The 102,774-nt window shown below is 54.7% G+C and carries 99 protein-coding genes and 1 tRNA gene; 21 read left to right on the top strand and 79 right to left on the bottom strand.

From position 1 onward, the window contains the following. Window positions 1-164: 164 nt before the first annotated feature. From Q3Y58_RS17505 to Q3Y58_RS17485, 5 genes are all read right to left on the bottom strand, one after another. A complete protein-coding gene (locus Q3Y58_RS17505) occupies window positions 165-1,010 on the bottom strand; it encodes a cytochrome c1 (protein WP_319623146.1) in 846 nt (281 codons plus the stop codon). 23 nt (window positions 1,011-1,033) lie between these two features. Continuing rightward, entirely contained in the window at window positions 1,034-2,275 is a 1,242-nt protein-coding gene (locus tag Q3Y58_RS17500; protein WP_274218350.1) for a cytochrome b, read from the bottom strand. A 23-nt stretch (window positions 2,276-2,298) separates the two neighbouring features. Further along, complete coding sequence (petA, locus tag Q3Y58_RS17495; RefSeq protein ID WP_274218349.1) at window positions 2,299-2,859, bottom strand: ubiquinol-cytochrome c reductase iron-sulfur subunit; 561 nt, start codon at window positions 2,857-2,859, stop codon at window positions 2,299-2,301. Between the two features lie 347 nt (window positions 2,860-3,206). Beyond that, the gene (locus Q3Y58_RS17490) at window positions 3,207-5,045 is read right to left on the bottom strand and encodes an ABC transporter ATP-binding protein (protein WP_319623145.1); all 1,839 of its coding nucleotides are present in this window, start codon (window positions 5,043-5,045) and stop codon (window positions 3,207-3,209) included. Window positions 5,046-5,101: 56 nt separating this feature from the next. Next, window positions 5,102-5,533: a hypothetical protein gene (locus tag Q3Y58_RS17485; protein ID WP_319623144.1), complete on the bottom strand. Its 432-nt coding sequence runs from the start codon at window positions 5,531-5,533 to the stop codon at window positions 5,102-5,104. A gap of 493 nt (window positions 5,534-6,026) precedes the next feature. On the opposite strand from Q3Y58_RS17485, the gene Q3Y58_RS17480 reads away from it, so the two are divergent. Both Q3Y58_RS17480 and hemF read left to right on the top strand, forming a co-directional pair. Next, window positions 6,027-6,485, top strand: a complete 459-nt coding sequence (locus Q3Y58_RS17480; RefSeq protein ID WP_319623143.1) for a tRNA (cytidine(34)-2'-O)-methyltransferase — start codon at window positions 6,027-6,029, stop codon at window positions 6,483-6,485. Window positions 6,486-6,572: 87 nt separating this feature from the next. Then, complete coding sequence (hemF, locus tag Q3Y58_RS17475) at window positions 6,573-7,484, top strand: oxygen-dependent coproporphyrinogen oxidase (protein WP_319623142.1); 912 nt, start codon at window positions 6,573-6,575, stop codon at window positions 7,482-7,484. Between the two features lie 126 nt (window positions 7,485-7,610). Here the strand turns inward: hemF and fumC are convergent, their stop codons facing one another. After that, a complete protein-coding gene (gene fumC, locus Q3Y58_RS17470) occupies window positions 7,611-9,020 on the bottom strand; it encodes a class II fumarate hydratase (RefSeq protein ID WP_319623141.1) in 1,410 nt (469 codons plus the stop codon). 215 nt (window positions 9,021-9,235) lie between these two features. Here fumC and Q3Y58_RS17465 point away from each other — a divergent pair, with 215 nt between their 5' ends. The 3 genes from Q3Y58_RS17465 (at window position 9,236) to Q3Y58_RS17455 (ending at window position 12,396) form a co-directional block, all read left to right on the top strand. Next, on the top strand, window positions 9,236-10,357 hold the full coding sequence (locus Q3Y58_RS17465; protein WP_319623140.1) for an AAA family ATPase: 1,122 nt from the start codon (window positions 9,236-9,238) through the stop codon (window positions 10,355-10,357). A gap of 86 nt (window positions 10,358-10,443) precedes the next feature. After that, complete coding sequence (locus tag Q3Y58_RS17460) at window positions 10,444-11,721, top strand: adenylate/guanylate cyclase domain-containing protein (RefSeq protein WP_319623139.1); 1,278 nt, start codon at window positions 10,444-10,446, stop codon at window positions 11,719-11,721. 162 nt (window positions 11,722-11,883) lie between these two features. Continuing rightward, window positions 11,884-12,396: a hypothetical protein gene (locus Q3Y58_RS17455; RefSeq protein WP_319623138.1), complete on the top strand. Its 513-nt coding sequence runs from the start codon at window positions 11,884-11,886 to the stop codon at window positions 12,394-12,396. Here Q3Y58_RS17455 and Q3Y58_RS17450 read toward each other — a convergent pair. Both Q3Y58_RS17450 and Q3Y58_RS17445 read right to left on the bottom strand, forming a co-directional pair. Continuing rightward, on the bottom strand, window positions 12,364-12,948 hold the full coding sequence (locus Q3Y58_RS17450; RefSeq protein ID WP_319623137.1) for a TetR/AcrR family transcriptional regulator: 585 nt from the start codon (window positions 12,946-12,948) through the stop codon (window positions 12,364-12,366). The two genes, Q3Y58_RS17455 and Q3Y58_RS17450, sit on opposite strands and share 33 nt — an antisense overlap. A 503-nt stretch (window positions 12,949-13,451) precedes the next feature. After that, window positions 13,452-13,943, bottom strand: coding sequence for a MarR family winged helix-turn-helix transcriptional regulator (locus tag Q3Y58_RS17445; RefSeq protein ID WP_319623136.1), 492 nt, complete (start codon window positions 13,941-13,943; stop codon window positions 13,452-13,454). A gap of 159 nt (window positions 13,944-14,102) precedes the next feature. Between Q3Y58_RS17445 and Q3Y58_RS17440 the strand changes: the two genes are divergently transcribed. The 3 genes from Q3Y58_RS17440 (at window position 14,103) to Q3Y58_RS17430 (ending at window position 15,847) form a co-directional block, all read left to right on the top strand. Beyond that, window positions 14,103-14,531, top strand: a complete 429-nt coding sequence (locus tag Q3Y58_RS17440) for an organic hydroperoxide resistance protein (RefSeq protein ID WP_274218338.1) — start codon at window positions 14,103-14,105, stop codon at window positions 14,529-14,531. 291 nt (window positions 14,532-14,822) lie between these two features. Continuing rightward, on the top strand, window positions 14,823-15,287 hold the full coding sequence (locus Q3Y58_RS17435; protein WP_319623135.1) for a helix-turn-helix domain-containing protein: 465 nt from the start codon (window positions 14,823-14,825) through the stop codon (window positions 15,285-15,287). A 47-nt stretch (window positions 15,288-15,334) separates the two neighbouring features. Continuing rightward, window positions 15,335-15,847 carry a hypothetical protein gene (locus tag Q3Y58_RS17430; protein ID WP_319623134.1) on the top strand — a complete coding sequence of 171 codons (513 nt, stop codon included), beginning with the start codon at window positions 15,335-15,337 and terminating at the stop codon, window positions 15,845-15,847. A 65-nt stretch (window positions 15,848-15,912) separates the two neighbouring features. Here Q3Y58_RS17430 and Q3Y58_RS17425 read toward each other — a convergent pair whose 3' ends face one another. From Q3Y58_RS17425 to Q3Y58_RS17400, 6 genes are all read right to left on the bottom strand, one after another. Beyond that, entirely contained in the window at window positions 15,913-16,947 is a 1,035-nt protein-coding gene (locus tag Q3Y58_RS17425; protein ID WP_319623133.1) for a Tim44 domain-containing protein, read from the bottom strand. A gap of 87 nt (window positions 16,948-17,034) precedes the next feature. Next, the gene (locus tag Q3Y58_RS17420) at window positions 17,035-17,457 is read right to left on the bottom strand and encodes a DUF1284 domain-containing protein (RefSeq protein ID WP_319623132.1); all 423 of its coding nucleotides are present in this window, start codon (window positions 17,455-17,457) and stop codon (window positions 17,035-17,037) included. Further along, window positions 17,454-18,659 (bottom strand): CCA tRNA nucleotidyltransferase, encoded by a 1,206-nt coding sequence (locus Q3Y58_RS17415; RefSeq protein ID WP_319623131.1) that lies wholly within the window; start codon window positions 18,657-18,659, stop codon window positions 17,454-17,456. Before Q3Y58_RS17415 ends, Q3Y58_RS17420 begins: the two co-directional genes overlap by 4 nt. Next, window positions 18,652-18,924 carry a DUF6111 family protein gene (locus tag Q3Y58_RS17410; RefSeq protein WP_274218332.1) on the bottom strand — a complete coding sequence of 91 codons (273 nt, stop codon included), beginning with the start codon at window positions 18,922-18,924 and terminating at the stop codon, window positions 18,652-18,654. Before Q3Y58_RS17410 ends, Q3Y58_RS17415 begins: the two co-directional genes overlap by 8 nt. Beyond that, window positions 18,924-19,568, bottom strand: a complete 645-nt coding sequence (locus tag Q3Y58_RS17405; RefSeq protein ID WP_413697840.1) for a CoA pyrophosphatase — start codon at window positions 19,566-19,568, stop codon at window positions 18,924-18,926. Before Q3Y58_RS17405 ends, Q3Y58_RS17410 begins: the two co-directional genes overlap by 1 nt. A gap of 20 nt (window positions 19,569-19,588) precedes the next feature. Further along, on the bottom strand, window positions 19,589-20,176 hold the full coding sequence (locus Q3Y58_RS17400; protein WP_274218330.1) for a DUF1285 domain-containing protein: 588 nt from the start codon (window positions 20,174-20,176) through the stop codon (window positions 19,589-19,591). Window positions 20,177-20,520: 344 nt separating this feature from the next. Between Q3Y58_RS17400 and Q3Y58_RS17395 the strand changes: the two genes are divergently transcribed. The 4 genes from Q3Y58_RS17395 to Q3Y58_RS17380 are packed head-to-tail and all read left to right on the top strand — an operon-like array spanning window position 20,521 to window position 27,380. Beyond that, complete coding sequence (locus tag Q3Y58_RS17395; RefSeq protein WP_319623129.1) at window positions 20,521-21,534, top strand: AAA family ATPase; 1,014 nt, start codon at window positions 20,521-20,523, stop codon at window positions 21,532-21,534. A gap of 34 nt (window positions 21,535-21,568) precedes the next feature. Further along, window positions 21,569-22,477 carry a DUF58 domain-containing protein gene (locus Q3Y58_RS17390; RefSeq protein WP_319623128.1) on the top strand — a complete coding sequence of 303 codons (909 nt, stop codon included), beginning with the start codon at window positions 21,569-21,571 and terminating at the stop codon, window positions 22,475-22,477. Further along, entirely contained in the window at window positions 22,474-25,284 is a 2,811-nt protein-coding gene (locus Q3Y58_RS17385) for a DUF4159 domain-containing protein (protein WP_319623127.1), read from the top strand. The genes Q3Y58_RS17390 and Q3Y58_RS17385 overlap by 4 nt, the downstream gene beginning before the upstream one ends. A 14-nt stretch (window positions 25,285-25,298) precedes the next feature. Then, window positions 25,299-27,380 carry a hypothetical protein gene (locus tag Q3Y58_RS17380; protein ID WP_319623126.1) on the top strand — a complete coding sequence of 694 codons (2,082 nt, stop codon included), beginning with the start codon at window positions 25,299-25,301 and terminating at the stop codon, window positions 27,378-27,380. 14 nt (window positions 27,381-27,394) lie between these two features. On the opposite strand, the gene Q3Y58_RS17375 is transcribed toward Q3Y58_RS17380, so the two are convergent. Together Q3Y58_RS17375 and Q3Y58_RS17370 are read right to left on the bottom strand one after the other, a co-directional pair. Next, a complete protein-coding gene (locus Q3Y58_RS17375) occupies window positions 27,395-27,898 on the bottom strand; it encodes a GNAT family N-acetyltransferase (RefSeq protein WP_319623125.1) in 504 nt (167 codons plus the stop codon). 284 nt (window positions 27,899-28,182) lie between these two features. Beyond that, on the bottom strand, window positions 28,183-28,674 hold the full coding sequence (locus Q3Y58_RS17370; RefSeq protein ID WP_319623124.1) for an NUDIX domain-containing protein: 492 nt from the start codon (window positions 28,672-28,674) through the stop codon (window positions 28,183-28,185). A gap of 386 nt (window positions 28,675-29,060) precedes the next feature. On the opposite strand from Q3Y58_RS17370, the gene Q3Y58_RS17365 reads away from it, so the two are divergent. Continuing rightward, window positions 29,061-29,993, top strand: coding sequence for a metallophosphoesterase family protein (locus tag Q3Y58_RS17365; RefSeq protein ID WP_319623123.1), 933 nt, complete (start codon window positions 29,061-29,063; stop codon window positions 29,991-29,993). 248 nt (window positions 29,994-30,241) lie between these two features. On the opposite strand, the gene Q3Y58_RS17360 is transcribed toward Q3Y58_RS17365, so the two are convergent. The 11 genes from Q3Y58_RS17360 to Q3Y58_RS17310 form a co-directional block, all read right to left on the bottom strand. Further along, the gene (locus Q3Y58_RS17360; protein ID WP_274218323.1) at window positions 30,242-30,856 is read right to left on the bottom strand and encodes a hypothetical protein; all 615 of its coding nucleotides are present in this window, start codon (window positions 30,854-30,856) and stop codon (window positions 30,242-30,244) included. A 303-nt stretch (window positions 30,857-31,159) separates the two neighbouring features. Continuing rightward, complete coding sequence (locus tag Q3Y58_RS17355; protein ID WP_319623122.1) at window positions 31,160-31,768, bottom strand: GNAT family N-acetyltransferase; 609 nt, start codon at window positions 31,766-31,768, stop codon at window positions 31,160-31,162. Window positions 31,769-31,834: 66 nt separating this feature from the next. Further along, on the bottom strand, window positions 31,835-34,009 hold the full coding sequence (gene flhA / locus Q3Y58_RS17350) for a flagellar biosynthesis protein FlhA (RefSeq protein WP_274218321.1): 2,175 nt from the start codon (window positions 34,007-34,009) through the stop codon (window positions 31,835-31,837). A gap of 31 nt (window positions 34,010-34,040) precedes the next feature. Then, window positions 34,041-35,408, bottom strand: coding sequence for a sigma-54-dependent transcriptional regulator FlbD (flbD, locus tag Q3Y58_RS17345; protein WP_319623121.1), 1,368 nt, complete (start codon window positions 35,406-35,408; stop codon window positions 34,041-34,043). 28 nt (window positions 35,409-35,436) lie between these two features. Further along, entirely contained in the window at window positions 35,437-35,784 is a 348-nt protein-coding gene (gene fliN, locus Q3Y58_RS17340; RefSeq protein ID WP_274218319.1) for a flagellar motor switch protein FliN, read from the bottom strand. Continuing rightward, window positions 35,781-36,494: a FliH/SctL family protein gene (locus tag Q3Y58_RS17335; RefSeq protein WP_274218318.1), complete on the bottom strand. Its 714-nt coding sequence runs from the start codon at window positions 36,492-36,494 to the stop codon at window positions 35,781-35,783. Before Q3Y58_RS17335 ends, fliN begins: the two co-directional genes overlap by 4 nt. Window positions 36,495-36,524: 30 nt before the next feature. Beyond that, window positions 36,525-37,514: a flagellar motor switch protein FliG gene (fliG, locus tag Q3Y58_RS17330; protein ID WP_274218878.1), complete on the bottom strand. Its 990-nt coding sequence runs from the start codon at window positions 37,512-37,514 to the stop codon at window positions 36,525-36,527. Between the two features lie 73 nt (window positions 37,515-37,587). Beyond that, on the bottom strand, window positions 37,588-39,240 hold the full coding sequence (fliF, locus tag Q3Y58_RS17325; protein WP_319623120.1) for a flagellar basal-body MS-ring/collar protein FliF: 1,653 nt from the start codon (window positions 39,238-39,240) through the stop codon (window positions 37,588-37,590). Window positions 39,241-39,838: 598 nt separating this feature from the next. Beyond that, on the bottom strand, window positions 39,839-40,114 hold the full coding sequence (gene sciP, locus Q3Y58_RS17320; protein WP_274218316.1) for a CtrA inhibitor SciP: 276 nt from the start codon (window positions 40,112-40,114) through the stop codon (window positions 39,839-39,841). A 127-nt stretch (window positions 40,115-40,241) separates the two neighbouring features. Next, the gene (locus tag Q3Y58_RS17315; protein ID WP_319623119.1) at window positions 40,242-40,901 is read right to left on the bottom strand and encodes a flagellar hook assembly protein FlgD; all 660 of its coding nucleotides are present in this window, start codon (window positions 40,899-40,901) and stop codon (window positions 40,242-40,244) included. Between the two features lie 28 nt (window positions 40,902-40,929). Beyond that, window positions 40,930-43,596: a flagellar hook-length control protein FliK gene (locus Q3Y58_RS17310; protein WP_319623118.1), complete on the bottom strand. Its 2,667-nt coding sequence runs from the start codon at window positions 43,594-43,596 to the stop codon at window positions 40,930-40,932. Window positions 43,597-43,958: 362 nt separating this feature from the next. Between Q3Y58_RS17310 and mnmA the strand changes: the two genes are divergently transcribed. After that, entirely contained in the window at window positions 43,959-45,161 is a 1,203-nt protein-coding gene (mnmA, locus tag Q3Y58_RS17305; protein WP_319623117.1) for a tRNA 2-thiouridine(34) synthase MnmA, read from the top strand. An 80-nt stretch (window positions 45,162-45,241) separates the two neighbouring features. Here mnmA and Q3Y58_RS17300 read toward each other — a convergent pair whose 3' ends face one another. The 6 genes from Q3Y58_RS17300 to Q3Y58_RS17275 all read right to left on the bottom strand — a co-directional run bounded on the left by Q3Y58_RS17300 (window position 45,242) and on the right by Q3Y58_RS17275 (window position 50,410). After that, window positions 45,242-45,652, bottom strand: coding sequence for a nuclear transport factor 2 family protein (locus Q3Y58_RS17300; protein ID WP_319623116.1), 411 nt, complete (start codon window positions 45,650-45,652; stop codon window positions 45,242-45,244). A gap of 365 nt (window positions 45,653-46,017) precedes the next feature. Beyond that, window positions 46,018-46,692, bottom strand: a complete 675-nt coding sequence (locus Q3Y58_RS17295) for a DUF4376 domain-containing protein (protein ID WP_319623115.1) — start codon at window positions 46,690-46,692, stop codon at window positions 46,018-46,020. A gap of 8 nt (window positions 46,693-46,700) precedes the next feature. Continuing rightward, window positions 46,701-48,176, bottom strand: coding sequence for a phage tail-collar fiber domain-containing protein (locus Q3Y58_RS17290; RefSeq protein ID WP_319623114.1), 1,476 nt, complete (start codon window positions 48,174-48,176; stop codon window positions 46,701-46,703). Continuing rightward, window positions 48,173-48,925 carry a phage tail protein I gene (locus tag Q3Y58_RS17285; RefSeq protein ID WP_319623113.1) on the bottom strand — a complete coding sequence of 251 codons (753 nt, stop codon included), beginning with the start codon at window positions 48,923-48,925 and terminating at the stop codon, window positions 48,173-48,175. Before Q3Y58_RS17285 ends, Q3Y58_RS17290 begins: the two co-directional genes overlap by 4 nt. Next, complete coding sequence (locus Q3Y58_RS17280) at window positions 48,918-50,060, bottom strand: baseplate J/gp47 family protein (RefSeq protein ID WP_319623112.1); 1,143 nt, start codon at window positions 50,058-50,060, stop codon at window positions 48,918-48,920. Before Q3Y58_RS17280 ends, Q3Y58_RS17285 begins: the two co-directional genes overlap by 8 nt. Further along, complete coding sequence (locus tag Q3Y58_RS17275; RefSeq protein WP_319623111.1) at window positions 50,060-50,410, bottom strand: phage baseplate protein; 351 nt, start codon at window positions 50,408-50,410, stop codon at window positions 50,060-50,062. Before Q3Y58_RS17275 ends, Q3Y58_RS17280 begins: the two co-directional genes overlap by 1 nt. Before the next feature lie 142 nt (window positions 50,411-50,552). Here Q3Y58_RS17275 and Q3Y58_RS17270 point away from each other — a divergent pair, with 142 nt between their 5' ends. Further along, a complete protein-coding gene (locus tag Q3Y58_RS17270; protein WP_319623110.1) occupies window positions 50,553-50,960 on the top strand; it encodes a DUF2513 domain-containing protein in 408 nt (135 codons plus the stop codon). A gap of 30 nt (window positions 50,961-50,990) precedes the next feature. Here Q3Y58_RS17270 and Q3Y58_RS17265 read toward each other — a convergent pair whose 3' ends face one another. From Q3Y58_RS17265 to Q3Y58_RS17095, 35 genes are all read right to left on the bottom strand, one after another. Beyond that, a complete protein-coding gene (locus tag Q3Y58_RS17265) occupies window positions 50,991-51,500 on the bottom strand; it encodes a hypothetical protein (protein ID WP_319623109.1) in 510 nt (169 codons plus the stop codon). 9 nt (window positions 51,501-51,509) lie between these two features. Then, entirely contained in the window at window positions 51,510-52,622 is a 1,113-nt protein-coding gene (locus tag Q3Y58_RS17260; protein ID WP_319623108.1) for a phage late control D family protein, read from the bottom strand. A gap of 8 nt (window positions 52,623-52,630) precedes the next feature. Then, window positions 52,631-52,876, bottom strand: a complete 246-nt coding sequence (locus Q3Y58_RS17255) for a tail protein X (RefSeq protein ID WP_319623107.1) — start codon at window positions 52,874-52,876, stop codon at window positions 52,631-52,633. After that, the gene (locus Q3Y58_RS17250) at window positions 52,876-53,343 is read right to left on the bottom strand and encodes a phage tail protein (protein ID WP_102866728.1); all 468 of its coding nucleotides are present in this window, start codon (window positions 53,341-53,343) and stop codon (window positions 52,876-52,878) included. The genes Q3Y58_RS17255 and Q3Y58_RS17250 overlap by 1 nt, the downstream gene beginning before the upstream one ends. Further along, window positions 53,344-56,082 carry a tape measure protein gene (locus tag Q3Y58_RS17245; RefSeq protein WP_319623106.1) on the bottom strand — a complete coding sequence of 913 codons (2,739 nt, stop codon included), beginning with the start codon at window positions 56,080-56,082 and terminating at the stop codon, window positions 53,344-53,346. Window positions 56,083-56,269: 187 nt separating this feature from the next. Beyond that, window positions 56,270-56,650: a hypothetical protein gene (locus tag Q3Y58_RS17240; protein ID WP_274216737.1), complete on the bottom strand. Its 381-nt coding sequence runs from the start codon at window positions 56,648-56,650 to the stop codon at window positions 56,270-56,272. Between the two features lie 104 nt (window positions 56,651-56,754). Further along, window positions 56,755-57,276, bottom strand: coding sequence for a phage major tail tube protein (locus tag Q3Y58_RS17235; RefSeq protein ID WP_102866731.1), 522 nt, complete (start codon window positions 57,274-57,276; stop codon window positions 56,755-56,757). A gap of 24 nt (window positions 57,277-57,300) precedes the next feature. Then, entirely contained in the window at window positions 57,301-58,608 is a 1,308-nt protein-coding gene (locus Q3Y58_RS17230) for a phage tail sheath protein (protein WP_319623105.1), read from the bottom strand. After that, complete coding sequence (locus tag Q3Y58_RS17225; RefSeq protein ID WP_102866733.1) at window positions 58,601-58,828, bottom strand: hypothetical protein; 228 nt, start codon at window positions 58,826-58,828, stop codon at window positions 58,601-58,603. Before Q3Y58_RS17225 ends, Q3Y58_RS17230 begins: the two co-directional genes overlap by 8 nt. 3 nt (window positions 58,829-58,831) lie before the next feature. Beyond that, window positions 58,832-59,293: a Gp37 family protein gene (locus tag Q3Y58_RS17220; protein WP_274216736.1), complete on the bottom strand. Its 462-nt coding sequence runs from the start codon at window positions 59,291-59,293 to the stop codon at window positions 58,832-58,834. Continuing rightward, window positions 59,290-59,760: a DUF1320 domain-containing protein gene (locus tag Q3Y58_RS17215; protein WP_102866735.1), complete on the bottom strand. Its 471-nt coding sequence runs from the start codon at window positions 59,758-59,760 to the stop codon at window positions 59,290-59,292. Before Q3Y58_RS17215 ends, Q3Y58_RS17220 begins: the two co-directional genes overlap by 4 nt. A gap of 18 nt (window positions 59,761-59,778) precedes the next feature. Beyond that, window positions 59,779-60,120 carry a DUF7210 family protein gene (locus Q3Y58_RS17210; RefSeq protein WP_319623104.1) on the bottom strand — a complete coding sequence of 114 codons (342 nt, stop codon included), beginning with the start codon at window positions 60,118-60,120 and terminating at the stop codon, window positions 59,779-59,781. A gap of 70 nt (window positions 60,121-60,190) precedes the next feature. Continuing rightward, a complete protein-coding gene (locus tag Q3Y58_RS17205; protein ID WP_319623103.1) occupies window positions 60,191-61,126 on the bottom strand; it encodes a capsid protein in 936 nt (311 codons plus the stop codon). Window positions 61,127-61,171: 45 nt separating this feature from the next. Continuing rightward, on the bottom strand, window positions 61,172-61,543 hold the full coding sequence (locus tag Q3Y58_RS17200; RefSeq protein ID WP_319623102.1) for a capsid cement protein: 372 nt from the start codon (window positions 61,541-61,543) through the stop codon (window positions 61,172-61,174). Between the two features lie 42 nt (window positions 61,544-61,585). After that, complete coding sequence (locus Q3Y58_RS17195) at window positions 61,586-62,734, bottom strand: hypothetical protein (RefSeq protein WP_319623101.1); 1,149 nt, start codon at window positions 62,732-62,734, stop codon at window positions 61,586-61,588. 1,061 nt (window positions 62,735-63,795) lie between these two features. After that, window positions 63,796-64,908 (bottom strand): acyltransferase family protein, encoded by a 1,113-nt coding sequence (locus tag Q3Y58_RS17190; RefSeq protein ID WP_319623100.1) that lies wholly within the window; start codon window positions 64,906-64,908, stop codon window positions 63,796-63,798. Window positions 64,909-65,066: 158 nt separating this feature from the next. After that, entirely contained in the window at window positions 65,067-65,555 is a 489-nt protein-coding gene (locus tag Q3Y58_RS17185; protein ID WP_319623099.1) for a phage virion morphogenesis protein, read from the bottom strand. 128 nt (window positions 65,556-65,683) lie between these two features. Then, the gene (locus Q3Y58_RS17180) at window positions 65,684-66,955 is read right to left on the bottom strand and encodes a PBECR2 nuclease fold domain-containing protein (protein ID WP_319623098.1); all 1,272 of its coding nucleotides are present in this window, start codon (window positions 66,953-66,955) and stop codon (window positions 65,684-65,686) included. Window positions 66,956-67,029: 74 nt separating this feature from the next. Next, window positions 67,030-68,625, bottom strand: coding sequence for a DUF935 domain-containing protein (locus Q3Y58_RS17175; RefSeq protein ID WP_319623097.1), 1,596 nt, complete (start codon window positions 68,623-68,625; stop codon window positions 67,030-67,032). Further along, complete coding sequence (gene terL / locus Q3Y58_RS17170; RefSeq protein WP_319623096.1) at window positions 68,622-70,262, bottom strand: phage terminase large subunit; 1,641 nt, start codon at window positions 70,260-70,262, stop codon at window positions 68,622-68,624. The genes Q3Y58_RS17175 and terL overlap by 4 nt, the downstream gene beginning before the upstream one ends. After that, the gene (locus Q3Y58_RS17165) at window positions 70,259-70,762 is read right to left on the bottom strand and encodes a DUF1804 family protein (protein WP_319623095.1); all 504 of its coding nucleotides are present in this window, start codon (window positions 70,760-70,762) and stop codon (window positions 70,259-70,261) included. The genes terL and Q3Y58_RS17165 overlap by 4 nt, the downstream gene beginning before the upstream one ends. Next, window positions 70,763-70,969 carry a hypothetical protein gene (locus Q3Y58_RS17160; protein ID WP_102866748.1) on the bottom strand — a complete coding sequence of 69 codons (207 nt, stop codon included), beginning with the start codon at window positions 70,967-70,969 and terminating at the stop codon, window positions 70,763-70,765. It lies immediately after the preceding gene. Beyond that, window positions 70,966-71,385, bottom strand: a complete 420-nt coding sequence (locus Q3Y58_RS17155) for a 3TM-type holin (protein WP_319623094.1) — start codon at window positions 71,383-71,385, stop codon at window positions 70,966-70,968. Before Q3Y58_RS17155 ends, Q3Y58_RS17160 begins: the two co-directional genes overlap by 4 nt. Then, entirely contained in the window at window positions 71,382-72,614 is a 1,233-nt protein-coding gene (locus Q3Y58_RS17150) for an N-acetylmuramidase domain-containing protein (RefSeq protein WP_319623093.1), read from the bottom strand. The genes Q3Y58_RS17155 and Q3Y58_RS17150 overlap by 4 nt, the downstream gene beginning before the upstream one ends. A gap of 82 nt (window positions 72,615-72,696) precedes the next feature. Beyond that, the gene (locus Q3Y58_RS17145) at window positions 72,697-73,107 is read right to left on the bottom strand and encodes a hypothetical protein (protein WP_319623092.1); all 411 of its coding nucleotides are present in this window, start codon (window positions 73,105-73,107) and stop codon (window positions 72,697-72,699) included. Then, window positions 73,100-73,312 (bottom strand): hypothetical protein, encoded by a 213-nt coding sequence (locus Q3Y58_RS17140; protein WP_319623091.1) that lies wholly within the window; start codon window positions 73,310-73,312, stop codon window positions 73,100-73,102. The genes Q3Y58_RS17145 and Q3Y58_RS17140 overlap by 8 nt, the downstream gene beginning before the upstream one ends. A 402-nt stretch (window positions 73,313-73,714) precedes the next feature. Next, on the bottom strand, window positions 73,715-74,119 hold the full coding sequence (locus tag Q3Y58_RS17135) for a gp16 family protein (RefSeq protein WP_319623090.1): 405 nt from the start codon (window positions 74,117-74,119) through the stop codon (window positions 73,715-73,717). A 9-nt stretch (window positions 74,120-74,128) separates the two neighbouring features. After that, entirely contained in the window at window positions 74,129-74,758 is a 630-nt protein-coding gene (locus Q3Y58_RS17130) for a DUF3164 family protein (RefSeq protein WP_319623089.1), read from the bottom strand. After that, entirely contained in the window at window positions 74,748-75,098 is a 351-nt protein-coding gene (locus tag Q3Y58_RS17125; protein ID WP_319623088.1) for a hypothetical protein, read from the bottom strand. Before Q3Y58_RS17125 ends, Q3Y58_RS17130 begins: the two co-directional genes overlap by 11 nt. Window positions 75,099-75,339: 241 nt before the next feature. Then, on the bottom strand, window positions 75,340-75,924 hold the full coding sequence (locus tag Q3Y58_RS17120) for a helix-turn-helix domain-containing protein (RefSeq protein ID WP_319623087.1): 585 nt from the start codon (window positions 75,922-75,924) through the stop codon (window positions 75,340-75,342). After that, window positions 75,921-76,691: an ATP-binding protein gene (locus Q3Y58_RS17115; protein WP_319623086.1), complete on the bottom strand. Its 771-nt coding sequence runs from the start codon at window positions 76,689-76,691 to the stop codon at window positions 75,921-75,923. Before Q3Y58_RS17115 ends, Q3Y58_RS17120 begins: the two co-directional genes overlap by 4 nt. A 31-nt stretch (window positions 76,692-76,722) precedes the next feature. Then, entirely contained in the window at window positions 76,723-78,984 is a 2,262-nt protein-coding gene (locus Q3Y58_RS17110) for a Mu transposase C-terminal domain-containing protein (protein WP_319623085.1), read from the bottom strand. Beyond that, the gene (locus Q3Y58_RS17105) at window positions 78,981-79,436 is read right to left on the bottom strand and encodes a hypothetical protein (protein WP_319623084.1); all 456 of its coding nucleotides are present in this window, start codon (window positions 79,434-79,436) and stop codon (window positions 78,981-78,983) included. The genes Q3Y58_RS17110 and Q3Y58_RS17105 overlap by 4 nt, the downstream gene beginning before the upstream one ends. Next, a complete protein-coding gene (locus tag Q3Y58_RS17100; protein WP_319623083.1) occupies window positions 79,433-79,627 on the bottom strand; it encodes a hypothetical protein in 195 nt (64 codons plus the stop codon). Before Q3Y58_RS17100 ends, Q3Y58_RS17105 begins: the two co-directional genes overlap by 4 nt. Next, window positions 79,624-79,944 carry a helix-turn-helix domain-containing protein gene (locus tag Q3Y58_RS17095; protein ID WP_319623082.1) on the bottom strand — a complete coding sequence of 107 codons (321 nt, stop codon included), beginning with the start codon at window positions 79,942-79,944 and terminating at the stop codon, window positions 79,624-79,626. The genes Q3Y58_RS17100 and Q3Y58_RS17095 overlap by 4 nt, the downstream gene beginning before the upstream one ends. 228 nt (window positions 79,945-80,172) lie before the next feature. Between Q3Y58_RS17095 and Q3Y58_RS17090 the strand changes: the two genes are divergently transcribed. Both Q3Y58_RS17090 and Q3Y58_RS17085 read left to right on the top strand, forming a co-directional pair. After that, complete coding sequence (locus Q3Y58_RS17090; RefSeq protein WP_319623081.1) at window positions 80,173-80,880, top strand: S24 family peptidase; 708 nt, start codon at window positions 80,173-80,175, stop codon at window positions 80,878-80,880. A gap of 450 nt (window positions 80,881-81,330) precedes the next feature. Beyond that, window positions 81,331-81,407, top strand: a tRNA-Met gene (locus Q3Y58_RS17085). 109 nt (window positions 81,408-81,516) lie between these two features. On the opposite strand, the gene Q3Y58_RS17080 is transcribed toward Q3Y58_RS17085, so the two are convergent. The 4 genes from Q3Y58_RS17080 to Q3Y58_RS17065 form a co-directional block, all read right to left on the bottom strand. Beyond that, on the bottom strand, window positions 81,517-82,092 hold the full coding sequence (locus tag Q3Y58_RS17080; RefSeq protein WP_319623080.1) for an ImmA/IrrE family metallo-endopeptidase: 576 nt from the start codon (window positions 82,090-82,092) through the stop codon (window positions 81,517-81,519). Next, window positions 82,085-82,441: a helix-turn-helix domain-containing protein gene (locus Q3Y58_RS17075; protein WP_319623079.1), complete on the bottom strand. Its 357-nt coding sequence runs from the start codon at window positions 82,439-82,441 to the stop codon at window positions 82,085-82,087. The genes Q3Y58_RS17080 and Q3Y58_RS17075 overlap by 8 nt, the downstream gene beginning before the upstream one ends. A gap of 1,025 nt (window positions 82,442-83,466) precedes the next feature. After that, window positions 83,467-86,259 carry a bifunctional aconitate hydratase 2/2-methylisocitrate dehydratase gene (locus Q3Y58_RS17070; protein WP_319623078.1) on the bottom strand — a complete coding sequence of 931 codons (2,793 nt, stop codon included), beginning with the start codon at window positions 86,257-86,259 and terminating at the stop codon, window positions 83,467-83,469. A gap of 305 nt (window positions 86,260-86,564) precedes the next feature. Then, window positions 86,565-87,884: a GntP family permease gene (locus tag Q3Y58_RS17065; protein ID WP_319623077.1), complete on the bottom strand. Its 1,320-nt coding sequence runs from the start codon at window positions 87,882-87,884 to the stop codon at window positions 86,565-86,567. 909 nt (window positions 87,885-88,793) lie between these two features. On the opposite strand from Q3Y58_RS17065, the gene Q3Y58_RS17060 reads away from it, so the two are divergent. Beyond that, complete coding sequence (locus Q3Y58_RS17060; protein WP_319623147.1) at window positions 88,794-89,996, top strand: methyl-accepting chemotaxis protein; 1,203 nt, start codon at window positions 88,794-88,796, stop codon at window positions 89,994-89,996. An 18-nt stretch (window positions 89,997-90,014) separates the two neighbouring features. On the opposite strand, the gene Q3Y58_RS17055 is transcribed toward Q3Y58_RS17060, so the two are convergent. The 5 genes from Q3Y58_RS17055 to Q3Y58_RS17035 form a co-directional block, all read right to left on the bottom strand. Further along, window positions 90,015-91,055 (bottom strand): succinylglutamate desuccinylase/aspartoacylase family protein, encoded by a 1,041-nt coding sequence (locus tag Q3Y58_RS17055; RefSeq protein WP_319623076.1) that lies wholly within the window; start codon window positions 91,053-91,055, stop codon window positions 90,015-90,017. A 5-nt stretch (window positions 91,056-91,060) separates the two neighbouring features. Beyond that, window positions 91,061-91,966 (bottom strand): 30S ribosomal protein S6--L-glutamate ligase, encoded by a 906-nt coding sequence (gene rimK / locus Q3Y58_RS17050; RefSeq protein WP_274219224.1) that lies wholly within the window; start codon window positions 91,964-91,966, stop codon window positions 91,061-91,063. Between the two features lie 82 nt (window positions 91,967-92,048). Then, window positions 92,049-92,516, bottom strand: coding sequence for an ATP-dependent zinc protease family protein (locus Q3Y58_RS17045; protein WP_319623075.1), 468 nt, complete (start codon window positions 92,514-92,516; stop codon window positions 92,049-92,051). 194 nt (window positions 92,517-92,710) lie between these two features. After that, complete coding sequence (locus tag Q3Y58_RS17040; protein WP_319623074.1) at window positions 92,711-93,469, bottom strand: transglutaminase-like cysteine peptidase; 759 nt, start codon at window positions 93,467-93,469, stop codon at window positions 92,711-92,713. An 89-nt stretch (window positions 93,470-93,558) separates the two neighbouring features. After that, window positions 93,559-94,686, bottom strand: a complete 1,128-nt coding sequence (locus Q3Y58_RS17035) for an alkane 1-monooxygenase (RefSeq protein ID WP_319623073.1) — start codon at window positions 94,684-94,686, stop codon at window positions 93,559-93,561. A 215-nt stretch (window positions 94,687-94,901) separates the two neighbouring features. Here Q3Y58_RS17035 and Q3Y58_RS17030 point away from each other — a divergent pair, with 215 nt between their 5' ends. Beyond that, window positions 94,902-95,966: an NAD-dependent epimerase/dehydratase family protein gene (locus Q3Y58_RS17030; RefSeq protein WP_319623072.1), complete on the top strand. Its 1,065-nt coding sequence runs from the start codon at window positions 94,902-94,904 to the stop codon at window positions 95,964-95,966. A 3-nt stretch (window positions 95,967-95,969) separates the two neighbouring features. On the opposite strand, the gene Q3Y58_RS17025 is transcribed toward Q3Y58_RS17030, so the two are convergent. Then, entirely contained in the window at window positions 95,970-97,658 is a 1,689-nt protein-coding gene (locus tag Q3Y58_RS17025; protein ID WP_319623071.1) for an aspartate:alanine exchanger family transporter, read from the bottom strand. Window positions 97,659-98,036: 378 nt separating this feature from the next. Further along, a complete protein-coding gene (locus tag Q3Y58_RS17020) occupies window positions 98,037-98,246 on the bottom strand; it encodes a hypothetical protein (protein WP_274219218.1) in 210 nt (69 codons plus the stop codon). Between the two features lie 697 nt (window positions 98,247-98,943). Here Q3Y58_RS17020 and Q3Y58_RS17015 point away from each other — a divergent pair. Together Q3Y58_RS17015 and Q3Y58_RS17010 are read left to right on the top strand one after the other, a co-directional pair. Further along, window positions 98,944-100,638 carry a methyl-accepting chemotaxis protein gene (locus Q3Y58_RS17015; protein ID WP_319623070.1) on the top strand — a complete coding sequence of 565 codons (1,695 nt, stop codon included), beginning with the start codon at window positions 98,944-98,946 and terminating at the stop codon, window positions 100,636-100,638. Window positions 100,639-100,914: 276 nt separating this feature from the next. Next, window positions 100,915-102,603 carry a methyl-accepting chemotaxis protein gene (locus tag Q3Y58_RS17010; RefSeq protein WP_319623069.1) on the top strand — a complete coding sequence of 563 codons (1,689 nt, stop codon included), beginning with the start codon at window positions 100,915-100,917 and terminating at the stop codon, window positions 102,601-102,603. Window positions 102,604-102,774 lie beyond the last annotated feature (171 nt).

Raw genomic sequence — 102,774 nt, 5'->3', positions numbered from 1 at the left:
GCTATGAACACCAAAACACAAGCTACGGCGGCGTAAGTCGCAAGGGGTAGTTTTAGGCCGCGCCGCAGACCTAAAAAACGAAAACCCCGCCAAAAATATGACGGGGTTTGTCATCAATCTGAGGCCGCCCGGGGGCGGCCTTCAAATCCTCAAGTCTTGTCGACTTAGTGATCTACATCTTTCCAGATCTTGCGCTTGGTGAAGTACAGCAAGGACGCAAACAGGATCAGGAACATCATGACACCAAGGCCGAGCTGCTTGCGCTCTTCCAGCTTTGGTTCTGCAGTCCACATCAGGAACGCAGAAACGTCACGGGCGTACTGGTCAACGGTCATCGGCGTGCCATCGGTGTACTCAACGATTTCATCGGACAGCGGTGGCGCCATGGCCAAGGTCTGACCGGAAATGAAACCGGTGTTGTAGTACTGACCGACTGGAACCTCAAAGCCCTCAGGCGCTTCATGGTAGCCAGTCAGAAGACCATAGAGATAGTCCGGACCGTTTTCCTGGTACTGAGTGAAGATATCCGTCACGAACCAGGGGAAACCACGCTTAACCGCACGAGCCTTAGCCATCAAAGACAGGTCTGGCGGGTAAGCACCGTTGTTAGATGCACGTGCTGCCTGCTCGTTCGCGAAAGGTGATGGAAAGCGGTCAAACGGCTTGCCCTCACGTTCGAACATGTCACCGGCATCATCCGGACCATCTTCAATCACGTAGTCAGCGGCCAGCGCCTTGACTTCGTCCTCAGAGAAGCCCGGGCCACCGTCATCAGCCAGGTTGCGGAAAGCAACGTAGCTGAGACCGTGACAGGATGCACAAACTTCGCGGTACACCTGAAAGCCGCGCTGCAGCTGCGCCTTGTCAAACTGACCAAACGGGCCAGAGAAAGACCACTGCTGACGCTCAACGTGTGGGCCTTCGCCGGCGGCCTGAGCCGCCGTACCAGCCATGATAACGCCGCAAGCAACAGTCAGAGCACGAGCGCTTTTGACGAGAAATGTTTTCATTGTCTTAAAGTCCCCCGCTCCGATCAAGCTGCACTTGTCTTGCCGTTATCGGCAAGCACAGCATCGTTGATCGATTCCGGCAGCCTGCTCGGTTTTTCAATAAATCCGAGCATTGGCAGAATGACCAGGAAATGCACGAAGTACAGTGTGGTGAAGATCTGAGACAGCGTTACGTAGATGCCTTCTGCAGGCATGGCGCCCAGCCAGCCCAGGATCACACAGTAGAATGCGAACAGCCAGAAGAAGATCTTGAACAGCGGACGGAACGTGCCTGAACGAACCTTGGATGTGTCCAGCCATGGCAGGATGAACAGAACCGCGATTGCGCCGAACATCAGAAGCACACCACCCAGCTTGTCAGGAACAGCACGCAGGATCGCGTAGAATGGCAGGAAGTACCATTCAGGAACGATGTGTGCTGGCGTTACAAGCGGGTTGCCCTCGATGTAGTTGTCCGCGTGGCCCAGATAGTTTGGCAGGTAGAACACAAACCATGAGAAGAAGATCATGAACACGACGATCGCGAGCAGATCCTTCATGGTGTAGTACGGGTGGAATGGGATCGTGTCCTTTTCGGACTTCGGATCGACACCCGTCGGGTTGTTGTTACCTGTGGTGTGGAATGCCCAGATGTGCAGCAGCACGATACCCACCAGAACGAATGGCAGCAGGTAGTGCAAGGAGAAGAAGCGGTTCAGGGTCGGGTTACCGACAGAGAAGCCACCCCACAGCCATGTCACAACAGCTTCACCTACAACCGGAATTGCAGAGAAAAGGTTGGTGATCACGGTTGCGCCCCAAAGGGACATCTGGCCCCAAGGCAGAACGTAGCCCATGAATGCGGTTGCCATCATCAGAAGGAAGATGATCACACCGAGGATCCATGAGATTTCGCGTGGTGCCTTGTAGGAGCCGTAATACATGCCACGGAAGATGTGGATGTAAACGGCGATAAAGAACATGGATGCACCGTTCGAGTGCAGGTAGCGGATCAGCCAGCCGAAGTTCACATCACGCATGATGTGTTCAACAGAGCGGAATGCCATATCCACATGCGGTGTGTAGTGCATCACCAGCACGATGCCGGTCACGATCTGCACAACGAGAACGAAGAATGCGATGCCGCCGAAGGTCCACCAGTAATTGAGGTTCTTCGGGGTAGGAAAGTCCACAAAGCTTCCGCGAATGAGCGAAATCACCGGCAAACGGGCTTCGAGCCACTTTGCAGGTGCACTTTGCGGTACATATTTAGTATGCCCAGCCATAGCTGCCTCCAGACTTGATCCGTTTAGCCGATGCGAATTGTTTCGTCGTCAACGAAAGCGAAAGGGGGCACCAGCATGTTTTCCGGAGCGGGGCCCTTACGGATACGGCCAGCGGTGTCATAGTGAGATCCGTGGCATGGGCAGAACCAGCCACCAAAGTCGCCTGCTTCTCCCAATGGCACGCAACCGAGGTGCGTACAAATGCCAACCATGACAAGCCATGGCTCTTTACCTTCCGCCGAGCGGTTAACGTCGGTCGCTTCAGCGTTGGCTTCGAGGTTGAGATTGCGTGCAATTGGATCCGGCAAGTCGGAAACAGGCACGCTGTTCGCCTCGGAGATCTCTTTGTCAGTACGTTGGCGGATGAAAACTGGTTTACCGCGCCATGTGACGGTGATGGATTGTCCAACCTCAATGGCTGACACATCAACTTCAATAGACGCCAGTGCCAATGCCGATGCATCCGGGTTCATCTGGTGGATGAAAGGCCAGGCGATTGCACCCACGCCAACTGCTCCCACAGCACCTGTTGCCAGGTATAGAAAGTCGCGGCGGTTTGGTTCTGCCGTTTCAGAGTGTTCCAAGGTCGCGTCCTCTCGAAACAGGTTAAATTCTCAACGCCCCACCAAGCCCTCACTCGATGTTTTTCGATGTAAATCGACTGTGAATTAGCTGTAGGCGCCCATGCGCGAAATACGCAATTATATTAGCGTGGTTTATCTGACATTAACGCGCGCACTTGTCCAGCGACCACGGCGAAAAGTGGACTTATTGTCGCATCAAAATTGGGAAAATTACGCAATTCGGTGGATTAGAACACTTCCAACGACCAATTACCTAGTAAGAAAGTCGTGCATTTTCAAGCGCCCCTAGGGCAAGCCGCCGCAGTTTTTTCTGCGACGGCTATAGGTTGATTCATTCTGACTCGCAGTTATTGCGCCGCAATCTGCGACAAAAAACCACCAGATTGACGCTGCCAAAGGTTGGAATAGATGCCTCCAGCCTCCAAAAGCTCCTCGTGCGGCCCCATTTCTACGATTTTTCCCTGATCCATCACAATCAGTCGATCCATCGCAGCAATCGTAGATAACCGGTGCGCAATAGCAATTACGGTCTTTCCCTGCATCAGCTCGAACAGGCTCTCCTGAATGGCCGCCTCGACCTCGGAGTCCAAAGCTGAGGTGGCCTCATCAAGAACAAGGATCGGCGCATCCTTCAACAGCACACGCGCAATGGCGACACGCTGGCGCTGGCCTCCTGAGAGCTTCACGCCACGCTCACCTACGAGCGTATCAAAGGCGGTTCGGCCTTCCTTGTCGCGCAGCTCCTGAATGAACTCCAGTGCATGCGCTCTGCGAGCGGCCTCCGTCGCTTCTTCCAGAGACGCACCTTCCTTGCCGTAGGTGATGTTCTCCAGAATTGTCCGGTGCAACAGCGAGGTATCTTGCGAAACCACACCGATCGCCTGACGCAGACTTTCCTGCCGGACCTGCGAGATGTCCTGCCCGTCGATGGTAATCTTGCCGCCTTCCAGATCATGGAACCGCAGCAGCAGGTTCATCAAGGTCGACTTCCCTGCTCCGGAACGCCCCACCAGACCGATTTTCTCGCCCGGCTTGATGGAGAGCGACAGATTTTCCAGCACGCCCTTTTCCTTGCCATAGTGGAAGCGCACGTTCTGGAACTCGATCCCAGCATCCTGAACCACAAGGTCCTTGGCATCTTTCACATCAACAACTTCACGCGGCTTGGACAGGGTCGCCATACCGTCTTGAACAGTACCAACGTTTTCAAACAGACCCGCCACTTCCCAAAGGATCCACTGAGACATGCCCTGCAAACGTAGCACCAGACCAATGGCGATGGCGATATCTCCTGTTGTTACAAGGGCATAGCTCCAAAGGCCAATGGATGTGGCCCCAACCGCGAACAGAAGCAGCATGTTGATGCTGGTCAGGGCGATGTTGAGCAGGGTTACATTGCGCATCTGCCGATGCACAGGATCCATGAAGTCCTTCATGGAGGCCTTGGCATAGTCCTCTTCACGCTCCGCATGGGAGAACAGCTTCACGGTGGAGATGTTTGTATAGGCATCCACCACATGACCTGTCATCACCGAACGCGCATCAGCCTGCTGCCGCGAGATGTCCTTCAGCTTCGGCACGAAGTAGTAAAGCACACCCAGATAGGCAAGCAGCCAGAACACCAACGGCAAAGCCAGTTTCCAGTCAGCCGATGCCAACACAAACACTGCCGCCGTCAGATAGACCACCACGTAGACGAAGATGTCGGCAATCCGGGTCACCACTTCGCGCACTGCCAACGCGCTCTGCATCAACTTGTTGGCAACACGTCCGGCGAAGTCGTTCTGAAAAAACGGCAGGCTTTGGCGCAGCAGATAGCGGTGCCCCTGCCAGCGGATCAGCATGGGGAAGTTCCCCACGATGCCCTGATGGAACACCAGCTGCCAGATGGCCTCAACCACGGGCATGATCAAAAGCACGACAAAGCCCATCCAGAGCAGGTGCGGCCAGTTGTTCTGGAAGAAGGTGGACGGGTCCTCCGTTCCAATCCAGTTCACCAGATCTCCAAGAAACGTGAAAATCGTTACTTCAAGAACGGCAATACAAGCCCCAAAGAACGAAGCCAGTGCCAACAGAGGGGCAAACGGCTTCGTGTAGTACCATATGAACGCCCAAAAAGTGGAAGGGGGCGTCTTCACTTCTGAAGTATTGAACGGGTCCACTAACCCTTCAAATCGAGAGAACATCGAGGCTTCCTTAAAGTCTTATTCTAAAGCCTTCCGGCTGGACTTGAGCAGATGCGTTACCGCATCCGCTCATCGCTCTCATATTTGTCCCGAGAGGGATTTGGGCCTTGCGCCAAGGCCCAGACGAAGCTGCTGATACCAAGCCCGACGACGACAGCGCCTAACAGGCTATCCACCATACTGGACCTGATTTGCTCACCTGTCATGACCTGGCCGTTGCGCTCCGCACTGTCGAGCCCAAAAAAGACGGCCAAGAGTGCCGGCAGAAAGGCAAGCAGAGCAACGCCAACAGTCATGCCAAGAAAAGCAATCCCTCTGTTGAACAAACTGGGTTGTTTAAATGCTTCTTCTTCAGAGAAGCGGCGGCCGTACCGCGGCTCTTTATTGAGCAGCGGATCAGCCCTTAACGCCAAGTGCGCCAAAAGCACGCTAGTAATCATGGTTCTGTCTCTTTCGAGGCGGGCAGAGAACAGCGACACCTCTCCCATAAAGGGAAGCTATCTGCCTCTACCCGATAGATGTAGTGAGATTGTGAAGCTGTTTAGAGCGAGTGGGTGGGCTTAAGCGCGTGTCAGCGCCCCGAGAGGGCAAGTCGCGCCAGAGGAAACATGGCCCAGCACATGTACAATAGTATCTGTCATGTATTGTCTCCCCTTACTAATCACTCAGTTTTACCGGCAGGGCGCCGGCAGTGAGGCCCAATCCTCTGCGATACGCTAGAGATTCGAAGCCGTTGTCCGCTACGGGGTTGTTCCTAAACAATTCCCCGAGAACTGGCCAGTGCTGACGCAGCGGAAAAACGAACAAAATCAGGCGCGTTGCAAAATTGCAACATATGAGTGTTCCCTGTTCGCAACACACCTTCGGCTCTGCCCCTCAAAACAAGTCAACAGCTTTCCCGTGAACGGCCCTTATGTCGGCAGGGACCCACCGCTATCATGGTCGCCAACCAGAAACGAACATCTTGTCCAGCGAGCCGTCATGCCAGACATTGCGCTATACCAGCCCGACATTCCCCAAAACACAGGCACCCTGCTCCGCCTCGCTGCCTGCATGGACGTGCAACTGCACCTGATCGAGCCCGCGGGGTTTCCCCTCTCCGATCACGCTTTGAAACGCGCAGGCATGGACTACATCGAGCGCGCCAAGCTGCAACGCCATATCAGCTGGGATGCTTTCCGCGCCTGGCAGCAGCAAGAAGGGCGACGCCTCGTTCTCATGAGCACGAAGGCAGCCGAGCCCTACACGGCGTTCATGTTCCAACCCGGCGACATTCTGCTCATGGGGCGGGAGAGTTCGGGTGTGCCAGAAGATGTGCACCATGCTGCCGACCATCGTCTGCTCATCCCAATGAAGAACGGCATGCGCTCCCTCAACATGGCGATCTCGGCGGGCATGGTTCTGGGCGAAGCCCTGCGCCAGACGGATGGCTTTGCGTGACTGCGGCCAAACTACTGCTTGAACCAACCCGCATTTTCACCTAGTTGAGAACAATTCTAAATAAACCAAATGTTTTCGGAGCATGTCATGAGTGAGCGCGGCGGACCGATCCCCTCCAACATCGAAGAGAAAAAGGAAACCGCCACCCGCTGGTTCTCCGAGCTGCGCGATCAGATCTGCGCTGCCTTCGAGAAGCTGGAGGACGACATTGCCGTTGAGAACGGCCCCTTGAGCGATCAGCCTGCCGGGCGTTTCGAGCGCACACCATGGGAGCGCACCGATCATACCGGTGCCAAGGGCGGCGGCGGCGTCATGTCCATGATGAAGGGCCGCGTCTTCGAGAAGGTGGGCGTCCACGTGTCAGCGGTGCACGGGGAGTTCTCGCCGGAGTTTCGCGGCCAGATCCCCGGAGCCAATGAAGACCCGCGTTTCTGGGCCTCCGGCATTTCCCTCATTGCTCATATGCACAATCCAAATGTGCCAGCGGTGCATATGAACACCCGCATGGTGGTCACCACACGCCAGTGGTTTGGTGGCGGCGCTGACCTGACCCCGGTTCTCGATGCCCGCCGCACACAGGAAGACCCGGACACCATCGCCTTCCATGAGGCCATGAAGGCGGCGTGTCACGGCCACAACGGTGCCGACTACGAGCATTACAAGAAGTGGTGCGACGACTACTTCTACCTCAAGCACCGCAACGAACCGCGCGGTATCGGCGGCATCTTCTACGACTACCACAACACCGGCGACTGGGATGCGGACCTTGCCTTTACCAAGTCCGTTGGCCGCAGCTTCCTTGAGATCTACCCGAAGCTTGTGCGTGCGAACTACCTCAAGCCATGGACCGAGGCGCAGCGTGAGGAGCAGCTCGTGCGTCGTAGCAGGTATGTAGAATACAACTTGCTGTACGACCGCGGCACCATCTTCGGGCTGAAGACCGGCGGCAACGTTGCCTCCATCCTCTCCTCCATGCCTCCAGTAGTGAAGTGGCCCTAAGCCACCTCACCCCACTTGCGTCATCCCGGACAAGTGACGCGAAAGCGAAACGCAAATCCGGGATCCAGCGCAAAACGGGCACGCACCAGCGTGCCCCTGTCCCGCATTGAACGCCGACCATGGGGCCTATCTCGGCATCACCATCAGTTCCGGACGCACGATCAGGTCAAACTCATCCGCCGTCACATAGCCAAGCCGCAGGGCCTCCTCACGCAAGGTGGTATGGTTCTTGTGCGCGGCCTTGGCGATTTCGGTTGCCTTGTCGTAACCGATCTTGGGCGCAAGCGCCGTCACCAGCATGAGCGAGCGTTCCACCAGCTCCTCGATGCGGTCCTTGTTGGCCTTGATGCCCACCACACAGCGGTCGGCAAAGCTCACCATGGCATCACTCATCAGCTGAATGGATTGCAGCACGCTCTCCGCAATCACCGGCTTGAACACGTTAAGTTCAAAATGCCCGGTCGCACCGGCCACCGTCACCGTGGTCTCATTGCCCATCACCTTGGCGCAGACCATGGTCAGTGCCTCAGCCTGAGTGGGGTTCACCTTGCCGGGCATGATGGACGACCCCGGCTCGTTTTCAGGCAGAGAAATCTCGCCCAAGCCGGAACGCGGACCGGACCCGAGAAAGCGAATGTCATTTGCAATTTTCATCAGGGAAACCGCGAGGGTGTTCAGCGCACCATGGGCAAACACAAGGGCGTCGTGGGTCGCCAGCGCCTCAAACTTGTTCTCCGCCGTCTTGAAGGGAAGCCCCGTCACCTCTGCGACCTTCGCGGCAAAGCTTGCGGCAAACTCGGGCGTGGAGTTGATGCCCGTTCCCACCGCAGTGCCGCCTTGCGCCAGCCGATAAAGCCCCACCAGCGCCTGCTCCAGCCGCTCGCGCGATAGGCGAAGCTGCGCCACATAACCGGAAAACTCCTGCCCAAGTGTCAGGGGGGTTGCGTCCTGTGTGTGCGTCCGGCCAATCTTCACGATGTCTGCAAATGCCTCCACCTTGGCCTGAAGGGCATCCTCCAAATGGCGCAGGGCAGGCAGCAGCTTGGTGTTGATTTCCACGGCCGCAGCAATGTGCATGGCGGTCGGGAATGTGTCGTTTGAAGACTGACCCAAATTCACATGGTCGTTGGGGTGCACAGGGTTCTTGGAACCAACCTCCCCGCCGAGAATCTCAATCGCCCGGTTGGCGATCACCTCATTGGCGTTCATGTTGGACTGGGTGCCAGAGCCCGTCTGCCACACGGAAAGTGGAAAGTGCTCGTCCCAGCGCCCGCTGGCCACCTCCTGCGCCGCCTGCTTGATCGCCCCTGCAAGCCTTGGCTCCAGCCGCCCCTCTTGTTCGTTGATGGCAGCGGCGGCCAGCTTCACCACGCCCAGCGCATGCACCAATGGCACCGGCATCTTTTCGATCCCAATGGGAAAGTTGATCAAGGAACGGGCTGTCTGCGCGCCCCAATACTTGTCCACTGGCACCTCCAAAGGACCAAAACTGTCAGTTTCAGTGCGGGTTACGGCAGCAGTGGACAGCAGACTCATGACGAACTCCTCTTGAAAACGGCAGGCGGCCACTGAAGCCGCCCAAACGAAATCCTAGTGACTATTACGAGGTAAGCACGCCAAATCCGCCAATCAATGCCTGCAGGCTGACCTTACCGTGAACAGAGCGTTTTCGAAGGTCTCTCGCCCTTGCATGGTGGCCATCTGCTTGTATGCTCATCCCTTCCCGTCCTCAACTTCTGCGGATCCGTTCCATGGGCATGCCTCCACTTTCTGCCATCGGCATTGAAAACTACCGGTCAGTGCGCTCCATCTTCATGCGCGTGGGGGCCCTCAACGTATTCATTGGCAAGAACGGCACCGGAAAGACCAATCTTTACAAGTCTCTGGAACTTCTCCAGCAGGCCGCTCTTGGTCGCATCACCCGCGCCGTGTCAGAGGATGGCGGCGTGGAAAGCGTCATGTGGGCCGGGGGCCGCAAAGTTCATGACAAGGCGCAGATCCGTTTGCGCGCCGATCTGGGCGACCTCTCCTACAAGATCACCCTGGGCCTTCCAAACCCCATTTCCGATCCAGCGCTTCCCCTCGAAACAATGGTGAAGGAGGAGGAGCTGAACCTCCTGACGGGACGCAGACCTGTATGCCTCATGCAGCGTAAAGGCCCAAGCGTCTTCCTGCGAGCGAGCGATGGTGAGCGCGTCACCTATGACAACGAGCTGCTGAGCTCAGAGACAGCCCTTGCCAACATTCGCGACGGCGCTCGCTTTCCCGAGCTGGATGTGGTTCGCCACACACTGGCTGAATGGCGGTTTTACCATAGCTTCCGCACAGACAAGGACAGCCCCTTGCGCCAGCCAAGCGCCAATGTCACCACGCCCACCTTGTCCTCCAATGGCAGCGACCTTGCAGCTGTTTACGCCACCTTGAAGGAAATCCGGCAGGACGCCCACCCGCTTTACATGGCGGTGGAAGATGCCTTTCCCGGCAGCCGCCTGCTGATTGAGGCCAATGGTCAGGACTGCCGCTTTTCCCTAGAGACGCCCGAAATCCAGCGCCCCTTCCCGGCAAGAGAGCTGTCGGACGGCACGCTTCAATATCTGGCCCTTCTTGGCGGTCTGCTGTCCTATCGGCTGCCTGCTTTCGTGGCGCTCAACGAACCGGAAACAAGCCTCCACCCAGACTTGCTGGAACCACTCGCCAAGGTCATTGCGCAGGCCGCCGAGCGAGCGCAAATCTGGATTGTCACCCACTCCGAGCAACTCGCAGAACACCTCATCACCCATGCCGGGGCCTATCCGCGCCGCATCTACAAGGAGGAAGGCCAAACCCAGATCGATGGCCTCAAGGTTACAGGCGAGTTTGTGGGCGACGATTAAAACTGTTCTGCAAGGCCACCCATTTTCTTAGTGCCTCCAGAAGACTAAATAACAAGGTGGCTTCACCGCGTTCATGGAACCAGGCAATGACAGAGCAAGAAACCCGCATCACCCACACCTATCCGTCCTCCGTTTTTGTGATGCATCGCAAGCAGATCAACGAAGCTGCCTTCACGCCGCTCACAGAACTGGACCTGAAACGGTGGTTGCTGCACGGGGCAAACTTTGAGGAAGACCTGCTGGACCTTTACAACGCCTTCATGCATCGCCTTGTGGGCGCAGGCTTTCCAATCATCCGCTCCACCTTGCACATGGGCACGCTCCACCCGCAGCTTTATGCCTATGGCTGGCATTGGAACCGCAGGGAAGGCTATTGCGACGAGTTCAAGGTGGAAGAAGCGGTTTTGCAAACGGATTCCTACCGCAAGAACCCGCTCTATCGCTGCATTGAGTTTGGCGAAGAGTTTCACCAGTACCTTCCAAACCAACCGGAAGAAAAACTCAGCCCATTGATGCGGGAACTGAGGGATTTGGGGCATACGGAATATGCCGCGCTCCCCATGCAAACGGGTGGCAAGCTGCACCACACCGTCACCTTTTCCACCGATCAGGAAGGCGGCTTTACCAAGGACCAGTTCGCCTCCATCCGCATCCTCTTGGACCTTTTTGCCCTGCATGTGGGCCGCCATGCCATCAAGCGCATCGCCCGAAACGTCATGAACACCTATCTGGGCGAGGCGGCAGGCCAAAAGGTATTGGCTGGCAACATCAAGCGCGGCTCGGGGGAGCCCATCAACGCCATCATCTGGGCCTCAGACCTGCGCGGCTCAACAGATCTGTCGGACCGTTTGGAAAACAGCGAAATGCTGCGAGTGCTGAACCGATACTTCGAGTGTCTCGCAGGGGCGGTGATTGACCATGGCGGAGAAGTGCTGAAGTACATAGGCGATGGCCTGCTGGCCGTATTTCCTTTCGACCAGTTCGACACCGACAGCGCAGCGGCAGAGGCGGCACTTTCAGCCGCAAACTCCGCACTGCAGCGCCTCGAAACCCTCAATAATGATAAGGAAGCCCTGCCCGGCATTTCGGGGTGGCGTCCCTTGCGCACCGGCATTGCCCTGCACTCGGGGGAGGTTTTCTTCGGCAACATTGGTGCCCCGCAGCGTCTTGATTTCACCGTGACCGGGAAGGCGGTCAACGTCACCTCACGGGTTGAAAGTCTCACCAAATCCTTGAAAAGACCGTTGCTGGTTACAGAACCCGTGGCCCGGCTCGTGAGCTACGAGCTGGAAGGGCTCGGTCCGCATTCTGTAAAAGGTGTTTCCCAGCCCTTGGAGATTTTCACGCCCAAAGTGCCACACTAGTGCTTTGAACACCTGCTTTCATGGCGGTGGAGGCCCTTCGCCCTACAGAAAAGCAAGGCTTGAGGCTTGGGTGGCGCGCTGCCACCCTGCCATGAGATCGAGGAACACACTCCGGTCTTGAAAAGCGGTTTCTAGAGCACGGCACAGAAGGGGAATGACGCAATGGCTGGCAACCCGTCACCACGAAAGCTGGCAGGGGTTCTTCCCTCACTCAGTTTCGCAACGCTTGGTGCCATGTTCATCTCCGGCTTTTTTGCAACCATCGCCTTTGACTTTTGGGGCCAGGTCCTCAGTCCGGGCCTTGGCTTTGCAAACCTGTCGCCGCACGGTCTGGCGCGCAGCCTGCTAAGCACCCTTGGCCTGCCGAGCAACGACTTTGCTGGATACTTCGTGCATTTCTACCTTGTCGGCCTCATCGGCTATCCCATTGGCTGGATGTACATCTTCGCGCCAATCTGGCGAATGATCTTTGGCGACACCAACTGGTTCCTTCCCTCCGCCATCTATGGCTTCGGCCTTTGGGTGTTTGCAATTGGCGGCATTACAGCGGTTGCGGGCCTGCCTTTTTTCTTGAACTTCACCGGCATCACATGGGTCGCACTTGTTGGCCATGTGCTCTACGGCATTGTCATGGTTGCACTCTTAAGCCTTTTGGAGCACCGCAAGGCCACCTAGTGAGCCCTTTTGGGTGAGCACGTCAAACACCCCAACATCGTCCAGGGCCCGCGCGGTCACGATGGCCCCCTCCATCAACGCGATCGTTCGCAGGGCTTCCGCTTCAATGGCGTCTTCAGCAGCACCTGGAAACTGGCGGCTGTGAACCCCCTTCAGCCACGCCAGATTACGCTGGAAAAAGTCTCTTGCCGCCAGCTGCACCGGCGCAGAAAGGCCTGCGCTTTCGGCGGCCAGCACACCGCAAAGGCACATCTTGCCTTCCACCATCAGCGCGCGGCGAAACAACCCGGCATATGCAGCAAGAAGCTCCTCAGGCCCGCGGCTTTCATCCCCCGGATCGCCCAGAGCCCTCAGGAACCGGTCCGTGTAAGAGCGAGCAACGGCAGCCCCGAGCGCATCCTTGGTGGGAAAGTGGTGATGCACGCTGGCGCTTTTAATGCCCACATCACCAGCCACATCCCGGAAGGAAAACCCATGGAATCCAGCGGTGCGGATCCGGCTTTCAGCAGCTTCCACAATGCGCTCCACAGTCGTCTTTTCTGTCTTTGCCATCTCGCACTATTCCCGGTAGCCACCAATGCTCTGACAAGAGCCACTAATTGTTCCCAGCAGAACACCTCGAACCAGCGGTGCTTTAAACAAGCGGCTTTCCGGCTGGGCACCGGCAAAACCCCGTCACCATGACCTGACCAAGCTAGGTACGCCCAAACACGACACGCCACCTGTCGCGAGACCACTGCAGCCAGAACCATCGTCGCCAGAACCACCGTAGCCAGGCCACCGCAGCCAGACCACCGCAGCCAGACCACCGCAGCCAGACCACCGCAGCCAGACCACCGCAGCCAGACCACCGCAGCCAGACCACCGCAGCCTATCTATTGATAGATAGCTCTAGACGCCCGCAGAGGCAACATGCGCCGGACGGCATTCATAGACTGGCAATTAGCGGCGACCCGAAGCCGGAAACCTCAGACGAATGCAGCCCCGCTGTTCTCTGCCTTGCTGGCATCAGGTGCTCGCGCCGCTGCCCCTCGGCGAGTGTCTGCCGTTTCGCTCTACCGGCCCGCTTTCACCAGCATTTCCTGTACCCTATTCAACTCACGCACCAGATGCTGAACATCGTCCATGCTCATCTCAAGACCCTCGACGGCGCATCGTTGCACTTCGCAGATGCCCTGCCCAAGCGCCCTGCCCTGCGCCGTCAGGCTAATGATCACCTGACGCTCGTCTTTGGCCGACCGTTCCCGCTTCACCAGCCCCATCTCTTCAAGCCGCTTGAGGAGAGGTGTCAGCGTGTTCGATTCCAGAAACAGCGTCTCGCCCAAGTCGCTTACCCGCTGGCCATCCTTCTCAAGAAGCGCAAGGAGCGTGATGTACTGCGGGTAGGTAATGCCCAGCTCTTTCATGAGAGGCTTGTAAAAGCGGTTAAAGGCGTGGTTCGCCTTGTAGATCGCAAAGCAAAGATGGCTATCAAGCGCAAGCCTTTGAAACTCTTCGCTTTCGCAGCCTTCTGTTACCAAGCCTTGCTGTTTGTTCTTTTCTGACATCCGACCGTCTTTCTGGGGGAGCGGCATGCTCATCGCCATTACATCGCACACGATTATTTCAAAATCTTATTGACAACGCAACACCGTCGCCCGTATTTATATCGTACACGATCTAATCGCTACCGATATTTACCACCCTTTACCAAGCTGGAGATAGTCATGTCTGTGAACGTTCTTTATCAAACCGCTGCAGTTGCAACCGGTGGCCGCGACGGCACCGCCAAGACTCTGGACGGTTCTCTCGAACTGAACCTGTCCACCCCGAAGGAGCTGGGCGGCGCCGGTGGTGCGGGCAACAACCCCGAGCAGCTGTTTGCAGCTGGCTACGCCGCGTGTTTCATTGGGGCCATGAAGTTCGTCGCATCTCAGCGTTCCGACGTGACCATCCCGGCCGATGCCAATGTGGAAGCGACCGTTGGCATCGGCCCTCGCTCCGAAGGCGGCTTTGGTCTTGAGGTTGCACTGAAGGTCGCCCTTCCGGGCCTGGACAAGGCACTGGCTGAAGAAGTCGTCGCCGCTGCGCACGAAGTCTGCCCTTATTCCAACGCAACCCGCAACAACATCGCGGTCCAGCTGTCCCTCGCATAACAGCCTGCACTTCTTGCCCCGCAAACACCCAGCAGCGCAGCTTCCCAAGCCGCGCTGTTTCCTTATCCGCATAAACGTCCCCCTCAGATGGAGGAGTGGACCCCTTTGGCTGTTTAAGTCAAAGACCTCCCTGCTGGCCCAACTTACGGCATGCCTGCGATCAGATTTTTCTGTTTGTCTGCGTCAAGGCGGGTTAAGTTCGGGCCACTGTCGGGGTTGTGTCGGGTTCGTGTCGTGGTGTTTTTCCCGCCAAATGCGAAAGATCGAGGCGTTCGAAGGGGGCCAGAGGTAATGAAGGTGAAAGAGCTACGTCAGCAAAAAGGGCTGTCGCAAGAGCAGCTTGCCGAGATGGCAGGCGTCAGTACCCGCACTTTGCAGCGTATTGAAAATGGTGCCAACCCAAGCACCGAAACCTTGAAGTGCCTGGCCTCCGCATTAGAGATCAACTTTGCCGATCTGCGGGAGACACCTCACATGACGCATCCAGACACCCACGAAAACACAGAGCCCACACCCGCCATGCTGGCCGCTGTGCGCGCCTATGACGCCAAAAACGAGCAGCAGGAAACCGTCAACTCATTCAAAGGGCATTTTTCGCGCTACCTGATCGTGATGGCCCTGCTCACGCTCATCAATCTGGTCACCAACCCTGACTACTTCTGGGTTGTCTGGCCCGCTCTAGGCTGGGGCATCGCAATTGCCTTCCACGCTTGGGACGCCTTCATGGTAAAGCGCCAGGTGTCCAGCTCGTCCTGACAGAGTAACACCCCGTTCACTCTCACAACTCAGGACACGAAAACACAATGCTTCTGCAAATTTTTACAGGCGCCCCATGGTGGGTTTGGCCGCTCTTCGTACTGCTCTGCGTCATCGGCTTCAGAGCAACAAAGCCCCGCTGCACGTCCATCAAGTCCTTCCTGATCCTGCCGCTCCTTGGAATTCTGTCTGCGGCATACATTGCAGCACTCCCCCACCCGGCACTGGCGTGGAGCAGTTTTCTGGGCTTTGGCGGCCTTGGGGGCTTGCTCTTCTTTTCGTGGCAACGCGGCCAGATCGGCGGCATTTACGGCCCCAAGGTGGAGCTTGCCGGTGAATGGGCCACCTTCGCCATGATCATGCTCTCGTTCTGGAGCAACTTCGGCTACGGTGTTTTCTCCGCAGTCGCCCCAACCGCCGCAACCACCTCGCTAGCCATCGCCCTGTATGCCTCAGTCATCGGGTTCGCAGGAGGAAGCTTCAGCGGCAGAGCCATTCAAATTCTGGTGCAGGCGCGCAAGACAAACCAGACCCCGCCGCCGTTGCAGCAAACGCGCTAGGAACAAAAAGCCCCACCAGAGGCGGGGCCTTAAAGTCGCAATTTGGGTTCAGTCTGAGTTTCAGCTTATGGCTGCTGAATGGCAGATAGCTTCCAAGGTTCACCCGCTTGCCGGACGAACGTCCAGATTTCGGTGCGCTCTTCCGGCACCTCCGGGTTGCCCTCAACCACCTTGTTGGTGGCCCGTTCGCGGGTCACATCAATGGACTCATAGCGCATGGCAACCGTTGCAAAGTCTTGGTCGCCCTCACGCCACGCTTCAGAAAGGTCGCCCTGAAGCAACTTGATGTCGCGCACCTCGTTGATCAGGCCGTTGGACGCCGCTTGGCCCAGCTCCTCAGCGAAGTAACCCATGATTTCCGGCGTGGTCAGCTGACGGATGGCACCATAGTCCTCGTTGCCATAAGCAGTCCACACCGTGGTCAGCATCTCTTCGAAACGGTCAAAGTCATCAGCGGTCAGGCCGACTTCATCGTCTGCCGGGGTAGCACTTTCTGCAGCCGGTGCGGCCTGCTCCTCGTGGATCGGGCGCGCACCTGCATTGGGCACAGAACTGCCAGCCCGTGCGCCACCAGCGTCATTGAACTCGAAGTTCTGGCTCGGGTGCGGCGCATAGCCGTGTCCGGCACCTGCCGCCTGCGGTTGCTGGCGCGAGCGCAAGAAACGCATCAACAGCCACACCGCGCCGCCAATCAGCAGCAGCTGGAACAAGAGGCCCATGAAACCGGCAAAGCCGCCGAGGCCGTGGCCCATCAGCATGCCAATCAAACCGCCAAGCATCAAGCCGCCCAGCATGGTGCCCATGAAGCCGCCACCAAACATGCCACGACGCTGCTGGGTTGCGGCACCGGCCTGCTGGGTCCGGGTCTGCTGTGCTGCACCGGCAGGCTGAGTGGCCTGATTGTTGGGCGTCATGGACCGTTGCAATGGCTGGGTCTGCGGCGCTGTGTTGGTCGTCTTCGGTGCGGTATAGGTGCGAGACCCCCGGCTGCCGAAGCTGAAGCCACGTTTCGCTTCCGCGAACTCGGCTGTTACAAAAATAACGGCGACTGACAAGATCAACAGGCTCAGTACCCGCCGAGATTTAGTAAAAAAACGCATGTGTTTCCTGCAGTAACAAGACAAAAACCGATCTACTCTCGGATATAGTCAGGCTACGCTGGAATAAAAGTATCTCAGATGTGTTTTTTATTGGAGACACGCGCCGGGAAAGCCCCGCCGTGCGATGGTACGACACGTTTCCTGCCACTCGCAGCCGCCACACGCCTGCTGCATCCGCCCCTCTTGATAGGCCGCGCGCAACTTCGCAATCTCCGGACCGGAAAGTGAAAATGCTTCACCCATAGGCAAAGCCCGGCCCAGAACCTTCTGCACCTGCTCAATGGCGCTCGCGTCGCGCTCATTCACGCTGTCGTTGAAGCAGTGCGGCTCGTCTTCCGTTGCAATCAGGCACTGACAGATGTCATCGGGGCCAGCAACCAGCCGGATGTCCTCTCCCGTGTTCAGCCGTTCAACAATCCGCACGTAGTTCGCGGTGAACGCCGGGTTATACCCCTTGCCCACAAAGGTCAGCATGCACAACAGGTGATGACCGCGCAGCTCAACTGTCATTGCTCCTCCGCTTCCAACACCTCAGCAAGCAGCACCTCTCGCCCCTTCTGATAGTCAGAGGCCTTCCAGCTCTCCTTCGCCGCCGCCAACAACTCGCCAATCCGGGGGCCAGGTGCAAGACCGGCTTGGATCAGATCCCGACCGGCAAGTGGAAGGGTCGGCACCTCCCAACTTTCGGCAAAGGCGAGCGGTGCCCGCAGTGCCTCTGGGCTCTCAACTTCCAATGCGGAAAGAAGAATACCATCCGACACCGCCTGGGGGGATAAGTCCACCATCAGCGACTTCAGATGCACCTCATCCAGCCCATTTCGGGCCAACGCATGGCGGGCTGCATTGGCACGCTCCTCACGCTTGCAGAAAATCCCGGAAAAACGCAAACCAGCGCAAATCCTTTCATTTTTTAACGCAACCATCCGCAGGTCTTTATCCCCCTGCCGGCCGAGCGCCGCTTCTGCAACCATCAATGCCAGAACCCGGTCAAGGCTTGTGGGCTCGCCCAGCGCCAACTCAAGAATGCCGTTGCCATCCATCAGCTGCAAAACCTCAGCCGCCCGCGGCGCTTCCAAAAGTCGGCTCAGTTCCTTGGTGACGCGTTCAGCAGAAAGCTCTGAAATCCCTTGCTTTTCAGCAGCACAAGCCGCAATGGCAATTGGGTCAGCCGCCCCCACACCATAGGTCGCGAAAAACCGGAAATACCGCAGGATGCGCAGATTGTCCTCGCGAATACGCTGGACGGCATCGCCGATAAAGCGCACACGCCGGTTCAAGCAGTCCTCAACCCCGCCAAGGGGGTCAAAAAGCACCCCCTCCCGGTCGACGTAGAGCGCATTCATGGTGAAATCGCGCCGGGCAGCGTCCCGTGCCCAGTCCCGGCCAAAGTGGACAACTGCGTGACGCCCGTTGGTTTCAACGTCCTCGCGCAAAGTGGTCACTTCAAAAGGTATCCCCTCGCAAACAAGGGTCACCGTACCATGGTCAATGCCCGTGGGAACGGCCTTCAGGCCCGCAGCCTCAGCTCGCTGAACGGTGATCTCCGGCAGGGCGGTGCAGGCTATGTCAACGTCGTCAACCCGTTCACCCAAAAGGGCATTTCGCACAGGCCCGCCAACAACGCGGGCGCGATCCCCGCCTTGTTCCAGAACATCAAACACGCGTTGAATGGCATCCGTTTCAAGCCATTCCTTGGTAATCAACTCAGCCATTCGGCTCTTCGTATCCCCCTGGGACGAACACACCATCAATCATCTGCGCAGGGCGATACTGAGAGCCTTGAGGGGCATAACCCACCGCCGCCATCACGATGAAGCTTGCAGCCACCAGTGCTAGACCGGAAATGGCAAGCCAGGCAATGGGGCCATCACGGAACTTGCGGTCCTCCTTCGCCTTCTTACCAAGATACAGCCAGATTGCGTATCCGATGAAGGGAACAAGGAACAAAAGTCCATGGGTGATAAGTACTCGAAGCATCAGGCATATACCGTGTTGTAAAGGCAGCGTAAGATCCCTGCAGTGACCCCCCAAATGTAGCGGTCCTCATAGGGCATGGCGTAGAAAAAGCGTTGTTTTCCAGCGAACTCGCGCGAGTGTGTCAAATGGTTCTGCGGGTTCATCAAAAATGAAAGCGGCACTTCAAACACATCCTCAACCTCATCCGGATTGGGAGTAAGTTTGAGTTCCGTCGAAGCCGTGGCGAGGATTGGCACCACCTTGTAGCCGGAGCCGGTCATGTAGGTGCCCATCGGCCCGATTGTGTTCACACAGGCCGGGTCCAGTCCCACCTCTTCCTGCGCCTCGCGCAGTGCCGCAGCAATGGGCCCGTTATCCTCCTTGTCGATCTTCCCGCCAGGCAGCGCGATCTGGCCCGCATGAGAGCGCAAGTGAGCGGTGCGCTGGGTCAGTACGATCCGCGCATCCGGACCATGGTTCACCGCAAGGATCAGCACCGCCGCGTCACGCAGCTTGCGTTCCTGATCGGCTGAATAGGCGAAATCGGGGTTCAGCAGATGGTCGCCCCCCACCCAGTTCCCATGGGAGTTCAGGCGCTGCTGCGCCCGCTGCCGAAAGCCGTCTATCGAATACAGATCAGGATTATCCCCGGGGGATGCATGCATCAGATTTGTAGGGCGCAAGCTCACTTATCCTCCAGTCGTTCTGCCGGGAAGAATGCCCCATTACTCTCAATCCCGAGAACAGATCCACCATCAACGTCATGCTCAATCATGTGGTCCGCCAACTCATAGAGCAACGGCCGCGCCAACAAGGCTTCCAGCTTGCCGCGCACATGGATGTACGGCTTCAGCCCGCCTGTTGCTTCTTCATTCTCAAACCGCATGGGGTGCTCAGGTCCTGCCGCTATCACATCGCCCGTATTGGTTCTGAACGTAAAGAGCGGGCCTTCGCCATCCTCACCCGGTTGATAGTCCATCTCAACCGCCAGAAACGGCGCATCGTCCACCGTAAGGCCAATCTTCTCAACTGGGGTTACGAGATAGTATTTTCCGTCGTCATCCCGCTTCAACACGCTGGCAAAAAGGTTGACCAAAGCCTGCCGCGTAATCGGCGTGCCCATATAGTACCATTGTCCATCGCTGGCGATCCGCATGTCCAGATCCCCACAAAATGGTGGATCCCATTTATCAATAGGTGGCAGAGACTTATCAGCGCCTCCCGCTCGATCAATCAAGGCTTGAAGGCCTGCCGGCATTTTCAGTTCGCTCATCCTTGGCCGCTCCTCCTTTGATTGTCTCTATGGTAAAGCTCTGAAATCGCAAGTACAGTGGGTTGCAACCAGTCATCAGTATGAGCTGAGACGGGAGCACCCTTTAAAATCTATGCATTCTTGCGGAAACTGCAATCGTGAAACGCGCCGAGGGTTGATCACCATCATGAAAACTACGTTGCGTTCTCATCATGTTAAGGCAATCATTGGACACTTGTTTAGATGCCGCAATTTTGACATCTCCGTGAAATTGCATGGAACACTTCCAGATTGAACCCAATATGATGGGTGGTCAATCTGGCCCACTGGCCGTTTTGTAGCAAAGTAGAAACCGTGGAGCACGCATGAACACCAACACCCCCGGCGTCTCGCAGGATCCCGAAGAAATCGTCAAGGCCTCCGAAGAGGCGATGGCGGCAATTATCAAGGCTCGCCAAGAAGTTGCGCGGGTTATCTTCGGGCAAGAGAGTGTGGTGGAACGCACCCTCGTAACCATCCTGTCAGGCGGTCATGGCCTGTTGGTGGGTGTCCCCGGTCTTGCAAAGACCAAACTTGTTGAAACACTTGGCACCGTGCTGGGTCTGGATGCCCGGCGCATTCAGTTTACGCCAGACCTCATGCCCTCCGATATCTTGGGCTCGGAAGTGATGGAGGAAGGGCCTGACGGCTCCCGCGCCTTCCGCTTCCTTCAAGGGCCGGTGTTCGCTCAGCTCCTCATGGCCGATGAAATCAACCGTGCGAGTCCCCGCACCCAGTCGGCGTTGCTTCAGTCCATGCAGGAATATCATGTGACCATCGCCGGTCACCGTCACGACCTGCCCCGTCCGTTCCACGTGCTCGCGACCCAGAACCCGCTGGAGCAGGAGGGGACTTATCCCCTCCCCGAAGCACAGCTCGACCGCTTCCTCATGCAGATAGATGTTCACTATCCTGACCTTGAAGCCGAGCGCCGGATCTTGCTTGAGACAACGGGAGCTGAAGAAGCCGCAGTCTCTGCCGTGGTCGGCGCCGAAGAGCTCATGCGCATTCAGGGGTTGGTGCGGCAAATCCCGGTAGGCGAAGCGGTCATCGAAGCCATTTTGCGCCTCGTGCGCGCCGCGCGGCCAGATCAGATGGAGGCGGGTAACCCGCTGTCAGACCTCATTGCATGGGGCCCCGGCCCGCGCGCCAGTCAGGCACTTATGCTCACTGTAAGGGCGCGGGCGCTGCTGGATGGCCGTCTTGCCCCAAGCATCGAAGACGTGTTCGCACTGGCGGAACCCGTTTTGCAGCACCGTATGGCCCTCACCTTTGCCGCAAGAGCGGACGGCCAGACGGTTCCCGGCATTATCAGAACCATTGTCGAGCGACAGCTCTGATCCATATAAGCCACTGGCACACCGGAGGAATTGAATGGCGCCCACTGCTGGCACCTCGCTGGAAAACATGACAGTTTCCGTGAAGGCCCGTTCGCTTTCCGAGACACTGCCCGACCTTTTGGTGGATGCCAGCAAGCTCGCTCAAACGGTGACGGCCGGTTGGCATGGCCGGAAACGCTCGGGCCCCGGCGAAACATTCTGGCAGTTTCGGCCGTTCCACAATGGCGAGCCGGTCAAACGCATCGACTGGCGTCGCTCTGCACGCGACAGCAACCTTTACGTGCGCGAACGAGAGTGGGAAGCTGCCCATACATTGTGGCTGTGGTCTGACTTGTCCCCCTCCATGCAATTTCGCTCTAAACTGAGCCAAACCACCAAACAGGACCGGGCGCTCCTGCTCCTGCTCGCACTCGCCAATCTTCTTGGCGATGCAGGAGAACGTGTGGGCGTACCTGACCTTGTTGCCCCGACAGCAAGCCGCCGCCTGTCCGAAACGATCGCCACCGCGCTTGTGCATCACGATGCGCCCGTGGCATTCCCCTCAGCACAGCATATCCGCCGGTTTTCGGATGTAATCCTCATCTCTGACTTCCTGGACACGCCGGAAGAAATTTCCGCATGGATTGGCAAGGTTGCCGCTTCTGGCGCAAAGGGACATCTCGTCCATATCCTTGATCCGATTGAAGAAACCTTCCCGTTCAACGGCCGGGTTGAGTTTGAGGATCCGGAAAGCGGCTTCAAGCTCCTGGCCGGACGGGCCGAAGAATGGAAGGAGAAATACCGCAGGCTGCTTGCTCAACACAAGGACAAGATCAGAACTACAGCGCGCCGTGCTGGTTGGTCCTACATTGAACATCACACGGATCATTCTCCAAGCGAACCGCTTTTGTTCCTGCATGCGCGCCTTGGATCAGACAACCGTGCTTTTGGAGGCGCCCTATGAGCAGCCTCTTCCCCGCCCTCGCTTTTTCTGCCCCTTGGGTGCTTGCGGGCCTTGTACTTCTCCCCGTTTTGTGGTGGCTGTTGCGGCTCACCCCACCCCGGCCACTGCAGACGGTTTTCCCGCCGCTTCGCCTGCTGTTAGACATTGAAAAACAAGAGGAAACGCCCAACAAGAGCCCATGGTGGCTCACGCTCCTGCGCTTGCTTCTGGCCGCCCTCCTTATCCTCGCGCTGGCCGGTCCCGTCTGGAACCCGCTCACACGAGCCGTCAGCGGCACCGATCCCTTATGGCTCATCATCGACAATGGCTGGGATGCAGCAAACACATGGGACCAGCAGCAACGCCTCGCCGACCTTCTCATTCACAATGCTGTCGAAAACGGCCAGCCGGTCTTGGTGATCGCCAGCGCCGATGGTCAGCGCCAGCAAGCAACTCTCACGGACGCCACCAGCGCCAGAGACCACATCCGGGCTTTGGAGCCGCGCAGCTGGCCAAGCAACCGCGAAGATGTTGCCAAGCTTTTGGAAACGTCAAGCACACAAGGCGAGGCAGGCGCTGTTGTATGGCTGCCCTCCCTGCTTGAAGCAGAAGGGGATGCGGCCTTCCTCTCCGCTCTCGCACAGCTGAACGCTGACGAAGTTGTGGTGTTTGAGCCCGATGCCCAAGTTATCGCACTGAAAAATCTGCGCAATTCGGCCGGATCCATGGAGATTGACGTCACCCGACTAAGCGCTGGTGAACCATCAGTCCACACCCTCATGGCCATCGACTCTAGAGGGAGAGCCATAGCGCAGCAGTCGATCACATTGGACGCAGGCACCGAAAGCGCGCAGGCCGTCTTTGATCTACCCTCGGATTTGCGCAACGATATTGCTCAGATCAATGTTGTTGGTCAGGCCTCCAGCGGCACCACGTTTTTGGTAGATGAACGCTGGAAACGCCGTAAAGTTGGCATCCTCACCGACAACCTTGCCCAAGAAGCACAGCCCCTGCTTTCCCCGCGCTATTATCTGACGCGTGCGCTGGCCCCCTTTGCGGACCTACCAGGAACTCGCAGCCGCGACCTGCGCCAAGCCATTGACGACCTTATAGATAAAGGCGTTACCGTAATGGTGCTCGCCAACATTGGCACCCTGCCATCTAGTGCGGAAGAGCGCTTGTCCCAGTGGGTTGAGAACGGGGGCACGCTGGTGCGTTTTGCGGGTCCGAACATGGCGGCCGAGGTGGACAGCCTGATCCCCGTGCGCCTTCGAGGAGGCGACCGGACCCTCGGCGGTTCACTTTCATGGAAACAGCCGCAACCAATTGGCAGTTTCTCCGAACAGAGCCCCTTCAGGACGCTTGCCGTTCCGCGCGATGTGAGCGTAAGCCGCCAAGTCCTCGCTCAGCCTTCGGTGGAGCTACCGGACAAGACCTGGGCCTCCCTTTCAGACGGCACTCCCCTCGTCACGGCAGATCGGCGCGGTCGCGGCCAGCTCGTGCTTTTTCACGTCACCGCCGATACAACCTGGTCCAACCTCCCGCTTTCCGGAGCGTTTGTAGAGATGCTGCAAGCCATCTCACGCAATGCAGCCGCACAAGCCACCGGCACGCCTGAACTAACAGAAACCAGCGGGTCCAGCACCGTTCTCGCGCCGTTTCGCGTCCTGAACGGGAAAGGACAGCTGACAACTCCGCCGCCAGAAGCACTGCCGGTAGAAGAAACAGCGCTTGCAGCTCTGCGCCCAACCCGCAACCATCAGCCGGGTCTTTATGGTGCCGATGGTGCGTTCACGGCACTCAATCTGCTCAAGCCTGAAGACACACTCACGCAAATTGACCTGAGCGGCGCGCCATCGGGCAGTGTGCGCGCCTACCCAGACCAGCAACCACTCGACTTGCGCGGCACGCTGTTTACCGCAGTTCTGGTGCTGGCACTGCTAGACACCCTCATCCGGATCTTCATGTCAGGTGCCCTGCAACAGCGCTTTGGCCATCGTGCGGCAACCGCCCTGCTGATCGCCGCCAGCTTGGCCGCATTCCCGATGGACTACGCAAAGGCCCAGGAAACCGATGAAGACTTTTTCGCACTGGATGCCACGCTGGACACACGTCTTGCCTATGTGCTGACCGGAAATGACGCCGTTGATGAAATCAGCCGGGCCGGACTGTTTGGCTTGACCCGGGTGCTTGCCGCTCGCACAGCGCTGGAGCCGGAAGCACCGGTAGGCGTCAATCTGGAGCAGGATGAACTGGCATTCTTCCCGTTCCTCTACTGGCCCATTGATGAAGACATGAACGCACCAAGCGACGCAGCCATTACCCGGCTTGATGCATACATGCGGAACGGCGGCACAGTACTCATAGATACCCGTGACCAGCTCTCCTCAGGGTCGGGTGGCTTTAGCGGCACACCCGCTCGCACCCGGCTGCGTGATATGCTGGCGAGCATCGACGTCCCGCCTCTCGAGCCGGTCCCTCAGGACCACGTATTGACCAAGACGTTCTACATCCTCTCCACTTTTCCGGGACGCTATGCTGGCAGCCCGCTTTGGGTGGAGGCTCTGCCACCGGCAAACGCATCAGGTGCTCGTCCCGTGCGCGTCAGTGATGGTGTATCCCCCATTCTGATCACGGCCAACGACATGGCTTCAGCCTGGGCCATAGACAGCGACGGCACCTACCTGTTTCCGACAGTGCCACCAGACCCATCTCAACGGGAAATGGCATTCCGCGTTGGCGTCAACATTCTGATGTACGTGATGACCGGCAACTACAAGTCCGATCAGGTTCACATTCCCGCTCTGCTTGAGCGGCTTGGACAATAGGAGAGCATGGAAGCATGATATGGTCTCTCTCCTTTGATCCACTTGTTCCGCTCTGGTTGCTCGGGACCGGCTCCGTGCTCGCCTTAGTCTTAAGCGCCCTGCTGTTTTACCTGGGCCTGCGCGGCGCGTTTCTTCGCATGCTCGCGCTGGCTTTGCTTCTCGTGGGCATTGCAAACCCCTCCCTCTATCAGGAGGATCGCACACCGCTTTCCACTGTTGTCGCGCTGGTAACTGATCGCAGCCAGAGCCAGAAACTTGATGGCCGCGCGCAAGACACTGAAGAGGCACGTGCAGCGATTGCGGAAAAAATCGAGGTGCTGGAAGGCTTTGACCTGCGTGAGGTGGGCGTTGAAACCGCAACGGGACTGCGCAACGACGGGACTGTTCTCTTCAGCGCTCTTGCAGACAGCCTCTCCGATGTGCCGCCAGAGCGGATTGGCGGTGCGATCGTGATTACGGACGGTCAGATCCATGATGTCCCGGAGAGCGCCTCGCAGCTCGGCTTTGAAGCACCACTTCATGCGGTCATTACAGGCCACCCGGAAGAGATTGATCGGCGTCTGCGAATTGTCTCTGCGCCCAAGTTTGGCCTTGTTGGCTCCCGCCAACCCGTCATGATGGAGGCCGTTCAATCCGGCAATGTGGCAGATGCGGATCAAACCGCCATGCTCACCATTCGCCACAACGGCTCGGGTGAGGAAAGCCGCATTGTGGAGGTCAACGAACCGTTCGAAGTGACAATCGAAATTGGCCACGGTGGCCAGAACCTTTATGAGTTCGAGATCTCGGCGGTCGACAATGAGCTGACGACAATCAACAATCGGTCGGTGGTCAGCGTCGACGGCATACGCGAAAACCTGCGCGTTCTTCTGGTTTCTGGCTCACCTCATGCCGGCGAGCGTACATGGCGGAACCTTCTGAAGTCCGATGCCGCCGTCGACCTCGTTCACTTCACCATTCTGCGTCCGCCTGAAAAGCAGGACGGAACGCCAATCAATCAGCTGTCCCTGATCGCCTTTCCAACACGTGAGCTGTTCTCCGTAAAGATTGACGAGTTCGACCTTATCATTTTCGACCGCTATGAACGGCGCGGCGTGCTGCCCCTGCTCTATTTCGACAACATCGCCCAGTTCGTCATGAACGGCGGGGCGGTGCTGGTGTCGGGCGGACCGGATTACGCAGACATCTCCTCCATATACCAAACGCCTCTAAGCCGCATTCTGCCCGCCGCACCCACCGGTCAGACACTGGATATGCCCTACCACCCTCAAATTTCAGAGCTCGGCGAGCGCCATCCCGTCACCCGACAACTGCCCGGTGCCGATGAAAGTCCGCCCGCATGGAGCCGCTGGTTCCGACTGGTAGATTCAACGCTGACGAGCGGCCAGAACCTGATGACAGGCGCTGATGATCGTCCGCTGTTGGTACTGGATCGTGTGGGAGACGGCCGTGTGGCAACGTTGCTTTCGGATCATGTGTGGCTTTGGGCGCGCGGATACGAGGGAGGAGGCCCGCATGTCACATTGCTGCGCCGCCTAGCCCACTGGCTCATGCAGGAACCGGACCTGAGCGAAGAAGCTCTGCGTTTACAGGCTAACGGTCAGGAACTGCAGATCGAACGCCAGACCTTGTCAGAGCAGGTTGATCCGGTCGTTCTGACCAGCCCTTCTGGGGAGACGGAAGTGCATGAGTTGGAAGCCATTGAGCCCGGCCTGTGGCGCAAAACCGTCGCCGCAACAGAGCTTGGGCTCTACGAGGCGGATGATGGCGTACGCCGGGCGCTGATCAATGTGGGACCAGCGAACCCGAAAGAGTTCCTCGAGGTGATCTCGACTGACAACGTCCTCGCCCCTCTTGTTGAGGCAACGAACGGCGGCACGCCGCGCCTTCGCTCAACACCGGCCTCTTTTGCAGTGCCGGACGTGACAGCACTTGGAGAAGCCAACAGCTACCACGGTTCTGGCTGGATTGGCCTGAAGCGCACAGACGCAAGTGTGCTGAACGGCATTAGAAAGTACCCCTTGTTTGCCGGCTTCCTCGGCCTTGCCTTGTTGCTTCTCGTGCTGTCAGCCATGTGGTACCGCGAAGGGCGGTAACACTGGCCGCCATCTTAGTGATCATGACCGGGTTTCACATGGCCAAAAGGCAGTGGACCATCTTGAAGCATAAGAATAAGAAGCCTGTCAGGATCAAATGGACCTGGCAGTTCAACTGTATGCTCAGGCACCTTCTGATAGCCCAAAGGCCCGTAATAGGGCGCATCCCCAATGAGCAAAATGGCGGGCACACCCTCAGCCTTGGCAGCCTCATGGGCTGTCGCCATCAAAGCCTTGCCAAGACCTCTGTTCTTGTAGGAAGGGCTGACCGTCAACGGCCCAAGCAGCATGGCTTGCGTTGTGCCAATCATGATCGGCGTCAACCGCACGGACCCTGCCAACACACCGTCGATCAAACCAACAAAGCTCAAGGATGCAGCCGCCGAGGCACCTTCTCTGATGCGAAACGCGGTACGTGCAAACCGCCCGGGGCCAAAGGCCTCTTCCTGCATCAAATCGATTTCGACGTCGTCCTGCGGCAGTTCCTGCCGAATAAACCAAGGGGGAGTAAGCATCATAAGACCATCATTGGAACCGTAAACTCGCGGCTCCACAGCGGTCACAGTCCCCTAGAGGCTATGGCAAACAGCTGTAAAACCACGACGACATGCGTCACGCACAGGGCGCTCGCTCAAGGTCATTCGTCGTCGGAGTACAAGCTTGGCCAATATTGGATCCTCTAGTGGCGTTACATTGCCAGATGTAAAATGAGCGGTTTCGTTAGCATGCTCTCTACTCAGCGTAAAGCCAGAAAATGGGCACGAGCACGAATAGGGTGATTTACCTAGTATTTTAGACAGTTCTACCAAAATACAGAGGCATCTTGCGCATTTCGCACCTCCATCAAACGGCGGCGTGTAGCTGGCGTAGTGCCTTGTGGCAGCGATTCTGGAGAAAAGAAGCCAACCTCAGCGATTTCATGGCCCGGCATTTGCCAGTGCGGATCCCGGTTCCAGTCCCGTACAACAAAAAAAGCAACATGGTCGCGCTGGGTTGCGTTGCGATTAAAGTGCATGGAAAGAAACTGAGGCGGCGTGACCGGGACGATGCCCGCCTCTTCTCGCAGTTCTCGGATAGCCGCCTGTTCGAGAGTTTCACCCGGATCAACGCCTCCGCCTGGCAGATACCAACCTTTAAGATACGTGTGTTTGACCAGCAGAATCTCACCGTCTTGATTAAACACAGCAATGCGCACCCCCAGGGTCATGGCCCGGCGGAACATGGCAAATGTGTGCACCAGTGTCCGAACAATCTTTGTTCTCAGGCTAATGTGACCGCTGTCCGCATCTACCACTCGGCATCCTCCCCTCTGACACCCTCGTTTTGCGCATAGCTCCCCTGCGCAATCAACAATACTCTTTTGCCGCGACTCCGCTAGAACGACGCTAGGTAAAGCTACAATGTAGCGCTATCTAGCTAATTCGCACAATTACCCTAGTATAAACCCCAATTATCGAGGCACATCATGTTTGCCGCATGGTTCCGTCACCGTCGCCCACATTCACGTTTCCGTTGGCAGCCAGCCCTGAATTCGTCCCAGCCACGGGTCATCTCTTGCCTTCGCATGGGCTACAACGGCTAACTGTTTTGTATGCGCGTTTTGTGGCCAATCCCATAAAATTCGGCTTGAACGCACATTACCACTTGAACTTGGGATCGCGTCAGTAAATATCCCAGATCATGTTCAAGCTTGTTCAAATTTCAGATCCGCACCTCGGCCCGCTGCCGGATGTAAGACCCATGCAGCTCGCGTCTAAACGCGTGCTCGGCTACATCAATTGGCAGCGCAATCGAGCACATTCCATGACCAACCACTATCTGGATGCGTTGGTTGAGGACATCCACGCAAGCGCTCCTGATCATATCGCGCTTTGCGGTGATCTGGTGAACATCGCCCTGCCCCATGAAATTGAGAGCGCGAAAGCTTGGTTGAGCACCCTTGGTAACCCTGAGGATGTGTCGGTAACACCAGGCAACCACGACGCCTATGTTCCCGGCGCACTCAAGGCAGCGACCACCGAATGGCGCCCCTACATGAGCAGCGACGCCGCCGCCGACAAACTGGCGAGCGATCCTGTTCCGTTTCCCTTTCAAAGAAGGCGCGGTCCAGTCGGCATAGTTGGCGTAAATACAGCGCGCGCGACGGGCCCATTCATGGCAACCGGGCACATGGAGGTCAAGCAACTGCTGGCCTTAGGCGAAGCGCTCGATTCAATGGCCAAACAGGGGCTGTTCCGTGTGGTGGTCATGCACCACCCGCCCGTGCGAGAGGCCACCAAGTGGCACAAACGCCTCGTTGGCTCCAGCCGCTTTAGGAAAGTGATTGCAGAGCACGGGGCGGAGCTGATCCTTCACGGGCATACCCACTACGCAACGCGCATGACCATTCCGGGACCAAGCGGTCCTGTGCCAGTAATTTGCGTGCCATCGGCATCAAATGGGCTGGGGCACAAGAAGCCCCCGTCCCGCTACAATACCTTTGAGATCTCCGGCACATCAGGGGATTGGAGGTGCAAGATGCACGAGCGCGGCTTCAAGGACGGCGCCCGAGGCATCATCGACATCGCAACAAATGAACTCGAGATCCCTCAGGGCTTGGCTGCAATGGCTTGAAGCGGCGACCTGGTGGCGCACCTCTGCAGTTTTCGCAGGCATAAGGGCAAGCTGGTCTGAAGTTTTCCGGTGGGTGGGCGGCGTTCTCAAGAACACCCCGCTTTATGGGATGGGAGGCCAGCCACTCCAGCACACCTTGGGGAAAGTCGGCTTGATGGTAGGAAGCAGGCCACACCCGCAAAGCCGCCATGCCCCCCCCAAGCAGTGCATAGGCGCCATAGAAAAGATGCTGGGGTCGAGATGTTCCCTCAAGGAGAGGCAACAAAGAACCACGCATAAACGACTAGGGCGGCAGCACCGGCCATGAGCCCAAGCACGAACAGGAACATGCCGCGCCAGAAAGAAGCGTTCGCCTCTGGTTTTTGCGTGGCCTTGTGCTGAGCCAAAAGTTCAAGCGCCTTCTGCTTGTCCGCGTCTTTGCCACGCAGGCGGTTCATCAACCAGTCCCCTTCGAGGAACAGGTCCTTCTCGATGATGCGCTCAGCAATGTACTCGGTGATGCAATCCGCCATGTCGTCGATGTTGGCGGTCTCCAACAGCACCACTCGGCCCATGCGCGTATCCTTGACAAATCGATAGGTGTGTTTGTCCCGCGCCATGATGACATGACTGGTCATATCAATCCAAAGCCGTGGCTGAGAGCCCCCCACGATGTGGAAGGAAAACTGGTCGTCGTCCTCCGGAACTTCCCGGAACACTTCCTGCAGCTCTTCACTGAGCATTTCCAGGCGAGCGCGCTCACTCTCCTGCAGGTCTACCACAACGTCCGCTCTTTCAATCTCGGCCAACCGCACTTTACGGATAGCTTCTCGCAAAGACCGAACACGCGCGTGCGGCACAACATTATCACGCACTTCTGACATTGAGCCCCCAGAGCCACATACAAACTACCCGAACCAGACCGTCATACTTATGCAATAAAAATCGGGCCGCAGAGTGGGTAGTCCGGTCATCCACTGACAATGATGCGCCAGTGGTTAACTAAAGTTAACCCCCGAATTAATACATTTTTAACAATAAGCACACAACAGAAGGTTTTTACGCAGCGAGAACTTGGTGGATCTCCTGTACAAACATTGTGAAAGCTATCAATGCACCCTGCAACCCAAGGGATTTCCCTCCCATTAGGGAAGGGTTTACAGCTCTTATTCAGCTAAGTGCTTTGCCTATTTGAGATAAGGGACATGGCCCGCGCAGTCTGCAGGAAGAACGCCAGAAACCCGAGGGTCATCTGCCACCTCAATTGCACGCTTAAATGGCACAAAACCACTACGCTGATAAAAACTGATTGCCTGTGGACTATCTCCGGTGCAGGTATGCAGCCATAAGCGACGGGTCTTTTCTCGGCTAAAAACCATATCGATGGCTTGGTTCATGAGCCAGCGCCCAGCTCCCCCGCCCACCACGTCAGGAATGAGGCCAAAGTAGGCAAGTTCAACGTTATGCGGGTCATCGAAGTTCAGCTCTAGAATGCCGACAGGCCTGCCATCTTTCATGGGCAAGTAGAGCTCCCGATTGGGCTCACTCAGGATATCGCGGAGTTCCTGGTCAGAGCATGTTAGACGCCCAAACCAGAGCCACTTCTCGCCAACAGCCCGGAAAAGATCCCGAAATGCGTCCGGCTGCATGTTTTGCGCCTGCTCCAGCGTCAGATCCGGTCGTTCAATCTGCTTGAGCTCCGGGCGCGCGTTCATTTCCAGATAGGTGACAACAAAGGCGACTTTATCTTTGGGCAGAACGGTATAGCCGTCCAAATGCAATGTCTGAGTGCTCATGAAATCTCCGAGGCTGGCAATCCCCTAAGAACTAAGCAGAACGACCTGCATTGACAAGACTGCACCTTAGATGGAGCTAATTGTCTTCAGGCGTGCTCGCGGATGGACCTCATTCTGGCTCATGACAAATGTGTGCGAGCGGAACCGTTCCACGATTGAGCGCACATATGGCCGCGTGTGGGCGGAACACAGGAGAACTGGCACCTCACCAGCAAGCCCTGCCTCTTCAAAGGCATCGCGCACCAGCCCGACAAACTCCTGAAGCTTGGACGGCGGCATGGCCAGTTGCCGGTCATCGCCATCGCCGACGATGGATTCCATGAACGCGCTTTCCCATTTGGGACTGAGGCTGATCAGAGGCAGGTAGCCACCCGGTGCTTGATTTGCGGCGCAGATCTGACGTGCCAAGCGGGTACGCACGTGTTCGGCAATCATGGACGGATTGCGCGTGGAACCAACGGCTTCAGCAACGCCTTCCAGAATGGTGCCAAGGTCACGGATAGACACACGCTCTTCCAACAACGCCTGCAACACACGTTGAATGCCGGAGATGGAGATCAGGCTCGGCACGATGTCTTCCACCAGCTTGGCCTGATCATCCGGCAGCTGCTTCAACAGATGCTGAACGTGAGCATAGGTGAGAAGCTCAGAGATGTTGGCCTTGATCGTCTCGGTCAAATGCGTGGACAATACCGTTGCCGGATCAACCACGGTATAACCCAGCAAACTCGCCTCTTCCCGATACTGGCCATCCACCCAAGTGGCTGGCAACCCAAAGGTCGGCTCGGTTGTTTGCGTACCGGGCAGCCTCACCTCGCCGCCAGTCGGGTCCATGACCATGAAATGGTTCGGATAGAGCACGCCCGCGCCCGCATCCACTTCCTTTACCTTGATCACATACTCGTTGGGCTGCAGCTGGATGTTATCCAGAATACGCACCGCTGGCATGATGACACCCATGTCGGATGCAATTTGGCGGCGCAGAGCCTTGATCTGCTCGGTGACCTGATCTGTCTCTTCCTTGTTGCGCCCATTGATGATCGGCAGCAAGGCATAGCCCAACTCAATCTTCAGCTCGTCCAGCTTCAAACTGTCGGTGATCGGCGGCTCCTTCGGCGCTGCATCTTCCTCTTCAACCGCCGCCTGCGCGACCTCTTCCTGAACCTTCTGCTCTTCGATCTGCTTGGAGGCTTTGCGCGCCAGATAGCCAGAAAGACCCGCCAGCGCGAGGAACGGGATCATCGGCATGCCAGGCAGCAAGGACAACACAATCATGACGAAGGACGACATGCCCAGAGCTTTTGGATAGCCAGAAAACTGCTTTACCAACTCTCGGTCTGCGGAGCCTTGAAGACCCGCCTTGGACACCAGAATACCCGCGGCCGTTGACACGATGAGCGCTGGGATCTGAGAGACAAGACCGTCACCAATCGTGAGAAGCGTGTAGTTCTCGGCAGCCTGAGAAAAGCTTAGGCCCATCTGCAGCACACCAATGACAATGCCGCCAATGATGTTGATGAAGGTGATCAGAAGGCCTGCAATCGCATCACCGCGCACGAACTTGGACGCACCATCCATGGCACCAAAGAACGTAGATTCAGACTCCAGTTCGCGGCGGCGCTTGCGGGCTTCATCCTCATCGATCAGGCCGGCTGACAGGTCCGCATCAATCGCCATCTGTTTGCCGGGCATGGCGTCAAGGGTAAAGCGGGCCGCGACCTCTGCAATACGGCCAGACCCCTTTGTGATCACGATGAAGTTGACGATGACGAGGATCGTAAAGACGATAATGCCGATGACATAATTACCGCCCATGACGAAGTTGCCGAACGCTGAAATCACGCTACCTGCAGCGCCCTCCCCCTCATGGCCATTGGCCAGAATCAGGCGGGTGGAAGCCATGTTTAGCGCCAGGCGCAACATGGTTGCGATAAGCAGCACCGTCGGGAAGGAGGAGAACTCCAACGGCTTTTGAATGAAAAGCCCCGTCATCAAGATCATGACAGAGAAGATGATCGAAATGGCAAGGAACATGTCCAGCATGACCGCTGGCATGGGGAGGATGAGCATCACAAGGATGACCATCACACCTATTGCCAAGCCCAGATCACCATGTCGGACGGCCTGATAAAGATCCCGGAGCGCACCGCCAAATGGAGACGACGCAAAGCCGCCCGCGCCTTGTTGCGCAGGTAGCCCAGAGCCTGAAGCAGGCTGCTGTGTTACGTCGTTGTCCGCCATGTGTGCCCGAGCGCCCCTTTAACCCGCGTCTTTATGTGCCCGCACGCAGCTCACCCGGTGCCGGAACCGAAATCCCCTCGTCGGCATATTGATTGAGCTTGTTGCGTAGTGTGCGAATTGAAATGCCAAGGATCTTGGCTGCATGGGTTCGGTTGCCCAGACAGTGATCCAGCGTATCAAGAATAAGATCACGCTCTACATCGGCCACCGTGCGCCCCACCATCGCATGGGAGACCGCCTCGGCAGCCTGAGCCGCCGCGCGTGACGCTGTATCCTCTACAGGCCCGGCCTGAATGGGAGAGCCATCCGGCATGCGGATCGCATCAGCGGTGATTTCCTCGCCACCAGAAAGAAGAACCGCACGATGCATGGTGTTTTCCAGCTCGCGAACATTGCCCTTCCACTCATTTCCCAAAAGCACCTTCCGCGCATCCTCGCCAAGTGCTGAGGCAGGCATGCCATTGGCCTTGGCGTAGATTTTCAGGAAGTGTTCGGCAAGCTCCAGAATATCCGAGGGACGACTGCGCAGAGGCGGCAGCTTCAGGTTCACCACATTGAGGCGATAAAGCAAATCTTCTCGGAACGTGCCCGCTTTGACCGCCTCTGACAGATCCCTGTTGGACGTCGCGATAATGCGGATATCGACTGGGACCGGCTTGCTGCCGCCAACACGGTCAATCACGCGTTCCTGAATGGCACGCAGCAACTTGGCCTGAAGGCGGATGTCCATCTCAGAAATCTCGTCAAGCATGAGGGTGCCCCCATGGGCCTCCTCAAACTTGCCGATCCGCCGCGCCATGGCGCCAGTAAAGGCCCCCTTTTCATGACCGAAAAGTTCACTTTCCAGAAGATGCTCAGGAATAGCGGCGCAGTTGATGGAGATGAACGGCTTGGATGAACGCGCAGACTTCCGGTGCACAAAACGAGAAATGACTTCCTTGCCCGTACCGGATTCACCCGTCACAAGGATCGAGGCCTCGGAAGGCGCAATCTGCTCTGCCAGCTTAACAACACTTGCCATGGCAGGGTCACGGAAAATGAGATCCCGGCGATCCTCTGTTACGGCAGACAAGACTGCGGCAATCAGCTCCGGATCAGGCGGAAGTGGAATGTATTCCTTGGCCCCTGCACGGATTGCTGAAACGGCGGCCTTGGCATCCGTCTCCAAGCCACAGGCAACCACAGGCACGTGAATACGTTCGCGTTCGATGTTCTCCAGAAGATCGGTGATGTTTTCGTTCACATCCACCATCAAAAGGTCGGCACCACGGCCAGAGCGAAGAACGTTCATCGCCTCGGAAATGTTTGCGGCATGGGTGACAGAGGCGCCGCGATCCATGGCGATCTTTGTCGCCGTGGTGAGCTGCCCACCCAATGTACCTACAATCAAAAGCCGCATTTATTCTTCCCCATGCATGCCGTCACGCTTACTTATCGGCTTTGATGATTTCCGTCATGGTCACGCCCAGTTTTTCTTCCACGAGAACAACCTCCCCGCGGGCAACCAGACGATCATTCACATAGATATCGATGGCTTCGCCCACCTTGCGATCCAATTCCATCACAACACCGGCATCCAGCTGCAGCAGATCGGAAATGTGCATCTTGGTGTGCCCGAGCACAGCAGAGATCTGCACCGGCACATCGAAAACGGCTTCCAGATCTTCAGCGGACTTGTTTCCGTTTGTTGTCTCGCCATTTTGGCCACCAATACCTGCGGCACCATCGAGCTCGCTGAAGACAACACCCTGCTTTTCTTGATCTTTTTCACTCATGAGGCGCTTTTCTCCATCTGTTCGGCGTGGCCGTTACCCTTCGGCGCTGCGTTCTCACGATCCGCTGCCTTAAAGTAAGCCTGCAAAACGCCCTCAATGTGTTCGTTGGTCTTGCGACGATCGCGGATAATACCACCTTCTGGCCATTCGATGCGGCAATCTCCACGCATCAATCCCGGTTTTCCAGAGACATGAATGCGCCCGGTGTATCCATTGACGCCTGCAATCTCACCCAACATCTTTTCAAGGGCAGGTGCGTCCTGCTCAGGCACTTCGATACTGATGGTCGGCACGCGGCGCAAAGGCTTCAAACACTCATTCATGAGAGCGACGACTTCACCCAAAGGCTCTCGTGCAACAAGGTGAGCGCAAAGGCGACGCGCAATGAGAAAGCAAAGGGCCACCGCTCCTTTTTCCTGCTCCTTGCTCACCTGCTCTACCCGCTCGATAAGGTCCTTCAGGGCAACTGCAATGTCCTGAGCAATCGCTGTCCGGCGCCCCTCCTCCTGAGCTTCCATCCCCGTGATGGCCTCGGCGCGCCCACGCTCAAATGCCTGTTCTTCAGCCTGCCGCAACAGCGCCGCATGCTCACTCATGGTAATGGTTGGCTCAGCCGGTTCAGCGAGGGCCTGCTGCGCTTCTGCCTCTTTCTCAGAGGTGTCAAAAAGGAACCGTTTGCGAACGGCCCCTTCCGGCATCACTGTAACCATGAAAACCCTCCATCAGGGAGGTAGAGCAGCTTAGTAGACAAGCTCATCATCTCCCTTTTTCTTGGAGATCATGATTTCTCCGCTCGCAGCAAGATCCTTACAAACAGCAACAAGGTGGGACTGGGCGTCATCAACATCACGCAAACGAACCGCGCCCATGTTCTCCATGTCTTCCATAAGCATCTTGGAAGCGCGCGCTGACATGTTGGAGGTAAAGAACTCCATGGCAGCTTCGCTGGCGCCCTTGAGCGCCAGTGCCAAGCGATCCTTTTCCACGTGACGCAAGAGGGTCTGACAGCTCGCGTTGTCGAGCTTGAGCAGATCCTCGAAGGTAAACATGAGATTGCGGATGCGCTCTGCAGAGTCACGGTTATTGTCTTCAAGAGACGCCATGAACCGGGCTTCGGTCTGACGATCGAAGTTATTGAAGATATCCGCCATCATCTCGTGACTGTCGCGACGGCTGGTCTGCGACAGGTTGGACATGAACTCAACGCGCAGCGTCTGCTCCACCTTCTCCAGGATATCTTTCTGAATAGACTCCATTCGCAGCATTCGGTTGATCACTTCCATGGCCAACTCGTCCTGCAACAACGCCAGTACGCGGGCTGCGTGGTCCGATTGGATCTTGGAAAGCACCACCGCAATGGTCTGGGGGTATTCGTTCTTCAGGTAGTTGGCGAGAACGTTCTCCTGCACGTTGGAGAGCTTCTCCCACATATTCCGCCCAGCTGGCCCGCGAATTTCTTCCATGATGATAGAAACACGGTCCTGCGACAGAAAGGAAGACAGCAGGCGTTCAGTCACATCCACGTTGCCGTTCAGCGAGCCTCGAGTGGACAGCTTGCGAACAAAATCGACGAACAGATCTTCCAGCATGCCCGGCGTTACAGGCCCCAACTGCGCCATGGCTTGCGAAACCTGACGCACTTCAATTTCATCCAGGCCTTCCCAGATCGTACGCCCATGCTCCTGACCGAGCGCAAGCAGCAGCACAGCCGCACGTTCAGCCCCGCTCAGCTCACGATGGTTCGCACCATCAGAGACTTCGAGAGACTTGCCGCCAGTGGAAGTGAGGGAGTTCTCTGCCACGTTATGCTGCCTCGTTCAGCCAACTGCGGACAATGTTGACCGCTTCGGATGGAAGTTCCTCGATCATGTCGCTGATCTCTTTGATCGAGTTTGCATGCAGAGCTGCTTCGCTTTTCGCGTCCTCAATCCACTCGGCAGGTGGAAGTGGAGCCTTGCCGCCACTGCCGCTATCATCAACGAGCTGCGCCAGATATTCTTGCTGCCCATCTGGACCCGTCGTCACCAATGCACCGCCAGTGCTTTCAGATCCACCAAACTCCGCCCCTTTTTCTGTAGGCGCGAGAATCTTCTTCATCAACGGATTCACCGCGAAGATCAGGAGCAATACAGAGATCACCAGAAGCACGCCGAGTTCAATGAGGCGCATGATGTCGTAGCGTGTGAACTCAAACAGGCCGCCAGAGACTGCTTCAACGTCGCGAAGCGCGTTCTCGGTAAACTGCAAGTTCACAATCTCAACGGTGTCCCCACGCTCCTCGTTGTAGCCAACCGCGCTGCGCACCAATGTGGCAATCTGCTCCAGCTGCTCTTCGGAGCGCGGCGTGTAGACCACCTCACCGCTCTCATTTTCCTGATACGTGCCATCAACGAGCACAGCTACTGAGAGACGTTCTAGCTCCCCAGCCTCTACCACCTCAGTAACGGTGCTCTTTGAGATCTCGTAGTTGATGACTTCCTCAGATGACCCGGCCTGATCGAAGTCACCTTCACCACCAGCGCCCGGATTGGCGTTAGGAAGCTGATTGCCAACGGTTACCGCGTCTTCGCCGGACCGCGAAGAAGAAGTCTCTTCCCTTGTCTGGGTGGAACGCACCACCTGACCAGAAGGGTCGAACAGCTCTTTGGTTTCAGTTCGCCTATTGAAGTTCAGATCAGCCGACACCTGAACACGGGCACGTCCGAAGCCGACAACGTTGTTCAAAATCTCTTCGATCTGAAGGCGGAGGCGATTTTCAATGGCCATCGCCTGATCATCAAGCGCAGTTACGCCGAAGTTGGCTTCATCCCGCCCGGTCCCGCTGGCCAAAAGCGCTCCGCGCTCATCAACGATGGAAACGTAGGAAGGCTCCAAACCTTCAACAGCGGAGGCCACCAAATGCTGAATGGCGCGAATTTGCCCTGCATCCAGGGTGCCACGAACAGCAAGGACGATGGAGGCTGTCGGCGGAATGCGATCCCTCTGAAACAACTGGCGCTCAGGGATAACCAAATGCACACGCGCTGCATTGATGCTGCCCAAAGAACGAATGGTGCGAGAAAGCTCACCTTCCAGAGCGCGAAGGTGATTGATGTTCTGGACGAAGCTGGTGGCGCCGAGCGTATCGGTCTTGTCGAAAATCTCGTAGCCGACACCGCCGCCAGTTGGCAGACCCGCTTCTGCCATCACCATACGCATGCGGTAGACATCTGCCTCAGGCACGAAGACAGCAGTCTCATTGTCGCGAACTTCATAGTCAATGCTCTGGCTCTCAAGCTGAGCCACAACACCGGCAACATCATCGGAGCTGAGATCCGTATAAAGAGGCACCATCTGCGGTGCAGTGGCCTGAAAAATGATAAATGAAAACAGGCCAATGAGGATCGTCGCCATGACCCCCATAGCACCAAGTCTCGCCGGACCGAGTGTTTTCAAAAAATCCAGGATACCGTTCACGTATTTTGCCCCACGCCCAGGATCGCTGCCCCTAATAGTTAACAACCGCTACTAAAATCGAATGCCCCTGCGGCTATCTACTGGGCAAAAATTGCCGCCAATGTGGTTAACAAATCCTTAACGCCACTTTGTGACTTTGCCCTACATCGCCCTGATTTGGCCAGAATCTGCCGTTTCGCCTAACAGCTTATCCAAATGTTTGTGAAAATTTTACCTAGCTAAATCCTCTAGGCGTCAGGAAAAACGTTAGTTTTTTGGTAATCTCGGTTAACGCGTATTTTGCCAGCACCGCAACCAAATCAGCGCGAACGGCCAATTGCCGCCCCATTTCCGCCATCTGCATATGGCGAAGCTGAGACAAGCGCTCCCGTAACATTGTTGGTTGAGAAGAGTATGAAGCGGCGGGCTGGCCGCTCTCGGTTTGCCGGTCGGGCGTGCGTTATAGTGCCAAATCCATGACCTGTGCACAGGGGCAACAGGCTTCAGCCTAAACCGAGAAATAAAAGGGAAAAGAAACCCCCGCCGAATGGCGAGGGTGATCTCTTGTTGTTACGTCCACCTGATGAAGCCTCCCAGACGGACAAGCAGTCTCATTATATTAGTTGCGATAGTCCTGAATGCGGGTGGCCCTGAGGCCAGCCAGACCATGCCTTTCAATTGAGCTCTGCCAGGAAAGGAACTCTTCCACCGTCAAAGTGTATCGCTGACAAGCCTCGTCTAACGATAAGAGGCCGCCGCGAACTGCAGCAACAACCTCTGCCTTACGACGGATCACCCAGCGCTTTGTCGTCGCTGGAGGAAGGTCGGCGATCGTCAAAGGACTCCCATCGGGGCCGATGACGTATTTTACTCGTGAACGTACTTGTTCGGTCATTCTACTCTCACACAAACCATGACCAAGTTGGAATGAGAGTAGACGAAGGGCTTTAAAAATTACCTAAACAGCCGGTGAGATTTCGGTAAGATTCATTACTGAAATTCATAGTGGATATTAACCACGATTATACTTGCTTTACTTTGGTAATGTCACTCACAGGGACTTCAAGATCGCCCAAGCGCAGCACTACCTCTCCCTGAGTGAAGTCAACCTCAGTGACAACCCCCGTAATGTTAGTAGAAACTTCAAACGGCTGGTTGAGTTCGTTCTGCATTGTCATGGAAATGCTGTAGACCCCGTCGGCTGCCTTGCTGCCAGACTCCGTGGTTCCCTCCCATTTATAGGTGCCATCGCCCTCTTTAATGTCGACTTCCTCGCGGTACACAACAGCGCCCTCGGAGTTCTTGATCTCGATCTGCACTTTGCCGTCTTGAGGTGCGACGTATGTCCACTTCGCTTCATCATCAGCCAGAATCGCCTTGTCCCCCAAGGCGGTAACTTCGTTGCCGATGTAGCCAACAAACTGACTTGCATTTTGCGTTTTCATTTGAACCAGAAGCTGGTCCAAATTTTCATTCTGCTGAATTTGTTGCTCAACCTGCGTATATTGAACCAGCTGTTCCGTGTACTGCGCGGAATCGAGGGGATCCAACGGGTCCTGATTCTGCAACTGAGTCGTCAGCATGGACATGAACAGATCATAGTTTGCGCTGATTGACTGGCTCGCTGCATTGTTTTGCGCGCTTGAAGAGCCCGCGGAAGCCAGATCTGAAATGGTGCTCATTGGGTATGCCCTTCACTTTGCCTGCGGCTTAAACGGAGATGTCTAGCGCACCAGATGCGGTGCTGCTGTATGCTTTGGATGCGGCAGCCAGCGTTTCGTCAACGCCGCCACCTTCTGCGATCTGTCCGGGCTGCGAAGACTGCCCGTGAGATCCATTTTGATCACTTTGACCGTTGCCCTGCTCGCCCCTGAGGGAAAATTGCAGCGCCCCTTCACTGCTGGTATCAAACCCTGCTTCTGCCAGCGCGCGCTCAAGTGTGCGTTGATCACGCATAAAGAGGTCCAGCGTTTCCGGTCGATCCACAGTCAGATGCGCCCGAACAGAACCGTCCTTCTTGAACTCGAGAGACACATCAATCTTGCCCAGCTCTGGTGGATCCATTCGGATCTCAAAACGTTTGTTGCCGCTTTGCGCCTGCATGACGATGGAAGGGATCGCGCTTTGGGCAACATGACGCGCCCCATCACGTATCATCGCCGAGGAAATGGCAGCACTACTGGCAGAGCTGGTCGTACCTCCGGAGAGTGTCACACCAAGCGCTTCGTCCAAGACCTCGCCATCATCTCCCACGAGACCTTCATCGCCCATGGCCAATGCTTGATTGAAGAGCAAGGGCTCACCGCCTGCCAAAGCGCTGCCCGCTGTGGCCTGACCGGCATTGGATCCGACGTTCGCGGACGGCAGCCCAGCGGAAGTGTTCGCTCCCATGCCCGGCATGACGTTGGTGCTCGACCCTGCGCTGCGCGCGGCAGTGCCCCCAGATACAACCCCATCCGAGAGCATGGCATCATCAGCACTCGCAGTTGGATCAACTCCCTCAGCCTGCCCACTTGAGAACAGGTTGATCGGCAACAAGCGCGGCTTGCTGCTGTTCTGCTGAGGAACCACTGGCACAGCGATTTGCGCAACCGCTTGAGCAGCGTTGTTCTGAGACTTTTGGGCCCCAGCTTCACTTGTTACCTGAGATTTGGCGGCCTGAGCGCTATCGCCAAGCTGCATCTGTGCCTGCTCCGCCTCCTGCGCCAACAAAATGTCGGTCACGCTCCGCTGGGCGGCAACCTGCTGCGGCGCGGATGAACCACTCTGAGAATTGGGCGCAGCTCCAGACTGAGCGGCACCGGTACCTCGTTCCGCTGAAACGCCACCCGCCACTTCACTTGTGGTTTTCGCGATGCTTGATGGCAGCCTCTCAACATCTACGGCGTCAATTTCGACCGTACCGGCAACGGCAAGCTGCGAAAGCGACCGTTGAGAGGACGCCTGGCTTGCCTGATCCAAGTCCAGCGAAACCTTGGCAGTACCGGGGGCAGCACCCGAGGCTACACTCGCCTCAATGGTTCCCGAAATCGGAACAGAACGCGCTCCCTGAACTTCAACGGCTCCCTTGGCTTGCCCCGTGTTCACAGGCGCTTCAGTAGCTGGCATTCCCGCTGAACGCGGGCTACCCTCAGGCTTCGCAACAGCGCTGTTGGCAGTGTTAGCAGGGTTTGCAGTGGAGACCTGCACCTGCTGTGCCACCTCCGCGCCCTTGCGGACTGAAACCTGAGCCGCTTCTGAAACAGCTTGTGACGCAGACGCCTTTTCAAACGCCTCAAGGGACGAAGCTGCTCCGCTTTGAGAGTGAGGCAACGCCTCTACTCTTATAGCATTCGAAGAACTTTGAGCTGTCTGCTGGGCGGCTGCCAGTACCCTCGCGCCGTCTTTGCGCGCCACCGCCGAGCCATCAGCTTGCTGCTGAGGTACCGTCATCACCTTCGGCGCGCTGAGATCAGCAGCCCCTCGCAGAAGGGACATCTCTGCCATTGCCTTGGGTGATGTCTTGCCTTCAAGGGCAGCGCGCAACTGAGGATCGTCGAAGAACCGCGGCGTCTTGAGTTCGCCTTCGGTCGCCTCCGAAACCTGAGCAGAAGCTAAGTGAACCTGCGGCGCATTCTTTAATGAAGCCGCCGGCTTAACATTTTCACTAGCCTTTCCTGCCCCCGTGGACACAGGCGCGGGGTCAAGCTCTACAGCACCTTCCGATGTGTTGGCTGCGCTCGGCAAGATCGGCGGCGAGAGCAACTCACCATCGACGGAACTCGACGGAGGAATACCGGAAAGGAGCTCAGCCGCTGCGGACTGAGTAGCTGCCTGTTGGGCGCTCAAAGTCTGGGCAAGATCGTCCGCCCCAATATCACCTCCGGGCGACTGAGGGGCCCCAACCAACGACATCTCGACACCAACAGCAGCTTCAACACCAGAAGTACGATTGGAAAGCCCACGAAGCAGGGCCGCTTGAGAAATCTCCCCAGATACCGGCAAGAGCGCATTTGGGTTGATTGTGGTTGATTGAGTACCATCGCCTCCAACGGAAGCTGCAGGGACCTGATCGACTGAAGCCAATTGCAGGAATGGGGATGCGGCTGCCACTTCGTCAAAACCAGGAGCAACCGTCTGCACCTCTTCTTGCTGAGACAGTGATTGAAGGAACTCGCCGCCGCCTTCACCCGCCAGCCTGACAGGCAAAGCTTGAGCCTCTTTCCCAGCATGCGGGAGCTCAACACCATCCGGACTTGCTTGAGCCTGCAAGAGGGCAGCAAAGACCCCTTGCACACCAGCAGGTTGCCCAGCCGCGCCAGAAGCGGTGCCTGAAAGCACGCTCTTTGCTGATGTTAGACTGATCGCTGACGGATCAAGCTGGATAGCACCGGCCATTCATTCCTCTGAGCCTGAAGACACAATTCCGCTCCCCATCAAGCAAGCAACGGGCCAGACCAAGAAAGTTGTAATAATTCAATAAATTCAGCGATTTAATAAACTGTAACAAACCTCATATCTGTGGCTTGAGGCAGAATATGCCGAGCGCGCCCGGCAACTAGGCAAGCTTTTCCATCGGACCAAACAACTGTGATTGGCATCCATTGGAAACTTGAGTATAGTCCCCTACAAATTCGGTAGCCGTTTGCTGAAGCAATCGGGCTTGAGAAAAAATCCAACAATTGCCATATGCGCACCAACGAGATCGAGCCGCCGCAAGCGCTTGATCCGCTGGAAAACAATAGAAGGTCAGTCGCGAAATGCTTAACAGTCTCGGCCTGCCCGGGCGTCCGGAAGACACTCGGGTGGTTGTTGCCATGTCTGGAGGCGTGGACTCGTCAGTCGTAGCAGGCTTGATGAAGCGCGAAGGTTATGACGTGATCGGCGTCACCCTGCAGCTCTATGACCACGGCGAGGCAGTTCAGAAAAAAGGCGCCTGTTGCGCGGGGCAAGACATCCATGACGCACGCCGCGTGGCAGAGAGCCTGAACATCCCCCACTACGTGTTGGATTATGAATCTCGCTTCAGAGAACAGGTGATCGAGCGCTTCGCTGACAGCTACATCAACGGTGAAACGCCTATTCCCTGTGTCACGTGCAATCAGACAGTAAAGTTCAAGGACCTGCTGGAAACAGCTAAGGATCTTGGCGCTGACGTGTTGGTCACCGGCCACTATGTGCGCACCCAGCTGGAAGGCAACCGCAACGCCATGTTCCGCCCGGTCGATCTGGACCGTGACCAGAGCTACTTCCTGTTCGCAACCACCCAGGAACAGCTGGACTTCATCCGCTTCCCTCTAGGCGGCATGACAAAGCCTGAGGTACGGAAGTTGGCAGAAGAGTTCGGTCTGGCCGTTGCCGACAAGCACGACAGCCAGGACATTTGCTTCGTTCCACAAGGCCGGTACACGGATGTGATCGCACGCCTTCGGCCGCACGCAGCGGATCCAGGTGAGATTGTGCATGTAGATGGCCGCGTCCTCGGCCAACATGAAGGCATCATTCATTTTACCATCGGTCAGCGCCGTGGCATCGGCGTTTCCACTGGCGAGCCGCTTTATGTGGTTCATCTGGACGCTGAGAACCGCCGCGTCATCGTTGGCCCCAAAGAGGCGCTTGCAACGCACAAGCTTTTGCTGCGCAACGTGAACTGGATTGGCCCCGGCCACCTTGAAGACATTCCGGCGGAAGGCCTGAATGTTTTTGCGAAGGTCCGCTCCACGCGCCCGCCAACCGAGGCCGTCGTGCGCAAGGAAGGCGACGAGATCACCGTAGAACTGATCTCCGGAGAGCTGGGCGTTGCCCCAGGTCAGGCATGTGTTTTCTTTGATGAAGACACCCAGAACGCACGCGTCCTCGGCGGTGGCTGGATCCAAAGAGCAGAGAAAGATCAGAAGTCTGAAGAAGCGCTACAGGCACTCATTGGAAAATCCTGGGAAGCCGCGAGCCTGCCGGGCAACTGAGCAGAAGAGCTAGAAAATGCAAGGCCGCCGAAACGTCAGTACGTTTCGGCGGCCTTTTTATGTATGCGCGCGCCCCGTTTTCAGGCAGGCTTTTTGAAGGCGGCAAGTTCCGCCATCATCAGCTCATGTATCTTCTGAACTGCCTTTAGCGGCCGCAACATCACTTTGAACTCCGCTATCTTGCCCTCATCGTTGAAGCGGATCATGTCTACGCCGTTGATATGGATGCCATCGAGCTCTGTCTCAAACTCCAAAACGGCATCAAGGCCCTGTTCGATGATGCGCGTGTACTTGAATGTACCTTCTTTGAGGAACACTTGCGAAGCACCATACAGATACATGAATGTCAGCTGCTTGCCTTCTTGCGGCGTATGAACCACTGGAGAACGGAAGACGCAGTCATCAGCAATCAACTGGTTCAACATCTGCGCTTTTTGGTCGCCCTTTAAGCCGGTGAGCCATGCCTCAAGCCCCTCCGAGTATTTTTCCATCTTCTCCTCCTCGCGCCGCGCTGCGCCCTCTCAACATTTCATGAGGCAGCCTAGTCCTGACCCGGCCATAGAGAAACCTGACCATTGGGCGCGATATTCTGGATAAGCCAAACAAATGTCGCGCGGCGCGAAATTCTGCATCAATGAGCGTTTTGAAGTGCATAGTGCTCTGATGGAACTTGGTGGTCACTTGGGGCGTTAGAAACGCATCTCAAACCTCCTTTCTAACACCCCTTCTAGAGCACCTATTAATTGCTGATGATTATCCAGATGTGGCCCGGTGCCCAGAGTGTTTCTCTGGGCCTTCCGCTCCATAATTAAGGGGTTTCAAATACAAAGCGCCGGATGTCTTCCGCCTACAACCCTCAACCAATCTCTTGCTTTAGCGCGAAGTCGAAGGCGGGCTTTAAGGCCTCCTTTGTGTCTAGAGCCCCGGAACGGATCTGGCGTTGCACATCGCCTTCCGCTTCAAAGCAGGCCTGAACGTGTGCCAGAACCGCTTGAACGATCCTGAGCATGTCGGCATTGGTGATCTTGCGAGAAACGTTGCTCTTGAACTTGAAGGTGCTTGGATCGGGACGCAGCCCCTTGTCGATCTGTGTCAGAATTGAGAGCAGCTTGGCCTGGGCTTTGTCATCGCTGTCCACTTCATCCTGTTCACCAGATGCAAGCGTGATTGGGACACCTTGCGCTTCCACGGACTTGCGAATGGTGCCCAGCTCTTGCAGAAGCTCGTCCGTTGTTGGTGACGGCGGTGTAAAACTGCGTGTTAAGCCCAATTCCTCCGGATCGCCACAATCCAGAATTTCAACGGGTTCGCCTCTTTCATCGAACCATGCTTCGCCGCGATGATCAGGCACCGTGTGCCATGAAGCCCCGGCCCACCGAGCTGCCTGATTGGCGGAAAGAGCGGGAGGCGGCGTTTCCACGGTTCCCGCTGGCAGATGATATACCCCAGCCTCCAATGGGCTTTCATGGGCCAAAGCTTCGCCAACGAGATAGCCCTTGTCGTCGAGCTGATAGACAACTTTCGTGCTCATAATTCGCCTCAGTACTTGATGATCGGAAGATAGGCGGTGTTCACCATGCGGTTTTCGTGCGCCGTGGGGACTTGTTGTGAGGCGTCTAGGGCGAGATCATAGCCACCGCTTGTGCCGGAGTTCAGCATGGCCATGTGCCCATTTCTCATGCTCCCCTTCTTGAATGCGCCACTTTGTGCAGAATCACCATGCACAAGCCCGCCGCTCGAAAAGAAAGAAGATGAACCCGTAATGTTCCTGATCGCGTCACCCTGGTAACTGCCGATCACACGCCCTGGGTCGAGCCCTTTACCAAGATCAAGCCCGCGATCTACCCGGCCTCGATCATCAGGCAGGTTGAACGTGGTTGAGCCGTTGCCGCTACCGTGTCTCGTGCCGAGGACGTTAAAAAGGTCAGAGTAAGTCGCCCTGGAAACCGCTGCGCCATTTCGGATGAGCCAGCCATTAGGCGCGGACGTGCCATCATAGTGGGCGACAGTGCCGGGAGGCACGGCAGAGCCGACAAGCCCCTCCACATAGGAAGTCGATTTGGTGGCCAAAGATCCCAGACCAAGCTTGTTTCGCCATGCACTGGAGCTTGTTAATGCCAGCACGGTGAGTGAGAAATCACTGACCTTGTTGGCATCGAGTTTTGCGCCCACAGAATTTAGTATATCCGTTGCAAAGTTGGGATTGTCCCCCAACGCGGCGGCGAGCTCATCAAGCGTATTCAAAGCCCCCGGAGCGGCGCTGATCAGATCAGCGATTAACTGATCCACCTGCGCCTTGGTGTAGACATCAAGCACACCAAGCTCATTGAGTGTGGTCGGCTTGTCTTCCAACTGGGCATAGCGGTGAGTATGGTCCCCACCAGATTTTGCGTTCAACGCCGCGATCAACCCAACGATCTGGTCCATCTGATGGGTGTGATCGCGTGGCGGCATCACCTCTGCCAGAGCTTCATGCAGCCGTTTCGGGTCGATCACCTTGCGCTCAACCGTCTCATCAGCAGCTTCCGCTTTTGTTGCCCACGGATAGGTCGAGACCACCCAGCCTTGGGTGGCATAGCCATCAAGCGGATTGACCACGAGCTGGATGGCGTCCGTGTTCGTGATCTGCAAAACGATCTGAATGGTGAGCGTAGAAGCCGTTCCGTCAGAAAGGATGGCCTTATAGGTTTCGGGGTACTTCGCAATGGCGAACATGTTGCCTTGCGTATCGAACACCCCGGCCTCGCGGATCCACCAGCCGCCCACATCTGGGGGCACAATTGCTTCAATGACAAGCCATGCCGGGTTCTGCACATCCTGCGTGATGGAGGTGATCGGCACACGATGCAGCTCATTGCGTAAAGCGGCTTCGGAGCCGTCAGGGTCATAGGACGTGCCGTTGGCATCTCCAAGAGCCAACTGGCTCAAGGTAATACCACCGCCACCAGTAATGGCATCATTCAGCGCTGCCGAGCCATGGTCGGTCAGGCGTGTGTAATAGGTCGGACTGCTCATAGAGGCCTCGGATAGACGGTTGTGGTTACAAAACGGGCGCGCACGTGCGCCGCTGCCCCGGCTGGGCCATGACTTGAGATCACGTCAGGCCGCCATGGCCAGATGCGCAGGACGTCCCCGGTTGAGGCGGCTGCGCCGATGCCAAGCGGCATGGCGCTAGATAGCTCGGTGGAGATCGGAGGCAGGACCTTTGTTTGATGAAGGTCAGACACGAAGCCGCGAAAACGAATTGGCGTGCGCGTAATGGACAGCCAGCGTGTGGCTGTCTCCTGCGAATGGCGCTTCGTTGCTGCGACTGATTTGAATGCGCTTTTTTGCACCTCAAGGCTGAGCGGCACCTCAGGCGGCTCATCCAGATCGCCCAACCTCAGCGTGATCTCATGGGTATCATGCGGGCCTTGCGGGCTCTGCTGCCACCAATGCTCAATGTCAGCGGCGATACCAAGCAGGCTTTGTGCAAGCTTGACACCTTCATCACGCCCCTTTTTCTCGTGAAGCTCAAAAGCCCTGTCGACCAGTTTGCGTGCCAAAGGCTCTGGCAGTCCATCTTCACCAATGAACTCTTCCAATGAGCGGTCGTGAAGGGCAAGCGACAAGGCCTCGGAAGAAATCTCTTGCCCGTTGCGCTGCATCAGCACCGAAAAGTCAAAGTCAGAGGCCATCGCCGCAAAGGCGTCGAGCACAGCGCGTGAGCGGGGCTCGTTGATGCTTGGTGGGATCAGGGTATGGGGAAAGCGCCGGTCAGCCATGGCTTGTTTCCGCGCTTAACGTAATGTCTCGGATGACGGCGAACTGTGTTGATCCAAGCTGCCTGCCAGAAAGCCCGCTCACCTCCAACTGAACATCAATGACGCCCTCAACAACTCGTATTGCTGGTGTTAAGGCCGAAAGTGCCAGATATTCCCCAAGCCGCTGCGACCAGATCATACCAGCGCTGCGAATGGCGTCTTCGGCGGCCTGCCGAATGCTCTCGAAATCGCCGGTTGTCTTCAACGTGCCTGTAATGTCCAGCACCACTTGGTCTGCCGGGTGAACACTCAAATCATCGCCCTGAGGGCGCTTGGTTTCCGGGTCCATGTAGGCCAGCAGGTCACTACAAAAAGCGGTGCTTGGTGCCCCGGATTTGGTCAGCACATAAAGCTCGATTCTCCCTGGCTCAGGCCGCAGTACCTCCACATCCAGAATGTCAGGTGAAAACCCACGGGCCTGTTGGCGGTAGCTTTCCTTTGGTCCCGCCTTGGAAATACGGTCAAAGGCATGAGCTGCGCGCTCCAGCAAGGAAGCGTCTGTTTCGTCCTCGGTGCCACCTTCGCTCGCGGTGGTATTGACCACCTTCACATCCGGGTAGCCCTCTGGCATCTGGGTCAACTGGCCCGCAAGCAGACCGTTGGCCTCGACCCCCGGCGTAACAGCGGTTGCACGGCCAATGGCTTCCGTTTCTCCTGCTTTCAGGATCAACTGACTATCAAGTGCAAATGAAAACGCCCCGGAGCCCACCGAAAGCCCTTCAGGCAGAGCCAGATCGCTTGTGCGCGGTGCTTCAAGCGTAAACTTGAGTGTCACTGTGGCGGCCTTGGCCTTCAGCCGAAAGGTGCCGTTGTTAGCCGCTGCCACATCCAGAGAATGGCCGGAGGCAAACAACAGCCAGCGCTTGTCCGCTGCATCTTGACCCTCTTTGCCCAACAGCGAAAAGCCATAGGCCAGCACGTTGATGAGCAGCATTTCATAGTGACCGGGATAGAGCTTGCGCTGCGGGCCGTCTGGATGGGTTTCCCACCACGCCACAAGCTTTTCCTTCCACGCTTTGGCGGAAGTAGTGAAGTGCTGCGGCGGGCCTCGCCGGATCAGCTCAGATGGGCTAAGGGCTTTGATGAGATCGACCATCAGGCAACCCTCATCAGGTCAACATCGGTGCGCTGAAGCTCGGCAAGCACGTCAGAACGGGGACGCCAGTAAATGGAGGCAGTGAAGTAGGCAAAGCCCGCCTGGGCCACATCAACCCGATCCAACACCACCCGTGGCTCCCAGCGGCTAATGCCCTCCCAGATCTCTTTGGAGATGCCCGGAATGGCCTCAGCAGGCACACGGTCGACGTAGCTCAGCGCATCGCAAAACTGTTCTGGTTCGGTTGGGACAGAAAGCTTAGGCGTCAGGCAGATCAGGCGGATGCTCTGGGCAAGGTCATCAAGGCCGATTGCAGCCTCGTTCCAAGGCGCATCATCTTCCTGTGCCAACCTAATCTGCCAATGGAGAGGATCTAAAACCATCGCCCGCAAACGTCCTTGCCAAAACCTTTAGTTGTCGGCAAGCTACCGCGCGGGCGATGTAGAGGTTACGGAAGTGTTCCGAACGTGTATCATCTAGTGAGGATTGAATATGAGCGAATTTAAAATGGACCGCGACATGGATTATGTTCGCGACCTTCTCTTACAGATGAAGGACGGAAAGCGAACATTTGTTGCCCGTTCCGATGAGGTCGGTGATGTTCTTGGTTTAGAGCCAATAGGCATGAACAATGAAGAGGCCAACAAACTAGAATATCACCTCAATCTTTTGGACAAGGCCGCCTTCATTGAGATTGGCAGTAAACCTGGTGACGGGACTTACATCATCGATAGCATTACTTGGGATGGGCATGATTTCCTAGATAGTGTCCAAGACGACGAAATTTGGGAGAAAACCAAAGAAGGCGCTAAGAAGGTAGGAGGCTTCACCGTTGACCTTTTGGTTGGCATCGCCAAGAGCTACCTAGAGGCGAAAGCCAAAACACATTTAGGTCTTTAGTAAGGGTAGTAAACTTTACACCTCCTTCCCTTAAACCACTGGCCCGGTATTGGCAGGTCCCGGCAAAATGCCGCTGTGAGCGTGCGTTTCACCCACTTCCTTGCCGTTGTGGGTGACACTGGCACCTTCAATCTTCACTTCACCTCTTAGCTCGATCAGGCTTGCGTCCAGAGTAATCTTGGGCGCGCCTTTGATCTTCATCTCGCCTGTGGTCTTGTTGACGAAGATTTCCAGCGGCCCGAAAACTTCATGAGTAATGTTCGGATCTTCAGAAGGTGGCGCGTCCTCGTCTGACCAGACCGCGCCGCCGATGACCCCGTCCTCTCCATAGGCATCCAGAAGGCACCACACCTGCGTGCCAACCGCAGGCATGTCGTAGCTCTTTTGCCCTTTGGTGTTACGCTGGCTGACGGATAGCCAGGCAGAAGCATTACGGTCCTCATCCTGGAACGCCACCCGCGCTCTGCCCCCCGTACCATGTTCTATAATGATGCCGCGCTTGAACGGGCTTGTGGCTTCGCCATCGGTTACTCGGGACATGGTGGCTCCTTAAAACGTCTCGCCTGCTGGTCTGGAAAGATCTTGAACAGACCCTGAGAACAGACCAGTGCTGCTGGCAGAACTGGCGTTGCTTGTTGCGCTGTCTTGTTTCTTCACAGCACCATCCTGGCGAATGGCCTTCAGCTCCAGATCAGTGGTGTAGGAACCGCGCTTGATCCTGTGAACCGCCTTGTGCACCAGATAGAGCGCGGCATACTTGCCAAAGGTTGACCCCAGCGCCACAACCTGTCCCGCAATCAGCAGCGGGTTACCGACAAGGGTCAAAGAGGCCGTCAACCCATCCTCGTTCGCCTTGGCAAGACGGGCCTCGGCAATCTTCTGCGCTTCCTCTCCATCCTCAACACGTTCATCAATCGTGAGCGTGTCTCCGGATGCAACTGAAGGGTCTTCCGCTTCACCGGTGATCAGCTTTTTCTTCTGGCTATGGTGGTACAAGACTTTGGCCTTGCCAAATGTCTGGGCTGTCTGATCCTTAGCCCGCCACCTGATGATTGGGGTGCCGTCTACCAGGTCAAAGAGATGAACCGGGGCTCTGTCTTCCAGGTCCTTGCGTTTGTGGAACACGAGCTGCTTGTCTTTGATGGTGAAGAAATAACCGTAGTCTTCAGAAAGTCGCCGCAAAAACTGAAGGCTCCGCTCGCGGCGCTGGCGTTTGTACTGGAACGGGATTTCTTCAATTTTGCCCGAGACGGCATAGCCCAGCTCCGTGGCGATCTCGGAGATCACCTTTTTCAAGGTTGTGTTTTCAAAGGCCTTGGACTTCCTGGTGCGTTGCTCTTCGCTGAAATAGGCTGAAGTTGCCCGAAAGCTGACCCGATCATTGAGGCGCGCACCGGACGCTTCGGGTACATCCACTTCAAAACTTCCGCAGGGCATGGGCGGAAAACCAACATATCCGATGGATGCAACGACCTTGTCACCGTGCTCAGGCCGCCACGGCCCGCGCCACAGGCCTGCATCGTCGCGCAAGGTGACGGCGACTTCGTCTGCCGCCCCATGAAGGTGATCCGTCCAGGCGAACTCCAACAAGTGCGGGGCAAGGTTTGCCGCCACCTCGGTGCCGTTGATCAGCAAAGACAGGAAGGGCTCACGTAGATCCATGGCGGCCTCTATCGCTTCCACGGCGGCAGCAGGTTCACGTCCAAAGGAGATTGTCCCACGACGGGAATGCGCAAGGGTAACCGAGGCGGTAAAATAGCTGGAAACTGTGCGATTTCACCGGGAAAGAGATGCCGGTTTTCTTTGATCAGCAAATCCATCATCCCTGCATCCTGATAGTATACCCATGCAATGGTATCCCAGCGCTCGCCCGGCTCGGTAACATGTTCCAGATAGTCGCCCGTTGTGTTGGTCATCAGCGCAGCCTCTTCAACAAGGGGTTCAATAGTGCAACCGCCGCGCCAGCAATACCCGTCGCCCCGATGCTGAGAGCGCCATTCGGCACTTCAACCAGTTCAAGAGTTGCCGCAATGCGAACCACACGGCCGCTCACGCTCGTTTTGTGAGTGGTGCCCTTGATCTGCTTGATGAAATAGTTCTTGCCGTTAAAGCCGCCTCCACCAGGAATGAAAGGCATGACGTCGCCAGCAATCTTCGCAGCAACAAGGCGGGCATACTCTGCTTCGGGATTGCAGAAGCTTTCGTCAAAGAAAAAGCTGAAGCTGCGCCGATCAAGTGCTTCGCCGCCGCGTTGGGGAACTGGCTTGCCGCGAACTACCTTGTGTTCATGGAAGTCATTTACAAGCGTCTCAGTTGCCGCTGTTGGGCCAGCCATGACGCTGGATGTACCCAACTGAATGTTCCCCAGGCGTGCAAAAATCATCTAGAACTCAAGCCTCCGCCGCTCAGCAAGTTTCTGTTCAATCAGGTCAACCATGCGGTCGGCCTGCTCCTCCAGGACAGCGACAATGTCATCCTCCGTAAGTGAGGCTCCTGAGCCTATCGTGATCGTGGGGCTGAAGGTGACGGATATGGTTCCGCCAGGGGCTGCTGCTCCCATTGCGCTGGGTCCGCCAACTGCCTGAAGTGCTTGAGACGGAGGCGTGATGCCCTGCGGTGCGGACGCCGCCAAAGATGGCGAAACCGATGCGGTTGAAAGCGTTGCTGCAGCCATAGTCGCCGCTGCGGCCTTGCGCATGGCATTCACCATAGGAGCAGGCTTGATGGATGCGGCAATGGTTTCCCCGAACTTGAGCCGATGGATATCCGAGAGGGGTCCCAATTTCGCGGGAGAAGAAGGCAAATGATCTCGCAGGGTTTGGGTAACCCGGCGCATCTCGTCAACCAGCAAATGAGCGCGTGAACGCATCCCGGCGGCAATGGTCTCCATCATCCTTCGGCCATGACGCGCAAAGTCGAGGCTATCCAATCGAGCTTCCAGCGAGGCGATGACATCGCGCATCAGGTCTGGGAGCCTAACTGCGAACTCCCGCAGGGCGTTAAGTTTGGACATGGCCGAACCCATATCGGTTGCTGCAACCGCGCTCAGTGTTCCTTGCAGTTTCTGTGCAGCGGCATTGGCACGTTCAAGGCTAGCCGGATCTCGAGCCGCGATGGTAACAGCGTCATCATCACCGAACAGGCTGGTGACCTTGTTCCAGGCCGCACCGGCGCTTTGCGCCATGTTCTCAATCATGCCGCCTATGTCGGGCAGCTCAGGCAGAGGGATCTCAGGCCATTCCCACTCAGGAAGCCAGTCCAGAGAGAAGAAGTAAATCAGGCTTTCCCGAATTTCATCGAAGCTCGGAAGATCCAGAGCAGGTAATTCTGGCCACTTCCAGTTGGAGACAAGAGCCGAAAGATCTGCCCAGAACTGAGTGAACCACGTGCTGATTTCGCCCCAGTTGCTGATGATCATGCCGAGCGGGGTCCATGAAAACAGTGTTTTCAGGCCTTCCCAAGTGAGGTCCGCAGTTTGCTTGATGCCCTGCCAAAGCTGACCAAGCCACTCCTCAACGGCACTCCAGTTGTTGATGATGATGCCAAGCGGCGTCCAGGAGAATGCAGTTTCAAGGTAGTCCCAGAGTGCGCCTGCGGCTTGTTGCATCCATTCCCAGGCGCCAACGAGCCATTTTGAAACCACATCCCAATTGTCATAGATGAGCCAGGCGGCAGCAGCCAAAACCGCTACCACAGCAACAATGGCAAGGATCGGCCAACCGACCGCGAGAATTCCGCCGCCCAAGGTCACAAGTCCCGCACCAAGAGAAACAAGCCCGGTTGCTATGCTTGTCAGCGCAGACAGAACCGGCATTGCGATTAGGATGCCAATAAGGTTGTTCCACCCACCAAGAGCATCCGCCGCGTATGCCAGCCAGGATCCGACTTCTTGCAGCACCTTCGACGCTTCCGCTCCAAAGGCCCAAAGGCTTTGCAAGCCGGAAATGATGTTAGCACTGATTTCTTCTGCGAGTTGGAGCAGTGATCCATCGGCCTTCATTTGGTTGAGCCTATCCAGAAACCCTTGAAGCTTGTCCTTCGCCCAGTCGAAGACACCTGCGTCCGCAATGAGAACTCGAAAATCGAACCAGTGCTGGCGCATGTTGGACATCATACCGTCCCAGGTGCGGGACATTTTTTCCGAAGCGCCAACGGCCCGCTGTCCCATGAGCTCAACAAGCTTTGAAATTACGTCACGCCCCAACTCTCCGTTTGACGCCATTTTCATAAGTTCTGAGGCGGATTTTCCGGTTGCGTCCGAAAGCATGTCCCATACAGGAATCCCTCGTTCCAGGAGCTGCATGGCTTCCTCACCTTGCAGCTTTCCCTTTGTCCAGGATTGACCAACCGCCATGATGACGCCCTGCAGATACTCTGCATTACCGCCGTTCATCGCCATTGTGTCTGTAAGCGCGAGCAAAGACCCATTCGTAGGATCAATTCCGAATGCCTTTAATTTTGCGTAGGATTCGATGACATCATTAGTTTCGAGCGGCGTGGTAACAGCGAAGTTTCTAACCCACTCCAATGCTCTTCGACCTCGTTCAGCTGATCCCTCCAGAGCATTGAGCTGGATTTGATAGTTTTCAATCTGGGCGGCCGGGCCAATCACGGCTCCTGTTGCACCGCCGACAAGCCCTGAAGCCCCAGCATAAAGACCAGCACCAAGAGCCAAACCTCGACCGATCTTTCCCGCACCGCCCCTGATGAGATTGCCTCCGGCGCGGATCTTGTCTGCCTGAGCCTTGACCTTGCCGAGGGCGCGAGAAAGCAGTGCGGCTTTGCGCACCGCTTCTCCCGTTTTGCCAACAAAACGGCTCATGGCATATCGAGAGCGTTCTGCCTGACGGGCGGTATCATTTATCCCTCGCGCAGCCGCTTTCGCGCCTTGAGCCGCCTTTTGTTGTGCCTTGGCCACCTTGGCGGTGGCCTGTGCTGTTTGCCCCGTTGCTTTCTCGAGTTTTTCGGTGGTCTTGACCTGCTTCTCAGATGACTTCAGTTGTCCCTTTTGAAGCTTTTCCTGAGCCTTGAGCTGCTTTTCCATCCGGGTGTTGAAAGCCAGCAGACGCCGCATCTTTTTTGATGCGCGATCTTTGAACTCAGCGGTAATGCCAAGACGCATTGCAATCTCCCCATCTACCGCCGAGACGCTGCCTCAACAGCTTTCCTTTCGGCTTCTGCTCGTGCTTCATCAAGGGTGACTTGCTCGTCAAAGTGAGAGAGGAATTCGACTTCGCTCAGATCATCCAGGTAGCCGGGAGACCAGCCCCGATTGACCATGTATGTGTGACAGGCAAGCGTTGACAGCGCTAAGCCGCTGCCGTGCTCCCGTTTCCCTCATCGTCCTCTTCAAGGTCTTCATCGGGGCCGCCGAAGATTTCTGCCAACAAGGCATTGCCATCGGTGTCCGGGATATAAGCATTCCAATCGGCCTCGGTGATTTTCTCGCCGTCAAACTGGCAAATGTTGCAAATGTAGAGGATTTGAGCCCGGCCAATCTTGTTTTTGGCCAGCGATAGTGCTCGCGTCCAGGCACCATGCTTGCGGAACTTGGGAAACGTCACGTCCACCCGTGTCTCCGGAAGTACAAAGCTCTCGGTACCGTCATTGGCGGTCCGGTAGGCTTTGAGCTTTGCGATAACACCCGGCGTTTCCGGTGTTGTAACTGTGTTTTCTTCAATCTTCTTCATGGCGCACCTCGCAGAATGGGTTTTGCGTTAGACAACAAAAAAGCCCTCCGCGCGGGAGGAGCACGGAGGGCTTAAGGTCGCGGTCTACATTGACCGTTATGCGCTTATCTGCGCCACATCTCGCCGGAAGAGTTCCGAACCGAGCTTGCAAATACGTCAACTTCAATCAAGGGCTGATTGCTGTCATGAATGCGTTGCACCAAACGGGAGATAGACATTTCGTGGGTTTGCTCTTCCGCATCCCCATTCTTGCTTTCACCAAGTTCATGACCGAAGAAGCGCGCCTGAATGACAGTGACGAGCGTATATGAGCGCTCCAGGTCGGCTCCTTCCGAACCATTGACATCCACATACTTGTGCAGCTGAAGTGTGTGGGTGACCGTTGGATTTAAAAACGCTTCTTGCAGCTCGGGATCGACACTGCTCATGGTGAGCTCACCAGTGAGTGCTTCCAGCGTTCGGGTAGGTGCCTTGTAAACTGCTACCTGTCCCAGCGTTTCAATATCGACCGTCTTCCACTCAATCTTTGGCATCTTGAAAGTCTTGGCCAGACCCACAAGCGTGTTGTCACCCAAATAGATTTCAGCATTGGTGATTTGCCCGAAGCGACCGCGATAATCTGCCATGCGCTATCCCTTTCTCTTAGCCACTTAGGCCGCTTCAGACTGGGCCAAACCCAGTGCATCGGCCAGAAGATTGATGTTGATGGAACGGCGCACGGTGATTGTTTCCATGATACCGATTGGAGCGAACTCAAGCGTGTAGTGATACCAGCCATCGGCTGCATAGGCGGCGCTCATCTTCTCGCGATCAAAGGCAAACCTGAACCCGGAGAGCTCAGGATCATTGCCCCCTGTCTTGGCAATACCCCAAGCATTGATAGCGTCTTCAACTTGCTCAATACGCGCCAGTGAGCCATTGCGATCCTTCTTTTCATCCAGAAAGTGAAGGATGGCTTCATCAAGAACATCCTGGGTGTACTGGGCGTGAAAGAAGGTGAGCATGGACGTTTGGGTTGGGTAACCAGCATTACGGTTCCCCGAGGTATGAGGACCTTTGCCGAACCGCTCTTCTACCGAGATGATACCATTTGAGCGGGTGACTTGTGTGTCACTGGACCCATCACCCGGTACGTACAGAACATCCTGCGCTGCGCCTTCAATCCCTTTAATGGGGCGGTTGGAGGGGCTGTGGTGGTAGCCATATTCCATCACGCTCATGAGTACGATACCCATCAGATAGGCTGAGTAGTGATCTGGGATGACCTTGCCAGCTTGATCCGAGGTTTCATCAAGATTGACTGTTTCCATCATTGGCCAACAGAGATTGACCCGCGTGTCATTTGTCTGGAAGTCAAAGGATCCCATTGGCCCACGAGCTTCCTGCAATTGCTGAAGGGTGACGCCATATGGCGCATCCCAATAGCAGCGGGCGCGAATACGTGCACAGATCGCTGCCATTTCAGCGCGCACACCAGGTAGGCCGTCAAAGCCAGGCGCTGCGATGTTTTTGGGGAACCAACCAAAACGCTGATAACACGAATAGGCCAACTTCAAGCCGCTGGGCTTGCCAGTGGCATCAAATGCGCCAATGATATCGAGTTGATCGACCTTACTTGGATCGGGCTGATCGGCATCGTCCTTGTGCTGTTGCGGGTCGAATACGTTGACAACACAGATGGTTCCAATCCCGCGTGTTCTTGCCTGCTTGAACATGGCCCGAAGCTTTTGCGGCAGAGTGTAGCCCTCCCGGAAAGGACCAAACAGCTTTGCTATGTCCGCTTCTCGCCGGATCAAGATGGGGCGGTTGACATATTTGGCCTGCTCTTCGGGCGTGTCGTGCACTTCCTGAATTGGCGCAGTGCCGACGATAAACGCAGTGGCGGCCTTCAACTCGCGAACAAGAACGCCATCTTCATTGGCATCTACAATTTCAGCGCCAAAAATTCGTTCAGCCATTGGCCTTCTCCATCGCAGTCTTCAAGATGCCGCCACATACCCAAGCGCTTATTGTTGGGTGGTTTGTGGGCAGTGTGTATGTCTTGCCAGGGAAAAACGTGCCTTCAAAAAAGACCGTGTGCTCTCCGTTTTCGCCCTTCGCCTTAAGCTGAACCGACTGGATCGGGCCGCTGTAGACGAAGTCAGAAAACTCGGCCGGTATCTGGTCATGAGCGCTCATGCTCTAGTCCTCCTGTCGTGGAATTGAAGGGACCGGACGTTGCGGTCCTTGGTGTTCGGAAACGCTACGCACAAGGCAGCTCACCTCGATTTGCCAGCGCCACAAGCCAGGTGCTTGGTCCACAAGGTCCTCACGCTCCATCATCAAAGGGGTGGAGCCTGCCAACGGGTAATTTTGAAGTGCAGCTCGACACCGTTCGAGACACACATAAGCGCCATGTTCGCCATTCAGGCTGGTAAAACTCAGAGCGACAACAAAGCGCATTTGACGGCTTTGGGTGGCGTTGTTTAGCCCATTGTCGCTTGAGTAACGGGATCCTCCGTAGTGAACCAGAGCTGCCATCTGAAAGTTGGCAAGGTCAAACTCTTCCGGCTTGGAAGGGAACCCGTCTACATGCGCTACAGACGGCAAGTAGAGCTTGAGCCGTTCAACGATCTGGTTCTGGAGACGTTCAATCAACGTCATTGATACCCCTCCAGTACTTTGTCCGCGCGCCCTTCACCAAAGTCGGCGGCTATGGATCCAGAGTGATGTTCCGCTTCGCCGCCATCGCTCAAGCCCAGAGAAACCCGGCCCGCTTGAACATCTTTGAGCCAGGAAAGGCAGTCCCGATAGCGATTGCGGGTCTCTTCCTCAACCGCGTTCGTATGGTGGATCCGGTCTCGCAGGTAGTAGATCGCAAGATCCGAGATCACGCCCTTCAAGGCTTCAGGAGCCTGGTCTGGCGTGATCGTTTTCAAAGCTGGATAGCGGCTATAAAGATAGCCGGACGCCATAGCCTCGGCGCGGGCAAGCTGCGCTTCCAGACGGGCGCGGTCCAGCGTTCGACCGCCAACAGAGTTCGGTCCGCCAATCCCGGCAAGGGAGAGCAGATTGCTCTCGTCATGTCTCAGGATGAACTCATCAATCGTTAGAAAGCGCAGGCTTGCCATCGTAACTAACGCTCCTGCCTACGCGTTTTCAGCGGTCGCGATCAATGCCGCGTGCGCGGCTTTGACCTCATCGGCAGAAACATCAAAGCCTGTGATCCGCTCGACGGCCTTAACGCTTGGTGAGCCGTCTTTGTTGAAGTCAGCCTCTGGCGTCAGGTCGGCGATGGCCTCACAAATCAGCTCCTGGCGTTCCTCGGCAGAAAGCGCGGGTCGGTCCTCGTCAGGATCTCCCAACACGCCGAGCGCCTGTAGCGTTTTCGCCTGGGCGGCTGTCATCTCGATTTTATCGCCCTTGGCAAAATGCTTACCGTTGTGCTTGAGATTGGCAAGAACGGGAAAGGAATGGGTTTCCGGCTGCATATCAACTGGCCTCTTGTTTGATTGAAAGACAGAGCGGAGCAAGACCCCGCCTTAGAACAGCGAAAAAGGACTAGGCGGCTGTGGCGTTTCGGATGAGAAAGCCTGCACGTGGCGCTACAATAAGCTCACGCACTTCTTCTGCAGAGCGAATGAACTTGCCGCCGCGAATGCCCATATTGGCCGGTAGAGAGCCCGCAACCTTGGTGCCGTGAACTGCTGTGAACCCGAATGTCATGCCGCCGCTGGTATCTGCAGTGCGGTCGATGTACTGACCTGTAACCACATTGTCCCAGACACGGGCAAGAACGGGATCTTCGCCAGGGCGTTTCAGGTTCACGCGGCTTTCACCAACCAGAATGCGCTTGACCTCAAGAAGATCTGCCACCTGTTCTCGGGTTGCGCGTCCCTGATCTCCGGAGTTTCCGTGGACGGCCTTGACCACCTTCGGGTGCTTGCGCAAATCACGCCAGACCTTGAAGCCGAAAGTGAGCTGGGTTGGTTTCACCCAGCACGTTGCCATCATGTCTTCGATGATCGAAATGGGATCACTGGCTGGATCAGAGAAAAGATCAGAACCGGAAAGCGCTTCCACGTTATCCGCATGGTAGTTGGCTGGATCGGAAAGGATCGCAGCCACTCGGATTTCGCGATCCAGATTGACAATGTTGGTCGCCCGCTCGGTGGCCTTGCCTTCCGGGTTCCACTTGTTCTTCTTGGCTTCCTCAATCGTTACGTTGTCGAGCGGAATGTCGATGCCATAGGGTTCGACAGATGCATCTTTTTCAGTGCCTTCAATCTCGACCTGGTTAGGTGCCGAACGGCGGCCTACACGTGTATCGGGCACGGTGAAGTCACCAGCCTCATCATACCTGTGGTACTTGAAACTGCGGGGTGTCGGGACACGGGGCAGCACATCATTGGCAATCAGTGATACATCCGGGTTCTTGTAGCCGATTGCGATGGCCGTAAGCGTTGGGCTTTCGGTAAACTGGTCAGTTGCAGACATCTAAGAGATCCTTGGTGGGATTGGGAAACGTGGAAAGGGGCCGCTTTAGCCTGTGATGTAACCGGGCAGCACATGCATATCGCCCACCGCGCCTGCGGTTGCCGTGCACATGGCATGTCCGCCGATGGCAATTGTTACGCCGCTGGCAGGCTCGGCTTTGATTGCGCGCCCCTGGGCATCACTGGTCAGGGGATCACCAAAGGCCACATCACCACCAAAGGTGACGGGACGGATGCCATCCAGATAAACGTCAAGACGCTCGCCGTCCTTTGCGCCGCGTACACCGGACGTACCGAGGATCTTCTCGTCCAATGCAGCACATTTGGTATGTCCGCCCTTTGTACCAGGAGCTATGAGACGGTACTTTTCTGTCGCACCTTGACTGGTGAAGTTCTTGATGAGCCCGAACTGCTGCATCTTTTCATCTCCGATTAGCTGATTGAGTAGGGAAAAGAGGCCTTAGTTCTTCAGGCCATGCTTCTTGCGCACCGCCGTGACAGCATCCGTCATGGAAACTTCAATGCCCGCTTCCCGCTTTGAAGCCTGAAACTCGACGGCCTCTTGTGCGATGGTTTGTTCATCAACTTCATCGCCTTGTGCCGGTTCTCCCAGGTCGTGGGTACCGAACTCGACGATCTTCGGCTGAGATTTGAAAAGCCCTTTTGCCAACTCCAAAAGGTCTTCTGTTTTGGTCTCATTGCCTTCAGCAAACTCAACGGATCCGGCATCGGCTTGTGCAAGCCCGTTCAAAAGTGCCACGACACGAGGCTTGTGCCCGGAGGCGAGACGGCCTTCTCCGACGAGATTGTCGGCAAAGTCCTCATGCTCCTTACTGCGCGCTTGCCTTTCTCGCGTCTGGAGCGCCGCCTCTCGTGCAGCAAGAGCGGCCTCACGGGCGGCAAACTCTGTGCTTTCCTCTGGTTTCGGATTTGACTTTGGCGTTTTCGGATTTCTCACCGGATCGTCCTCTTCAGTTTCTGAAAATTCGCTCAACTCCGCCGCTGGCAAGGTATCTCCCGCCTCATCGATCCAGTTGACCTCCCAGTTGGGGATTACCTTGTCGGCGGTTTCCTTGCCGTGCTCTTCAATGAAAAACTCGCGGATACGGCGGAACAGCCCAGCCACATCCTTGAAGGCGCGCTCACCGAACTCGATGGTGACAACGTCATCGCCCTCAGCGAACTCCACGGGCTTCAGGCCGGAGACAGCAGGTGCAGCGCCTCCCAGAAATCCAACATGGCGGGGATAGAGCTCATTGCCCGCTGGATTTGATGGTGCGCCCGGCTGGAAGAAACTCATGGAGATCTTTTTGTAGCGGCCAGCCTCCACGGCCTCGGTAAAGGCTGGGTCCAGGTCGCCAACTTCAGCGACGAGACGCTCGGACGCTTCGTCATAGGAAAAGCTTTGCACCCAGCCATATGCGGGCGCGTTCGTCTTGGGATGGCCAACAACGACGGGAACTGGGTTCACCTTGGCATCATATCGCTCCGCAAGAGCGGACAGCTCATCACCCGTGATGGAGAACGAGGTGCCCCCCATTGACAGGAAGGTACCTGGACGAAACACCTCAATTTGTTTGGTCGTGGCTGACGATCCTGTTTTGCCCATCTTGCGTTTACTCCAACACCTGAGTTCAAGTTGGAGCCATCATCGCAGCCAGATTAAAAATGAGCGCCGGAACACTTCCGCCGCTCTTTTGGGGTGTCGCGCATAGCTTTGCGAGCAGCATCTCTGGAATGCATGTTGGGCAAGTTGGGGAGACCAGCAGCACGGCCTGCGCCATTGTCAGATCAAACAGGCTTCCTGAGCGTTTCTAACGGACCTCTAACGCCGCCTCTTCAAAAAGTTGGGGCCGTGCTACCTGTAGAGAGCCCTTAACGCTCTGTGCGCCTTGAAACGCAACACCCGATTGGAGGGCAGACGCTGATGAAACCTGAGCCAAAGAGGAGCGCGGGCACTCAACCAGATGTGCGGTACATCCAGTGCCCTTCATGTAAAGGTCATGGAGTGCTGGACCCATATTGCCTCGCTATAGTGGAATGCGAGGACTGCAAAGGTCGAGGGTACAATCTGGAGGAAGTTGAAACCAGACAAGGTGGAAAGATACTGCCCATGGCTGATGATGGAGGCTTTCGCAAGTAGGCGGCTTTGGATGTGGAAGCATTGTATTGCAAAGCATTGCGGGAAATAGTCTTCGTTTAAGTGGTCGCTGCCACTTCGAAGTTGGCTAAACACCTATACCGATAAATCCTCGTTAAAACGACTGTACTACGCACAACTGCCATATGCTGCCTTTAAGACGTGGGTTGATGATAGTCGCTTACAGCTTTCTAAGTTACCGCAGAGTACAAACTACAAAAGATGAAAAAACATCTCACTTGGGTCTCACCAGGGCCAATTTTAACACGCGGTTGTCTTTCGGATAACAATCGGAAGCAAAACCAACACCTCTGCTACAGTCAGGCTTTTGCCGCTGCCCCTCTCGCGAAGAAAAGTAATTTTGATTGAACCGTGCTTTTAATGCCCACTTGAAATCGATTGCCCATGGTCAGATGCACATTAGTACTACCGAAGATGCCGTAAGCCTATGCGCGCTCTACCCGGTCAGCGAAAGTATTGGAGAAGGCTTATTAGAAAAGAACTTGTGCGATTTATTCATACTGAGAAAATCATCTGGAATTTTTCATGTACCTTGTAGCGGCTGAAGCAATTTTTACGCGTACCTTTTTAATAAAGCTATTCAAACGCTCCTTACTATTCAATGCTGGGATCTCTATGAATCTTCGACTTGCCACCGCCAACACGGTCGATACACCTAGTGACAGAAGCATAAGACAACCGAAATCCACCGTTTCGTAAAACGCGTAACTTAGAGCTTGCTGAATAGGGAAGCCATAAATATAGATGCCATAAGATATATCTGGCAAATCCTTTAGGTGGTTTGTGTAGGGAATTCTTACAAATGCTAGGTAGAAAACTAGGTATGGCAAGCTAATTCGTTTGGCCCATTCTGAAAATCCAAAATTCAAACCAGCGACATAAAGCATTAAACAAAACATTGCGACTATGATTGATTTGGGAATTCGTTTTTCATTAATAAATAAAATTCCACCCATTGAAAAATAGTAGCCTAGCGATAAGTAATTGTACTTTTCTTCAGCAATTTTTTTTATTAGTTCAATGTTGGCTACAGTTCCGAATAAAAGAATAAAGCAAATAAAGAGCAAGCCGTATGAAATTTTGTCTCGTGAAACACCAAAAAACCTGCAAATCCCAATAAAAGCGCCAAATGCAATATACATTCGAACTTCAACTTCCATCGACCAAAGTGAACCGTTCACCGCGTGTTGGTAAACATTTCCTCCAAAAACACCTGGCAGATCATATTGTATCGAAAACAACAGTGTGTTTCGGCTGATGTAATTCCAGACTCTGTCACTTAGTAAATAGTCCAAGTAACTTAGCGTTGTAACACTAGTTCCGATCACAAGAGCGCAGAAAATGGCGCAGATAAACGCGGCGGGATAGAGCCTTAAAACCCGTGAAACAATAAAGGATTGCGCCGATTTACTCATAAATGCGGAGCGAATAATCAACATGCCACTGATTACGAAAAAGGCCTGAACGCACAAGCCGCCCAATCCAATCAACTCATTCAGATAAGCACCAATCTGATCTTGTCCAGCGAACAAAGCATAGGAATGTGAAACGATGACACCATATGCAAAAACTAATCTAAGCAAATCGAAGTTATTGTTTTTTTGTTGCCAAACGTCATGCATTTTGTTTAGATCTCGCTAAAAGCTGAAGTGCATATGCACTCTTTCGATTAGCTTGCGAAGTCAATTAGGGACTAAGATACTCCACACATATTCTGAAATTAATGAGAGCACTTGAAAGGCCTGAGCAGCTTTCCGTTGCAATAGAAAAGTCCAAGCTCTCATCCGAAATACCCCTCCAGCGTTTCCCTCACCAAATCCTCATCTCCGCGTCCGATGCCGATGTATGGCCGCGCGGGGATGGTAACGCCCTTGGACAAGACAACTCCGCTCTTGCCAAAGGGAATTGCCAGAAACGGCACCCGGCGCGGCTTGATGGTCGCGCCATACTGGTTGGCCCAGACCTTGGGATGGTTGAGGTTGGTGCCGACTTCAGCTTTGGTCGCTGACGTGGTCTTGTGAATGGAGCGGAACAGTTCCCCGCTGTCTCTGAGCATACCGGATCCAGATTGTCGGTTCTCGAGTGTGATGGGATGCAAGCTCGGCCACTTGGAGCCGTCAGGTGCTTGCTCCTTGCGAATACGCTCTCGGGTCTCATCAAGCAGCACTTCACCGATGATATCGTGAACCACGTTTGTATCTGCAACGCGCTCTGCAAGCCGAGTGACGCTGCGCTCAAAATCATTGCTGTCGAGAATAAGAGAGATCATTGAACCTCAGGCCTTTCGGGCTTATGTTGAGAGTGAGTGGTGACAGCGCTTTTGGTGTATGAACAGCGGCGATGGCTGTATCTTAAAGACCAGAAGGGCGGCGGCCGACACGCCAGACAGTTCGCCCATCACTCGTTTCTTCCAGCTCTTCTGTAAAGCAACGCCCCCGAACGGTGGTTTTCAAGATACTTGGGACGCGGGTTTCCTGTTCCATTGACTGGTGTGAACGCCGTCTGCCCCTCCCAACCTTTTCGGGTATAGCTGAACGAGATGAACCCCGCAGCATCTTCAAAATAGCGAAGATAGCGGCGTACCAGGATGATTTCTCCAAGCTCGCCCGTGCTCCAGTCCACCCAGATCTCGTCTGGATCCGATAGGGTTGCGGCCAGATAGGTCATGTAAGCCTCACGGCCAAACTTCTTTACCTTCCACGCCCCCGTGGCACTCTTGAACAAGGCCTCGGAAACCACGAGGACGTGGCCGGCTTTATCCCGCACCAGCTTTGGCTTGCCTTGTTTTGCCCCAAACGGGCTCAAGAACGCATCAACATACTCACGTTCTGAAAGGTCTGGTGGCATGCGCTCCAGTTTCGGAGCCGGAGCGGCGATCTCGCCAAGTTTTGGCAGGTCGGGTTCTGGTTTGGGTTTAATCCGGGTTGTTTTGATGGAGCCGGTTGCATCGGAAATAAGATCTGGCAGTGCCGGTTTGGGTCTGAGCGGTTTTTGTAGCTCTCTCGGCACCAAGACGTCCGACCAAGTCTGCCCTGGGGCATACCCCCAGCCCATACCAACGTCCTTCGGGTACTCGATCATCTCACCAGTGGCGGGATCCCGTGTGATGATCTTTGTGATGGCGGGGGACTGATCCGGGGCCTGTTTGCCCAGGCGTTTCAGCTGGGCCTTAGAGATCGGTCGAACCCCACATGAACACAGCCAATCGTTGGGCGGATAGTAGACATCCCACCAAGGGTCGGTAGCAGGCAGGATCAACCCATCCCATGCCTTGTGCGATGCCCGCGCTTGTACCGGAACCCGCTCATGTGCGTGAACGTACTGCCAATATGGGAAGACCTTGAGCGTCGCAGGCTCGCGCATCTGCTTGTAGCGCCCGGCGGCATAGGCTGTTTTCAGATTGGTTTCATAGATCACCCGTGCCCGCCAAAGCCGTTTGCCCTTATGGTCCCAGCCGTGGCGTTTTACGATTTCGTCGAACTTGTCGAGAAAACCGGGATGGTAGATATCGTTCTTGTCCAGCCAACCCTTCAGAGGGACACCCTTGCCAATGGCATCATCAATGGCTGTGCGGAAGTCTTCCAACAAGGCGTCTTTGGTGGCTCCGGCTACAACAAAGGCACGATCATGCGCCTGGTGCAGGTGATCGGTCCAAGCCTGGGAAGGCAAGTTTACCTTCTGGCGATAGAACTCAAGGGCTTCTTCAAAGGGAGCTGCAAAACTAATGCTTTGATCGCGCGTTTTCAGTTTTTTTTTGAGCCGTTCTCCTTTGAGATGTTAACGACACCGGTTTCGTCAATAACCTCCAGTCGGCCTATTGCTTCCGCCACTGCCAAACCGTCCCCAATCAGGCTACCCAGTGGATCGGCGGAGAAAAGCGGATAGGCTTCAAGGAGAGCGTCGGAGGCCTCTTGATAGGTGCCCGCAGCAGAAACCGTCTCTCTGATCTTGTCTATCCAGTCATGAACCTCTGGTCCTGCCAGTTCCTCCAATTGGCGCGTGAGTTCTCCCACTGGGTGGGGGTCTCCTTCAGCGAAGTCTTGTGTGTCAGATGGGCCTTTATCCAACGGCGCATTCATCTGCACAGGCGTTACATTGACGCCCGCCAGGTCACTCAACCAATCAGCTACATCCTCGGGTTCAAAGCCCTCACGGCGCATGCGGCCCAACATCTCCAGCCCCTTCTTCTGGCGGTCATGGCGCTTGCTCTTGTGTTCCTCGTCAAGTTGTTCGTTCTTTGGACGTGGCCGCCAGACTTGCGGCGCGCTTTGGCCAGGCCAGTTGAGCTCCACAATCCATCGCAGGAGTGTGGCATTCAGGGTTTCAGATAGAGCGTCCGCATCATCATCAACCAAAGCATCGGTCTCATCGGCATGGGTCTGGCTGGCAGCTCTTGATCCTTGCCCCTTTACGCCTGTGGCAAGGGTTGAACCAAGCACGACTTCGCTGGTTTGTTCATCCCAGTAGCGCACCCACGCTTCGTAGCCCGCTTCACCAGCTCTGGTCGCTTCGAGAAACTCCACTTCTGTTCCAATCGGAGCAACGAGCGCACCTTGCGAGACCATCTGCTTAAGCACGCCCAAAAGCTTGTCCTGTTCCGGCTTGGAAGTGCCATGTGCATAGCGCCCAAATGGAATTGGAGAGGCGAATTTGTCCATGAACTTCATCCAGAAGCTCACGCCCTCTCGTTTGAAGAGCACGTGCCAGAACAGCACTGAGCCCAGCCCGTGGCCATAGGGGTTGTTTCCCGCTTCATCAAACCGATGCACGATGAATTTGCGCGGTGGCAGAGCTTCGCCTTCAAAGCCGCTCGTTAAGGTGAGTAGACGCGGGTTCCAGTCACGGTCAAAAACAAAGCGAGACGGGTCAACATCCTTGATTTCGATGGGAACAATAAGCCCATCCTTTCGACCCCAAACGATCTCCGCAACCGCAAAGCCCTTGAGAACCGCCTTCAGCAGCCGCTTGCAGATCCTGTCGAAAGGCAAGTCCTTCAAAATGCCAGTTACGCTCTGGGCAATTTCCAGATCCTTGGCGTTTTCGCTCGCGGGCTCCACATTCCATTCCCGGCGAGTGACCTTGCTGATGCGTTTGTTGATTGTGGTACGCGCGCGTCCATCCTGCATGACCTCATCATAGAGTTTGAGGCCCTTTCCGCGTCCTTTGGCATCGATTGTTGGATCCTGAGGCACCAACACATCTGAGTAAAACGGAACGGTGATATCGTTTTGAGCCGTTGCGATCAGCTTGCTACTGGCGCGGGGCAGCCTTGCGACCTTTGCCTGGTCGGTCTGCGTTGATGCGTTGGTACGCCGTGTACGTTTGTTCTTGCGGCTCATAGGCGGTATCCTCCAAGCGGGCTGGCTGAGGGGAGCGGTGCACTGCTGATCGTCGTGGCGCTCAACGTGGTGAAGGCCATGGAAAGAGTTTGCGTCCAGAGCATTTCAAGACAGTCAGGGCCATCATCATGGGCCGCATTGGGCCACTGCTGCAGTTGTTCGATCAAAGTCTGGTGGGCCTTGTTAAAGCGGATCAAACCGGCCGCGACTGGTGGCTGCAGGCGTTCAATGCGCAAGTTCTTGTCGACAATGGGCGTTACCGGAAAGCATGGCATGGCCAGACCAGCTTTAGCGGCTGCTTTCATCAAGTCTGTGCGTAGCAGCTCCTGAAACTGGACAGTCTCAACGAACCAAGCCTGACAATCATACAACCGTTGCAAAGCGATAGCGTCTTCAATGATCATGTCAGGCAGGCGTTTGCGAATGGATGCTTCCACCACGTCCAGAACCTGTGTTTCCCGGTCAAACCCCGCTATCAAGATCGCGCTCGGGTCTCGGTTCTTGTTGTTCTTGCCAAGGGAGGGATCGATCGCCCCAAAATGCAGCCAGTCGCGCTTCATCTGAACATAGTAGACGAGCGAGCGGAACGGATTGTCTTCGCTCATTGGCTTGTTTTGGTACTCGCTCTCGAAAGCGGAATGAGAAGCCGCACGCTCTTTCATCAGATAGTCGAGCGGATGAAGTTCCGGCCAGTTCAGGACGGCTCCTTCATTCATCATGGCCGAGTGTGCAGAATAAAACGCATCAGCCGCCAGCTCTCCATCATTAAGATAGAGCTCTTCCCATTGGTCCCACAGGTCCATCCGGTCGGGCCACTGTAATACGGCTTGATACTCGGCCACACGCCAACGCGGCTTCTTCGCGAACCGAACGATGACCGCATCAAAATGCAAAACTGTCCCGGCATAAAGTACATCCATACGCCCGTCAGCGGAGCCGAGTTTCAGAACAGCCTTTTCAACCCAGTTTTCGAGCTTCCTGCGCTGCTTTGGGCTCTCCACGTTCTCGTCGTTTTCAATGTCGTCCAGGATCACGAGATCGGGACGAAACGGCCCGTGCCGCCGTCCTCGCAACTTCTTGCCGGTACCAAAACCTTCCACTTTGATGTTGTTGCGGGTGATCAAATCACCTTCGCGCCAAGTTCGGCCTTGTCCACATATCTCCGGGAAATCATAGGTTAGACGCGGGTTGTTCTCCAGTTCGGCCTTCAGAGCTTCAATCATGACAGCGGCCTGCTCAAAGGCATCCATGATCAGCATGATGTAATGCTTCAGACCAAGCACGATGCACCAAAGCGGGAAGATCAACGAGACGTGGGTGGATTTGGCTGATCCGCGCGGCGCAGTAATCAATTCACGGCGGCCGTTTTCGTCCAGGACGATTAGCGGCAGGTTTGCATAAAGGTCCAGATGCAGCTTGCTGGGAGGGCTTGTAAGGTAGTGCGGGAAGTAGGTCTCAGCGAAAAAGCGATAGCCCGTTTCCGGATCCGCGACCTTCGCAATCCGTTGTGCGCGGGCTTTGTCGTCAACCGGAAATGCGTCCACCTCAAGATCGATTTTTTGCCGAAAGGACACCGCCATTTCGGCCAAGGATTTTTTAAAGTCCTTGGCGCTGAGAGCTGCTCTTCTCTCAATCATCCATAGACCTCCGCCAGGTGCTCACCAAAAGGCTCCAGCACTTCCAAAAAATCTTCCGCATGCGATGGGTGGTGTTTTTGAATAAACACTCCAAGTCGGTGAAGAACGTCCTGGGCGACACCCAACTCTGAAAGTTTCGGAGCTACCCGGCCAGCAGACGAGACCATTTTGTTGAAGGCATCGGAAAGAGAAGCCATCATTTTCACACGATCGTCAGGAGCAATTTCGCTTTGTTTTATTTGCTCAATAGATGACTGAAACAGCACTACAAAGTCTTCAACGACCGAGGTAACCACGGCTTCAAGGCCATCGCCAGCAAGCATATTCGCCGAACGGGCTGCATCCCAATCATCGCCTGCCGCCTTAGCTGCATGTTTCCAGCGCCGGATGGTGCTTTCAGACACACCAAGGCCGAAGGCTATCGTCGGAATTGCCTGACGCTCAAAAATGAACTTGGAGCGCGCTTGCCGTTTCTGCTCGTCTTTTGACGCCTTCTTCATTTAAGCCCCAATCTTGCCCTTGATGATGGCAACACCGACTGAGACCACGGAAGCCGTCACTGCTGAGTTCAGAAAGTTCTTTTGTTCAACGGCGCGCAAACGCGTGTCCTGCTTTTCCTGACGCGCTTCAACACCATCCAGCTTCTTGTCGATGCCTTGCAGCAGGCCCTCAATCCGGCCAAGACGGCTATGGATTTCTTCGTTCATTTGGTTCTCCGGGATGTCATGCCCCGCACGGCCTTTTCGAAGGGACGAGTGAGAAAGTAGGCGCCGACAATCCATCCGGCCCAGGAGTTGAGGGGTTCGGGAAGCGAGGCAACGTTCCATTCAAACTGAAAGATGCTGTCTACAACGATCGCCCCCGACCAGAGCACGATCGGCCATGCAAAGGCGGGACGGATCATTGCGGTCACCCACCAACCTTGTTCTGCCAAAACGAGATCGCGAGCCGAACGTCTTGCCTCCAGTTCAGCTTTGATTTCGCTGGCCGCCAACTGTGCGCCGATACGGTCGCGCTCATTTTGGGAACTGGCGCGCGCTTCCAGATGCTTCAGCACGCGGTCAAGTACGTTGCCGCCCAAAAAGCTCAAGCCTTTTACTGCAAGAGACAGGAGTACGCTCATCCCAAATGCCTCCAGTTCTGAGCATCTTCGAGCCGCCGCTGCTTGATCTGTCGCGCCAGATATACAACGCCCAATCCAACAATGAGGAGGATTAGCCACTGGTTGTCCGTCATCAGTTTCAAGAGTGGGGAGAGCTTTGAGCGCAAGGATGCAAGTTGATCTGCTCCGGTCCCAATATGGGCAAAAAAACTTTCTGCCTTCTCTTCAAGTGCGCCAACGCCAACTCCGGTTCCAAGCAGCAGTTGCCCGATACGCGTCAAGCCGTCAGCTTTTTTGACGGTCACCGAACCTGTTTTGCGAAGATCGCGGAGAGATAGGTCTTGCCGAGCTTCCCCCTGGCGCTGAGCAATCGGCACAGCCTTTTCTAACGCCGCTTCAGTCGCCTCACCAACAATGCCATCAGGACTTAGCCCATAATCGCTTTGGAACGCTACAACCATTCGCTTGGTTGCTGGTCCGAAGTCGCCATCTGCACGGCAGCTATACCCCAACTCCGAAAGACGGGTTTGTAGAGCTTTGACGCGGTAGCCTGAACTCCCCATGCCGAGCAACTTCTCGCTGACCCTGCTTGTTCTTGTAGCTCCTTCCTGAATGGCAAAATCATAGTGAGCACCCGCAACACGATTGTATGCGGCTTCAAGCAGAGCAGCGTAATGGTCAACTTGGCCTGGGCCGTTATAGATCCGTGCAATCGATCGCCAGTCCTTTTTGCGCAGTGCCGCGCTTAACCCCACGCTTTCGAGAAACATTACAAACGACGTAATCTGATTGTCGCGCGATTGCGCCAAGTGAAGCACGAAGTCCTGAACCCGTGCAAAGCCACATAGCTGGAAGTTGAAACCCATGATCTGAGCAAGGCCATAGCTGCAAGCCTTCAAAGCTGCGGTTTCGTCAATCGCCGCCATAGCTGAGAGACGGTCCCACCGTGCATCAGAGCCTGCTGAACCAAGCCCCTTGTAGTTGGCGCTCTTCCATCTTTTGCTGGCAAGGCCCATTGCGATGGCTTGGGTGCGTTTGGCTTTTGGCAGTTCACGAAAGAATATGTGCTTTTCAGGAAGAAGGACTAAGCGACCCTCTTCATCAAACGGAGCTCCCTTGCTTTCTACTTCAAGGACCGCTTGCAGCGCGGATAGCTCGCAGCCAAGCCGTTCAGCTCCTTGCTTTAGCAAATGGGTGCCAGAGGTACGCTCGCCATTCATGCGGCGTAATTGTCGGATGATAGAAGACATAAGGCCCGCCTCAGATCGTCAGTACTGAAGCGAGCCTCATATTTTTTCAGGTTCTGTGCGACGGAACTGTTCCGCTCGGAACTCACAAGTCTCTCTTGAGGAACTCTTCAAGATCAATTTGTCTGTCATCGACTTTGCGTGGACGCGGTAGCCGTTTTCCAGAGAGCAGATTACGGACATGGCGTTCCGAGACATTGAGCGTCAAAGCAATATCGATAGTGTTCTGACCATCCTGTGCCATTTGGCGGGCAATCTTGCGTGTGTCCAACCGGTCTGCATGTGTTGGGACGTAGAGTTTGTTACCAGCAAAATCAGCGATAAGCCGCTCCGCTTTGTCACGACTGATGCGAGAAAGCGGATTAGCCTCGCTCCATCTAGCAGGGACCTTTACCTCCACACCAGGGAGTTTCGTCAATAGCTCCAAGGCGACATCTTCACCGCAGATCTCGTAGACGTCACGCATATCCTCGGTAAGCTGGTGGGTATCAACCATGTGCGCCACCCGATATCACAGTAACGACCTTCCCGTTGGCAAAAACATAGCGCACATCATTGCGCAAAAGACCTGCGGCACCAGCTGTCAAAGCGGTTTCCGTCTCAGCATGAATCAGATTGCGAACCGCACTGACATCAATGTCCAGAACACGCTCCATATAGCGCAGTACCGCGTGATCCGTTACCGGGTGAAGGTCATGCATAGATGCCTCCCAAGGTTGCAGTTGAGGCTAAGCGATGATTGAATAACTCGAGCAGTTTTCCTTTCACCACGGGGTGTTTACGATGAGATATCCATGGGCAGTCGCAGCGTGCCTGCTCGCCACAACCGTTTACGCGCAACCAGCAAGTCTTGAACCTTGGCAGGCAAAAGCGCTCGCAACGGTTCTTGATTACAAACGAGTTGAAACTGCGCAATGGAACGCACCAGATCAGTTGATGCTCAAATCTTCTGCGGCGGGTATTGCTTGGAATACTGTCCTGGACCAAGCGTTTTGCAAGACCAGTCTTTCTGATCTCTCGAAGCCAGAAGGACACGAGTTTACAATTACAGTTTTTCATAGCAAGACCATGCAATTTTTGGGTGCAGCTCGCTGTAAGTAACCTCATCCCGATAACCTCCCTTCGATCTCTTTGAGTGCTTCAATCAAGGGGTTGGCTTGCGCATATGTCAGCCACTCCGGGTTATCGACACCGCATCTTGCTCTCACAAAAACGCGCAGCGCGTCTTTATATGGCGCGTTCCAATACCCCAGTTCATCAAGTCTCTTAGCCAGAGCGTATAGTTTACGCACATAGGCTTTGTTTGAAGCAGGGCGGAAACTCCCGCCCTGCTTTTTATTGGTCCATCCAACGCGCTTGAACTCCGTAACAACGCGCAGACGTTGTGCTTCGGTAAGATCCTTCGCACTGCACTTTCCGGTTACCCGAAATAGAATGGCTCGGTAGCTGTCCTCATCCAGCGCCAATTCCTTCTTTGCAATATGGATTTGAGCAAGATAGCGACTCACCTTTGCCTCCTAAACCGCTGCAAGATCAAGCGAGATCGGGGTTTGCGTGCCTGTCATCGGATCCCGCTCGTAAATCCGCAGGTATGTCTTAGAGCCAGTGACCCGCACAGCATCCGAGATGGCATCCATGGCTCTTTGCCAGTTTTCATCTTCAATATTGGAGCGGCGTAGAGCCAGAACTCGGGAGGTCGAAATCTTGCCTTCCTTGTCCACCTGGAAGGCATCATCTACCAGGACCTGCAAGTTTTGGTTGGCTCCTTCGCTCCATTTGCTAATACACTGGTCGATAAGCGACTTCGCGGCTTCCAGTTCAGGGCCGAAACTGATGTGCTCTGATATCGCCACCTGAACGGCCAGCGTTCCGTCATAGGTTAGCAAGGTCATGTTGCCCTTCTTGCCGCCTCGTTTTGCGCCGTATTTTTCTGCGATCAGATCGCGAAAGGCCTGCACATCCCCAGGCGCATCAGATTTGAACTTGGCAAGCGACCGATTAAGGTGCCGTGCCGTGCCAACGATTTGTCTAACCAAGGCATCTTCTTCTTGATGCTCGAGCTTGATTGTATCCAGCGGTACATAGGCACCTTTGGGGTTCTTCCAGTAGCCTTCGGGTATGGCCATAGCGTTGGTCTCAAGTGTCATTTTCTGTTCCTTTCAGGTCTGACTTTGGGTCCCGGCTAATGACCGGGAATGGCATTATCTTGGGATCGTCGAGGTGCTGTGGCTCAAGCACCTGGGCTTTGCTTCTTGCAAGGCGCTCCAACTGCTCGGCTATTTCACTGCTGATCTGCAGAGAGCTCGCAATGAACTCATAGGTCTCTGGCTCCATAGGCTCTGCAGGCCGGTGAAGAATGAACAACGCTCGCAGTTCTTTCAGCATTTCACTGAGCATGTAGCCTCTTGACTGGCGCTGGCCGGGTTCATTGGGCAGCGCCGACATGCTGTCCAGTGTCGAAGAGCCTCTGGATCTGATGTGGGGCATGGGCGTTCTCGAAACGCCGCGCAATCCTCCTGCGCAATGTCTTGGTGGAGGTGAGGGCAAAGCACCCTGTCGCAGAAGCATTCAATGGCTCTGGCTTCAAACCGGTCGATCCGCCCGCCGTTTGCCTCCAACCTTCCTGTCAGATAAAGGCTTACTGCTGTACGGGAGACGCCCATCTTGGAGGCAACGGCCTGCTTGCTTCCAAGCCTACGCACCTGATCCTCAAGTATGCGAGTAACGCTCATCTGCATGGCACCACCTCACCGAGATTGTGATCGAACATGACGTTGCTACCGGGGCGCAAAACAGGCGCAATCGGCCCAGTGTCATTGAGCAACTTCCAGCGTTTGTACCCATTGGACGTCACCTTGGTACCAGCCATGCGGCGTGGCATTTCGAGAAGATAACCGTGCTTCGTCAGCGCCCGGATATAGCGGTGCAAGTTGTTTGCAGCTGTTTTTTCTCCTCCGGTCTGAACGACCATCATTAGGTCAGGAACCGTGAAGGCATCCCCCATCCGCATTATGTTCCAGGCGCGCTGTCTCAGTGTATTGCGCTGAGGCTTACGGCGTTTGCCTCGATCCGGCTTGATAGGGCCGCTGGTGAGTTGGACACCGTTTCGGACAGCTTGCTTTCCAGCGTCGGTCAACCGGTAGCAGCCTGCCTCGACGCGTTCTGCTAGACCGCGAAAAATCAGTTTGGTTGCTCCTTTGGAGATTTGATGGCGCGAGAGGTCGAGTGCCTCATCCAGTTCATCCATGGTCCTGCACGCACCATCTCCTAAACTGTAGAGAATGGTTGTGGGGATTTCGCCAGGAAGCATCATGCCAGCACCTCCGGCACATTGATTGGGCGGTTGGATGTTCGATCGTTGATAATGGTAACGCCCACCATGTCGGCCATGGTCAGGCCCCCTTCGCCTGGTGGGTTCAACAGTCCGTGGCGCTCGATATTGGCAATGGCTTCCAGAATTTCGCGGTTAAACCCGCTTGAAACCTTATGCACGAACTTCAGAAGGTCATCGGCCACCGGCACTTCGCAGCGTCCCCTAAGCAAGGCTCGCACATCCTCTTCAGAGCACTTTTCAAACCGCACTTTTTGGGAAACACGGGAAGCCACCTGAGGAAACCGGGTCAGGTTGTCGTTCACCTTGCCCATGCCCACCAGAATGACCGGAAGCTCGATCATGTCGGAGATATCGCGAATGGTTTCTAAAATGGCGGACTTGTTTGAAATGTGGTCAGCTTCATCAATAACCAATCCAAAGGTGCGCCCCTCAATGCCCGCTGATTGCTGACGTCCCGCCAGTTCTTCCAGAGCTTTGCGGTACTTTTTCTGAAAAGCGTGAGGCGGATGGACACGCAAGGTCTCCAGCAGCTCGTTCATGAACCATGAAGGGGTCCATTCCTTCTTGGCCCGCAGGTAAATAGAACCGGTCTGGGCCACCCACTTGCGCAAGGTTGTGGTCTTACCAAGGCCCGGCAGTCCGTCCACGACCACCAGACAAGCCTCTTGGGCACCGCGTTCATTGAGCGCTGTTAGCGCATTCAAAAAGCGGTTCACGTTAGAGGTCTTTACAAATTCATTCCGCATCTGATATTTCCTATAATGCTTGAAGGGTGTGCTAGGCGGCGGCACGGAGGAGGTTTCGAAGGCCCTCCATGTCGATGCCAAGCGCTTCAAAAAGATCCAGATAAGTCCTGTTGGTGAGACATCCCGACAGGATTTTTTTGTCCTGTTCGGTCATCTTCTCAGGGTTATCGAGGACCCAGCTGGCAAGCTCTTCCTTGGACTTAAATACTGGCCTGCCTGATCGAGATATTGGTTTGGGAGCCGGAACAGGTTCCGGTTCTGAAATGGAAACCACGTTGGTCTCGGCCTGAGCCGGCTGCATAACAACGCCAACCAGTTCATCGTCATTGGGCTCCTCAAAGCCGGGTGCTGAGGAATAGACTTCCATGGGCTGCTCACCGGAATACTCCAGCAGGAAGCCCGGACGCTGGTCCTGTTCCACGCGCCGCAACTTGTCCTGCAGCCGCTTCCTTGCCGCATCCGCCTTTTTCTCGCGGGCGCTTTCAATGACGGGCTTTGGAAAGTAGGCCTCGCTGTTGCCTTCGAACTTGGCTGTGCAGATCAACGCGCCCGGCGTCTCAATTCCGTCTACGAAATCCAGCTCCCGAACCCAGACTTGGCCAGCATCCAAGATGTCATAGCAAACCATGACCTCTTGGCGATCATAACGCTCCAGCTCCAGCGCGAAGTAGCGGTTCTTCTCGACGGTAACGAGCCCGCGGGAGACCTTGCGGCGCATTGCCGGGCGGGACAGATCATCACTGTCTTCACCGCTGAGCCGCACCGCCTGAAACCCGTTTGCCTCAAACTGCGCCCAGTATTCATTGGGCGACATATGACGCTTGTTCTTGGTGATCGCATCACGGGTCTCCGGCAAGCCGGAATGCGGGCGGTCATTGTAATACTGCAATGCCGCGTCAAAGACCTTCAGGAACTGGTCCCAGCTGATGAGCAGCTCGGAAGAACCTTGTTCCTTTAGGTCATTCTTGATCGTTTTGTGCAGCTTCAGTGCCGCCTCCCGGTCCAGATCGCGCCCTGCATAACTTGGCAGGGTCTTGGCAAGGCGGGTGTAAACTGAGCCATTGAAGCGTTCTATGATCCCCCGAGCCTGGGAGTTGTAGGCGCGGCTGTGCTCCTTGTGAGTGCCGAGGCGCGCAAGCATACCCACGGCAGCGTCATCAAGAAGAAGGTTTTTATAGCCTTTGCCGTTGTCGACGTAGAAGATCGCCGCCACACCTGCTGCCCTACTTGCGTTGCGCAGTGCTTCAGCCACGTCATAGGCTTTCTCTTTCAAGCCAATTGAGTAACCAACGCACTTACGCGTCGCCACATCCAGAATGGTGGTTATCTCAGGTCGGATCGGGTTGCCTGAAAAAGGATGAGCTACAAACGCATCGAACGTTTTACCGTCAGCTGTGTAGATATCGGTAGGCTCAAGGCCTTCCGTGGATCTGCTGACATAGACCTTGCGCGCTTTAAGCGCCAAGATCCCTTCGCGCCCTTTAAAGGCGGAGATTGGATCGGCTTTCTTGAGCTTTGCCAGATAGCGTTTTACCTGGTCATAGCTTGGTGCCTTGGAAGGATCCGGCAGGCTCGCGCGATAAAGATCCAGTGCCAGCGCAACAGTCGGTTTGCGCGGATCGGCATAAAACTTCAAAAAGCCCGGAGCCCATGCGTATCGCGATGAGTTCAACTGATCCTGTTGGCGTTTGCCAGGAATGAGGCCCGCAAAGCCATTTGCCCTGAACGCTTTACGCCAGTTGTAGATTGCGCGGCGAGAAATGCCTTTGCCCTTGTCTTTGGCGTTGCGAACCAGCTGCAGCAGATGCTCCTCATCTTCAGTAAGCACGTCCTGATCCAGCAACACCTTCACTTTGGCTACGAGACCAAGGACTGCCTTGTCATAAGACATGCCACGCACCACAAGTTGCTCGACCATTTGAAGGATCTGCTTTCGTGCTTCCGCAGACTTGCGCTGACCTCCGTCGGCTTTTGCAAGTTTGACTTGCTCGGATGCGGGCGAATTTATCTGCACTGAGGGCAGTCCAGCGTTAAGGCGCTCGATATTGAAACGGGCATCTAACGCTTTCCGTGCAGGCTCAGGTAGCAGGTCTATGTGATATTCCCATCCGCCACCGCGGCCTCTTCGTCTGCGGGCAAGTGAAGTGGATTGCCAATTGTTGCGGTTTGCCGCCAGTTGAACCGCGCGCTCTGTTTCAGGCATAGATGGCAAACTCAAGTCCGCGTATTCCTTGGCCGTGAACCACGAACGCTGACCGCCGTTTTCTGCGAGGGCTGGAACAGTTCCAGTCATTTCTTTCCCCTCCATTCACGGTCAGCTTGTTGGATCATTCTCTTCAGCCTGAGTTGGGCTTCTTCCATAAGCTCACGCTCGATTAGCGGTCGGTACTTTCGGTCCACCACGATCATGTCCGTTCCGGTAAGGAGCTCGTTAAGCAGTTCTTTTGAGTTTAGAACTGCAACCAACGCCATTAGGCGGTAGGCCGATATATTGCTGCTTTCGCGCGCTTCACTGGCCCAGGCATCCAAACTGTCCCGGCGAATGGCTTCGCCAAGCCGATCCGATAGAGCGGCAGCAACTTCTTCTCTCGAGCGACGGTCGGTCCTCAGAGCTTCTGAAAGTGCACGTGCTACTTTTGCTGGTAGAGATGCTGCCCGCACTCTGTCGGGATCAAAGCGTGCCTCCACTTTGGGAGGCTGCCAGCTCAGCAGATCTCCTGTATGTTGGCAGCGACGGGTCCTCATGAGGCAACTCCCGTTCGATATGCCATGACGATCACACACAGCGCCCAGACCCATGTAGAAAGTGCAATGCATACTGTGGTGATGGCGACGATACTGGCGAGGTCTTTCAGGTGATTGTCATTGCTGCTGCCGTAATCAAAGCGGCGATAGAACTTCAAGGCAGCAGGTACTGTGAGGCCAGACCATTTCATGCTGCAGCCTCTGCCGTACGCTGTCCACTATCAGACGGAACACGGTTTTTCTGACTAGCGCTTGGCCCATGTTTAGCGCTATCGTATATCACATGAGGGGAGCGTTTCTTGCGATTGGGCCACAACTCCTGAACGGAAATACTGAGATATTTGGAGATAATATCCGCACCGCGACCTGTGCCAGTATCCAGAGCCTTGGTCAGCGTGGTACGGTGCATACTTTCTCTGGTCGCAATCTCAGTTAGGGTCCAGCCTTCTCGGTGAAGCTCTGCTTTGATTGAATGTTTGTCCCAAGTGCGGGGCTTGCGTTTGGCCATTGGATCTCCTCCGAAAAGCGGACTGTTGCAGCAGCCGCTTTTTTTTCACCGCGCAATTCACCTTGGTGGTTTGCGCTCGTTGGTAACGAATGAAGATACTGTAACTCCATTTATGGAATTTTCAATTCCATTATTGGATTTCGGAGTTGTTTAAAGCTCTCGGATGATGCGCTCGGGCGCAACTATTTGGTTTTAAACGATTAATGGCAAACTCCGAAATGTGGATACATGTCCGAAGTCTTGTTCGGAGTTTTGAAATTGAAGTCCGAAATTGAAATTGCCTTTCAGCAGCGCATGAAGGACCTGATTTCGAAAACAGGCAAGGATCCATTCGTTTGGGCGAAGGAAGCAGGAATTCCTGGTGCCACTTTCAACCGAATTTGGAATGAGGCCAAAGTTCCAAAATATGACCATCTAATTCGGATATCGGAATTTGCTGGCGTTTCTCTGGATTGGTTGCTACTGGGCAAGAATTCGAAGCCAATCATCGGCTTGGCTCAACCGGGAGGTCATGAATTTATCACCATACCAAGAGTCGACGTTCGATTGGCCGCAGGTACTGGCGCACTGAACGGAGACCATCTGGAAAAGGTGGAGGAGATACCGTTTACCCGGGAGTTTTTAGGCGGCAAGTTGGGAAGAACTTCGCAGGAGGGGTTAATCATTCTCACCGCGCAAGGGGATAGCATGGATCCCCTTATCGCAGATGGTGACTTGGTGATGATTGACCGCAAGCGAAATGAACTTTCGGATGGGATCTACGCATTCGTTTTGGGTGGAATGGCGCGAGTAAAGCGCTTGCGACCTACCGCCCTCGGCGATCTTGAGCTAATCAGCCAAAACCCAGAATACAAGGATGAGCTGCTCAATCGGTCTGATTTGGAAGACTTTCATGTAATCGGCAAAGTCGTCTGGTGCGGGCACCGCTTCAGCTAGTTGGGCCTGCGCATTTTTGCGCGCTCTATGCACAACTTCGCGCCCTTATTGACCATAAGCCACGCAGTGTTGTGCAAAATGGTTTTTTATCCCGAAATTAGCATTATTTAACGTTTTCAATGGGTTCGTAAGAATTAACCCAAATTTTCACCTGTGCAGAATAACAGTCCCCCCCACAACAAACTCGCCCGCCTTTCAAGACGTGAGCCCACACCACGGCGGAGCCGCTGGAATTTCACAGGATTGAATACAAATGGCCGTTCAAAAAGGTCACAAACAAAACTTCTCGACCCAGCAAAAACCGCGCAAACCTGCTGTTTTTAAAAGTTTTTTCACAAGCCGGGCAATTTCCACAAATCTTGGCGAAGAAAGCTTGACGAGTTCACTCAAGAGCCTTATACACCCCTCACACAGCGCGACGGCGACACGCCGAAACACAGCGCACCGGATGGCGGGGTAGCTCAGTTGGTTAGAGCAGCGGAATCATAATCCGCGTGTCGGGGGTTCAAGTCCCTCCCTCGCTACCAAATTTTCTTTTAAATTTCAGAGTAATAGATATTAGAGCCGCTATGCGTTTGTGCGCGTATTGGGCGCTAGGTGCCGTTTGGGTCCCGAGAAATGAAAAATGCTTTTCTTTTATCGGCGATATATACGCCTGATATTGCTCGCAGCGCGATATGCATCCGTGACCTGCACACGATACTTTAGCAGTTCCTCACTTACTCCATATTCTTGTTGCACATCGGCCAAAGATATTGAATTTAGAACGATGTATATCGCAGCTTTTTTAGGAATTAAAAGCGCAGCTCCCAACCATTTCGCTTCATCTTCAATGTGCTTATCATATGCTCTTTCTCCACTAGGCTTGATAGGAGCTGATAATGGATGACCTAAAATAACATGAGCTAATTCATGAGCGATATTTGAGTTCTGTCTTCTTTGATGATGATAGTCGTTGTGCACTATTTCCTTGTAACTACCATCATTCAGAATGAGCCCAGAAAACGTACTTTCTTCACAATCTCGCCAATAATCCTTAACATCCTGATCCAAACCTGGATGCGTAGATAGTTCTCTAACTGGAATACAAAGATGCTCAGCTAAAATTCTTGGGCATAGAGGTTCATGAGGCTTTTTTCCAAGTTCCTCTCTGAAAAGAGTCGCATAGTTTTCCGCTTCAGCCTTAAAGCCGTGCCTAAACCCCTTACTCACGTCTTTTCCTCAACTCTTTATATAAAGATGATACTGTTCGCTCCAACATGATTGCCGCTTCTTCACCGAGTTCCTTATCAGCTCGAAGTAAAGCCGTGATTTCAGCAAGTGTCTCAGGCCTTTCTCGCAACCCTTGATCTGCAATATAAAACTTTTTCACATCTATTCCAGACCAACTTGCTAATGCTGCCAATGTGTCAACATCAGGCCGTTTTCCCTGCCCCATTCTGGTAAGAGTCGAAGCTGAGACCCCAGCTTTGTCAGCAAGCTTCTTCCACGTTATGCCGAGAGAAGTTCTATGGGCGTCAAGGGCTGAATAAAAGCCCTCAGCATCAAAATAATTCGACATGTGACCTCCAATTGCACTCTTGCAATTTTATTCGAATCGATTATGTTTTAGTTAGATTGCAATCTAGCAATCGATTTTCATAAGTGCAAATGGAGATACCATGGCACGCTACTATGTGAATAAGAAGGCTCAAGCTAACGGTGACCACGAAGTCCATCAGGAAGGATGCTCTTGGATGCCGAGCGCTGAAAACCGAATCTATCTAGGACAATTCCTCTCCTGTAGCGGAGCGGTCCAAGAAGCGAGAAAACACTTCACGCAAGTCAACGGGTGCTACTATTGCGCTAACGCTTGCCACACATCATAAGGAGACTTTCTATGGCCACTAATCCTCCCAAAGGCGATGGACACCGCAACGGGGCTGTTCGCCAACGTTCGCAAACCCAAACACCTTCAGGAAACTGGGTGAAGAGGGATGCAAACACAGGCAAATTTTTAGACGTCAAAACATCGAGCAAAACGCCATTCAAAGGCGTTCGCAAGGAAAGATGAGGAAATGAGTGGCTGCGAGCATTTTAGAGTCGCCCGCAGCCACAATCAGTTTATCAACATCGCCCTCGCCTCCTTCTCCCCGGCGGAACCTTTGACACAACTCCACGGTGCACGCGGCTTATGAAGTTTCGCCAGTTCGGGGTGCTTTTTGGGGTCACGGGCAGCGGCTCGTAACTTTTTGGGGGCTTCAGGCGGATCGAGTTTCAGTTCGGCGCGGAGCTCTTGAGCGTGATGATATCGGTCATAGATCGTCTCCTTCTAAGTTCAAGACGATCTATCCAATAAGACGACCAAATCGGCCTTGTCAGAGAAAACCCAGATCAGCGAGAGCGCAATTTCACGATTGCCTCAGCACAGGGTGCAATGATCTCCCGGCCCCTCTCGCTCAGCGCCGAAACTGCCGATCCGATTTTTGCAGTGATGGCATCTCGGATAGACCAGCAACGAAACCAACCAGCCTGAAAACAAAAAACGCTGGCGCGGGATCTAACCCCTCACGCCAGCGTTTGTCTTATAGGATCATGGTTTCAATCTTAGAAGTGAACTGACTTGGCGTCCAAAGGCTTTTGCAGTGGAGGCGCGAACTTGGTCAGGTCGATCCCTTCCACGGCTTCCTTGTACTCCTCAATAGTTGGTGTTCTGCCCAAAATGGCGGAAAGGACTACAACCGGGGTAGAGGCCAGCAGAGACTCGCCCTTCTTGTCATCGGAATCTTCCACTACGCGGCCCTTGAACAGACGCGTGGAGGTTGCCAGCACGGTATCACCTCGGGCGGCCTTTTCCTGGTTGCCCATACACAGGTTACATCCTGGACGCTCCAGATACAGAATGTTCTCATATTCGGTACGTGCAGTGCTTTTTGGCGCCGCATCGTCGAACTCGAACCCGGAATACTTCTGCAGCACGTCCCAGTCGCCCTCTTCCTTCAGCTCATCGATGATGTTGTAGGTCGGAGCAGCAACAACAAGCGGCGCGTTGAACTCCACCTTGCCCTTTGCTTTCTCTAGGTTCTTGAGCATACCGGCCACAATCTTCATATCGCCCTTGTGCACCATGCAAGAGCCGACGAAGCCGAGGTCGACCTTCTTCTCACCACGGTAGAAGGAAACCGGGCGGATGGTGTCGTGGGTGTAGCGACGTGACACGTCCTCGTTGTTGACGTCCGGGTCGGCGATCATAGGTTCATTGATTTCATCCAGATCAACGACGACCTCCGCAAAGTACTTCGCATCAGCGTCAGGCTTCAACGCTGGCTTCTCACCGGATTTAATCTCGGCAATGCGCTTGTCCGCCTTGTTGATCAGACCTTGAAGAACTTGCGCTTCGTTATCCATGCCCTTGTCAATCATCACCTGAATACGCCTCTTGGCCAGCTCAAGAGAACCAATCAGCGTTTCGTCATTGGAGATACAGATCGAGGCTTTTGCCTTCATCTCTGCAGTCCAGTCGGTGAAGGTGAAGGCTTGGTCGGCCAGCAGCGTGCCAATATGCACTTCAATCACGCGGCCCTGGAAGACGTTGTCGCCATGCTGCTTCAGCATTTGGGCTTGCGTTGCATGCACCACATCACGGAAGTCCATGTGCTCGGCCATGGAACCCTTGAAGGTTACCTTCACTGATTCCGGAATGGGCATGCTTGCCTCACCAGTCGCCAGCGCCAGTGCCACAGTGCCGGAATCTGCACCAAACGCCACGCCCTTGGACATGCGTGTATGGCTATCGCCGCCAATGATGATATCCCAATCATCAACGGTAATGTCATTCAGCACCTTGTGGATCACATCGGTCATTGCATGATATTCACCCTTGGGATCGCGGGCTGTAATCAGGCCGAACTTGTTCATGAACTTCATGAGCCGAGGAATATTTGTCTGCGCCTTCAGATCCCAAACAGAGGCCGTGTGACAGCCAGACTGGTACGCACCATCTACAGTTGGAGAAATGACGGTAGCCGCCATAGCTTCCAACTCCTGAGAGGTCATCAGGCCCGTTGTGTCCTGAGAACCGACGATGTTTACCTTCACCCGCACGTCGGAGCCTGCATGCAGAACCTTGCCCGGTGTAGAGCCGACGGCATTTCTGTTGAAGATCTTCTCAACGGCAGTCAGGCCCTGACCTTCATGGGAGATTTCTTTGGAAGGTGCAAAGACCTGCGGTGCTTCAACGCCAAGTGTTTCGGCCGCAAATGTCTGGAGTTTCTTGCCGAACACGACAGCGTAGGAGCTGCCAGCCTTCATGAACTCAACCTTCTGTGGGGTGAAGGCAGAGGACACATCAACCAGTTCTTCGTCGCCGTCTTCGCTGAGAAGCTTTTTCGTCTTGGTGTTGATCTTGAACACAGTTCCAGTCTCAACGGAGTACTTCTGCTCCAGAATCGGGCTGTCATCATTGTTCAGGATTGGCTTGCCATCTGGCCCCAGCTTTTTCACCCAGTTCTTGAGGTCAATGCCGATACCACCAGTCACACCGACGGTTGTCAGGAAGATTGGAGAGATGCCGTTGGTTCCAGCGACAACAGGCGCGATGTTGACGAACGGTACATACGGGCTGGCGGGCTTGCCAGTCCAAAGCGCTACATTGTTAACACCGGACATGCGGGAGGACCCAACGCCCATGGTGCCCTTCTCAGCTACGAGCATGACGCGCTTGTCTGGATGCTGCAACTTGAGCGCTTCAATTTCTTTTTGCGCCTGTTCGGAAATCATGCACTTTCCGTGAAGCTCACGGTCAGAGCGAGAGTGTGCTTGATTGCCCGGGGACAAAAGGTCGGTAGAGATATCGCCCTCAGCAGCGACATAAGAAACGACCTTGATCTCTTCTTCGACCTCGGGAAGTTTCGTGAAGAACTCTGCCTTTACGTAGCTCTCGAGAATGTCCTTTGCGATTTCGTTGCCCGCCTCAAAAGCTTCCTTGAGCCGGTCTGTGTCGGCATCATAAAGGAATACCTGTGTCTTCAGGACCTCGGCCGCCTCATTTGCAATATCAGCATCATCACCCAGAGCCAGGTCCAACAGAACTTTAACTGAAGGACCACCCTTCATGTGCGACAGCAGCTCGAATGCAAATGCACGTGAGATTTCCGCAACAGCAACATCACCTAGAATGATCTCTTTGAGGAACTTGGCTTTTTCACCTGCAGCGCTGGTGGTGCCAGGAAGAGTGTTATAGATGAAGAACTTCAGAGAGTCTTCGCGGTGCTCATTCCCGGCATCCTTGATCTGCGCAATAAGCTCACTGACCAACGCGCCATCGTCAATCGGCTTGGGGTTTAGGCCCTGTTCTTTGCGGCTTTCGATTTCTTCCAGGTAGGCGGTGTATAGACTCATGATCATCCCCGAAAACTCGTGTTGGTCTTTTGTTCATCGCCCCTTTTGCGAAGAACGCAGAGTCGGAGCGATTTAATTGTATGCAGGGGTATACTAAAAAGTCAGCAAATTGCAAGCTTCGGCGAGCGCAAACAGGCGTTTCTACACGACACCATAACGCTTCAGCCTAGTTTCTAGAACAAACTGGTCAGAAGATCCACGTATTCGTGTAACCATCCTCAAATGCCGTTTATCTGTCAAATGCAAAACTCGCCGCAGGCACTTCGGCCAGCGACGAGACATGGCATGAATAATGGAAGCAGTCTCTATCCGTATAACAGCGTCAGAAATACCACTGCGCAGGCTGTCACGAACATCGGTATGACAACGGTTACCACCCCGAAGTCTTTGTAGGCTTCTTTGTGCGTCAGACCCATTACCATAAGCATGGTGATCACCGCGCCAGAATGCGGCAAGGAATCTAGACCACCAGCAGCGATCGCCGCAATACGATGGAATATGTCTGGATCTGCGCCACGCGCAATGAACTCCTGCCCCATACCTTGCATGAAAATAGTCAGGCCACCGCTGGACGAACCAACGATGCCAGCAATGATGTTGGATGCCAACGCGATGGATGTATAGATGCCGAAGTCCAACCCCATAGCAAAGTCTACAAAGCTCTGAAACGCTGGCATGGATTTGACCACAAAACCAAATGCGACAACACTCGACGTATTCAGAAGAGCAAGAACACTGTTTTGCGCGCCAGCATTAAAGCTCTGCACTGGATTCTCTAAATATTTCCAACTCGTTGCGAAGATTACAAGGATGCCACCACCAAGCGCTACACAAACAAGCTTCACCGTGTCTATATCACCGGAGAAGGCCACAATGCTGCCGATGATCACAAAGATTGGCAGGACGGAGATCATCCAGTTGGGAAGCGCCGACGCATCAGGGTCTTGCTGGTTCTCTACTCCTAAAAGCTCCGGATAATCATGAGAAGGATTGAACTCAGCCGCTTGCAAGGCCTTGGTCCCCTCCCGTTGAAGGTAGAAGTATCCCATACCGAACATTGCCAGACTGCACAGGATACCCAAAATCGGAGCAGACATTGGCGTGCTATCGATCGTCTGCGCCGGAATGATGTTCAAGAGAGATGGGCTACCAGGAAGCGCGGTCATTGTGAAGGTACAGGTACCCAGCCCCAAAGCGCCGAGAATGAGACGCTTGGGCAGCCTCGCCCGGAAGTAAAGCGTTTTGGCAATGGGGAAGATGGCAAAGACCACCACAAAGATAAGAACTCCACCATAAGTCAGGAGCGCAGACGCCAGAATTACAACCAAAATGGCATGTTTGGTACCAAAGGTCGTTGTAATCTTATAGGCAATGGCCTCAGCTGCGCCGCTATCACCCATGAACTGACCGAATATGGCACCCAACGCGAACAACACAAAATAGCTGCCAATAAATACTTTGAGCCCTTCGATATAGTCTCCCGTAATGACGGTCCAAACGTCACCACCATTGGATAGGATTACTATCACCGAACATAGAGCCGTGGCTGGCATCATGCCCCAACCTTTGTATGCAAGAAAAATAAGAAGTGCCAGTGCACCGATAATGCCAATAACGCCCAGCATTATAATATTCCCTAAGTGTATAGGGGCAGAAATATTCAGCTCTCCCAGTATTCAAATCGTATCCCGAAAAAACAGCAAATTTACTGGAAGTCCAACTCAGGCAATCTAAGCAATTGATTGAGTTTAAATGTGCGACTGAACGAACCGCGCCCTAAAAAATCCTCCATAAGCGCTAGCAGCAAAGCCACAAACGCCCACTCCCAGAAGACTTGATCTTGGTGAGATGGCGGACAACCGATCCCCCCAGACTGCCGTCTCAGCTTGGCAATGTGATTACGCACCCATTTGGACAGAGCCGTCACACAGAGACTGGCTGACCATCTCTCGAGGAATGTCTTTGGGTGCCACGATGTCAGTGATCATTGTTCTTCTCCTGTAATCTCTTCAGGAAACCTTGAATTGATTTATCTTCCATACCACCAGCCAAGATGAACAAGGGCGTTGCTTTCAAACAGCGTCGCACAAACTGGGCCAAGGTACAGTCGCAGGCCCCAGTGGATACCAATCTTCTGTCAAGTTGCTGGACACTATCGCCAGACCTCCCTGGACACACTTGGCAACCAACAGGCTACAAGTGATATTCTTGACACGAACAAGCACGAATGATTACGAGCAGCTACGCAAAACAATAATGATGAAATGGGATTGGGGGGCTCAGCGCTATGCCCAGCGCCGGACTGAGCGCAAGTTCAAGGCTATCAGTCATTGCGCAACAGCCTGCCAAAATATCTAGCATCGATAAATATATATTGCGGGTATAATGTAATTTTCATCACTTATACCCCAGCGGCACCCTTCATCGATTTCACACCTTGTTAACCTCTGCCTACCTAATGCTTTCAAGTATTAGCATGTGGCAGCGTGGGACTAATCATGAAAATCAATGGCATAGCAGTAAATATAGTGGCGATGCTGGCCCTGGAAATTCTACTTATTACAGACTTCTGGTATATCAACACTGAAGAGGCGCATGCTGCGACGAGCACATCTGAGCTGGTGGGTGTGGCAATTCTACTGCTCGGCACCATTCTAATTGCGACCTCAATTTGGGGCCTAGTAAAAGCCAATAAGTTTCAAGTCTGGCTGCAGTACTTCGCTCAGACCCTGAAGGACGGAAAAAACCTTCCCGAATATGGTGACGCTCCCCGGACAGGCGTTTGGGCAACGGCTGTCGAGCTGCTCATTCATCTAACCAATGAACGCAACGAGGTAAACCAACAGCAGCAACAAATGCAAAGCCTTCAACTACAGGAAACAATGGATCGTAGCGAGAACGCCCGCAAGATCGTTGCCGAACATGATGAGTTCGCAACAGCGCGCTACGCAAATCTCAGCACCACCATTCAAGAGGTTCGGTCTTGGGCAGAGGGTTTCCACAGTAGAACAGAAGAGGCCGAGCAGCACGCAGCGGCAACTCTGAGGGAAACCGAGAGAGCCGATCAGGCAGTACAGTCAGTGGCTACGGCAGCGGAAGAGTTGTCCATGTCCATTGCGGAGATTGAACGGCAAGTGGACCTCAGCTTGAAGGCCGTTGATCAAAGCCAGGAAGCCATTGGCACATGCCGTGAACAAGGCGAGCGTTTGAACCACTTGGCATCTGATGTTGCCGAGTACTGCAACAACATTGCTGAAGTTTCGAACCAGACCAAGCTTCTGGCCCTCAATGCATCAATTGAAGCGGCGCGCGCTGGTGCGGCTGGCGCTGGATTTTCTGTCGTGGCAGAAGAAGTCAAGCGTCTGGCGGAGTACACTGAGCAAATCGTGGAAGATCTGAATGCACACCTCAGCCAAGCTGGCGCGGCAACGGCCGCAAATCTTGACGCAGTGGGCACAATCAGCAAATCCATGGAGGATGTTTCGGTCTACTCAGCCGCGATCAGCACGTCAATCGCTCAGCAGACCGCCGCAGCTCATGAAATCAACCTGGCCTGCAAGGATATGGTTGAGCGCGCAGACATCGCTACCAAAGACGTTGCTGCAACGGCTGAGCGCGACCGGCGCACCATGGAAGAATCCGGTGTGCTGCTTGGCAACCTCGGCTGCCTTTCTGCTTCCATACTGGAACTGCAAGCCGAGACTGCTTGCTTCTTGAAAAAGGTCGAGGCGGTTTGAACGAGTTGTGAGGGCGGTCTAGATGATCTCGTCCTCATCATAGAACGGATCGTTCTCAAGCTGCGTAACGAGGCTCTCGATTGTATCGATGGCCTCGTTTTCACTTTTAGCCTCTGCAAGATGGTAGAGCCCATCCCCCTCATAGACCACCGGCAGGTTTGTGCGTCCGATGATTATACCGTCAATCTGAGCTTTCACTTGCTGTTCAACTTCGCCAAACGGATCGGAGATAATGCCAAGCACTTCGCCCTTTTTCACGAAGGTCCCTGTACGTTTATAGCTTCGAAGCAAGCCGCCGGCAGGCGAACGCTGCCACCTGCTGCGATAACAAATGACCGGATTTTCCTTTGGCTGGGCAATACCGCGCCCGGATATCATATCCAGATGGCGCAGCACGCGCAGAATACCGGAGGTGCCTGCTCGAATGGCCATTTCATCAAACCGCAGACTCTCCCCCGCTTCAAACAAAAGCACCTTTGTGCCGTGCTCCGCAGCAGCATGACGCAGTGAGCCTTCGCGCACCTTGGCCAGTAGTGTAACCGGCGCCCCGAAAACCCGTGCCAAATCCATCCCCGCTCTGTCTCTTGGCGCAATTCGAATTTGCGGCAAGTTCGTTCGATGGATCGCGGCGGAGTGGAGATCAATACCGTAGTCAGATTTCTGAACGACCTCGGTGAAAAACAAGTTGGCTATGCGCCCCGCCATAGAGCCGCTCTCTGTTCCCGGAAAGGACCTGTTTAGATCCCGACGGTCCGGCAGATAACGAGATTGGTTCATGAAGCCGAAGGTGTTTACAATCGGCACCACCAGCAGCGTGCCACGAAGGCGCGACAAGGCCTTGTTTTGCAGAAGTCGGCGCGCAACCTCAACACCAATGATTTCATCACCATGAACAGCGGCACTAACGAAAACAACCGGACCAGGCCTCTTTCCATGAACCACATGCACTGACATCGCAATTGGGGTGTGATCAGACATGGTTCCTATTGGCAGCTCAACGGTTTGCCGAGTACCTGAAGGAACAGACTCATCACCAATTCGAAAGCTTTCACGCAGCACAGGCTCTACCCCTTGCCTTTGGTTTTCGTCTTGCCGACGCTTGCGTTCCGCGCAATGAAGTCAATGATCTTGCCCGCAACATCCATTCCGGTCGCCTTTTCTACGCCCTCAAGTCCCGGTGAAGAGTTGACCTCCATAACGACAGGCCCTTCCTTGGAACGCAGCATATCTACGCCGCAGACATTCAAGCCCAATGTCTTCGCCGCACCGACAGCTGTTGCACGCTCTTGAGGCGTGATCTTCACAGTACTTGCTTTGCCGCCCCTGTGCAGATTGGAGCGGAACTCACCCGGCGCACCTGTGCGCTGCATCGCGGCGACCACCTTGCCACCAATGACGATTGCGCGAATATCGCTGCCTTCGGCCTCTTTTACGAACTCCTGTACGAGAATGTTAACGTCCGCACCGCGAAAGGCCTCAATAATTGACTTCGCTGAACGGTCTGAATCCGCCAGCACCACACCAATTCCTTGCGTTCCCTCGAGCAGTTTAATGACCAGAGGAGCCCCCCCAGCAAGACGAAGAACTTCCTCTGACTGTTTTGGATAGTGCGCAAAGGCGGTTGTCGGCAGACCAATGCCATCGCGTGCAAGCAACTGCATGGAACGCAGTTTGTCACGAGAACGGCCAATTGCGACTGACTCATTAAGCGGAAAAACGCCCATCATCTCGAACTGACGCAACACAGCCAGGCCGTAGAAGGTAACTGACGCTCCAATTCGAGGAATGACTGCATCGTATGCGGGCACTTTGGTGCCACCATAGTAAATCTCAGGACGTCTTGATGCAATGTTCATTGTACATTGAAGTGTATTCAGAATATCAAGCTCGAAACCCCGCTCTTCAGCAGCTTCTTTAAGACGCCTGTGAGAGTAAAGGTTCGGATTTCGGGATAACATTGCAATTTTCATCGATACTCTCCACGCAATAAATCAAAAATCGCCAATGAGGCGACCAGTCTTTGGGGCTTTGTTATTTAAGAATACGCTGCTGTCAGCTGAGGGCAACCGGACGTCCGGATAAAAATGACTTTGAAGCATTCACAAGGACGTTGCGCCCCTTAAAAGCCGTACGACCAAGGATCATGTCAAAGCCCATGTTTTCACGATTGGCCAGAGACACCTCAATATGCCACTTGTGCCAACCGAGCATGAGGCTAGTCTTTACGATGTAGCGCTCTTCAGGCACACCGCTGGTATTTTTGATCATACGCTGATCATGAATAGCAGCTTCTAGTGTAATGGCACGGTGCTGGCCCTTGAGCGCCGGTATGGTGAACCGTAGCCACGGCACGCCGTTACGTGTAAATGTCTCATCTATCCGGCTGTTAAGAGCAGAGGTTCTAGCGCCAGTATCAATCTTGGCTTTCATTTCTGAGATCTTAAAATCCGGGAGGGCGACGTACTCACGCCAGCCAATAATATCTGGCTGCAAGTGCCCTGATTTGACGCCACGCTTCATGGAAGGCTTCCTTTTCACAAGAAAACTCCCTTGGTTGCCGCAGTTGTTCCCTAAGTAGTCGGTGAATCAAAGCGCAATTTGGCGGAGTGTTCGCGTCAAATGACGTGAAGTTCAACAAAATGAAATACGTATGAATACGTACAAAGCCTTTAATGGCACGATCCCCACGATCGCACAACCTGCTGGTACAACTCCTACTTACAGATAGTGGGCAAGCTGGTGGTGCGGTTGTCACCTATATGTACCCAGTTCCGCGGTGAGACAGCGGACTGGCGACAAGTATATCGATAGGGCGTCGCATACCACGGCAGTATGGCAGGGCTTTTGCTGTCCAGCACAAGGTCGCCTTGCTCTGTCACCACCGTCAAGACTGCATGACCACGCTTTTCTCGGTCAACCCCGACAGTGACAAGGAGTGTCTCCATGGGCCAACCGAGAGCAAGGAGCAGCCGGCGTTTTTCGAGAGCAAAGTCCTCGCAGTCCCCCGCACCCTGCTTTGGGAAGGCCCATTGCTCTGCAATCCCATAGAGCACCTGATCAGGAACACGATTTATTGCTGCATTAACCTCCCGATTGACCTTCTGAAGTTGCGCCCACCGCCGAACATCAAGCCGCATTCCAGTTGGAAACTCACCCGCGCCAGCACTTTCACATTGCGCGGGGTTGTCCTCGCAGAATGCATCAAAACCTTTCGGGGAAGGAGCAGCACCCTCAATTGGCATGAACCTTTGGGTGTCAGTTTCTCGTTCTGAAGCATCAGCAGAAGGTGTGCTCAGCAATTCCTCAGCCAAGGCTGAAGCCTGAACCTGCAGAAAATGCAAACCGGAGATATCAGACCCCAAGAGCAAAGGCTGCCCAAGAGAAACTGAGAAGGCGAGGATTGGGACAACCAATAGGAATCGAGGAATGGCGGACACGAGGCACCTCTGCTGCTCGAAACCGGCTTCGGACATACGTATCCGACGCCGGTATCGGCAGGTTAGCCAAGCCGCCTCACCATCACATTAAGGAGTTAGCGGTGTTTTGAAGCAGGTTTTAAAGACTACCCTTTATTTATCAGAGAGGGATCATTGTTGGCCCATGCCATCACTTTGGGATTCATGATCCGGAACCACAGCGGGGGAATGGCGGCCAAAACAAAACACCCCGGATATCCACTTGGCAGCCTTGGCAGATCGGGGAAGTTCCGAAGCACCTGGTATGGACGAAGTGGATTGGAGTGGTGATCCGAGTGGCGCTGCAGATGGAAGGTCGCCAAGTTGGAATAGATATGGTTCGTATTCCAGGAATGCCTGGGCTGACACGGCTCATATCGACCGTTTTCCATTTTCTTGCGCTTCAGTCCGTAGTGCTCGACATAGTTTGCCTGCGTTAGGCCGTACCATCCAACCACATGGTGCACAATGATGAAGGGCAGAACCCCCGGGCCAAACCAAACAACGAGACCAGCCGCAATGGCAAGCGTGATGGCGTATCCTTGGAGAATGTCATTGCGCCACGACCAAACAGAATGGCCTTTCCTCTTGAGACGCTCCGCCTCATGATGCCAGCCACGCACAAAACCACCTGGAATTTCACGGAGCGCAAATCTGTAAATGCTTTCTCCGAAACGCGAGCTCGCCGCGTCCTCAGGTGTTGCCACTTGAACGTGATGACCTCGGTTGTGCTCGATGCAGAAATGTCCATATCCAACCAGCGCGTTGCTGATTTTCGCCCCCCATTGATCAACCTTGTTGGTCTTGTGCCCCAGCTCGTGTCCAACGGTCAAACTATTCGCGTGAAAGGTGCCAACGCCCACTGCAAAGACCAGCACAGCCCACAACGGCGGGCTGTAGGTGCCAACAACCCAGACAGCCGCGAAGAAAGTCAGGTAATAGATCGGAATGATGCAAAAGAGCAGCACACGAAAATAGGGATCCTGTTCAAGACGGGACATCACGTCATCCGACGGGTTGTAGGGATCCTCTCCAAACAGCATATCCAACAGCGGCATCCCAACGAAGAAATAGAACACAGGGAAACACAACGCTGCCAAAAACCCTGTCTCTACGTAGACCAGCATTGAGGCAATGGGCAAAAATGCCGTTACAAATGCAATCAACCAGAGATAGCGCTTCCCATTTCGATATCGAGCGGCGTTATTCGTCAAATCATTGAGCTCTGCATGCATAGATAAACCCTCCCAAGATCACCTATAAATCACATATTACGCTAGGTTATATATTAAACACATCAAATCAAGTAATAAACCAAGGGGGAGCATCACTACAAAAAGAGCGACCAATACTTTTGGCTTTTCTGCATTATAACTGTGAGTAATGACAAGCCACCAAGTCATTGCCTATATTCAGTGAAGTTGCAGAATCCAACCAAGGAACGGTCTGCGTGTTTAAAGTTGATACCTCAGCTCCCATTCTGGTCACCGGTGCTTCAGGCTATGTTGCCGGATGGATCGTCAAAAGCCTTTTGGAGGCGGGCGCAACTGTCCATGCGTGTGTCCGCGATCCCGGAAATCAGACCAAGCTGCAACATCTCAGCAACCTTGCTGAGCGCACCAACGGCAAACTGAAGTTTTTTGCTTCTGACCTGTTAGAGAAAGGCTCATACGCAGCCGCCATGAAAGGCTGCAAATTTGTGTTTCATACTGCCTCGCCGTTCACGATCAGTGTGCAAGACCCCCAACAGGAACTCATCGATCCTGCCTTGAAGGGAACCACCAATGTTCTTGAACAGGCGAACAACACGCCTTCGGTGCAACGTGTCGTGCTTACAAGCTCCTGCGCAGCGATCTTTGGAGACAACGCCGATATAGAAAACACACCAGGTGGGGTATTCACAGAAGAGGCATGGAACACTTCGTCATCACTCTCACATAACCCCTACTCTTACTCCAAACGCCTCGCGGAACAGAAAGCATGGGCAATAGCCAAAGCGCAAGACCGCTGGGATCTCGTGGTCATCAATCCCTCTCTTGTAATTGGGCCAGGCCTTAATCCAAACGCCACGTCAGAGAGCTTCTCACTCATCCGCCAGTTCGGCAACGGCACACTGCGGCATGGGGCGCCCAAATGGGGCATGGGCGTCGTTGACGTCCGGGATTTGGCAGAGGCTCATCTCGCCGCAGCCTTCACACCGGAAGCGCATGGCCGCAACATCATAAACGGGCACAACACCGATTTCTTCGAGATGAGCAAGATCCTTCATGGCACCTATGGAGATAGCTTTCCGATCCCCAAAGCCGCTGCGCCAAAGTGGTTGATCTGGCTTGCAGGCCCGGTGGTCAACACATCCATGACACGGAAGATGATTGCTCGAAATGTGGATGTGCCCTTTAAGGCGGACAACACCAAAGCAATTAGGGAACTGGGTGTTACCTATCGCCCCCTGCGCCAATCACTGGAAGAAATGTTTCAGCAGCAAATAGATGCAGGTGCTTTTGCGAAAAGCTGACGCCTAAAGCATAACGATTGCTGTTCCAGCTAGTGTCAGAAGGACATTCGCCAACGCATAGGTACCTGCATATCCCAAGGCAGGAACTGTACTCTTGGCCGCCTGCTGAACAATTCCAAGAGCTGGAGTACTGGTCATGGCTCCGGTAAGCGCCCCGAACAGAAGTGCTGGGTTCATGTTCAACGCAAAACGGCCAAAGGCATACCCCACGAGAAGCGGAACACACGTTACCACCACCCCGCAAGCGAACAGGATCGGGCCGAGGGAAGCAAGCGCGCCGACAATGCCACCGCCCGCATTAAGGCCAACCCCCACCATGAACAGCAAAAGTCCCAGCTCCATGAAGATGAAGCGTGCGGCGGCGGGCATACGGCCAAATGTCGGCCGATTGGCGCGCAGAAAGCCAACGCAAATGCCTGAGAGCAACAACCCGCCAGCGTTGCCCAGCCCAATATCGATACTGCCGATCTTGACGGTAATCTGACCAATGATGAGGCCTGCAACAATGCCCGCGGCAAAGGTCAAGAGATCCGTTTCAACGGCTTTGCGGTCTTCTGCTCCTAGGTGCGCGATCAATCGGTCCAACGCCAAGCGCTCCCCGGACACAATCATCACATCGCCTCGCTGCACGACAGTACCTGGTGAGACCGGCATTTGGATCTGAGAACGGGTGAGACTAGAGAGAAAGCACCCGAACTTGTCGTAGATACCGATCTCTGCCAGCGGCTTGCCAACCGAAGCCGGGTTCGTAATGACAATCTCCGCCACATCAATTTCCGCGTCGATAAGATCCTCATCAAGAATATCTGCGGTCAAACCGGGAAGCTTGTGGGCCTCGGCATGCTCCTCAGGTGTTGCAAATACAGCAACCTTGTCGCCCATCTCAACAATTGTGTCAGAACGCGGCTCGATGAGTTCAGAGCCGCGCTTCAAACGATAAAACGCCCTGAGGTTCGCCGACTGAGCCTCGTGTCGTGACAGAATCTCATCAAAAGTCTTTCCCGCCAGATCAGGATCATCCACCGCATACGCCCTTAAAATGGGACGTTTCACCCTGTACTTCTCCCGGTCGCTTTTGATCCCACGCTCCTTGGAGAACTGAAGGGCCGCAGCCACCAGGTCAACTCGAAGAATACTGGGCAGGATCCTCACCACCATCAAGAGCCCAACAGTACCGAAAATGTAGGTAATGGCGTATGCAACACTGATGTTCTCAATGAGCGAACGGGCAGTTGCCCCCTCGGGTACCCTTACAAGCCCAGAAGTTACGGCGTTTTGTGCGCCCACAAGAGTAGGTGTACTTGTCAGACTACCCGCCATCAGACCCGCGGCGTAGCTGCTCGGCAGGTCAATCACGGCGGCAAGACCAAAGACAAGACTGAAGGACACCGCCGTCATGAAGAGGGTCAGCACCAGATAACGCGGCCCGTCAAGGCGCAGCACGTTCAATATCTGTGGTCCAGCCTGCCAACCTACCGAATAGATGAAAAGCGTGAAGCCAAGAGACTGAACAATCGGATCCAGCTGGAAGTTGTAGTGCCCAAACACAAGGGCGCACAAAAGAACACCGCCGGTAACGCCGATCTCAAACCGCGCAATCTTGATGTTGCCTATCAGATAACCAAACGCAATGATTGTGAAAACGACAAGAAGGGAGTTGTTATGAAACAGCTGTGCAAGATCAATGATCATAATGTCTTTGCTCTCCTGCGTGCCTGTACCAGCTCTGGTTTCCGAAGCTGAGAGTTCTCTCAGGGGGCACCCGGAAAACTACCACGCAAGAACCTTTAAATTTGTTGGATCGTTCAGATCAAGAATTGATGCATTCGCGCTACACCCTTGTGACACCTATCAAACCCTCCCCAGAACGGTAACCAGTGCCAACAGGAGTTTGCTTGCTCAATGCAACGTATAGGCAAGTTTTGTTAAGGAGACGATAACTTTCGCGCGTATCTTGCAGCAACTACACAACTGGTTTTGCAGTATCCCATCTTTCGAACATCATGCGCGCCAACAAAAAGCGCAGGCCCATAACTTGCCTGCGCATGTATCGCGAATATGCTTGCCAGATTAGAGGTCGCTGTGATCCACCTGATGGATCAAGACTTCCTGCCCCTTATCGACTTCAAATAGGGTGTAAACAGGATCTTGGGTCTCGTCCTCAGCTACAGGGCTTTGCTGCTGGTTCCGCTCCATAAGCTCCGCAACAATGAATACTCCAAAGACCACCGCAAGGGCGATGGTGCACACAGCAATCTTGTCACCGATATTTAGCGACATAACGCTTTCCTTCATGATTGTTTTAGTGCTGCCCACCTGAAGTTCAGGACGCGGGCCTGTGGCTCCTATTTGCATCCAGCGTAGTTAACGAAAACCTACTTCACATATCAATACTTGAGTTGATAGAGATAAATACTCAACTAAAGATAGAATAAAGGTTACATATCTGCAATATAAACCATTTATCTCTTTATAATCACGATGTAATGATGTGGAGATTAATATTCAAAAGACCTATAAAACATCAATGTAAACTACCAATAAGCTGACGTAATAGTAAAGTAATAACGGTAATATTGGGGATTATGAAGAAAGCTTTGCCTGAATCAAATATCCATGTTCAACAGCAGCTCTGAACTTCATGCCGTTGAACAGCTGCACACAGCAACACATCCTTGTGGCGAGTTCGAGATGTAGCTCTCTCATGCACTTTGAGAGACGACTATTGCCAAAGGTAGCGGCACTTTCAAATGAGCACCTCATCAATCAAATGAACAAAGAATTCGAACAGGGGCGCGCGCTATACTTACTTAAAATTGTAGTATTTGCATCCACATATACAAAATGGAGGGAAAGCTCTATCAAACCGGCAGCATATTAATATACCACAACCAGATTTTAACCATTGATTAGCAAAATTTACTGAGTGTGGAAGACAAGCCTACGAATTTTCACCCATATGATTTGGTAGAAAAATATGTCGCTGTCCAGACTCCCACTCGCTTGGAAGATCGCCCTTCCCTCTGCTGCCGTCTTCATTTTTGCTCTTCTGCTTGCAGCCTACAATCTCAACGCTCTCTACTCTTCAATGGTGTCAGAGCGCCAGGACACCATCAAGCACATTACACATACCGGCATGTCTGTCCTAGAGCACTTCCACAAGCTGGAGACCTCTGGCCAGCTGACACGTGAGGAAGCACAGGCAGAAGCCAAAGCAACCATCAACGAGATGCGGTACGACAACGGAAACTACATCTTCGTTTACAAATATGACGGCACAAACCTTGTAACTCCAGGCAGCAATCTGGAAGGCAAGAACCTCATCGGACTCAAAGACGAAAATGGCGTCTTGATTGTCCGCGAGCTGATTGAACGCGCGAAGCAAGGCGGTGGTCGTTTGGCCTATGTCTGGCCGAAAGCCGGTGGCACAATCCCCTACGATAAAGAGAGCTGGGCAGAAGGTTTCGCGCCATGGGGCTGGATGATCGGAACAGGCGTCTATGTTGATGACATTCAGGCTGCCTTCTGGGAGCAGGCCGGGATCTCACTGGGCCTTACAGCGCTCGGGTTCGCCGTGGTCGGTATCATGGCATGGAGCACAATTGGTGCAATCAATAAGCCAGTCCTGCGTCTCACCGACAACATGCAACGCCTGGCTGAGGGTGATACCTCTGTTTCTGTCGAGGACACCGATCGAAGCGACGAAATCGGCCGCATGGCAGCAGCAATGCAGGTCTTCGTGGAGAACGAACGCAGTCGAAAAGTGATGATGGAAACTCAACAGCGGGAACAGCAGGAAGCGTTGCAGCGCGGCGAGGCAGTGCAACAACTCTGCGCGGACTTTGATGTCGAAGTTTCCGAAATGCTTCAGTTCGTTGCCGCCTCTGCACAAGAACTCAAAACCGCATCCACTCACATGGAAGGCAATGCTCAGAACACAACAGAGCAGAGCCACCGCGTATCCTCAGCCTCCGCACAAGCCTCTTCCAATGTTGAGGCGGTTGCCTCTGCAGCAGAGGAGCTGGCAGCCTCAGTGAGCGAAGTCAGCCGGCAAGTGCAGAAGTCCAACGAAATGGCGCACCAAGCCAGCAGCGAAGCTATAAGCACCAACGACCGCGTCTCCAAGTTGGCCGAGTCCGCCAAACTCATCAGCGAAGTCGTCACCCTCATTCAGGCCATCGCTGAACAAACAAACCTTCTGGCTCTCAACGCCACGATCGAAGCAGCGCGCGCAGGCGAAGCAGGCAAAGGCTTTGCGGTGGTAGCAGCAGAGGTGAAAGAACTGGCGAACCAAACCTCCAAGGCGACGGAGGAAATTGACAAGCAGGTCTCTGACATTCAGCAGGAAACAGAGCACACTGTGGCAGCAATCGAAGTCATCTCCCGCACGATTGAAGACCTTTCCTCTACCTCTGCCCAGATAGCGGCGGCTGTCGAACAGCAGCACGCAGCCACACAGGAAATTGCAAGCAACGTCACTCAAGCATCACGGGTGACACAAGAAGTATCCGAAAACATTGGCTCCGTTGCTCAGTCCGCAGAACATACCCAGCAACAAGTCGGCATAGTAAGTGGATCTTCAGAAACCCTGCAGCAACGCGCCGATGCACTACAAGATCGCGTGAAAGGCTTCCTTGGCGCGGTACGGGAAAAGTCAGTCGTGAATGGCTAAAATGAAGTGTTCTTAGACTTCGGGGCCGCCGGATCTTTTCGGCGGCTTCCAATCCGGATCAGTGTGATTGCCTCATGTGCACACACCCCACCCTGCAACTAAAACGATTAATTTTTACCAATCAATAAAATAAATCTCCCTCTTTTATTTTTGGTTGACATACGCAACCAAACAAACTCCCTCGATTTCAGGTGAGCAAATCTCGCCATTAATCAAATATTGAGCAATTTTTACTCATCATACCCAAACTACTTGCTGCAACCTTTGGGTAAAAACATGTCACTGGCAAAACTTCCGCTAGCGTGGAAGATCTCTCTTCCCGCTGTTATCGTTCTCATTTTGGCTATAGGCCTTTCAATTGTGAACCTCTCCGCCATCCGCAGCTCCATGGTCGCGGAACGCGTCGCGAGTATCAAACACCTCACCGACAGTGCGCGTTCCATAGCCGAAAGCTTCCACAAAAAGGAACTTGCGGGTTCTCTGACACGAGATGAGGCCCAATCCCTCGCGAAGGAGGCCATCGGTGACATACGCTTCGACAATGGAAATTACATTTTCGGCTACGAGTCTTCAGGTACAGTAATTATTCTGCCGAACAAGAAGCTCGTCGGCAAAAACCTGATGAACATGCAAGATCCGAATGGTGTTTACCTTATTCGGGAGCTGATCAGCGCGGCTCAAAATGGCGGCGGGCAAGTGAGCTATATGTGGCCCAAAGCGGGATCTGACGTGCCAATCAACAAGGAAAGTTGGGCGGTTGGTTTCGAACCATGGGGCTGGATGCTCGGCACAGGCGTTTACACCGATGATATTGACGCCGCATTTTGGGGTCAGGCAACACGTAACATCATTATTGGGCTGCTCGGCTTCGCGATCGCTGGCGCGCTGGCTTATGTTACTGTGCGTTCGGTCAACAAGCCAATTTCTGATCTCATTGAAAACATGCAACGTCTTGCAGACGGCGACAGCAATGTAGAAGTGAAGTACGAAGACCGAACCGACGAAATCGGCCGGATGGCGAGTGCAATGCGCGTGTTCATCGAGAACGAACACAACCGAAAGGCTCTTGAGGAAGCGCAACAGCGTGACCAGCAGGAAGCTCTGCAGCGCGGCCAGGAAGTTCAAGAACTATGCGCAGGTTTTGATCTAGAAGTCTCAGAAATGCTGCAAATTGTCAGCAGCGCGGTTCAGGAACTGCAAGGCGCTTCCGGGAGCATGGCAGGCAACGCTGAAAACACAACCACCCAGAGCCAGCGCGCCTCAGCAGCGTCCTCGCAGGCCTCATCCAACGTTGAGGCTGTGGCATCAGCCGCAGAAGAGCTTGCTGCTTCTGTCAGCGAAGTCAGCCGTCAGGTGCAAAAGTCCAACGACATGGCCCATCAGGCCAGCAAAGAAGCAACAAGCACCAACGACCGCGTCGGCAAGCTTGCACAGTCAGCAAAGCACATCAGCGAAGTGGTCACCCTTATTCAAGCTATTGCCGAGCAGACCAATCTGCTGGCGCTGAATGCAACCATCGAAGCTGCCCGCGCAGGGGAAGCCGGTAAAGGCTTCGCAGTGGTGGCAGCTGAGGTCAAGGAACTTGCAAACCAAACCTCGAAAGCAACTGAGGAAATCGACAAGCAGGTCTCTGAGATCCAGCAGGAAACCAACCACGCTGTAGCTGCAATTTCTGCAATCTCTGCGACCATTGAGGATCTGTCTGGCACATCAGCTCAAATCGCAGCGGCGGTCGAACAGCAACACGCAGCAACGCAGGAGATCGCGAGCAACGTGACACAAGCCGCCCGCGTGACCACTGAAGTGTCTGAGAGCATTGTCTCAGTGTTCAACAGCGCTCAGGAAACGCAGCAACAAGTGGACGTTGTAACTGGCTCTTCGGATACTTTGCAGTCTCGTGCAGACCAGCTACGTGACCACGTCAGTAAGTTCCTCTCTTCAGTTCGGGATCGCTCAGCAGCATAGTTCTCCGCTATCGAAGACCAGAAGACATCAGAAGCCGCCCCCAACGGAGGCGGCTCAGATTGATGACAAACCCCGTCATATTTTTGGCGGGGTTTTCGTTTTTTAGGTCTGCGGCGCGGCCTAAAACTACCCCTTGCGACTTACGCCGCCGTAGCTTGTGTTTTGGTGTTC

The sequence above is a fragment of the Nesiotobacter zosterae genome (assembly GCF_033843645.1).
Lineage (GTDB): Bacteria > Pseudomonadota > Alphaproteobacteria > Rhizobiales > Stappiaceae > Pseudovibrio > Pseudovibrio zosterae.
This window is presented reverse-complemented; position numbering and strand designations above follow the sequence as displayed.

Coding starts and splice junctions, on each gene's coding strand:
- Q3Y58_RS17075 (WP_319623079.1), bottom strand. CDS start 82,441: ATGTCGAATTATTTTGATGCTGAGGGCTTTTATTCAGCCCTTGACGCC.
- Q3Y58_RS17280 (WP_319623112.1), bottom strand. CDS start 50,060: ATGGTCGATCTCATCAAAGCCCTTAGCCCATCTGAGCTGATCCGGCGA.
- rimK (WP_274219224.1), bottom strand. CDS start 91,966: ATGAAAATTGCAATGTTATCCCGAAATCCGAACCTTTACTCTCACAGG.
- Q3Y58_RS17110 (WP_319623085.1), bottom strand. CDS start 78,984: ATGACTGGAACTGTTCCAGCCCTCGCAGAAAACGGCGGTCAGCGTTCG.
- Q3Y58_RS17365 (WP_319623123.1), top strand. CDS start 29,061: ATGTTCAAGCTTGTTCAAATTTCAGATCCGCACCTCGGCCCGCTGCCG.
- Q3Y58_RS17485 (WP_319623144.1), bottom strand. CDS start 5,533: ATGGGAGAGGTGTCGCTGTTCTCTGCCCGCCTCGAAAGAGACAGAACC.
- fliN (WP_274218319.1), bottom strand. CDS start 35,784: ATGAGTGAAAAAGATCAAGAAAAGCAGGGTGTTGTCTTCAGCGAGCTC.
- Q3Y58_RS17230 (WP_319623105.1), bottom strand. CDS start 58,608: ATGGCTGAACGAATTTTTGGCGCTGAAATTGTAGATGCCAATGAAGAT.
- Q3Y58_RS17150 (WP_319623093.1), bottom strand. CDS start 72,614: ATGTCTTCTATCATCCGACAATTACGCCGCATGAATGGCGAGCGTACC.
- Q3Y58_RS17020 (WP_274219218.1), bottom strand. CDS start 98,246: ATGTCGCTAAATATCGGTGACAAGATTGCTGTGTGCACCATCGCCCTT.
- Q3Y58_RS17225 (WP_102866733.1), bottom strand. CDS start 58,828: ATGAGCGCTCATGACCAGATACCGGCCGAGTTTTCTGACTTCGTCTAC.
- mnmA (WP_319623117.1), top strand. CDS start 43,959: ATGCTTAACAGTCTCGGCCTGCCCGGGCGTCCGGAAGACACTCGGGTG.
- Q3Y58_RS17355 (WP_319623122.1), bottom strand. CDS start 31,768: ATGAGCACTCAGACATTGCATTTGGACGGCTATACCGTTCTGCCCAAA.
- Q3Y58_RS17285 (WP_319623113.1), bottom strand. CDS start 48,925: ATGGCTGACCGGCGCTTTCCCCATACCCTGATCCCACCAAGCATCAAC.
- Q3Y58_RS17035 (WP_319623073.1), bottom strand. CDS start 94,686: ATGCATGCAGAGCTCAATGATTTGACGAATAACGCCGCTCGATATCGA.
- hemF (WP_319623142.1), top strand. CDS start 6,573: ATGAGTGAGCGCGGCGGACCGATCCCCTCCAACATCGAAGAGAAAAAG.
- Q3Y58_RS17315 (WP_319623119.1), bottom strand. CDS start 40,901: ATGAGCACCATTTCAGATCTGGCTTCCGCGGGCTCTTCAAGCGCGCAA.
- Q3Y58_RS17380 (WP_319623126.1), top strand. CDS start 25,299: ATGATATGGTCTCTCTCCTTTGATCCACTTGTTCCGCTCTGGTTGCTC.
- Q3Y58_RS17390 (WP_319623128.1), top strand. CDS start 21,569: ATGGCGCCCACTGCTGGCACCTCGCTGGAAAACATGACAGTTTCCGTG.
- Q3Y58_RS17220 (WP_274216736.1), bottom strand. CDS start 59,293: ATGACGTTGATTGAACGTCTCCAGAACCAGATCGTTGAACGGCTCAAG.
- Q3Y58_RS17445 (WP_319623136.1), bottom strand. CDS start 13,943: ATGTCAGAAAAGAACAAACAGCAAGGCTTGGTAACAGAAGGCTGCGAA.
- Q3Y58_RS17395 (WP_319623129.1), top strand. CDS start 20,521: ATGAACACCAACACCCCCGGCGTCTCGCAGGATCCCGAAGAAATCGTC.
- Q3Y58_RS17500 (WP_274218350.1), bottom strand. CDS start 2,275: ATGGCTGGGCATACTAAATATGTACCGCAAAGTGCACCTGCAAAGTGG.
- Q3Y58_RS17505 (WP_319623146.1), bottom strand. CDS start 1,010: ATGAAAACATTTCTCGTCAAAAGCGCTCGTGCTCTGACTGTTGCTTGC.
- Q3Y58_RS17295 (WP_319623115.1), bottom strand. CDS start 46,692: ATGAGCACGAAAGTTGTCTATCAGCTCGACGACAAGGGCTATCTCGTT.
- Q3Y58_RS17405 (WP_413697840.1), bottom strand. CDS start 19,568: ATGCATGCATCCCCCGGGGATAATCCTGATCTGTATTCGATAGACGGC.
- Q3Y58_RS17400 (WP_274218330.1), bottom strand. CDS start 20,176: ATGAGCGAACTGAAAATGCCGGCAGGCCTTCAAGCCTTGATTGATCGA.
- Q3Y58_RS17480 (WP_319623143.1), top strand. CDS start 6,027: ATGCCAGACATTGCGCTATACCAGCCCGACATTCCCCAAAACACAGGC.
- Q3Y58_RS17455 (WP_319623138.1), top strand. CDS start 11,884: ATGGCTGGCAACCCGTCACCACGAAAGCTGGCAGGGGTTCTTCCCTCA.
- Q3Y58_RS17205 (WP_319623103.1), bottom strand. CDS start 61,126: ATGTCTGCAACTGACCAGTTTACCGAAAGCCCAACGCTTACGGCCATC.
- Q3Y58_RS17430 (WP_319623134.1), top strand. CDS start 15,335: ATGCTTCTGCAAATTTTTACAGGCGCCCCATGGTGGGTTTGGCCGCTC.
- Q3Y58_RS17440 (WP_274218338.1), top strand. CDS start 14,103: ATGTCTGTGAACGTTCTTTATCAAACCGCTGCAGTTGCAACCGGTGGC.
- Q3Y58_RS17095 (WP_319623082.1), bottom strand. CDS start 79,944: ATGGCCAAACGCAAGCCCCGCACTTGGGACAAACATTCAATCAAAGCA.
- Q3Y58_RS17310 (WP_319623118.1), bottom strand. CDS start 43,596: ATGGCCGGTGCTATCCAGCTTGATCCGTCAGCGATCAGTCTAACATCA.
- Q3Y58_RS17120 (WP_319623087.1), bottom strand. CDS start 75,924: ATGATGCTTCCTGGCGAAATCCCCACAACCATTCTCTACAGTTTAGGA.
- Q3Y58_RS17265 (WP_319623109.1), bottom strand. CDS start 51,500: ATGTCCCGAGTAACCGATGGCGAAGCCACAAGCCCGTTCAAGCGCGGC.
- Q3Y58_RS17450 (WP_319623137.1), bottom strand. CDS start 12,948: ATGGCAAAGACAGAAAAGACGACTGTGGAGCGCATTGTGGAAGCTGCT.
- Q3Y58_RS17090 (WP_319623081.1), top strand. CDS start 80,173: ATGTCCGAAGTCTTGTTCGGAGTTTTGAAATTGAAGTCCGAAATTGAA.
- Q3Y58_RS17260 (WP_319623108.1), bottom strand. CDS start 52,622: ATGGATCTACGTGAGCCCTTCCTGTCTTTGCTGATCAACGGCACCGAG.
- Q3Y58_RS17375 (WP_319623125.1), bottom strand. CDS start 27,898: ATGATGCTTACTCCCCCTTGGTTTATTCGGCAGGAACTGCCGCAGGAC.
- flhA (WP_274218321.1), bottom strand. CDS start 34,009: ATGGCGGACAACGACGTAACACAGCAGCCTGCTTCAGGCTCTGGGCTA.
- Q3Y58_RS17410 (WP_274218332.1), bottom strand. CDS start 18,924: ATGCTTCGAGTACTTATCACCCATGGACTTTTGTTCCTTGTTCCCTTC.
- Q3Y58_RS17300 (WP_319623116.1), bottom strand. CDS start 45,652: ATGGAAAAATACTCGGAGGGGCTTGAGGCATGGCTCACCGGCTTAAAG.
- Q3Y58_RS17270 (WP_319623110.1), top strand. CDS start 50,553: ATGAGCGAATTTAAAATGGACCGCGACATGGATTATGTTCGCGACCTT.
- Q3Y58_RS17145 (WP_319623092.1), bottom strand. CDS start 73,107: ATGGTTGATACCCACCAGCTTACCGAGGATATGCGTGACGTCTACGAG.
- Q3Y58_RS17190 (WP_319623100.1), bottom strand. CDS start 64,908: ATGCATGACGTTTGGCAACAAAAAAACAATAACTTCGATTTGCTTAGA.
- Q3Y58_RS17175 (WP_319623097.1), bottom strand. CDS start 68,625: ATGAGCCGCAAGAACAAACGTACACGGCGTACCAACGCATCAACGCAG.
- Q3Y58_RS17185 (WP_319623099.1), bottom strand. CDS start 65,555: ATGATCTCTCTTATTCTCGACAGCAATGATTTTGAGCGCAGCGTCACT.
- Q3Y58_RS17060 (WP_319623147.1), top strand. CDS start 88,794: ATGCTGGCCCTGGAAATTCTACTTATTACAGACTTCTGGTATATCAAC.
- Q3Y58_RS17105 (WP_319623084.1), bottom strand. CDS start 79,436: ATGAGGACCCGTCGCTGCCAACATACAGGAGATCTGCTGAGCTGGCAG.
- terL (WP_319623096.1), bottom strand. CDS start 70,262: ATGATTGAGAGAAGAGCAGCTCTCAGCGCCAAGGACTTTAAAAAATCC.
- Q3Y58_RS17115 (WP_319623086.1), bottom strand. CDS start 76,691: ATGCGGAATGAATTTGTAAAGACCTCTAACGTGAACCGCTTTTTGAAT.
- Q3Y58_RS17040 (WP_319623074.1), bottom strand. CDS start 93,469: ATGTCCGAAGCCGGTTTCGAGCAGCAGAGGTGCCTCGTGTCCGCCATT.
- sciP (WP_274218316.1), bottom strand. CDS start 40,114: ATGACCGAACAAGTACGTTCACGAGTAAAATACGTCATCGGCCCCGAT.
- Q3Y58_RS17385 (WP_319623127.1), top strand. CDS start 22,474: ATGAGCAGCCTCTTCCCCGCCCTCGCTTTTTCTGCCCCTTGGGTGCTT.
- Q3Y58_RS17130 (WP_319623089.1), bottom strand. CDS start 74,758: ATGACACTTGAGACCAACGCTATGGCCATACCCGAAGGCTACTGGAAG.
- Q3Y58_RS17015 (WP_319623070.1), top strand. CDS start 98,944: ATGTCGCTGTCCAGACTCCCACTCGCTTGGAAGATCGCCCTTCCCTCT.
- Q3Y58_RS17125 (WP_319623088.1), bottom strand. CDS start 75,098: ATGCCCCACATCAGATCCAGAGGCTCTTCGACACTGGACAGCATGTCG.
- Q3Y58_RS17210 (WP_319623104.1), bottom strand. CDS start 60,120: ATGCAGCCGGAAACCCATTCCTTTCCCGTTCTTGCCAATCTCAAGCAC.
- Q3Y58_RS17165 (WP_319623095.1), bottom strand. CDS start 70,762: ATGAAGAAGGCGTCAAAAGACGAGCAGAAACGGCAAGCGCGCTCCAAG.
- Q3Y58_RS17010 (WP_319623069.1), top strand. CDS start 100,915: ATGTCACTGGCAAAACTTCCGCTAGCGTGGAAGATCTCTCTTCCCGCT.
- Q3Y58_RS17065 (WP_319623077.1), bottom strand. CDS start 87,884: ATGCTGGGCGTTATTGGCATTATCGGTGCACTGGCACTTCTTATTTTT.
- Q3Y58_RS17490 (WP_319623145.1), bottom strand. CDS start 5,045: ATGTTCTCTCGATTTGAAGGGTTAGTGGACCCGTTCAATACTTCAGAA.
- flbD (WP_319623121.1), bottom strand. CDS start 35,408: ATGCGGCTTTTGATTGTAGGTACATTGGGTGGGCAGCTCACCACGGCG.
- fumC (WP_319623141.1), bottom strand. CDS start 9,020: ATGAGTCTGCTGTCCACTGCTGCCGTAACCCGCACTGAAACTGACAGT.
- Q3Y58_RS17460 (WP_319623139.1), top strand. CDS start 10,444: ATGACAGAGCAAGAAACCCGCATCACCCACACCTATCCGTCCTCCGTT.
- Q3Y58_RS17415 (WP_319623131.1), bottom strand. CDS start 18,659: ATGGCTGAGTTGATTACCAAGGAATGGCTTGAAACGGATGCCATTCAA.
- Q3Y58_RS17215 (WP_102866735.1), bottom strand. CDS start 59,760: ATGGCAAGCCTGCGCTTTCTAACGATTGATGAGTTCATCCTGAGACAT.
- Q3Y58_RS17235 (WP_102866731.1), bottom strand. CDS start 57,276: ATGGCAGATTATCGCGGTCGCTTCGGGCAAATCACCAATGCTGAAATC.
- Q3Y58_RS17240 (WP_274216737.1), bottom strand. CDS start 56,650: ATGAAGAAGATTGAAGAAAACACAGTTACAACACCGGAAACGCCGGGT.
- Q3Y58_RS17290 (WP_319623114.1), bottom strand. CDS start 48,176: ATGAGCAGTCCGACCTATTACACACGCCTGACCGACCATGGCTCGGCA.
- Q3Y58_RS17140 (WP_319623091.1), bottom strand. CDS start 73,312: ATGCATGACCTTCACCCGGTAACGGATCACGCGGTACTGCGCTATATG.
- Q3Y58_RS17245 (WP_319623106.1), bottom strand. CDS start 56,082: ATGCGTCTTGGCATTACCGCTGAGTTCAAAGATCGCGCATCAAAAAAG.
- Q3Y58_RS17100 (WP_319623083.1), bottom strand. CDS start 79,627: ATGAAATGGTCTGGCCTCACAGTACCTGCTGCCTTGAAGTTCTATCGC.
- Q3Y58_RS17250 (WP_102866728.1), bottom strand. CDS start 53,343: ATGATTTTTGCACGCCTGGGGAACATTCAGTTGGGTACATCCAGCGTC.
- Q3Y58_RS17335 (WP_274218318.1), bottom strand. CDS start 36,494: ATGGTTACAGTGATGCCGGAAGGGGCCGTTCGCAAACGGTTCCTTTTT.
- Q3Y58_RS17070 (WP_319623078.1), bottom strand. CDS start 86,259: ATGAGTCTATACACCGCCTACCTGGAAGAAATCGAAAGCCGCAAAGAA.
- Q3Y58_RS17155 (WP_319623094.1), bottom strand. CDS start 71,385: ATGAGCGTACTCCTGTCTCTTGCAGTAAAAGGCTTGAGCTTTTTGGGC.
- Q3Y58_RS17425 (WP_319623133.1), bottom strand. CDS start 16,947: ATGCGTTTTTTTACTAAATCTCGGCGGGTACTGAGCCTGTTGATCTTG.
- Q3Y58_RS17360 (WP_274218323.1), bottom strand. CDS start 30,856: ATGTCAGAAGTGCGTGATAATGTTGTGCCGCACGCGCGTGTTCGGTCT.
- Q3Y58_RS17025 (WP_319623071.1), bottom strand. CDS start 97,658: ATGATCATTGATCTTGCACAGCTGTTTCATAACAACTCCCTTCTTGTC.
- Q3Y58_RS17255 (WP_319623107.1), bottom strand. CDS start 52,876: ATGACCAACACAACGGGCGACTATCTGGAACATGTTACCGAGCCGGGC.
- Q3Y58_RS17420 (WP_319623132.1), bottom strand. CDS start 17,457: ATGACAGTTGAGCTGCGCGGTCATCACCTGTTGTGCATGCTGACCTTT.
- Q3Y58_RS17045 (WP_319623075.1), bottom strand. CDS start 92,516: ATGAAGCGTGGCGTCAAATCAGGGCACTTGCAGCCAGATATTATTGGC.
- Q3Y58_RS17435 (WP_319623135.1), top strand. CDS start 14,823: ATGAAGGTGAAAGAGCTACGTCAGCAAAAAGGGCTGTCGCAAGAGCAG.
- Q3Y58_RS17195 (WP_319623101.1), bottom strand. CDS start 62,734: ATGGGCAAAACAGGATCGTCAGCCACGACCAAACAAATTGAGGTGTTT.
- Q3Y58_RS17200 (WP_319623102.1), bottom strand. CDS start 61,543: ATGCAGCAGTTCGGGCTCATCAAGAACTTCACCAGTCAAGGTGCGACA.
- Q3Y58_RS17160 (WP_102866748.1), bottom strand. CDS start 70,969: ATGAACGAAGAAATCCATAGCCGTCTTGGCCGGATTGAGGGCCTGCTG.
- Q3Y58_RS17465 (WP_319623140.1), top strand. CDS start 9,236: ATGGGCATGCCTCCACTTTCTGCCATCGGCATTGAAAACTACCGGTCA.